The sequence below is a fragment of the Aquabacterium sp. genome (genome assembly GCF_041909175.1).
Lineage (GTDB): Bacteria > Pseudomonadota > Gammaproteobacteria > Burkholderiales > Burkholderiaceae_C > Aquabacterium.
In genome coordinates this window covers 170,985-284,655 of the sequence record NZ_JAYRDZ010000005.1, presented here as the reverse complement: position 1 = coordinate 284,655, position 113,671 = coordinate 170,985, and the positions used below count along the sequence as shown (strand labels likewise).

101 protein-coding genes, 1 tRNA gene and 4 pseudogenes (2 of these 106 only partly in view) are annotated in these 113,671 nt (G+C 63.6%); 48 read left to right on the top strand and 58 right to left on the bottom strand.

What is annotated here, in order from left to right; translation table 11 throughout:
* Together ACE3PH_RS09720 and ACE3PH_RS09715 are read left to right on the top strand one after the other, a co-directional pair.
* Positions 1-592 carry the 3' portion of a GNAT family N-acetyltransferase gene (locus tag ACE3PH_RS09720; RefSeq protein WP_374318322.1) on the top strand. The gene continues 77 nt to the left of window position 1, outside the view, so 592 of the gene's 669 nt are visible here — the last part of the coding sequence; its start codon lies off the left edge, out of view; the stop codon is at positions 590-592.
* A 95-nt stretch (positions 593-687) separates the two neighbouring features.
* Positions 688-1,419 carry a DUF2726 domain-containing protein gene (locus ACE3PH_RS09715; protein ID WP_374318320.1) on the top strand — a complete coding sequence of 244 codons (732 nt, stop codon included), beginning with the start codon at positions 688-690 and terminating at the stop codon, positions 1,417-1,419.
* A gap of 46 nt (positions 1,420-1,465) precedes the next feature.
* Here the strand turns inward: ACE3PH_RS09715 and htpG are convergent, their stop codons facing one another.
* A complete protein-coding gene (gene htpG / locus ACE3PH_RS09710; RefSeq protein WP_374318318.1) occupies positions 1,466-3,355 on the bottom strand; it encodes a molecular chaperone HtpG in 1,890 nt (629 codons plus the stop codon).
* Between the two features lie 171 nt (positions 3,356-3,526).
* Between htpG and ACE3PH_RS09705 the strand changes: the two genes are divergently transcribed.
* Positions 3,527-3,603, top strand: a tRNA-Met gene (locus tag ACE3PH_RS09705).
* 420 nt (positions 3,604-4,023) lie between these two features.
* Complete coding sequence (locus ACE3PH_RS09700; protein WP_374318316.1) at positions 4,024-4,929, top strand: ATP-dependent Clp protease proteolytic subunit; 906 nt, start codon at positions 4,024-4,026, stop codon at positions 4,927-4,929.
* 197 nt (positions 4,930-5,126) lie between these two features.
* Here the strand turns inward: ACE3PH_RS09700 and ACE3PH_RS09695 are convergent, their stop codons facing one another.
* Both ACE3PH_RS09695 and ACE3PH_RS09690 read right to left on the bottom strand, forming a co-directional pair.
* A complete protein-coding gene (locus tag ACE3PH_RS09695; RefSeq protein ID WP_374318314.1) occupies positions 5,127-5,681 on the bottom strand; it encodes a flavodoxin family protein in 555 nt (184 codons plus the stop codon).
* A 122-nt stretch (positions 5,682-5,803) separates the two neighbouring features.
* Positions 5,804-6,568, bottom strand: coding sequence for a GGDEF domain-containing protein (locus ACE3PH_RS09690; RefSeq protein WP_374318312.1), 765 nt, complete (start codon positions 6,566-6,568; stop codon positions 5,804-5,806).
* A gap of 284 nt (positions 6,569-6,852) precedes the next feature.
* Between ACE3PH_RS09690 and ACE3PH_RS09685 the strand changes: the two genes are divergently transcribed.
* The gene (locus tag ACE3PH_RS09685; protein ID WP_374318310.1) at positions 6,853-7,908 is read left to right on the top strand and encodes an extracellular solute-binding protein; all 1,056 of its coding nucleotides are present in this window, start codon (positions 6,853-6,855) and stop codon (positions 7,906-7,908) included.
* 6 nt (positions 7,909-7,914) lie between these two features.
* Here the strand turns inward: ACE3PH_RS09685 and ACE3PH_RS09680 are convergent, their stop codons facing one another.
* Positions 7,915-9,537 (bottom strand): ABC transporter permease, encoded by a 1,623-nt coding sequence (locus ACE3PH_RS09680; RefSeq protein WP_374318440.1) that lies wholly within the window; start codon positions 9,535-9,537, stop codon positions 7,915-7,917.
* A gap of 116 nt (positions 9,538-9,653) precedes the next feature.
* Here ACE3PH_RS09680 and ACE3PH_RS09675 point away from each other — a divergent pair, with 116 nt between their 5' ends.
* From ACE3PH_RS09675 to miaB, 4 genes are all read left to right on the top strand, one after another.
* A complete protein-coding gene (locus ACE3PH_RS09675) occupies positions 9,654-10,772 on the top strand; it encodes an ABC transporter ATP-binding protein (protein ID WP_374318308.1) in 1,119 nt (372 codons plus the stop codon).
* On the top strand, positions 10,765-11,484 hold the full coding sequence (gene murU / locus ACE3PH_RS09670; protein WP_374318306.1) for an N-acetylmuramate alpha-1-phosphate uridylyltransferase MurU: 720 nt from the start codon (positions 10,765-10,767) through the stop codon (positions 11,482-11,484). The genes ACE3PH_RS09675 and murU overlap by 8 nt, the downstream gene beginning before the upstream one ends.
* A 79-nt stretch (positions 11,485-11,563) precedes the next feature.
* The gene (locus tag ACE3PH_RS09665) at positions 11,564-11,947 is read left to right on the top strand and encodes a hypothetical protein (RefSeq protein ID WP_374318304.1); all 384 of its coding nucleotides are present in this window, start codon (positions 11,564-11,566) and stop codon (positions 11,945-11,947) included.
* Between the two features lie 11 nt (positions 11,948-11,958).
* Positions 11,959-13,317: a tRNA (N6-isopentenyl adenosine(37)-C2)-methylthiotransferase MiaB gene (gene miaB / locus ACE3PH_RS09660; RefSeq protein ID WP_374318302.1), complete on the top strand. Its 1,359-nt coding sequence runs from the start codon at positions 11,959-11,961 to the stop codon at positions 13,315-13,317.
* Here the strand turns inward: miaB and ACE3PH_RS09655 are convergent, their stop codons facing one another.
* The 6 genes from ACE3PH_RS09655 to nhaR all read right to left on the bottom strand — a co-directional run bounded on the left by ACE3PH_RS09655 (position 13,318) and on the right by nhaR (position 20,259).
* Positions 13,318-14,490: an acetate/propionate family kinase gene (locus tag ACE3PH_RS09655; protein ID WP_374318300.1), complete on the bottom strand. Its 1,173-nt coding sequence runs from the start codon at positions 14,488-14,490 to the stop codon at positions 13,318-13,320.
* A gap of 15 nt (positions 14,491-14,505) precedes the next feature.
* Positions 14,506-15,918 carry a bifunctional enoyl-CoA hydratase/phosphate acetyltransferase gene (locus tag ACE3PH_RS09650; RefSeq protein WP_374318298.1) on the bottom strand — a complete coding sequence of 471 codons (1,413 nt, stop codon included), beginning with the start codon at positions 15,916-15,918 and terminating at the stop codon, positions 14,506-14,508.
* 126 nt (positions 15,919-16,044) lie between these two features.
* Positions 16,045-17,670 carry an FAD-binding dehydrogenase gene (locus tag ACE3PH_RS09645; RefSeq protein WP_374318295.1) on the bottom strand — a complete coding sequence of 542 codons (1,626 nt, stop codon included), beginning with the start codon at positions 17,668-17,670 and terminating at the stop codon, positions 16,045-16,047.
* 109 nt (positions 17,671-17,779) lie between these two features.
* The gene (locus ACE3PH_RS09640; protein WP_374318293.1) at positions 17,780-18,046 is read right to left on the bottom strand and encodes a DUF4404 family protein; all 267 of its coding nucleotides are present in this window, start codon (positions 18,044-18,046) and stop codon (positions 17,780-17,782) included.
* Between the two features lie 26 nt (positions 18,047-18,072).
* Positions 18,073-19,314, bottom strand: a complete 1,242-nt coding sequence (gene bioF / locus ACE3PH_RS09635) for an 8-amino-7-oxononanoate synthase (RefSeq protein ID WP_374318291.1) — start codon at positions 19,312-19,314, stop codon at positions 18,073-18,075.
* A gap of 39 nt (positions 19,315-19,353) precedes the next feature.
* Positions 19,354-20,259: a transcriptional activator NhaR gene (gene nhaR, locus ACE3PH_RS09630; protein WP_374318289.1), complete on the bottom strand. Its 906-nt coding sequence runs from the start codon at positions 20,257-20,259 to the stop codon at positions 19,354-19,356.
* A gap of 123 nt (positions 20,260-20,382) precedes the next feature.
* Between nhaR and ACE3PH_RS09625 the strand changes: the two genes are divergently transcribed.
* Complete coding sequence (locus ACE3PH_RS09625) at positions 20,383-21,120, top strand: Bax inhibitor-1/YccA family protein (protein WP_374318287.1); 738 nt, start codon at positions 20,383-20,385, stop codon at positions 21,118-21,120.
* Positions 21,121-21,130: 10 nt separating this feature from the next.
* On the opposite strand, the gene ACE3PH_RS09620 is transcribed toward ACE3PH_RS09625, so the two are convergent.
* Genes ACE3PH_RS09620 through ACE3PH_RS09600 form a run of 5 tightly spaced genes read right to left on the bottom strand, consistent with a single transcriptional unit; the run spans position 21,131 to position 25,150 of the window.
* Entirely contained in the window at positions 21,131-22,162 is a 1,032-nt protein-coding gene (locus tag ACE3PH_RS09620) for an NAD(P)H-dependent flavin oxidoreductase (RefSeq protein ID WP_374318285.1), read from the bottom strand.
* A gap of 16 nt (positions 22,163-22,178) precedes the next feature.
* Complete coding sequence (bioD, locus tag ACE3PH_RS09615; RefSeq protein ID WP_374318283.1) at positions 22,179-22,880, bottom strand: dethiobiotin synthase; 702 nt, start codon at positions 22,878-22,880, stop codon at positions 22,179-22,181.
* Positions 22,881-22,903: 23 nt separating this feature from the next.
* A complete protein-coding gene (gene bioA, locus ACE3PH_RS09610; RefSeq protein ID WP_374318281.1) occupies positions 22,904-24,286 on the bottom strand; it encodes an adenosylmethionine--8-amino-7-oxononanoate transaminase in 1,383 nt (460 codons plus the stop codon).
* 12 nt (positions 24,287-24,298) lie between these two features.
* Positions 24,299-24,955, bottom strand: coding sequence for a 7-carboxy-7-deazaguanine synthase (gene queE / locus ACE3PH_RS09605; protein WP_374318279.1), 657 nt, complete (start codon positions 24,953-24,955; stop codon positions 24,299-24,301).
* A gap of 3 nt (positions 24,956-24,958) precedes the next feature.
* Positions 24,959-25,150 (bottom strand): hypothetical protein, encoded by a 192-nt coding sequence (locus tag ACE3PH_RS09600; RefSeq protein WP_374318277.1) that lies wholly within the window; start codon positions 25,148-25,150, stop codon positions 24,959-24,961.
* A gap of 125 nt (positions 25,151-25,275) precedes the next feature.
* On the opposite strand from ACE3PH_RS09600, the gene hemA reads away from it, so the two are divergent.
* From hemA to ACE3PH_RS09570, 6 genes are all read left to right on the top strand, one after another.
* On the top strand, positions 25,276-26,625 hold the full coding sequence (gene hemA, locus ACE3PH_RS09595; RefSeq protein ID WP_374318275.1) for a glutamyl-tRNA reductase: 1,350 nt from the start codon (positions 25,276-25,278) through the stop codon (positions 26,623-26,625).
* An 8-nt stretch (positions 26,626-26,633) separates the two neighbouring features.
* Complete coding sequence (gene prfA / locus ACE3PH_RS09590) at positions 26,634-27,734, top strand: peptide chain release factor 1 (protein WP_374318437.1); 1,101 nt, start codon at positions 26,634-26,636, stop codon at positions 27,732-27,734.
* A complete protein-coding gene (prmC, locus tag ACE3PH_RS09585; RefSeq protein ID WP_374318273.1) occupies positions 27,727-28,572 on the top strand; it encodes a peptide chain release factor N(5)-glutamine methyltransferase in 846 nt (281 codons plus the stop codon). The genes prfA and prmC overlap by 8 nt, the downstream gene beginning before the upstream one ends.
* A gap of 122 nt (positions 28,573-28,694) precedes the next feature.
* Positions 28,695-29,378 (top strand): hypothetical protein, encoded by a 684-nt coding sequence (locus ACE3PH_RS09580; RefSeq protein WP_374318271.1) that lies wholly within the window; start codon positions 28,695-28,697, stop codon positions 29,376-29,378.
* 86 nt (positions 29,379-29,464) lie between these two features.
* Positions 29,465-29,782: a Grx4 family monothiol glutaredoxin gene (gene grxD / locus ACE3PH_RS09575; RefSeq protein ID WP_374318269.1), complete on the top strand. Its 318-nt coding sequence runs from the start codon at positions 29,465-29,467 to the stop codon at positions 29,780-29,782.
* Positions 29,783-30,358: a UbiX family flavin prenyltransferase gene (locus ACE3PH_RS09570; protein ID WP_374318267.1), complete on the top strand. Its 576-nt coding sequence runs from the start codon at positions 29,783-29,785 to the stop codon at positions 30,356-30,358.
* Positions 30,359-30,364: 6 nt separating this feature from the next.
* Here ACE3PH_RS09570 and ACE3PH_RS09565 read toward each other — a convergent pair whose 3' ends face one another.
* Both ACE3PH_RS09565 and ACE3PH_RS09560 read right to left on the bottom strand, forming a co-directional pair.
* Complete coding sequence (locus ACE3PH_RS09565; RefSeq protein ID WP_374318265.1) at positions 30,365-31,042, bottom strand: lytic transglycosylase domain-containing protein; 678 nt, start codon at positions 31,040-31,042, stop codon at positions 30,365-30,367.
* Positions 31,043-31,044: 2 nt separating this feature from the next.
* Complete coding sequence (locus tag ACE3PH_RS09560; protein WP_374318263.1) at positions 31,045-32,805, bottom strand: proline--tRNA ligase; 1,761 nt, start codon at positions 32,803-32,805, stop codon at positions 31,045-31,047.
* Positions 32,806-32,898: 93 nt separating this feature from the next.
* Here ACE3PH_RS09560 and ACE3PH_RS09555 point away from each other — a divergent pair, with 93 nt between their 5' ends.
* Positions 32,899-33,489 carry an RNA pyrophosphohydrolase gene (locus tag ACE3PH_RS09555; protein ID WP_374318261.1) on the top strand — a complete coding sequence of 197 codons (591 nt, stop codon included), beginning with the start codon at positions 32,899-32,901 and terminating at the stop codon, positions 33,487-33,489.
* A gap of 21 nt (positions 33,490-33,510) precedes the next feature.
* Here ACE3PH_RS09555 and ACE3PH_RS09550 read toward each other — a convergent pair whose 3' ends face one another.
* The 10 genes and pseudogenes from ACE3PH_RS09550 to ACE3PH_RS09505 form a co-directional block, all read right to left on the bottom strand.
* Positions 33,511-34,554 (bottom strand): putative solute-binding protein, encoded by a 1,044-nt coding sequence (locus tag ACE3PH_RS09550; RefSeq protein ID WP_374318259.1) that lies wholly within the window; start codon positions 34,552-34,554, stop codon positions 33,511-33,513.
* Positions 34,555-34,757: 203 nt separating this feature from the next.
* A complete protein-coding gene (gene proB / locus ACE3PH_RS09545; protein WP_374318257.1) occupies positions 34,758-35,876 on the bottom strand; it encodes a glutamate 5-kinase in 1,119 nt (372 codons plus the stop codon).
* A gap of 327 nt (positions 35,877-36,203) precedes the next feature.
* Positions 36,204-37,253: pseudogene (gene cgtA / locus ACE3PH_RS09540) on the bottom strand (Obg family GTPase CgtA); the annotation flags it as partial.
* Between the two features lie 174 nt (positions 37,254-37,427).
* Positions 37,428-37,685, bottom strand: a complete 258-nt coding sequence (gene rpmA / locus ACE3PH_RS09535; protein ID WP_374318255.1) for a 50S ribosomal protein L27 — start codon at positions 37,683-37,685, stop codon at positions 37,428-37,430.
* Positions 37,686-37,718: 33 nt separating this feature from the next.
* Complete coding sequence (rplU, locus tag ACE3PH_RS09530; protein WP_374318253.1) at positions 37,719-38,030, bottom strand: 50S ribosomal protein L21; 312 nt, start codon at positions 38,028-38,030, stop codon at positions 37,719-37,721.
* Between the two features lie 114 nt (positions 38,031-38,144).
* On the bottom strand, positions 38,145-39,347 hold the full coding sequence (locus ACE3PH_RS09525; RefSeq protein ID WP_374318251.1) for a patatin-like phospholipase family protein: 1,203 nt from the start codon (positions 39,345-39,347) through the stop codon (positions 38,145-38,147).
* 43 nt (positions 39,348-39,390) lie between these two features.
* Positions 39,391-40,323 carry an arginase gene (gene rocF, locus ACE3PH_RS09520; protein ID WP_374318249.1) on the bottom strand — a complete coding sequence of 311 codons (933 nt, stop codon included), beginning with the start codon at positions 40,321-40,323 and terminating at the stop codon, positions 39,391-39,393.
* Between the two features lie 28 nt (positions 40,324-40,351).
* A complete protein-coding gene (locus ACE3PH_RS09515; RefSeq protein WP_374318247.1) occupies positions 40,352-41,257 on the bottom strand; it encodes a TIGR00730 family Rossman fold protein in 906 nt (301 codons plus the stop codon).
* Positions 41,258-41,274: 17 nt separating this feature from the next.
* Positions 41,275-42,051, bottom strand: coding sequence for a ThiF family adenylyltransferase (locus tag ACE3PH_RS09510; protein ID WP_374318244.1), 777 nt, complete (start codon positions 42,049-42,051; stop codon positions 41,275-41,277).
* The gene (locus ACE3PH_RS09505) at positions 42,048-43,493 is read right to left on the bottom strand and encodes a S41 family peptidase (RefSeq protein WP_374318242.1); all 1,446 of its coding nucleotides are present in this window, start codon (positions 43,491-43,493) and stop codon (positions 42,048-42,050) included. Before ACE3PH_RS09505 ends, ACE3PH_RS09510 begins: the two co-directional genes overlap by 4 nt.
* Before the next feature lie 281 nt (positions 43,494-43,774).
* Here ACE3PH_RS09505 and ACE3PH_RS09500 point away from each other — a divergent pair, with 281 nt between their 5' ends.
* Entirely contained in the window at positions 43,775-46,579 is a 2,805-nt protein-coding gene (locus tag ACE3PH_RS09500) for a CHASE domain-containing protein (RefSeq protein WP_374318240.1), read from the top strand.
* Positions 46,580-46,585: 6 nt separating this feature from the next.
* Here ACE3PH_RS09500 and ACE3PH_RS09495 read toward each other — a convergent pair whose 3' ends face one another.
* A complete protein-coding gene (locus tag ACE3PH_RS09495) occupies positions 46,586-48,448 on the bottom strand; it encodes a polysaccharide biosynthesis protein (RefSeq protein ID WP_374318238.1) in 1,863 nt (620 codons plus the stop codon).
* A 50-nt stretch (positions 48,449-48,498) separates the two neighbouring features.
* Positions 48,499-49,203 (bottom strand): glutathione binding-like protein, encoded by a 705-nt coding sequence (locus tag ACE3PH_RS09490; RefSeq protein WP_374318236.1) that lies wholly within the window; start codon positions 49,201-49,203, stop codon positions 48,499-48,501.
* Between the two features lie 73 nt (positions 49,204-49,276).
* On the opposite strand from ACE3PH_RS09490, the gene ACE3PH_RS09485 reads away from it, so the two are divergent.
* Positions 49,277-49,552: a DUF1653 domain-containing protein gene (locus tag ACE3PH_RS09485; RefSeq protein ID WP_374318234.1), complete on the top strand. Its 276-nt coding sequence runs from the start codon at positions 49,277-49,279 to the stop codon at positions 49,550-49,552.
* On the opposite strand, the gene dinB is transcribed toward ACE3PH_RS09485, so the two are convergent.
* Genes dinB through ACE3PH_RS09470 form a run of 3 tightly spaced genes read right to left on the bottom strand, consistent with a single transcriptional unit; the run spans position 49,522 to position 52,281 of the window.
* On the bottom strand, positions 49,522-50,712 hold the full coding sequence (dinB, locus tag ACE3PH_RS09480; protein ID WP_374318232.1) for a DNA polymerase IV: 1,191 nt from the start codon (positions 50,710-50,712) through the stop codon (positions 49,522-49,524). The two genes, ACE3PH_RS09485 and dinB, sit on opposite strands and share 31 nt — an antisense overlap.
* Positions 50,713-50,716: 4 nt before the next feature.
* A complete protein-coding gene (locus ACE3PH_RS09475) occupies positions 50,717-51,409 on the bottom strand; it encodes a DUF1345 domain-containing protein (protein ID WP_374318230.1) in 693 nt (230 codons plus the stop codon).
* A gap of 11 nt (positions 51,410-51,420) precedes the next feature.
* On the bottom strand, positions 51,421-52,281 hold the full coding sequence (locus ACE3PH_RS09470; protein WP_374318229.1) for an MBL fold metallo-hydrolase: 861 nt from the start codon (positions 52,279-52,281) through the stop codon (positions 51,421-51,423).
* Positions 52,282-52,393: 112 nt separating this feature from the next.
* Between ACE3PH_RS09470 and ACE3PH_RS09465 the strand changes: the two genes are divergently transcribed.
* Positions 52,394-53,188 carry a sulfite exporter TauE/SafE family protein gene (locus ACE3PH_RS09465; RefSeq protein ID WP_374318227.1) on the top strand — a complete coding sequence of 265 codons (795 nt, stop codon included), beginning with the start codon at positions 52,394-52,396 and terminating at the stop codon, positions 53,186-53,188.
* On the opposite strand, the gene ACE3PH_RS09460 is transcribed toward ACE3PH_RS09465, so the two are convergent.
* Complete coding sequence (locus ACE3PH_RS09460; protein ID WP_374318225.1) at positions 53,169-54,194, bottom strand: STAS-like domain-containing protein; 1,026 nt, start codon at positions 54,192-54,194, stop codon at positions 53,169-53,171. The genes ACE3PH_RS09465 and ACE3PH_RS09460 overlap by 20 nt on opposite strands.
* 108 nt (positions 54,195-54,302) lie before the next feature.
* Entirely contained in the window at positions 54,303-57,116 is a 2,814-nt protein-coding gene (locus ACE3PH_RS09455) for an EAL domain-containing protein (protein WP_374318223.1), read from the bottom strand.
* Between the two features lie 186 nt (positions 57,117-57,302).
* On the opposite strand from ACE3PH_RS09455, the gene ACE3PH_RS09450 reads away from it, so the two are divergent.
* Complete coding sequence (locus tag ACE3PH_RS09450; RefSeq protein WP_374318221.1) at positions 57,303-57,854, top strand: DUF1415 domain-containing protein; 552 nt, start codon at positions 57,303-57,305, stop codon at positions 57,852-57,854.
* On the opposite strand, the gene ACE3PH_RS09445 is transcribed toward ACE3PH_RS09450, so the two are convergent.
* Positions 57,821-61,414, bottom strand: coding sequence for an indolepyruvate ferredoxin oxidoreductase family protein (locus ACE3PH_RS09445; RefSeq protein ID WP_374318219.1), 3,594 nt, complete (start codon positions 61,412-61,414; stop codon positions 57,821-57,823). The genes ACE3PH_RS09450 and ACE3PH_RS09445 overlap by 34 nt on opposite strands.
* A 191-nt stretch (positions 61,415-61,605) precedes the next feature.
* Here ACE3PH_RS09445 and ACE3PH_RS09440 point away from each other — a divergent pair, with 191 nt between their 5' ends.
* From ACE3PH_RS09440 to ACE3PH_RS09395, 10 genes and pseudogenes are all read left to right on the top strand, one after another.
* On the top strand, positions 61,606-62,349 hold the full coding sequence (locus tag ACE3PH_RS09440) for a TetR/AcrR family transcriptional regulator (RefSeq protein WP_374318217.1): 744 nt from the start codon (positions 61,606-61,608) through the stop codon (positions 62,347-62,349).
* Positions 62,336-63,943: a carboxyl transferase domain-containing protein gene (locus tag ACE3PH_RS09435; protein ID WP_374318215.1), complete on the top strand. Its 1,608-nt coding sequence runs from the start codon at positions 62,336-62,338 to the stop codon at positions 63,941-63,943. The genes ACE3PH_RS09440 and ACE3PH_RS09435 overlap by 14 nt, the downstream gene beginning before the upstream one ends.
* 29 nt (positions 63,944-63,972) lie before the next feature.
* Positions 63,973-64,728, top strand: a pseudogene (locus ACE3PH_RS09430) (enoyl-CoA hydratase/isomerase family protein); the annotation flags it as partial.
* A gap of 60 nt (positions 64,729-64,788) precedes the next feature.
* Entirely contained in the window at positions 64,789-66,786 is a 1,998-nt protein-coding gene (locus ACE3PH_RS09425; protein WP_374318435.1) for an acetyl-CoA carboxylase biotin carboxylase subunit, read from the top strand.
* Positions 66,783-67,697 carry a hydroxymethylglutaryl-CoA lyase gene (locus ACE3PH_RS09420; RefSeq protein ID WP_374318213.1) on the top strand — a complete coding sequence of 305 codons (915 nt, stop codon included), beginning with the start codon at positions 66,783-66,785 and terminating at the stop codon, positions 67,695-67,697. Before ACE3PH_RS09425 ends, ACE3PH_RS09420 begins: the two co-directional genes overlap by 4 nt.
* Positions 67,698-67,750: 53 nt before the next feature.
* Positions 67,751-68,929, top strand: a complete 1,179-nt coding sequence (locus ACE3PH_RS09415; RefSeq protein WP_374318211.1) for an isovaleryl-CoA dehydrogenase — start codon at positions 67,751-67,753, stop codon at positions 68,927-68,929.
* Between the two features lie 35 nt (positions 68,930-68,964).
* A complete protein-coding gene (locus ACE3PH_RS09410) occupies positions 68,965-69,738 on the top strand; it encodes an SDR family NAD(P)-dependent oxidoreductase (protein ID WP_374318210.1) in 774 nt (257 codons plus the stop codon).
* 32 nt (positions 69,739-69,770) lie between these two features.
* Entirely contained in the window at positions 69,771-70,964 is a 1,194-nt protein-coding gene (locus ACE3PH_RS09405; RefSeq protein WP_374318208.1) for an acetyl-CoA C-acyltransferase, read from the top strand.
* Positions 70,965-71,042: 78 nt separating this feature from the next.
* Entirely contained in the window at positions 71,043-71,975 is a 933-nt protein-coding gene (ppk2, locus tag ACE3PH_RS09400) for a polyphosphate kinase 2 (protein ID WP_374318206.1), read from the top strand.
* A 30-nt stretch (positions 71,976-72,005) separates the two neighbouring features.
* Positions 72,006-73,796, top strand: coding sequence for an EAL domain-containing protein (locus ACE3PH_RS09395; RefSeq protein WP_374318204.1), 1,791 nt, complete (start codon positions 72,006-72,008; stop codon positions 73,794-73,796).
* Between the two features lie 6 nt (positions 73,797-73,802).
* Here the strand turns inward: ACE3PH_RS09395 and ACE3PH_RS09390 are convergent, their stop codons facing one another.
* Complete coding sequence (locus ACE3PH_RS09390; RefSeq protein ID WP_374318202.1) at positions 73,803-74,276, bottom strand: DUF1854 domain-containing protein; 474 nt, start codon at positions 74,274-74,276, stop codon at positions 73,803-73,805.
* A 17-nt stretch (positions 74,277-74,293) separates the two neighbouring features.
* A complete protein-coding gene (locus ACE3PH_RS09385; RefSeq protein WP_374318200.1) occupies positions 74,294-76,543 on the bottom strand; it encodes an ABC transporter ATP-binding protein in 2,250 nt (749 codons plus the stop codon).
* Positions 76,544-76,724: 181 nt separating this feature from the next.
* Here ACE3PH_RS09385 and cphA (ACE3PH_RS09380) point away from each other — a divergent pair, with 181 nt between their 5' ends.
* The 6 genes and pseudogenes from cphA (ACE3PH_RS09380) to ACE3PH_RS09355 form a co-directional block, all read left to right on the top strand.
* On the top strand, positions 76,725-78,923 hold the full coding sequence (gene cphA, locus ACE3PH_RS09380; protein WP_374318198.1) for a cyanophycin synthetase: 2,199 nt from the start codon (positions 76,725-76,727) through the stop codon (positions 78,921-78,923).
* A gap of 16 nt (positions 78,924-78,939) precedes the next feature.
* The gene (cphA, locus tag ACE3PH_RS09375) at positions 78,940-81,510 is read left to right on the top strand and encodes a cyanophycin synthetase (protein ID WP_374318196.1); all 2,571 of its coding nucleotides are present in this window, start codon (positions 78,940-78,942) and stop codon (positions 81,508-81,510) included.
* Entirely contained in the window at positions 81,507-81,836 is a 330-nt protein-coding gene (locus ACE3PH_RS09370; RefSeq protein ID WP_374318194.1) for a hypothetical protein, read from the top strand. Before cphA (ACE3PH_RS09375) ends, ACE3PH_RS09370 begins: the two co-directional genes overlap by 4 nt.
* A gap of 118 nt (positions 81,837-81,954) precedes the next feature.
* Positions 81,955-82,254, top strand: coding sequence for a flagellar basal body protein (locus ACE3PH_RS09365; protein WP_374318192.1), 300 nt, complete (start codon positions 81,955-81,957; stop codon positions 82,252-82,254).
* A 51-nt stretch (positions 82,255-82,305) separates the two neighbouring features.
* Positions 82,306-82,473, top strand: coding sequence for an oxidoreductase-like domain-containing protein (locus ACE3PH_RS09360; protein ID WP_374318433.1), 168 nt, complete (start codon positions 82,306-82,308; stop codon positions 82,471-82,473).
* 47 nt (positions 82,474-82,520) lie between these two features.
* Positions 82,521-83,288, top strand: a pseudogene (locus ACE3PH_RS09355) (prenyltransferase); the annotation flags it as partial.
* On the opposite strand, the gene ACE3PH_RS09350 reads toward ACE3PH_RS09355, so the two are convergent.
* The 6 genes from ACE3PH_RS09350 to ACE3PH_RS09325 all read right to left on the bottom strand — a co-directional run bounded on the left by ACE3PH_RS09350 (position 83,283) and on the right by ACE3PH_RS09325 (position 89,084).
* Positions 83,283-84,260, bottom strand: a complete 978-nt coding sequence (locus tag ACE3PH_RS09350) for a UDP-2,3-diacylglucosamine diphosphatase (protein WP_374318190.1) — start codon at positions 84,258-84,260, stop codon at positions 83,283-83,285. The pseudogene ACE3PH_RS09355 and the gene ACE3PH_RS09350 sit on opposite strands and share 6 nt — an antisense overlap.
* A gap of 74 nt (positions 84,261-84,334) precedes the next feature.
* Positions 84,335-84,718: a rhodanese-like domain-containing protein gene (locus ACE3PH_RS09345; RefSeq protein WP_374318188.1), complete on the bottom strand. Its 384-nt coding sequence runs from the start codon at positions 84,716-84,718 to the stop codon at positions 84,335-84,337.
* Positions 84,719-84,746: 28 nt separating this feature from the next.
* Complete coding sequence (locus ACE3PH_RS09340; RefSeq protein ID WP_374318186.1) at positions 84,747-86,603, bottom strand: long-chain fatty acid--CoA ligase; 1,857 nt, start codon at positions 86,601-86,603, stop codon at positions 84,747-84,749.
* A 143-nt stretch (positions 86,604-86,746) separates the two neighbouring features.
* The gene (locus ACE3PH_RS09335) at positions 86,747-87,376 is read right to left on the bottom strand and encodes a type IV pili methyl-accepting chemotaxis transducer N-terminal domain-containing protein (protein WP_374318184.1); all 630 of its coding nucleotides are present in this window, start codon (positions 87,374-87,376) and stop codon (positions 86,747-86,749) included.
* Positions 87,377-87,525: 149 nt separating this feature from the next.
* Complete coding sequence (locus tag ACE3PH_RS09330) at positions 87,526-88,299, bottom strand: hypothetical protein (RefSeq protein ID WP_374318182.1); 774 nt, start codon at positions 88,297-88,299, stop codon at positions 87,526-87,528.
* Positions 88,296-89,084, bottom strand: coding sequence for a fumarylacetoacetate hydrolase family protein (locus ACE3PH_RS09325; protein ID WP_374318180.1), 789 nt, complete (start codon positions 89,082-89,084; stop codon positions 88,296-88,298). Before ACE3PH_RS09325 ends, ACE3PH_RS09330 begins: the two co-directional genes overlap by 4 nt.
* Positions 89,085-89,272: 188 nt before the next feature.
* Between ACE3PH_RS09325 and ACE3PH_RS09320 the strand changes: the two genes are divergently transcribed.
* The gene (locus ACE3PH_RS09320; protein ID WP_374318178.1) at positions 89,273-89,476 is read left to right on the top strand and encodes a hypothetical protein; all 204 of its coding nucleotides are present in this window, start codon (positions 89,273-89,275) and stop codon (positions 89,474-89,476) included.
* Between the two features lie 85 nt (positions 89,477-89,561).
* Here ACE3PH_RS09320 and ACE3PH_RS09315 read toward each other — a convergent pair whose 3' ends face one another.
* From ACE3PH_RS09315 to ACE3PH_RS09290, 6 genes are all read right to left on the bottom strand, one after another.
* The gene (locus ACE3PH_RS09315; RefSeq protein ID WP_374318176.1) at positions 89,562-90,050 is read right to left on the bottom strand and encodes an aminoacyl-tRNA deacylase; all 489 of its coding nucleotides are present in this window, start codon (positions 90,048-90,050) and stop codon (positions 89,562-89,564) included.
* Positions 90,051-90,091: 41 nt separating this feature from the next.
* On the bottom strand, positions 90,092-91,072 hold the full coding sequence (locus ACE3PH_RS09310) for an isopenicillin N synthase family dioxygenase (protein ID WP_374318174.1): 981 nt from the start codon (positions 91,070-91,072) through the stop codon (positions 90,092-90,094).
* 25 nt (positions 91,073-91,097) lie between these two features.
* Entirely contained in the window at positions 91,098-92,111 is a 1,014-nt protein-coding gene (locus tag ACE3PH_RS09305; protein WP_374318172.1) for an ABC transporter substrate-binding protein, read from the bottom strand.
* Between the two features lie 20 nt (positions 92,112-92,131).
* Positions 92,132-92,911 (bottom strand): alpha/beta hydrolase, encoded by a 780-nt coding sequence (locus ACE3PH_RS09300; protein WP_374318169.1) that lies wholly within the window; start codon positions 92,909-92,911, stop codon positions 92,132-92,134.
* A gap of 105 nt (positions 92,912-93,016) precedes the next feature.
* Positions 93,017-93,943, bottom strand: a complete 927-nt coding sequence (locus ACE3PH_RS09295) for a LysR family transcriptional regulator (protein WP_374318167.1) — start codon at positions 93,941-93,943, stop codon at positions 93,017-93,019.
* 11 nt (positions 93,944-93,954) lie between these two features.
* Positions 93,955-94,173: a SlyX family protein gene (locus ACE3PH_RS09290; protein WP_374318165.1), complete on the bottom strand. Its 219-nt coding sequence runs from the start codon at positions 94,171-94,173 to the stop codon at positions 93,955-93,957.
* 153 nt (positions 94,174-94,326) lie between these two features.
* Between ACE3PH_RS09290 and ACE3PH_RS09285 the strand changes: the two genes are divergently transcribed.
* Together ACE3PH_RS09285 and ACE3PH_RS09280 are read left to right on the top strand one after the other, a co-directional pair.
* Positions 94,327-95,430 carry a diguanylate cyclase gene (locus ACE3PH_RS09285; RefSeq protein ID WP_374318163.1) on the top strand — a complete coding sequence of 368 codons (1,104 nt, stop codon included), beginning with the start codon at positions 94,327-94,329 and terminating at the stop codon, positions 95,428-95,430.
* Between the two features lie 85 nt (positions 95,431-95,515).
* Complete coding sequence (locus ACE3PH_RS09280) at positions 95,516-96,169, top strand: DUF6515 family protein (protein ID WP_374318161.1); 654 nt, start codon at positions 95,516-95,518, stop codon at positions 96,167-96,169.
* Here the strand turns inward: ACE3PH_RS09280 and ACE3PH_RS09275 are convergent, their stop codons facing one another.
* On the bottom strand, positions 96,170-96,844 hold the full coding sequence (locus tag ACE3PH_RS09275) for a TetR/AcrR family transcriptional regulator (protein WP_374318159.1): 675 nt from the start codon (positions 96,842-96,844) through the stop codon (positions 96,170-96,172). It abuts the gene before it with no gap.
* Between the two features lie 48 nt (positions 96,845-96,892).
* Here ACE3PH_RS09275 and ACE3PH_RS09270 point away from each other — a divergent pair, with 48 nt between their 5' ends.
* The 4 genes and pseudogenes from ACE3PH_RS09270 (at position 96,893) to ACE3PH_RS09255 (ending at position 102,723) form a co-directional block, all read left to right on the top strand.
* The gene (locus tag ACE3PH_RS09270; protein WP_374318157.1) at positions 96,893-98,542 is read left to right on the top strand and encodes an isovaleryl-CoA dehydrogenase; all 1,650 of its coding nucleotides are present in this window, start codon (positions 96,893-96,895) and stop codon (positions 98,540-98,542) included.
* A 31-nt stretch (positions 98,543-98,573) separates the two neighbouring features.
* Entirely contained in the window at positions 98,574-99,455 is an 882-nt protein-coding gene (locus ACE3PH_RS09265) for a hypothetical protein (protein WP_374318155.1), read from the top strand.
* Positions 99,430-101,739, top strand: a pseudogene (locus tag ACE3PH_RS09260) (ATP-dependent DNA helicase). The gene ACE3PH_RS09265 and the pseudogene ACE3PH_RS09260 overlap by 26 nt, the downstream one beginning before the upstream one ends.
* Before the next feature lie 30 nt (positions 101,740-101,769).
* Positions 101,770-102,723: a 1-phosphofructokinase family hexose kinase gene (locus ACE3PH_RS09255; protein WP_374318153.1), complete on the top strand. Its 954-nt coding sequence runs from the start codon at positions 101,770-101,772 to the stop codon at positions 102,721-102,723.
* 26 nt (positions 102,724-102,749) lie between these two features.
* On the opposite strand, the gene ACE3PH_RS09250 is transcribed toward ACE3PH_RS09255, so the two are convergent.
* The 4 genes from ACE3PH_RS09250 to ACE3PH_RS09235 are packed head-to-tail and all read right to left on the bottom strand — an operon-like array spanning position 102,750 to position 105,567.
* Positions 102,750-103,106 carry a RidA family protein gene (locus ACE3PH_RS09250; RefSeq protein WP_374318151.1) on the bottom strand — a complete coding sequence of 119 codons (357 nt, stop codon included), beginning with the start codon at positions 103,104-103,106 and terminating at the stop codon, positions 102,750-102,752.
* Positions 103,107-103,117: 11 nt separating this feature from the next.
* The gene (locus ACE3PH_RS09245) at positions 103,118-104,362 is read right to left on the bottom strand and encodes an MFS transporter (RefSeq protein ID WP_374318149.1); all 1,245 of its coding nucleotides are present in this window, start codon (positions 104,360-104,362) and stop codon (positions 103,118-103,120) included.
* A gap of 27 nt (positions 104,363-104,389) precedes the next feature.
* Positions 104,390-105,301: a DMT family transporter gene (locus ACE3PH_RS09240; RefSeq protein WP_374318147.1), complete on the bottom strand. Its 912-nt coding sequence runs from the start codon at positions 105,299-105,301 to the stop codon at positions 104,390-104,392.
* Positions 105,298-105,567 carry a DUF2917 domain-containing protein gene (locus ACE3PH_RS09235; protein WP_374318145.1) on the bottom strand — a complete coding sequence of 90 codons (270 nt, stop codon included), beginning with the start codon at positions 105,565-105,567 and terminating at the stop codon, positions 105,298-105,300. The genes ACE3PH_RS09240 and ACE3PH_RS09235 overlap by 4 nt, the downstream gene beginning before the upstream one ends.
* Positions 105,568-105,718: 151 nt before the next feature.
* On the opposite strand from ACE3PH_RS09235, the gene ACE3PH_RS09230 reads away from it, so the two are divergent.
* Both ACE3PH_RS09230 and ACE3PH_RS09225 read left to right on the top strand, forming a co-directional pair.
* Positions 105,719-107,164, top strand: coding sequence for a PLP-dependent aminotransferase family protein (locus ACE3PH_RS09230; RefSeq protein WP_374318143.1), 1,446 nt, complete (start codon positions 105,719-105,721; stop codon positions 107,162-107,164).
* A 52-nt stretch (positions 107,165-107,216) separates the two neighbouring features.
* Positions 107,217-107,675, top strand: coding sequence for an acyl-CoA thioesterase (locus ACE3PH_RS09225; RefSeq protein ID WP_374318141.1), 459 nt, complete (start codon positions 107,217-107,219; stop codon positions 107,673-107,675).
* Positions 107,676-107,687: 12 nt separating this feature from the next.
* On the opposite strand, the gene ACE3PH_RS09220 is transcribed toward ACE3PH_RS09225, so the two are convergent.
* The 3 genes from ACE3PH_RS09220 to ACE3PH_RS09210 form a co-directional block, all read right to left on the bottom strand.
* Entirely contained in the window at positions 107,688-108,077 is a 390-nt protein-coding gene (locus ACE3PH_RS09220; protein ID WP_374318139.1) for a hypothetical protein, read from the bottom strand.
* An 86-nt stretch (positions 108,078-108,163) separates the two neighbouring features.
* Complete coding sequence (locus tag ACE3PH_RS09215) at positions 108,164-108,904, bottom strand: SDR family oxidoreductase (protein WP_374318137.1); 741 nt, start codon at positions 108,902-108,904, stop codon at positions 108,164-108,166.
* A 14-nt stretch (positions 108,905-108,918) separates the two neighbouring features.
* Positions 108,919-109,779 (bottom strand): helix-turn-helix transcriptional regulator, encoded by an 861-nt coding sequence (locus ACE3PH_RS09210; protein ID WP_374318135.1) that lies wholly within the window; start codon positions 109,777-109,779, stop codon positions 108,919-108,921.
* Positions 109,780-109,881: 102 nt separating this feature from the next.
* Here ACE3PH_RS09210 and ACE3PH_RS09205 point away from each other — a divergent pair, with 102 nt between their 5' ends.
* A complete protein-coding gene (locus ACE3PH_RS09205) occupies positions 109,882-110,664 on the top strand; it encodes a class I SAM-dependent methyltransferase (protein WP_374318133.1) in 783 nt (260 codons plus the stop codon).
* Here ACE3PH_RS09205 and ACE3PH_RS09200 read toward each other — a convergent pair.
* Positions 110,643-112,886 carry an EAL domain-containing protein gene (locus ACE3PH_RS09200; RefSeq protein WP_374318131.1) on the bottom strand — a complete coding sequence of 748 codons (2,244 nt, stop codon included), beginning with the start codon at positions 112,884-112,886 and terminating at the stop codon, positions 110,643-110,645. The two genes, ACE3PH_RS09205 and ACE3PH_RS09200, sit on opposite strands and share 22 nt — an antisense overlap.
* A 147-nt stretch (positions 112,887-113,033) precedes the next feature.
* Here ACE3PH_RS09200 and ACE3PH_RS09195 point away from each other — a divergent pair, with 147 nt between their 5' ends.
* Positions 113,034-113,671: the beginning of an ABC transporter ATP-binding protein gene (locus ACE3PH_RS09195; RefSeq protein WP_374318129.1), read on the top strand. It continues 1,138 nt past the right edge of the window; 638 of the gene's 1,776 nt are visible here — the first part of the coding sequence; its start codon is at positions 113,034-113,036; its stop codon lies beyond the right edge, outside the window.

Genomic DNA, 113,671 nt, shown 5'->3' with positions numbered 1-113,671 from the left:
ACACCATCACTGGATTCCCATCCGTGATCTGCACGCGCGCCATCGCCCGCGCATCCTGGAGCACCTGCTCACGCTGGATGAGCGGGATCGCTATCTGCGCTTCGGCTTCCAGGTGAACGAGGAGCAGATCCGCCGGTATGTCGCTTCCATCGACTTCCACCGCGACGAGGTGTTTGGCATCTTCAACCGCAAGCTGGAACTGGTGGCGGTGGCCCATCTGGCCGGCATGCCGGGTGACCAAAATCGCGGCAAGGCCATGGAGTTTGGCGTATCGGTGCTGCACAGTGGCCGAGGCAAGGGGCTGGGCATGCGCCTGTTCAACCACGCCATGATGCATGCCCGCAACCGCGGCGCCAGCCACATGATGATCCATGCGCTGACGGAAAACGCCCCCATGCTGCGCATCGCCATGAAGGCCGGTGCCACCATCGAGCGTGACGGCCCGGATGCCGAAGCCTGGCTGAAGCTCCCCCCTGACACGGTGGGCACCCACATCGACAGCTCGATTCAATCGATTGCCGCCGAACTGGTCTACCGCGCCAAGTACCAGGCCCTGCACCTCAGCGACTGGATCAAGCACCAGGTGTCTTGAGCTGCAAACGCTGAAACACCCCGGAACAAGCGCCCCTTATCCGGGGATATACACACAGGCATGCATGGATAACATCATGCGCATGGAGTTCTCACATGCGCCTTGATCCCATCTTGTTGGGCACAGCCGGCGTCGCAGTACTGGTCGGGTGGCTTCTGCATGTCATCTGGATGGCGCTGAAACGGCGGCGAGCAGCCATCTGGCCACATCAGTGGCATCTCAACGCCCGCCCGGTCTTCACCACTGAAGAGCGTGCGCTGTTCCGCGCACTGCAGGCCGCCTTGCCCAACCACGTCATCCTGGCCAAGCTCAATGTGATGCGTTTTTGCCAGCCCGCACAAGGGTTTGACGCCCGCCGCTGGTATGACCGGCTGCAAACGCTCAATGTCTCGTTCGCCATCTGCACCATCAACGGCACCGTGATGAGCGTGATCGACCTCGAATCGCGGCACAAGCCGCAATCTTCGCGGTCGCAGCGCATGAAGGAGACCGTACTCGAATCGGCACGCGTGCGCTATCTGCGCTGCCAGTCCGGGCAATGGCCCCAAGGTGCCTTGCTGGCCCCGTGGGTACTGGGGCAAAACCACATCGCCTCGCCTGAGCCGTCCGTGCTCCCATCTCAACCAGCCACCCCCATCAGCAACGCCGGGAATGAAATTGCCCGCAAGCTCAAGGCGCGGCGTGCGGAGCGGGCGGCTCGCTGGGCAGAGTCGAGCTTTGCGCAGGACTCGTTCTTCTCGATGGACAGCCGGTTTGACGGTGTCAACCTGAGCGAACCCATGCCCCTGGAAAGCGAACAGGCCGTCTCCCACAAGAAGACGGCCTGAACATCAGGGCCCGGCATCAGGCCCCAGGCCTGATGCGACTGCCGGATCAACCAGCCAGCAATGCGTTGACACGGCGGACATACGCCGCAGGATCTTCCAGCTGACCACCCTCGGCGAGCATGGCCTGATCAAACAGGATGTGTGCCAGCTCGTCAAAATGTGCGCTGGTTTCAAGCTTCCTGACCAACGCGTGGTCCGGGTTCACCTCCAGAATCGGCTTCACCTCGGGCGCCGTCTGACCAGCCTGCTTGAGCAGACGCGCCAGATGGGCACTCATGTCACCCGACTCGGTGACCAGACAGGCCGGCGAATCAACCAGGCGCGTGGTCACGCGGACATCCTTGGTGCGTTCGCCCAAGGCGGCCTTCAGGCGCTCCAGCACAGGCTTGAAGGTGGCCGCAGCTTCTTCGGCCTTCTTCTTCTCTTCCTCGTCTTGCAGGCTTCCCAGGTCAACCGCCCCCTTGGTGACGTTCTGGAGTGGCTTGCCCTCGAAGTCATACAGGTGCGACAGCAGCCATTCGTCGACGCGGTCGGTCAACAACAGCACCTCGATGCCCTTCTTCTTGAAGAGCTCCAGTTGCGGGCTGTTGCGCGCTGCTGTGAGGCTGTCGCCCGTGATCACATAGATGGCCTCCTGGCCTTCTTTCATGCGAGAGACGTAATCGGCCAATGACACGGATGGCTCGCCCGACTCGTCATGCGTCGACGCAAAACGCAGCAGCTTGGCCAGACGTTCGCGGTTGGCAAAGTCTTCACCCACACCTTCCTTGAGGACGGCACCGAACTCCTTCCAGAAAGCGGCGTATTGCTCGCGCTTGGCCTGGTCTTCGTTGTTGGCAAGGTCTTCGAGCATCGCCAGCACGCGCTTGGTACACCCCTCGCGAATGGCCTTGACGTCACGGCTTTCCTGCAGGATTTCGCGGCTGACGTTGAGCGGCAGGTCCGCGCTGTCAACCACGCCCTTCACAAAGCGCAGGTAGCTGGGCAGCAGGGCTTCAGCGTCGTCCATGATGAAGACGCGCTTCACATAGAGCTTCAGGCCACCACGCTTGTCGCGGTTCCACAGGTCATACGGTGCGTGCTTGGGCACGAACAGCAGTTGGGTGTATTCACTGCGACCTTCGACGCGGTTGTGCGTATAGGCCAGCGGGTCATCGTGGTCATGGCTGAGCTGCTTGTAGAACTCGTGGTACTGCGCTTCGGTGAGGTCGCTCTTGCTGCGCGTCCACAGTGCAGCGGCCTGGTTGACGGTCTCCCATTCGTCACGGGTGACCTGCTCGCCCTTGTCCTGGTCCCACTCTTCCTTCTGCATGAGGATGGGCAGGGAGATGTGGTCACTGTATTTGCCGATGATGCCGCGCAGCTTCCAGGCCGTCAGGAACTCATCTTCACCTTCACGCAGGTGCAAGATGATGTCGGTGCCACGTACTGGCTTGGAGATGGTCTCGACCTCGAAATCGCCCGTGCCCTCGCTGATCCAGCGGACACCCTCTTCGGCCGACAGGCCGGCGCGGCGCGATTCCACGGTGATCTTGTCGGCCACGATGTAGCCACTGTAGAAGCCAACGCCGAACTGACCGATCAGCTGTGCATCTTTTTGCTGGTCGCCCGAGAGGCGCCCCATGAAATCCTTGGTGCCACTCTTGGCAATGGTGCCCAGGTGATCGATGGCTTCCTGCGCACTCATACCGATGCCGTTGTCACGGATGGTGAGCGTGCGTGCTGCCTTGTCGATCAGGATGCGCACCTCGAGGTTCGGAGCATCTTCGTAGAGCGCGCTGTTGTCCAGAGCCTCGAAACGCAGCTTGTCGCAGGCATCGGACGCGTTCGAGATCAGCTCACGCAGGAAGATTTCCTTGTTGGAATACAGCGAGTGCGTGACCAAGTGCAGCAGTTGCTTGACTTCGGCCTGAAACGAGAGGGTCTGTTTGTCCATGGTGTGCTTGTTGTGAAGACAAGGTTGACGTTGATCTGTCGGCCGCCTTGCGGCCGCGCTCGCCAGATGGCGGCTGACACGCCAATTTCAAGAGCCGCGATGTTGTCGCAACTTTTTCACAGCAGGCTCTTGCGCACCACCAAAAAAGTGTCATACAATCTAAGTCTTGTTGGCGCTTTAGCTCAGCCGGTTAGAGCGACGGAATCATAATCCGCAGGTCCGGGGTTCGAATCCCTGAAGCGCCACCACTATACAAAGGCCCCGTACGCTGTTCTGGCGCACGGGGCTTTTCTACAAAGTTACCGATCTTCTACAAAAGTCATCTAGGGGGGTGCCTTTTCAAGAGAAGGCGTGCCAAACTAGGTGCGACGATTGACATCGTCAGAACAATGAGAAAGCTCTCAACAGGGAGTCGGATTTCAACACTCCGACAGAACGAGGTTCATATGAGCAGCACCAAAAAAGCCAACACCGCAACTGGCGCACCGGCGAAACCTACGACTACCTCAGTGCCCACTTCCAAACCTGCGCTGACTCGTGCCGAGATGCATGTTCAGATGGTGAAATCTTCAGCCGCACCACTGCCTAGTGCAGGCTCGTTCATCCAACAAGTTAACGGTTTTGGCACCCCTATGAATTCGGGGGTCAACTCCTTCGCGGGGGTGTAAATGCCAGCTTGGGGAGAGCTACAACAAGAAATTGAACAACTGGCCAACAACGGCGATCCATTTCCATTGGATACCGTTCGCAGAAAATATTTGGCAGCACTCAGCTCCAAAACGGGCCGGACAACAATCGTGTACTACTCTGGGTGGCTCTCTGGTCAGGCCGTGACCCCGCTATCTATTATCAACGATGATGACAAAGTGGGCTTTATGCAAGCGGTCCACAAGGTTGATCACAACGTCGGCCTAGACTTGATACTTCATACCCCAGGCGGTTCTGTTACCGCTGCTGAGTCGATTGTTGATTACCTCCTGAAGGTCTTCAACGGAGACATTCGAGTGGTGGTGCCTCAGATAGCGATGTCTGCAGGAACAATGATTGCCTGCGCATCTCGCGAGATCCTTATGGGCAAGCAATCCAACCTTGGGCCAATCGATCCACAGGTCAATGGCTTACCTGCGTACGGTGTATTGGATGAGTTTGACCGAGCGGTCAAAGAGTCGACGGACGTCGGCGCCTCCCGCATGTGGCAAACGATCATCAGCAAGTATCACCCAACGTTTCTCAATAGCTGCGAACACGCCATCAAGCTTTCAAAAGAAATCGTGAAACGATGGCTTGAACAAAGCATGTTCAAAGACGATCCAAAGGCGAAAAGCAAGTCCAACAAGGTTGTCCGGGCGCTTTCCAGCCGTGAAGAAAATAAGGAGCATGGGCGTCATATACATGCAGAGCGTTGCCGGGACATTGGTCTGAATGTCACATGCCTAGAAGATGATCAAGAGTTGCAAGATCTAGTTCTCACAGTGCACCACGCTTGCTGCCATACGATGGTCAGAGCAAACGTGTTGAAGTTGATTGAGAACCACAATGGCGCGGCTTACCTGCGCTTGGGTGCTCCATCGTGAGGACTACCGCAACGGTTTAACTCACCCGCCCACGTGCCGCTCACATAGTGCTCCGTCATCTCGTGCCGTTGGTGCCACAGCAGGCGCTGAAAAGCGCCACAGGTCACTAAGGTCCGGGGTTCGAATCCCTGAAGCGCCACCAGAATTCAAAAAGCCACCCCATGGAGTGGCTTTTTTCTTGCCGGCTAACGAAGCGATCAGGCCTTCAGGCGTGCCGCAATGCTGGCCACGCGCGCGCCGTATTGGCGAGCGGTTTCAATGTCACCTTCAGGAATGGCGTCAGCGCCAGCATCCGACGGGGCTTGAACCAGCAGACCGACCGAGCCGCCCAGGTTGTTCACGTCCTGACGGGTCGAGGCTTGCTTGTTGGCGGGCATCAGGCCCAGGCTCACCCAGATGCCGCCGTGCTGCGACGCCAGGGTCTGCAGGCCGATCAAGGTGACTTGCTTGTCGCCGTTCAGGCTGGCGCTTACCGAGAAGCCGCCAAACACCTTGTCTTGCCAGGCGCGCACGAACCAGGCCTTGGAGCTGGCGTCGGCAAACTTCTTGAACTGCCACGGGGCCGAGCCCATGTAGGTCGGCGCACCAAAGATGATGCCGTCGGCGGCAGCCAGCTCTTCCCAGGCGGCTTCGGGCAGGTTGCCTTGTTCATCGATGGCGAGCAGCGAGGCCTTGGCGCCTTCAGCGACGGCAGCTGCAACACGTTGGGTATGGCCATACCCGGAGAAATACACGACGACAGTCTTTGCCATGTCAGGCCTTTCAAAATGGATGGATCAAGGCGAACATGGTATTTGCGGACGCATGACCGCGCAGACAGCCCCCTGATCAAGCCCCTGACGCCGAGGTAAGTACTTTACAAGTCGGCCGATTTCTATTTCACGCACGGACAGCGCACCAGGCGGTCACGCCCTTGCGCCTTGCCTTGCAGCAGTGCCTGATCGGCCTTGTAGATGGCATGCGCCATGTCGTCGCCCTCGCACACGCCAGCCAGGCCCACCGTGACCGACAGGTGCAAGGTTGGGCCCCGGTCCAGGTCCAGCGGAGTCTGCCTGACCTTGCGAAGCAGGCGCTCAGCCAGCACCGAGGCCCCCTCACCATCCGAGCACAGCAGCATGACCAGAAACTCTTCTCCGCCCCAGCGAACCAGGGTGTCCGAATCACGCAAGGCGCCGCGCAGGCACTGCGCCACATGCTTGAGTGCTTCGTCGCCAACAGGGTGACCAAAGGTGTCATTGACCGACTTGAATCGATCGATGTCGATCATCGCCAGATACAGGTGATCACCACTTCGATGGGCATCCTTGCAACGCAGGTCAAACAGGTTTTCCAGGCCGTGTCGCAGCGGCAGGCCGGTGAGCGGGTCTTCGCGCATGGCGAACTGCACCACGCGGTGACGCAATTCCACCAGGCCTGAGATCATGGCCGACTGGTTGTTTTCATAGGCTGCCAGCGCCTCGGGGTCGGCGCCACGGCCTTCCAGCACGGCCGTGCACATGGCTCGCACCGCGTCGTGCATGCGCGTGTGCGCCCCATCGATATCGGCAACCAGGCCTGAATCGAATTCAGCCAGATGGGCCCGCTCGCGCACGAACCACTGACCAAACTGACAGTGGAGATGCGCTTGCGGTCGCATCATGTCGTCGCCTGGCGTTTTTCTCAGCAAAGCGCAACGAAGCAACTTCTGATTCCACGCCAGATGCGCCTGGATTCCGGAATCAATTCCCTGCAGCAGTGCGTCAAGACTCATCAAAACAGCTTTCAAATTGCGGTGGGCTATTTGTCCATTGTCCAGCTTATACATGTATGTTTACCTTGCTGTAACGCGCAAGACCATCACATATCGGCACGAACAGCTGGGCTTTCATGCAGTAATGCGAATCATTACTGTTAACATGAGGTATGACAGTTATGAGGACCCTCATGCACACCCCCCACTCGACGCGCCGCACCATGCTGAAAAAGCTGGGCGCACTGACCAGCCTCGCAATCGCTGCTATCGGTGCATCCTTGCCTGCCCACGCAGACGACAAGGTGCTCAACATCTATTCGGCCCGCCATTACCAGACAGACGAGTCGCTCTACAGCAACTTCACCAAGCAGACCGGCATCCGCATCAACCGGATCGACGGCAAGGAAGATGAGCTGATGGAGCGACTACGCAATGAAGGTGCCAACAGCCCGGCAGACATCCTGATCACGGTGGATGCGAGCCGGCTGGAACTGGCTGACCGCATGGGCCTGTTCCGCAAGATCAACTCCCCGGTGCTCAACAGCCGCATTCCGGCCAATCTGCGCACCGACACCTGGGTGTCGTTCTCGACCCGTGCCCGCGTGATCGTGTTCAACAAGCGCATGATCAAGCGCGACCAGGTTCAGACCTATGACGACCTGGCCAACCCGAAACTCAAGGGCATGGTCTGCGTGCGGGCCGGCAACCACCCCTACAACCTGTCGCTGGGTGCCGCCATGATTGCCCACGAAGGCGAAGCCAAGACCGAAGCCTGGGCCCGCGGCCTGGTGGCCAACTTTGCCCGTGAACCCAAGGGTGGCGACATCGACCAACTGCGCTCGGTGGGTGCCGGTGAATGCGGGGTGGCTATTTCCAACAGCTATTACCTGGCCCGCCTGATGCGCTCGACGCAACCGGAAGACCGCAAGACGGTGGAATCGCTGGGCCTGGTGTGGCCCAACCAGCAGACTTGGGGCACGCACATCAATGTGTCGGGTGCGGGCATCATCAAGTCGGCCCCGCATGCCGATGCCGCCATCAAGTTCATGGAATACCTGGCCAGCGACGCGGCTCAGGTGTACTTTGCCGATGGCAACAACGAGTGGCCGGCGGTGCCGAGCGTGAAGGCCGACAACCCGGCCCTGCGCACGATGGGCCAGTTCAAGGCCGACAGCCTGCCCGTCGAGCAATTGGCCAAGAACGTGGCCACTGCCCAGAAGGTGTTCGACCGCGCTGGCTGGCGTTGAACCCGCTCAGGGCTGGCGGCTGTCCCGTCGGCCCTGTGCAATCTGCCGGCTGAGCACGATCAGCGGCAGCAAGCCCACCACCACGATCGCCAGTGCCGAGGTTGATGCCTCGGCCAGGCGCTCATCGGAGGCCAGGGTATAGGCCTGGGTCGCCAGCGTGTCGAAGTTGAAGGGACGCAGCACCAGCGTGGCCGGCAACTCTTTCATCACATCGATGAAAACCAGCAAGGCCGCGGTCAGCAAGCTCCCCCTCAGCAACGGGAAATGCACCCGCCACAAGGTCCTGGCCGGGCTCAGCCCGAGGCTGCGCGCGGCGTCATCCATGTGGGTGGTGATCTTCTGCAGCCCCGCATCAATGCCCTGCACCGCCGGGGTCAGGAAGCGCACCACGCACGCATAGACCAGACCGATGATGCCGCCGGTCAACAACAACCCGGGGTTCGTGCCCGTGGCCGCCGTGATCGCATTGATCAGCCACTGATCCAGACGCGACATGGGAATCAGCACCCCCACAGCGATCACGGTTCCTGGCACGGCGTAACCCAACCCGGCCATGCGGTGCACCCCGCGCATCAACCAGGAGGCCGATTTCAGGCGCGAGGCATAGCCCAGCACCACGGCCAGCATCACAGCCAGCACAGCCGTGATGCCCGACACCGTCACGCTATTGCGTGCCAGTTCGATGAAGCGGGTACCGAACTGCGCATCGCCCTTGGTGACGGCCATGTAGAGCAGGTCTCCGGCCGGCACCAGAAACCCGCCGGCCAAAGGCAACAGGCAGGCCAGCACTGCCAGCCAGGCCCGCATGCCATGCAATCGCCGCCCCTGGGGGGCTGCCCGGCGGTTGGTGGTGTCATGAAAACGGGCACGGCCGCGCGACAGGCGCTCCAGCGCCAGCACCAGCACCACAAAGCCCAGCAAGGCGACAGACAGTTGCGCCGCCGCCACCCGGTCGCCCAGTGAGAACCAGGCCCGGTAGATACCGGTGGTGAAGGTCTGCACACCAAAGTAGGACACCGCGCCGAAGTCGGCCAGCGTCTCCATCAAAGCGAGGGCCACACCTGCTGCAATGGCCGGTCGCGCCAGCGGCAAGGACACCCGCCTGAAACTGGCCCATGGGCCCAGCCCCAGCGAACGCCCCACCTCCAGCATGCCGCCTGCGCGTTCCAGAAACGCCGTGCGGGTGAGCATGTAGACATAGGGGTAGAGCACCAGGCAGAACATCACCACGGCCCCACCGAGCGAGCGCACGTCGGGGAACCAGTAGTCGGCGCGGGTCCAGTCAAAGGTGTCGCGCAACCAGGTCTGCACCGGCCCGACAAACTGCAACAGGTCGGTGTAGGTATAGGCCATCACGTAGGCAGGCACTGCCAGCGGCAGCACCAGGGCCCACTCGAAGGTGCCACGCAAAGGGAAGTCATAGCGCACCACCAGCCAGGCACTGCCCACCCCCAGCATGGCGGTGCCGACCCCCACCCCCACGCACAGCACCAAGGTAGACCAGATATAGGAACCCAGCACCGTGTCGACCAGGTGATGCCAGGTGTCGCCCGTACCAGACATGAAGACATGCGCCAGGACGGACAGGATGGGCACCGCCATCAGGATGCCGACCAGGAAGGACACCATCGACAGCCAGCTGAACTCGGGTTTTGGTGGGAAATCGCTCACTTGGATACTGCGGGGCTCATAATTCGTACTGAGAATTATCCTCATTTCAAACCCATCACACCATTTTTCGAGCCATGTCCGGTCAATCCACCCCGACTTTGTCGTCCACACTGGACCTCGCCGCACCTTGGTTGACGGTGGAACACGTGAGCCTGAGCTACGGTGCCCGCAAGGTGCTGGATGACATCAGCTTCCAGTTGCCGCGCGGTGCCATCGGCTGCCTGCTCGGCCCCTCGGGCTGCGGCAAGACCACCGCGCTGCGTGCGATTGCGGGCTTCGAGCCGGTCACGGCAGGCACGATTGCGCTGGATGGTCAGGTGGTGAGCGCCCCCGGCCGCATCACGCCGCCGGAAAAGCGCCGCATCGGCATGGTGTTCCAGGACTACGCGCTCTTCCCCCACCTCACAGTCGCGGACAACGTGGGATTCGGCATCAAGGGCCGCCCGCAAGCCAGCGAGCGCGTGGCCGAGATGCTGAAACTCGTCGGCCTGGATCAGGCTGGTCAGCGCTATCCGCATGAGCTGTCGGGTGGGCAGCAACAACGCGTGGCCCTGGCCCGCGCCCTGGCCCCCGCTCCCAGCCTGGTGCTGCTCGACGAACCATTTTCGAATCTGGATGTGAGCCTGCGCGAGCATCTGGCCGGTGAAGTGCGCGAGATCCTCAAGCGCACGCAGACCACGGCCATCCTGGTCACCCACGACCAGCATGAAGCCTTCGCGATGGCCGATGCCATTGGCGTGCTGGCAGACGGTGTGCTGCAGCAATGGGGCACCGCCTATGGTCTGTACCACCAGCCGGCCAACCAGCGCGTGGCCAATTTCATCGGGCAAGGCGCCTTCGTCAAGGCCACGGTCATGGGCCCGCATCAGTTGCGCATGCCCTTGAGCCAGCAGGACCCCGACGCCTGCGAGGTGCGAACCACCGACACGATCACCCTGCCGCCCGGCACCCCCATTGACCTGCTGTTGCGTCCTGATGACGTCGTGCACGACGACCGCAGCGACATCCGGGCCGAAGTGCGGCACAAGGCGTTTCGCGGCGCCGAGATTCTCTACACGCTGCGCCTGAGCAACGGTGAGGAGGTGCTGGCCATGGTACCGTCGCACCATGATCACGCGCTGGGTGAAGCCATCGGCATCCGGCTCAGCCTGGATCATGTCGTTGCCTTCCCTTCTGCAAGCGTGCATGCCTGATACCGCCACCATCCTGCCTGCCCTGATCCTGGCCGCTGGCCGGGGTGAGCGCATGCGACCCCTGACCGATACCACCCCGAAGCCGCTGTTGACCGTGCAGGGCAAGCCGCTCATCGAATGGCACCTGGCGGCCCTGGCTCGCGACGGTGTGCGCGATGTGGTCATCAACACGGCCCACCTCGAAGAACAATTCGAACCCACACTGGGAGATGGCAGCCGCTGGGGGCTGCGCATCCGTTACTCGCACGAACGCGCCGACCATGGCGGCGCACTGGAAACCGCCGGTGGCATCGCCAAGGCTCTGCCCATGCTGGGTGATGCCTTCTGGGTGCTGGCCGGCGATGTGTTCGTGCCGGACTTCCACTTCTCGCCCGAGGCAGCCCACCGTTTTGTCGCCAGCAGCGACTGGGGCCATCTCTGGCTGGTGTCCAACCCTGCCCACAACCTCAAGGGCGACTTCGCGCTGACACCGCAAGGTCGTGTGGCACAGAAGGCCGACCTGCCAGCCGACACTCCCAGCTGGACCTACTCGACCATCGGGCTCTATCGCCCTGACATGGTGGCCACGGTGACAGCCGGCCAGGCCGCTGCCCTGAAGCCCTGCCTGGACCGTGCCATCGCTGCGGGCCGCCTGGGTGGTCATCTCTATGAGGGTCGCTGGACCGACGTCGGCACACCGCAGAGATTGCAACAACTCAACGAAACGGCCTGATCCTTCACCTGCAGGGCTGGCCCGACAGGCAGGGGTGCCTTAAAATCGGCGCTCCCTCAACAGCCCCTGGATCTACACCATGAACCGCTGTCTCGTGACGGCCTCGGCCTGCCTGGCCCTGGCTGTGCCGGCCATTGTGGCCGCCCAGGTTCAACGCAACTTCCCCGCCAACGCACTGCGCGGCGAAATCGTCGTCACCGCTCCCCCTGAAATTCTGCTCAACGGCAACGCAACCCACCTGGCCCCAGGTGCGCGCATCCGTGATCAGAGGCAGATGGTGGTCATGTCGGGTGCCCTGGTCGGACAAAAGCTCGTCGTGAACTACACGCTCGAGCAATATGGCCTGGTGCTCAATGCGTGGATCCTCCGCCCCGAAGAAATCGCCAAGCTGTGGCCCCGCACCCCTGAAGAGGCCGCGAAGTGGATCTTCGATCCCATTGCCCAGACCTGGACCAAGCCCTGAGCCGTACCGAAATGAGTGTTGATACCCCGCAAAAGAAGGTCTACATCAAGACCTATGGCTGCCAGATGAATGAATACGACTCGGACAAGATGTCCGACGTCATGAATGCTGCCAAAGGCTATGTGCCCACCGACAACCCCGAAGAAGCCGACCTGATCCTCTTCAACACCTGCTCCATCCGTGAGAAGGCGCAGGAAAAGGTGTTTTCCGACCTGGGCCGCGTCAAACACCTGAAGGAAAAGGGTGTGCTGATTGGCGTGGGCGGTTGCGTGGCCAGCCAAGAAGGCGCGTCGATCATTGAGCGCGCGCCCTATGTGGACGTGGTCTTTGGCCCGCAAACCCTGCACCGCCTGCCTGCCATGCTGGAAAAGCGCCAGCAGCAAAAGCGCCCGCAGGTCGACATCAGCTTCCCCGAGATCGAAAAGTTCGACCACCTGCCGCCGCCGCGCAAGGAAGGCGCCTCCGCATTTGTGTCGATCATGGAAGGCTGCTCGAAGTACTGCAGCTACTGCGTGGTGCCCTACACCCGCGGCGAAGAGGTCTCGCGCCCCTTCGATGACGTGCTGACCGAAGTCGCCGACCTGGCCGACCAGGGCGTCAAGGAAGTCACCCTGCTGGGCCAGAACGTGAATGGCTACCGCGGCAAGATGGGCGACACCACCGAGATCGCCGACTTCGCCATGCTGCTCGAATACGTGGCCGAGATCCCCGGCATCGAGCGCATCCGCTTCACCACCAGCCACCCCAACGAGTTCAGCCAGCGCCTGATCGATGTCTATGGCAAGACCAGCAAGCTGGTCAACCATGTGCACCTGCCCGTGCAGCATGGTTCCGACCGCATCCTGATGGCCATGAAGCGCGGCTACACGGTGCTCGAATACAAGAGCACCATCCGCAAGCTGCGCGCCGTGCGCCCGAACATCAGCCTGTCAACCGACTTCATCGTGGGCTTCCCCGGCGAGACGGACGAAGACTTCGACAAGCTGATGAAGCTGGCCACCGACCTCGAGTTCGATGCATCCTTCAGCTTCATCTACAGCGCCCGCCCCGGCACACCGGCTGCCTCGCTGCAAGACGATGCACCGTATGAAGTGAAGCTCAAGCGTCTGCAGACGCTGCAGGCCTATCTGGAATCGAACGTGCAGCGCTACAGCGAAGCCCTGGTCGGCACAACCCAGAAGATCCTGGTGGAAGGCCCCAGCCGCAAGGACCCGAGCGAGCTGATGGGTCGCACCGAGTGCAACCGCATCGTCAACTTCCCGGCCGGCCCGACACAGGCCTTGCGTGACCGCCTCGTCGGTCAGCTGATTGATGTGGACATCACGCAGGCATACCCGCATTCGCTGCGGGCGCAACTCAAGCTGAGCTGATCAGATCAGCCCGAGCAATCGGGCTGCACCGCGGGCCGCCATGCGGCCTTCATCGGTAGGCACCACCCAGACGTCAACCGGACTGTCGGCCACGTGGATCGGACCCTCGCCCTTGGAAGGCAATTGCTGGTTCGCCTCGGACGACAACTGGACACCGAGGTGTGCCAGGCCCTGCACGATGCGCTCGCGCACGATGGCATCGTGCTCACCGATGCCGCCAGTGAACGCAATCGCATCGACCCCGCCCATGCAGGCCACCAGCCCACCGCCCTCGCGCACGGCACGGTGCACGAACACATCGATGGCCATGGCTGCACTGGGCGCATCGCTCTGGTGCAAGGCACGCATGTCCGATGAGAGGCCCGACAAGCCCTTGAGACCCGACTGTTTGTAGACCAGGGTCTCGATGCGTTCTTCTGTCCAGCCCTGGCTGAGCAGATGCAAGATGACGGCCGGATCGAGGTTGCCGCAGCGCGTGCCCATCACCAGGCCGTCCACCGCCGAAAAGCCCATGGTGGTCGCCACGCTGTGGCCATTCAGCACGGCACAGGCACTGGCCCCGTTCCCCAGGTGGTAGGCCAGCACACGGCCCTGAGCCCGTGGTGTCAGCTCTGCGAGCCGCCCCATCACATAGGCATACGACAGGCCATGGAAGCCGAAGCGGCGCACCCCTTGCTCATACAACTCGTTGGGCAGGGCAAAACGTTGCTCTACTTCCGGCAGCTTGGCGTGGAAAGCCGTATCAAAACAACCGATCTGCGGCACCCCAGGCCAGTGGGCCTCGAACCGCCGCACCCCATCGAGGTTGTGCGGCTGGTGCAGCGGCGCCAGCGAATTGAGCTGGGCCAGCGCCGTCATGATGGGACCGTTGAGCCGAACCGGTTCAAAGAAATGGTTGCCCCCGTGAACAATGCGGTGAGCGACCGCCAGCACGTCCACCTCGCCATCGGCGTGCAATGCGCGCTCAAGCTCGTGCAAGGCCTTCATGAAAGGGTCGCCAGGCTGTCCGGCTTCCACTTCATCATCCAGCTTGAGCCCATCGATGGTCTGAGTCATCACCGCTTCACCGATGTCGTCACCCTCGATCGGATAGGCGGCGTACTTCAGGGTGGAAGATCCGCAATTGACGCTCAGGACCACGCGGGGCCGGCGAGCATGTTCGATAGGAGTCATGGGCAGCTAGGGCAATCAGGGTTGATGTTCGGCGTAATAGGCCGCCACACGCAGGGCAAAGGCCACCGATGCCACGCGGGAAGCGACACCATCTGCGCGGCTGGTCAGGGCCACCGGCACACGCAGGCCCAGCACCACACCGCAGGAGGCCGCACCGCCCAGGTATTCAAGCTGCTTGGCCAGCATGTTGCCCGACTCCAGATCGGGCACGATGAGGATGTCGGCATCGCCTGCCACAGGAGACTCGATGCCCTTGATGCGGGCGGCCTCGACCGAGATCGAATTATCGAAAGCCAGCGGGCCGTCGAGCGTGGCACCCTTGATCTGACCGCGGTCGGCCATCTTGCACAAGGCTGCGGCATCCAGCGTCGAGGCGATCTTGGCCGTCACCGTTTCAACAGCCGACAGCAAAGCCACCTTCGGGTTGGCGACGCCCAGCGCATGGGCCGCATCGATCGCGTTCTGCACGATGTCGACCTTCTCCTCCAGCGTGGGCTGGATGTTGAGCGCCGCATCCGAGATCAGCAGCGGCTTGGTGTACATCGGCGCATCCATGCGGAAGATGTGCGATGCCCGGCGCTTGGTACGCAGCGTCGGGTTGGCAATCAGGGCGTGCATCAACTCATCGGTGTGCAGGCTGCCCTTGAGCATCATGACTGGCACCTGCTTGCTCACCAGATCAGCGGCCCACAACGCCGCCTGCTCAGCAGCGGCATGGCTGTGCGCGACCGACTCGATGCGCAGGCCATTGAGGTCCAACCCTTCTTCTTCGGCAATGGCGCGCAGACGGGCTTCTGGCGCAAACACCACCGGCTCGATCAGCCCCATCTCGGTGGCACGCAGCACCGCGCGCAGGGCTTCGCCTTCACACGGATGCACCACACCACACAGGGTAGGCGTTGGGCGCTGGGCTGTTTCCAGGAAGGCCTGCAAACGCTTTTCCGGATCGAACACGTGGATGGCAGGCAAGGCCATACGCGGCCGGCGGATCTTCTCGGTCGGCGCCATCACCAGCGCTTCGCCCGTGATCACCGCTTCCTGCTTCTGGTTGGTGACCTGGCAATCGAGCACCACGGTCTTGCGCTCGGGGTTCATCTGGGACACGGTGACCGCAACCGTGAGCGTGTCACCCAGGTGCACCGGCTTCAAAAACTTCAGCGACTGGGACAGATAAATGGTGCCCGGACCGGGGAACTGCGTGCCCAGGACGGACGAGATCAGCGCGCCCCCCCACATGCCATGACCGATCACGCCATGAAAACGGGTGGCATCGGCATAGGCCTTGTCCAAATGAGCCGGGTTCACATCCCCCGACACCGCCGCAAAAGACTGCACATCCTCAACAGTCAAGGTCCGGATCAAGCGTGCGGACTGCCCGATCTGGATCTCGTCAAACGGTACGTTTTCGATCAGTTCTTCCTGGGTCATCGTCACATCCATTTGGTTTGGCACCAACAGGCGCCCTTTGGCCAACATCATGGCACGCAGTCATGCTGCACTGCAATAATGTCATGTCCATGACCGTACGGAATGTGACGAACGCCCCCGTGCGCCTCAGGCTGCGCTGGTGATGTGACGCGCGGCTGCACGCCCGGTGAGGATGCAGCCGGACAGGAATGTTCCTTCCAGCGAGCCCTCGCCATTTGAGCCGCCCCCGCCAAAACCGGCCGCCTCGCCCACGGCGTAGAGGCCAGGCATCGGCTGTCCGGCCATGTCCAGCACCCGGCTGCTCAGGTCGGTCTGGATGCCGCCCATCGACTTGCGCGTCAAGATGCGGCAGCGGATGGCGATCAACGGACCTGCGCCGGGGTCGAGCACACGCTGGAAGTTGCAGGTACGCAGGCGGTCACCCGTCCACTTGCGCAGGTGGGCGATGCGGCGCAGCTGGTCATCGTTGTGGAAACGCGGACCGCGCGCGATCTGGTCGTCGTAAGGCTTGATTTCAGCGGCCAGGGTATCAGCCGACAAACGCTGGTTGCCGGCCAGCGCATTCATCTTGTTCACCAGCTCCGGCAGCGTCTGGGCCTGCACGAAGTCAGGGCAGGCGCCCAGCAACTCGTCCACCAATGCACTGTTGCCCGTCAGCAGGATCTTGATGAAAGGCAGGATGCGCCGGTCACGGATCATCTGGTTGTGGTCTGCCCCTGATGCGGCCAGCTCGCGGTCGGCAATGCGGCGATTGAGGATCTGCCAGGTGTAGGGCCATTGGTTGCGCGAAATGTGCGCCACCATCTCGCGGGTATCAAAAGCCGTCACGAAAGGCACAGGGCCAATGCGCCGGCCGTCCGGGTCCATCCACAAGCCCGACTTGGTGGGCACCAGGCTCAGGCCATGTCCAGGAAACTGCGGCTGAGGATGGTCCACGCCAGCGGCGTAGTTCCACATCTGGTCCAGATGGGTGACGTTGCCACCGACCCGCGTGACTTCGTCGTGGAGCAGGCCATCGGCATCCGGATGAGAGCCATTGAGCAACTCGGCAGGGGCTGCGCCCCACTTGGCTGGCCAGTGCTGGCGCACCCGCTCAAGGTCACCCGTTACCCCACCGGTGGCCACCACGGTCTGCGCAGCCACGAGCTCGAATGACTGGCCCGAGGCCTCGTCCACCCCCATGCAGCCGGTGATGCGGCCACCAGCCTGCAGCAGGCCTGTGACCTTGTGGCGGAAACGAACGGTGAGCTGACCACTCGACTGAAAGGGCTTCAAAGCCGCCATCAGCGTCGTGATCATGTGGCGAGACGAGCCCCAGATGACGTGATAACGAGGCACCGAGTTGCCGGGCTTCATCCAGCCGCGCTCAACCCATTGGACCGCCGGGATGAAGCGCAAGCCGTGCCCCCGCAGCCACTCGTAGACATCGGGTACACAGCGATCGATGTAGTGCTCGGCCCAGCGTCGAGGCCAGACATCCTCGGCGCCAAATTCGGCAAAGCTCAGCCAGTCCTGCAGCGCCAGCTCGCGGCTATCCCGGATGCCCGCTCGACGCTGCAAAGGGGTGTCAACCAGCGCCATGCCACCAAAGGCGTGCATGGCCAGCCCACCCATGGCTGATTCCGGCGCCCGATCCAGCAGGCAGACCCGCTGCCCCTTGATCAGCAATTCCAGTGCGGCAACCACACCGGCCATCCCCGCCCCGATGATCAGGGTGTCCGCCCCTTGGGGGCTGTTCTGCGTCTGAGCCATTCGTCACAACTTCCTGTACACGATGCCCGCATCACGCGGACATTTGAGCCTTGCAGTGTGGCGACCAGGCAGCTACAGAACTATCAGCTGCCCGACGATTGACCGGAAATCAGATACCCATCTTGCCCAGAATCTCCATGAGTTCCTGCAGGCCTGCCGACAGATAGGGGTGCTCGGATGCGAAACGGCTTTCAATTTCGCGAGCGCGATCGGTCAGCTCCGACTCCCCCTCCCCTTTGGCACCGGATTGCAGGGTCTCGTGGATGTCCTTGTCCAGTGTTTCGAGCAGGGTCTTGAGTTCCGGGTCGAGCTTGCCGCTGCTGGCCAGTTCGCCATGCAACTGGGCCAGGGTGGTCTTGAGCTTGGTGACGTCCATAGTTGTATCTCCTCTTTGTGATGATGCTAGCGCAGCGCAGCTGCGGCGTCCTTGAGCGCATCGCACAAGGTTTCAACCTGCTCGACCGTGTGGGCCGAGGACAACGATATGCGCAAGCGGGCGGTGCCGGCAGGTACCGTGGGTGGCCTGATGGCCGGCACCCAGACGCCCTTGGCATCCAAATGGGCCATGACAGCCAACGCATCTTCATTGCTGCCGATCACCAGCGGCTGGATCGCCGTGTCGGATGGCAGCAAGGTCCAGGGCAGTTTGGCCTCGTCCACACGGCGGCGCAAGGTGGCCTGCAAGGTGCGCAGATGATCGCGCCGCCAGGCTTCATCCTGCATGACCTGAACACTGGCGCACAGGGCCTCGGCCACCATGGCTGGCGCCGCAGTGGCAAACATATAGGTACGGGCCTTTTGCAGCACCCACTCGACCATGCTGGGTTCGCCCGCCACAAAGGCCCCGGATACGCCCGCCGCCTTGCCCAGCGTTGCCATGTAGATGAGACGGTCCATGCGACCTTGCCACCCGGCCGCCAGCCCGTCACGCCCTGCCATGCGGTAATGCGACAAGGTGCCTTCACCCTGATCACCCAACACGCCGAAGCCATGGGCATCGTCGATCATGAGCCAGGCGTCGTAGCGCTCGCACAGGGCCATGAGGGCCGGCACATCGGCCACATTGCCGTCCATGCTGAACACCGCATCGGTGACCACCAGCTTGCGTCGCGCCGTGCTGCTGGCCAGCGCAGCCTCCAGCGCAGCCAGATCCGCGTGCGGCATCACATTCAGCTCGGCCCGCGACAGGCGAATGCCATCGATCAGGCAGGCATGGTTGAGGGCATCGGAAAACACCGCGTCGCCCTTGCCGACCAGCGCAGGCACGATGCCCACATTGGCCGCATAGCCCGCATAGAAATAAAGCGCGCGCGGCAGGCCCACCATGCGAGCCAGCGCCAGCTCCAGGCGCTCGTGGGCCGGGCTGTGCCCACAGACCAGCGGTGACGCAGTGGCGCCCACGCCGTAATGCCGGGCCGCATCACAGGCCGCCTGGATCAGTGCAGGATGCTGAGACAAGCCCAGATAGTCATTGCTGCCAAACGACAGCCGGGCTTGTCCATCAATCAGGTAGGTGGTGCCACGCAGATGCTCGTCTGCCGGCGTGAGGTCCACAGGCGGGACCAGCGGCTCGACCTGCCGGCGACGGCGCATCAGGTGCGCCGCCTCGCGCTCGGCGAGTTCCTTTTCAAACAGTGCAGTCATGGGCCAAGGGTACCAGCTTGCCGCCAGCCCCTCACCGCATCACTCGTTCCAGGCAGCGAACAAGCCCTGGCGTGCTGCCTCGGTGATGGCGGCCACACCGGGGTGGGTGATGCGGCGCTCCACCGTGATCACGAAGAAGTCTTCCGTCAGATCTGGCGCCTCGCCCAGCAGGGTGATGTCACCCATGCGGCGCACCGCTGCGTCCAGCACCATGGGCGCCATGAATACGCCATGTCCCTGCTGGCCCAGCGTGTTGAGCAAGGCACCGTCGTCAAACTCGCCCACCAGCCGCGGACGCAGCTTGTGTCGAGCCAGCCAGGGCGCCAGCTTGGCACCCAGCGCCGACTCCACACCCGGTGCCAGCAAGGGCGCTCCGTCCACGCAATGCGGGAAGCACCCGGACAAGGTCGCCGCAAGCTCTCGCGTGGCATAGAAACCCACACTGGAGCCACCCAGCCGGTGGTTGAAGGCGTTCACGCTGAGGTTCGGCGGCAAGGGCGTGTCGGACAGCACCAGATCCAGTCGGTGCACCGCCAGCTCTGCCAGCAGGCTGTCGAACTTCCACTCCCGGCACACCACCTTGAACGCCTGCTTGGCTGTGAGCACCGGCTCCAGCAGACGGCTCACCACCAACTTGGGCACGGCATCCGCCACCCCGATGCGCAACTCCACCGGCCGGGCCACCCCGCGCGGCTGGCGCACGATCTGATCGAGCTCGGAGCCCAGGTTGAAGATGTCTTCGGCATAGCTGAAGGCGAGCTGGCCGGTTTCCGTCAAGTCCAGCGAACGCCCCTTCTTTTTGAAGAGCGGCCGCCCGAAATGGTCTTCCAGCAACTGGATCTGGCCGCTGATGGTCTGGGGCGTGACATGCAGATGATCGGCCGCCTTGACCACGCCCCCCAGGCGAGCCACGGTCCAGAAATACTGCAGGTGCTTGTAGTTCATATCGGTTTTCCCGAAATGTTCATGTCATTTAATCGAATTTACACGAAACAAGCCAGTTCGTAGACTGCATTGGCCGTGGTGCTTTGCTGCGGCACCCCTCTGACTTTGACGAAGGATCACACCATGTCTGACAACTCTCGCCACAACGTGCGTGCCATGGCTTGGGGCCGTCGCGGCCCGGGCGCGGGCATCGAAGACGTTCACTACACCGAAGTGGGTGCCACCGGCATCAGCACCAGCAGCCGCCGCGTGCTGCGCAATACCTATGCCCTGCTGGGCATGAGCCTGGCGTTCAGCGCCGGCGTGGCAGGTGTGGCCATGACCATGCATCTGCCGGCACCCGGCCTGCTGCTCACGCTCATCGGCTTCTACGGCCTGATGTTCCTGGTGCACAAGACGGCCAACAGCGGCGCAGGCGTACTGTCGCTCTTTGCCCTGACCGGCTTCATGGGTTACACCCTGGGCCCGCTGCTCAACGCGGTGCTGTCGATGCAAAACGGCACCTCGGTGGTAGCCAGTGCACTGGGTAGCACGGCCCTGGCTTTCGTCGGCCTCTCCGCGGTGGCCCTGACCACCAAGCGCGACTTCAGCTTCATGGGCAAGTTCCTGTTCATCGGGATGCTGGTTGCGGTCGGCCTGGGCCTGGGCGCCATCTTCTTCTCGATTCCTGCCCTGTCGCTGGCTGTGTCGGGCATGGTCGTGATGCTGATGAGCGGCATGATCCTGATGGAAACCAGCCGCATCGTGCACGGTGGCGAAACCAACTATGTGCTGGCCACCTTGAGCCTGTTCGTGACGGTCTACAACCTGTTCACCAGCCTGCTCGCCCTGTTCGGCATGGGCGGCAACTCGAACGATTGAGCCTGATGGCTCACAGGCCGGACACGTTGGCCGCCACGGTCCGTGCCTGAGCCATCACCCGGTCCACGATCTCGGCCACACTGGCCACGTCGTGGACCAGCCCCTGAGATTGACCGATCAACTGCACGCCATCCACGTGGTTCGCCTCGTGGATGGCTTTGCGCATGGCCAGTGTCGCTGCACCGAAATAGGCCACTTTCACCGCCCCGACCAAGCCCAGCGACAAGGTATCGCGCACCAGGCCGCTCAAGGGTCGGTTCAGCTCACGCGCGGCCTTCACCGATCGGGTGATGGCCACCGGCGGGCTCAACTTGCGAGCGGTGTAGCGCTGACCTCCCGGCGTCTTCATGACACGACAAGGGAAGGTATCGAAGTTGGGCGAGTAGATCGTCTCCTCTGCCTCCTTAGCCAGAATCAGCTGCTTCGTGTCCGGGTGCACCGGGCTTTCCGCCGAGCTGGCGAACCGGGTGCCCATGGCCACGGCGTCGGCGCCCAGCGCCAGCGCTGCCACCAGCCCTCGTCCATCGGCAAAACCACCCGCGGCGATGAGGGGCAGATCGGTCATGTCGCGCACGGCCGGGATCAGCACCATGGATGACACGGCTCCACCATGGGCCGCCGCTTCGTGGCCTGTGACGATCAGGCCATCGACACCGGATTCGATCGCCGAACGCGCATGCTTTTCACTGGACACCGTGGTGATCACCTTGCCACCATAGGTTCGCGCTCGCTCGACCACCCATTCGCCCTTGCCCATCGACACGTTGATGACCGGCACCTGCTCTTGCAGCGCCACTTCGGCGCATTCACTGGCGCCCGGCATCATCAGGCTGCAGCCCACACCAAAAGGCTTGTCAGTCAAAGACCGGATGGTACGGATGGCCTGACGGCAGGCTTCGGGATTCAGGGCGCCAGAAGCCAGGATGCCCAGGCCCCCGGCCTGGCTGACCGCCGCGACCAGTTCGGGCACGGCGATGTAGGTCATGCCTGGCAGCACGATGGGGTGCTCGATACCGAGCAAGGTGGTCAGTCTGGTCTTCATGCGTCAGGTGGCTGGGTCAGTCGGGCAGGCGCAGGCTGCGCGCCAGCTCGGCGGGGTCGGCTTCAGGGTCCCAGGGCCAATGCGCCAGCAACGGGGCCTGGATGCGCGCCTGCAAAGTGACCAGGTTGGCAGCCTGCTCAGGCATGCTCGGGTCAACCACATTGGCGATCCAGCCCGCCAGCCTGAGGCCGCGCGCCAGAATGGCCTCCTGCGTCAGCAACGCGTGGTTGATGCAGCCCAGGCGTACCCCCACCACCATGATCACAGGCAGGGCCAGGCGCAAGGCCAGGTCGGCGCTGGTCGCCCAGTCACCGGGCTCTTCACAAAACGGCACGATGAAGCCGCCCGCCCCCTCCACCACCACGGCATCGGCGTGCTGGCGCAGGGCATGGAAGCTCGCTTCAATATGGCCCAGGTCCACGTGCTCTCGGGCATGGCGCGCCGCGATATGCGGCGAGATGGCGTCAGGCAATGCATAGGGGTTGTCGAAGCTGGATGGCACCTGCAGGCTGGAAGCCTCGCGCAATTGCGCCACATCCTCATTGAGCCAGTAGCCTGGCTGCCCGTCCTCGGGCTCTACCCAATCGCAGCCGGCCGCCACCGGCTTCATGCCAACCACCCGGGCATGCCCGGCCAGACGCAGGGCATGAATCAGGGCGCAGCTGCTGCGGGTCTTGCCAATGCCCGTATCCGTACCGGTCACGAAGTAAGCCGTCATGTCATCATTTCCTCAAAGCACCCTCACGGTACCGGCACCACCGGGGCCGTGCTGTGCGGCAAGGTGTCGATCTCGGCGAGCACCTGGTCGAGCACCCGCACCAGCCCATCAGCCAGGAAGCGCTGGTCGTCTGGCGTCAGCACATAGGGGGGCATCACATACAAAGTGGCACCGATGGGGCGCAGCAAGAGGCCGGCGTCCAGGGCTGCGCGGTGGTAGCGCGCCGCGAAGGTGGGCTCGTCGGTAGCGATGTCCCACGCCCAGATCATGCCCTGCTGGCGCCAGGAACGCACCCGTGGGTGCGCTCGCAGTGGCGCCGTCAATGCCGTGAAGTGCGCTGCTGCCTGTCGGTTGCGGGCCAGCACATCCTGCCCCTGGGCATCCCGTGCTGCAAAGGTGTCAAGCACTGCCAGCGCGGCGCGACACGCCAGGGGGTTGCCCGTGTAGGAGTGTGAATGCAGGAAACCATGCACCGTGCGGTCATCCCAGAAGGCGGCATACACCGCATCCGTGGTCAGCACGGTGGACATCGGCATCACCCCACCGGTCAGCCCCTTGCTCAGACAGATGAAGTCTGGCTTGACCGCCTGGCCACCGGGCCCGATGGCTTGCTGATGCGCAAACATCGTTCCGGTTCGACCAAAACCCACGGCAATTTCGTCCGCAATCCAGTGCACCTGGTACTGGTCGCACAGGCGGCGCACCGCCACCAGGTAATCCGGGCTGTACATGCCCATGCCTGCAGCACCTTGCACCAGCGGCTCCAGGATGATGGCCGCCGTGTCAGCGTGATGGGCCGCCAGATAGCTGGCCAGCGAATCAATGCAATGCTGCAGATGCGCCTCGGCCGACACACCAGGCGCGGCATAACGCGGGTCGGGCGACGGCAGGGTGGCACTCAAGCGCACCAAGGGGCCGTAGGCCTCCCTGAACAGCGGGATGTCGGTCACCGACAGGGCACCAGCCGTCTCACCGTGGTAGCCGCCCTGCAAGCCAATGAAGCGGTGCTTGTCGAGCTGACCACGGTTGCGCCAGCTATGGGCGCTCATCTTCAGGGCGATCTCGGTGGCACTGGCGCCATCGCTGGCGTAGAAGGCGTGGCCCAGCCCGGTCAGGGCCGACAGGCGTTCGGACAACTCGACCACCGGCGGGTGGGTCAAACCCGCCAGCATGATGTGATCGACCTTGCCGAGCTGGTCGGTGATGGCGTCCCGAATGGGCGCAAAGCCGTGCCCGAACAGGTTCACCCACCAGGAACTGACGGCATCCAGGATGCGATGCCCCTGCTCGTCGACCAACCAGGGGCCTTGCGCGGACACGATGGCGCGCGGCGGAAAGCGCTCATGCACCTTCATCTGCGTGCAAGGGTGCCAGACCGCCTGGCAACTGCGTTCAGCCAAGCTCATGGCATGCACCTTTCAACGGATTCCCAGGCTCTTGTGGGTCTGCACGCTCAGCATCCAGCGTGGGTGATCCAGACACCACTGCACCGCCCAGTTCATGGCATCGCGCCGCGCCTTCGGGTCGGCACTGTCCATGGCCTGCACACGGAACTGCTCGAACGGCAGTTGATCGAGGGCCAACAGCTCGTCCGGGCCGAACCCGGCTTGGGGCACCACCACCTTGAGCTCATGTCCTTCACGCTGCACCAGGGTCGAACCCGCCTTGGGACTCACACAAATCCAGTCCAGCCCGGCCGGTGCCGCCACCGTGCCATTGGTCTCGACCGCGATCATGAAGCCACGCGCATGCAAGGCGTCGATCAAAGCCGTATCGAGCTGCAGCAAGGGCTCGCCGCCGGTCATCACCACAAAGCGGCGATCTGGCGCCTGCCCCGCTGGCCAGAATGCCGCAATGGCGTCCGCCAGGGCATCCGGGCCGTCAAACTTGCCGCCACCCAGGCCATCGGTCCCGACAAAATCGGTGTCGCAGAAGCGGCAAACGGCACTGGCGCGATCGGCTTCACGGCCCGTCCAGAGATTGCATCCTGCGAAACGGCAAAACACCGCAGGCCGTCCGGCCTGTGTGCCCTCGCCTTGCAGGGTATAGAAAATTTCTTTGACGCTGTAGGTCATATGTCAGCGCAGTCCTGTCCACCAGACGGTCACGGCCGCCATCGTCACCAATGCCGCATAGGTCAGCATGGCACCGTCACGGCCGGTCAGAGCCAGGCCCGCCACGAGCACCACGGCACTGACGCCCGCCACACGCGCCGCCATGCGACGAACGACGTCCCCACGCAGTTGCTTCCACCACACCAACTTGGTCAAAAGCGGTAAAAAAACCGCCATACCCAGGGCTGGAAGAAAGAAGTTTGTGAGATGAATCAATAGATCCAGCACGCCCATGCAAGGCCTTTGTGACAAATAAACCAGAGATTTTATAATTCCGCCCCATGACCGTCTTGACCCTGGGTTTGAACCACACCACCGCCACCGTTGATTTGCGGGGCCGGTTTGCGTTCGCCGTCGACCAGCTGGCACCGGCCCTGCGTGTCCTGCATGGCCGGCTGACCCAGTCTCACCAGGCCCTTCATCAGTCTGAAGTGGCCCTGCTCTCCACTTGCAACCGCACCGAGCTGTACTGCGCGCTCGGTGGTCTGGGTGGCCCCGCCCACAAGCTGCAGCACGCTGCGGTTGACTGGCTGGCCTCCACCGGCGGGGTGGGCCAGGACGAATTGATGCGCCACACCTATGTGCTCGAGGGCGGCGCAGCTGCTCGACACGCTTTCCGCGTGGCCAGCGGGCTGGACTCCATGGTGCTGGGTGAGCCCCAGATCCTGGGTCAGATGAAACAAGCCGTGCGCGAAGCCGATGAGGCTGGCACGCTGGGCACCACCCTGCACCAGCTGTTCCAGCGCTCGTTTGCCGTGGCCAAGGAAGTGCGCACATCCACCGAGATCGGCGCCCATTCGATCAGCATGGCGGCTGCCGCCGTCCGGCTGGCCAGCCAGCTGTTTGAAGACCTGAGCAAGACGCGGGTGCTGTTTGTGGGCGCCGGCGAGATGATCGAACTGACTGCCACCCACTTCGCTGCGCGCAACCCGCGCATGATGGCCGTGGCCAACCGCACGCTGGAGCGTGGTGAAAAGCTGGCAGGCCACCTGGGGGCCCAGGCCATGCGCTTGGCCGACCTGCCTGAGCGCCTGCACGAATTCGACGTGGTGGTCTCCTGTACGGCATCAAGCCTGCCCATCATCGGCCTGGGGGCCGTCGAGCGAGCCCTGAAGGCCCGCAAGCGCCGCCCGATGTTCATGGTCGATCTGGCTGTGCCGCGCGACATCGAACAGGAGATCGGTCAGCTTGACGACGTCTACCTCTACACCGTGGACGACTTGAGCGCCATCGTGCAGTCAGCAGGTGAAAAGCGTCAGGCTGCCGTTTCCCAGGCCGAGGCCATCATTGAAACAGGCGTGCAAGGCTTTGTGCACTGGCTGGACCAGCGCACCACGGTACCCTTGATCCAGGCCCTGCATGCCCAGGCGGACGCCTGGCGCACCACCGAGATGGCCCGTGCGCGCAAGCTGCTGGCCAAAGGCGAGCCGGTGGAACAGGTCATGGAAGCCATGTCCAAGGCCCTGACGCAGAAGATGCTGCACGGTGCGATGGCTGAACTGCACAGCGTGGACCCGCGCCACCGCCCGGATGTGGCGGCCGTGCTGGGCCGGCTGTTCCTGCGCGGCGATGTGTCACTCGCCCAGCAATTGATGGGATACACCGACGGCAAAGGCAAGGACCGCGCGTGAGCCACGGTCTGGCGCCCTCCCTCTCAGCCTCCCTCGAACGACTCGCCCACCGGCTGCGCGAGCTCGACATGGCCTTGTCCGACCCGGCCGTGGCGGCGGACAACCGGCGCTATCGGGATCTCTCGCGTGAACATGCCGAGGTCAGCGGCGTTTGCGAGCTCGCGCGCCGGCACACGCAGCGCAGCGACGACCTCGCCACCGCCCAGGCCATGCTGGAGGAAGCGGATGGCGACGCCGACATGGTGGCCATGGCGCGCGACGAAATCACCCAGGCTGAAACAGACCTCGTCACGCTCGAAAGCGAGTTGCAGACCGCCTTGCTACCTAAGGACCCGGACGATGTGCGCAATGCTTTTCTGGAGATCCGGGCCGGGACCGGGGGCGATGAGTCCGCCTTGTTCGCGGCTGATCTGGCGCGCATGTACACGCGCCATGCAGAGCGCGTCGGCTGGCGCACGGAAATCATGTCGGCCAGCGAATCCGATCTGGGTGGCTACAAGGAAATCGTCCTGCGCTTCGAGGGCAACCAGGTCTATGGTGCCCTGAAGTTCGAATCGGGCGGACACCGTGTCCAGCGGGTGCCCGTGACAGAGACGCAGGGCCGCATCCACACCAGCGCCTGCACCGTGGCCGTGCTGCCCGAACCGGACGAAGCGGAAGAGGTGGAAATCAACCCCGCCGACCTGCGCATCGACACCTACCGCGCCAGCGGTGCCGGTGGTCAGCACATCAACAAGACCGACTCGGCCGTGCGCATCACGCACATCCCGACCGGCATCGTGGCCGAATGCCAGGATGACCGCAGCCAGCACCGCAACAAGGCCAAGGCCCTGGCCGTGCTCGCCGCTCGCATCCGCGACAAAGAGCGCACCGAGCGTCAGGCCAAGGAAGCCGCCCACCGGAAAAGCCTGGTGGGCACGGGCGACCGCTCGGACCGCATCCGCACCTACAACTTCCCGCAAGGTCGACTCACCGACCACCGCATCAACCTGACGCTGTACAAGCTGGGGTCGATCATGGAGGGCGAGCTCGACGAGGTGATCAAGGCGCTGCAGACAGCCCAAGCAGCCGACCAACTCGCAGAGCTGGAGGCCGCCAGTGGTGTCTGATGCGCCCATCGTCACGGTCGCCTCTGCGCTGCAGGCTGCCCGCCAGGCCGGACTGGATCGACTGGACGCCGAGATCCTGATGGGGAGCGTCCTGGACAAGCCTCGCAGCTGGCTGCTGGCCCATGACACCGACCCGCTGGCATCGTCCACCCTGGCCACGTTTGAGAGCCTGGTGGCGCGCCGCGCGCTGGGCGAACCCGTTGCCTACCTGCTGGGCCACAAGGAATTCTTCGGTCTGGATCTGGCCGTGGGGCCCGACGTGCTCGTACCACGCCCGGACACCGAGGTGCTGGTGGAGTGGGCCCTGGCGCTGCTTCAAGGGGGCGCTGCCTTGCCAGCACAAGCCCAGGTGCTCGATTTGGGCACCGGCAGTGGCGCCATTGCCCTGGCCATCCAGCACGGGCATACGGCGGCACGGGTCACCGCGGTAGACGCCAGTGCCGGTGCCCTGGCCATGGCTCAGCACAATGCCACCCGGCTGGGCCTGCCCGTGACCTGCCTCCTGGGCAGCTGGTTTACGCCTGTTACCGGTTCGCGCTTCGATCTGATCGTCAGCAACCCCCCTTACATTGCCGAAGCCGATCCCCATCTGGCCGCCCTGCAACATGAACCGAAGCAGGCACTCACATCCGGTCCGGACGGGCTGGATGACATCCGCTTGATCATTGAAAATGCCCCAGCCCACCTGCACGCCGGCGGCTGGCTGCTCTTCGAGCACGGGTGGGATCAGGCTGACGCGGTTGCAGCGTTGCTGCAACGCCACGGTTTCCTGGATGTAACCAGCCGCGAAGACCTGGGCGGCCATCGCCGCTGTACCGGCGGGCATCTGCCCTCTTGACGCCTGCACACCCCCCTCGATTGGGCGTCACGACTTGTAAATAGCGGCGACGAACGCTCACATATCCGGTGCACAAACCAGAATGGCCGGCGTAGCATGAATTCATCCATCAGGAGACTGTCATGCCTCACATCGCCACCACCTCACGCCTCATCTGGTCTGTTCTGGCCGGCTGCATGCTGTTTGGCACCCTGACGGCTCATGCCCAGATGGTTCCCAAAACCGGTCACATCCTGCGCGCCATGGCTGCACGCCAAAGCGGCTCCGGTCTGAATCTCGATGGCAACTCGGTCTGGCCGCATTGGGAAGGTCGTGTCGGCGTGGTCATGGCCCGCCCTGTCGACCCGGTGAAGGACGCCTATGTGCTGGTGCAGCCCCTGGCCAATGCGGGCTTCAGTCTGCGCAGCGCGCACATCCTGTCTGATTACCACTTCGCGGGTGGCTTCCGGGCCACGGCAGGCCTGCTCCGCGGGTCGCTGACCCAGTCTGCCTGGACCGACCCCGATGGCAGCGGCCCCGGCCTCAATCTGAGCCTGCAGTACCTGGACAGCCTGGCTTTGCCTTCGGCCGCGCGCAGCAACAGCCTGGATGGCCGCACCGTACCCTATCTGGGTGCGGGCTACACCCTGAACATTGCACAAGGTGGGAGCGCCAGCACCTTGAAATTCAACGCCGATGTCGGTGTTGTCTCCTCTGGCTCCAACATGCTCAACCGCGTTCTGCCCGGTGATGGCGCCACCGATGCTGGAACGCACGACCTGCACCTTGAGCCCCTGGTCAAAGTGTCTGTTCAGTACGCTTTCTGACACAGAGAAGTCCTTGTACGCTCCTGTGGGATGACAGGCCTGATATAACCGGGCCTGTTCAAGACATTGCACAAGAAGAGCACCCCATGAGCGACACTCAACAACGCATCGATGCCCTGGTGAAGGGCAACCCCGTGGTCCTGTTCATGAAGGGCACGGCCCAGTTCCCCCAATGCGGTTTCTCGGGTCGCGCCATCCAGATCCTGAAGGCCTGCGGCGTGACCAACCTGGTCACCGTCAACGTGCTGGAAGATGAAGCCATCCGTCAGGGCATCAAGGAATACGCCAACTGGCCGACCATCCCTCAGCTCTACGTCAACGGCGAATTCGTTGGTGGCTCGGACATCATGATGGAGATGTACCAGGCTGGCGAGTTGCAACAGGAACTGGCCAAGGCCAAGTAATTGGCGCAGCCTCGTCCACGCCGGCTGATCGTCGGCATCACCGGAGCCAGCGGCGCGGTCTACGGCGTGCGCCTGCTGGAGCGCGCGCGCGCGCTCGGCGTGCGCACCCACCTGGTTGTGACCCCGGCCGGCATCCTCAATGTGCACCATGAGCTGGGCATGGACCGCACGGCTCTCGAAGCACTGGCTGACGAAGCCCATGCGCCGGGTGACGTGGGCGCCTGCATTGCCAGCGGCAGCTACAGCACCGACGCCATGGTGGTCGCGCCCTGCACCATGAAGACACTGGCCTCCGTGGCACACGGCTTTGGCGACAACCTGCTCACACGGGCTGCCGATGTCACCTTGAAAGAGCGCCGCCGCCTGGTGCTGATGGTGCGGGAGACGCCATTCAACCTCGCCCACCTGCGCAACATGACGGCCGTCACCGAGATGGGCGGCATCATCTTTCCACCCCTGCCCGCGTTTTATCACCGCCCGGACAGCATCGACGACATGGTCAATGAGACGGTAGAGCGTGTGCTGGCCCTGCTGGGGCTGGAAGACGCCCACCCCCAGGTCTGGGAAGGGCTGTAAGCCTGCTCAGCGGCTCACTGCGGGCCGGCTGTCACTCGAGTTGGCCAGCCTCACGCCATTGTCGTTGGGCATCTTCCACTTGCGCGATGCACCGAACACGGCATTCGGGTACTCTGCCCTGCCTCGGCTGCCGTTATAGCGCCCCAACGCCAAGAACAGATCGCCGCGCTCACGGTCCAGATAGTGCCGCAGGATGATGCAACCAAAGCGCAGATTCGTCTGCATGTGGAATAACCGGCTGGGGTCGCCATCACCGATCAGGCGAGACCAGAACGGCATCACCTGCATGTAGCCACGCGCTCCCACGCCAGATATGGCGTACTTGCGGAAACCGCTTTCCACCTCGATCAGGCCCAGCACCAGAGAGGGGTCCAGCCCGGCTCGGGTTGCCTCATACCAGACCGTCTGGAGAAACTCACGCCGCACCAGGTCATCCGCATGCTTCTTGCGCAGCCTATCACCGGCAGCCTGCGCCCACCGTTCAAAACGGTCGCGCTGGGCGGCATCGGCAAACACGGGCACCGGCGGTGCCGACTGCGCCACGGCCGCAGACAAGGCGGTTCGCACCGAATCGGCCAGCGGCTCTTCGGCCTGAGCGCCGGCCCAGGCCGGGGCAGCACACGCAAGCCAGAGTGCGCCCGTCAACGACGTCGCCACCCAGAACCTGCCCACTGCCCGCTTCATGCTCACACCTTCAATCGACCCAGCACCAGTGCCTCGACCTCGGCCACGGCCACCTTGGTGGCCTGGGCATCGCCGCGGCCCTGGTATTCGACCTGGCCTTCCTTGAGGCCCTTGTCACCCAGCACCACGCGGTGCGGGACACCAATGAGCTCCCAGTCGGCAAACATGGCACCCGGGCGCTCGCCGCGATCATCGAGGATCACGTCGACACCCTTGGCCAGCAAGGCTGCGTGCAACTGGTCTGCAGCCGCCTTCACGTCTTCAGAGCGGTCATAGCCGATCGGGCAGATGACCACGGTGAACGGCGCAATGGTGTCAGGCCAGATGATGCCACGGTCGTCGTGCTTCTGCTCGATGGCCGCACCCAGGATGCGGGTCACGCCGATGCCGTAGCAGCCCATTTCGAAAGGCTTGGGCTTGCCATCCTCATCCAGGAAAGTGGCGTTCATGGCCTTGGAGTACTTGGTACCCAGGAAGAACACGTGCCCCACCTCAATGCCACGCTGGATGGCCAGCACGCCCTTGCCGTCAGGGGAAGGATCGCCTTCAACCACATTGCGGATGTCGGCCACCAGATCGGGTTCGGGCAGGTCACGGCCCCAGTTCACGCCACGGATGTGGAAGCCCTCGTCGTTCGCGCCGCAAACGAAATCGGCCATGTTGGCCACAGTGCGATCTGCAATGACTTTCACAGATTTTTTCAGGCCGACCGGGCCCAGATAGCCGGGCTTGCAGCCGAAGTGCTCGACGATTTCCTTTTCGGTCGCGAAACGGAAGCCTGCCTTCAAACCAGTTCCGTCAGCCAACTCCATCTTGCCGGCCTTGACTTCGTTGAGGTCGTGGTCGCCACGGACCAGCAGCAACCAGACGGTCGATCCGACAATCTCGCCAGCCTCGTTGACTTCATCTGTAGCCAGCACCAAGGACTTCACGGTCTGACTCAAGGGCAGGCCCAGTAGCTCTGCCACGTCAGCGCAGGTGCTCTTGCCAGGGGTCGCCACTTTCTCGAAAGCCACCGAAGCTGAGCCACGGCTTGCCAGCAGGCTGACGGCTTCGGCCAACTCGATGTTGGCGGCGTAGTCACTGGTCGGGCAGTAGACGATGGCGTCTTCGCCGGTTTCGGCAATGACCTGGAATTCATGCGAGCGGTCGCCACCGATGGCGCCGGTGTCGGCAGCCACGGCACGGTACTGCAGACCCAGGCGGTCGAAAATGCGGCAGTAGGTGGCGAACATGGTGTCGTAGGTTTTACCTGCCGACTCCACATTGCGGTCGAAGGAATAAGCATCCTTCATGGTGAATTCACGGCCACGCATCACACCGAAACGCGGGCGACGCTCGTCACGGAACTTGGTCTGGATCTGGTAGAAATTCTTGGGCAGCTGGCGGTAGCTGCGCAGCTCCTGGCGCGCGATGTCCGTCACCACTTCTTCCGCGGTCGGCTGCACCACGAAATCACGGTCGTGGCGGTCTTTCAGGCGCAGCAACTCGGGGCCCATCTTGTCGAAACGGCCGGTTTCCTGCCACAGCTCGGCCGGCTGGATCACCGGCATGGTCAGCTCAACCGCTCCGGCGCGGTTCATCTCTTCACGGATGATCTGCTCGACCTTGCGGATGGTGCGCAGCCCCATCGGCATGTAGTTGTACAGACCGGCGCCCAGTTTCTTGATCAAACCAGCACGCATCATCAGCTTGTGGCTGACGATTTCCGCATCGGTCGGGGCTTCTTTGAGGGTGGAAATGAAGAACTGGGAAGCTTTCATGGGGCGAAAATTGCACCGCGCTACGGGGTCGCACGCTTGCGTTTCAGGTGCGCAATGCAATAATGAAATCAGTTAAAAAATTCGGAGTTGATTATGCTCGACCGGGAAGGCTTTCGGCCGAACGTCGGCATCATCCTGCTCAATCAGCGGAATCAGGTATTTTGGGGCAAACGCATCCGCACCCACTCCTGGCAGTTTCCGCAAGGCGGTATCAAGTACGGCGAGTCGCCCGAGCAGGCGATGTTCCGCGAACTCCACGAAGAGGTGGGGTTGCGGCCTGAACACGTGCGGGTGGTGGCACGCACCCGTGACTGGTTGCGCTATGAGGTGCCCAGTCATTTCATCCGCAAGGATGCGCGCGGCCATTACAAGGGTCAAAAGCAGATTTGGTTTCTGTTGCAGCTGATGGGCCGCGACAGCGACATGAACCTGCGCGCCACAACCCACCCCGAGTTTGACGCCTGGCGCTGGCATGACTACTGGGTGCCGCTGGAGACCGTCATCGAGTTCAAGCGCGACGTGTACCAGCTGGCCTTGTCCGAGCTGGCTCGTTTTCTACCCAAATCACAGGGGCAGGCCAACCGGTTCCTGCGGGGCAGCATGCGCAACGGCGCCCCTGGTCGGCGGCACGATGACGAAGAAGGCACGGACACCGTTGTGCCCCCCGCATCGCAGCCCGAGTGACCCTCGGGCTGTTTTGTTTCGTCACTCGATTTCGGTTTGCGAGGCGCACTCGGCATCGGCCGGGTTCACATTGCAGCGAGCGCGCTTGATGATGTTCAGGCCACGCTTGTTGTAGATACCCTCTTTGGCAATCTGGATGCGCGCCTCACGGAACATCTGGACGTACTTCGGGATGGCGTCGGACGGCAGGTCGTTCCACATGGCCGCGGGCACGCCCTTCTCTGCCACATCGATCACATGCAAGGCGCGATCAAACTGGGACAGCCAGTATTGACGCGACTTCTCGCCAAAACCTTCAGGGAATTTGGCGCGATTGAGCACGACCTGCACCGTGGGAATGAGGATAGGGAAGCGCCCAATGCCACCCTTGCTACCAATGCCCTTGTACAACTCGAAGGGCTTGAAGGCCACGGCAGGCAGGGTCACCATGTCCACAAAGCCGTTGTTGAACTTGGGGCCCACATTGGTCACGTCCACCGACACCGGCTGGGCGCCAATGCGCTGGATCATCACGCTTTGCGCCTTGTCGTAGTCAAAAGCAGCGATCTTCTTGCCAGACAGCGCCTCGACCGAGTTGATCTGGCGGTCACGCACGATGGGGTAAGCCGCCCCTAGCGGGAAAATGCCACCGATCTCGTAATTGCCCTCGACCATCAGCTTGCCGGCCTGGGGTGTGGCAAAGGCCTGGATCACCTTGCGCACCACCTCGTAGCTGGCGGGGATGTCGACCTTGCCGCCCTTCACAATGGTGGTGGCCCCGATCGAATCAATCGAACCGGCCACGGTGTTGAAGGGGCGCGTACGCAAAGCCGTCGCGACCACACCATCACACTGGCCAGCACGGAAGTCTTCGATGGCAACCCGTTCGTCAACGTAGTTCTTGATCTCGATGTCCGCGCCATTTTTCTGCATGGCCAGGGCGTAATCGAGGGCGGAGGCGTAAACGTCCCCGCTCTTGCCGGACACATCCCACACGCACACCAGCGACTTGGCCTGCGCGGCGCCGGCCACACAGAGCGCGCCGGCCAACACGCCGGACAGGACCAGGGTCTGTTTCAGTTTCATCTGCATAGCTTGTCGCGGCACGGGTGCCCCTCTCGTTGAACTCGGAATCTGCGCCCCATCACACGATGGGTGTCGCACGAGATTCAACTAGGGGCCTGCCCCACAGGCGCACAGGGGGAACCCGAAGCCCCCCCCTGATCCGAGGGCGGAGCCATGCCGAACAGGGCCGCAGATGTGACCGGGCGTAACCAGCCCGGCCCAACTCACTCCAGAACGAGGTTGTCCCGGTGGATCATTTCAGCCTCGCCCGTGAAGCCCAGCAAGGCTTCAAACTCGCTGGAGGGCTTGCGCTGGATGAGCCGCGCTTCCGAGCTGGCGTAATTGGCAAGGCCTCGCGCCACCTCGTTGCCCGCGGTGTCGCGCACCGCGATGACATCGCCCCGCTGGAAATCGCCAATCACTTCGGTCATGCCGATCGGCAGCAGGCTGGCGCCTTCATCACGCACCTTCGCGACCGCACCATCGTCGATGACGACGGCACCACGCAATTGCAGGTGATCCATCATCCATTGCTTGCGCGCAGCCACTTTGGCCGTCTCGGCAACGAACAAGGTGCCGATGGCCTCGCCTTGCGTCAGGCGCACCAGCACATCAGGCTCGCGCCCCCAGGCGATCACCGTGCTGGCGCCACTGCCTGCGGCACGGCGGGCTGCGATCACCTTGGTGATCATGCCCCCCGTCCCCACGCGGGAGCCGGCGCCTCCGGCCATCTGCTCCAGCTCGGGGTCACCGGCCGTGCAGACGTCGATGAAGCGAGCATCGGGGTCCTTGCGGGGATCCGCACTGTAGAGCCCTTTCTGGTCAGTCAGGATGACCAGGGCATCGGCTTCCACCAGGTTGGCCACCAGGGCCCCCAGGGTATCGTTGTCACCGAACTTGATTTCATCGGTGACCACCGTGTCGTTTTCATTGATGACCGGCACCACCTGAAAGGACAACAGGGTCAGCAAGGTGGAACGGGCATTGAGATAGCGCTCACGGTCAGCCAGATCGGCATGCGTCAGCAGCACCTGCGCACTGCCCAGGCCGTGTTCGCGCAGCATGGTCTCGTACATCTGCACCAGCCCCATCTGCCCGACGGCGGCCGCTGCCTGCAACTCATGCAACTCCTTGGGGCGCACGCTCCAGCCCAGGCGCTTCATGCCTTCGGCAATGGCCCCGCTGGACACCATGATGACCTCGCGACCATCACGCGCCAATGCAGCCAGCTGGCTGCACCAGTTGCCGATGGCGTCTGCATCGATGCCGCGGCCTTCGTTGGTCACCAGACTGGAACCCACCTTGACGACGATACGGCGGGCGTTCTTCAGGATGTCACTCATGGCGTGCGCGGCAACAGCAGTGCTTCAACGGAAACGGGGATCGGTGGGATCAGGTGTGAAAGCGGGTTCGTTCGACTCGGGTGCCTGCTTATCGGCCGACTTGCGAGATGCACCAGCCTTCTTGGCGGCGGCTTTCTTCGCGGGCACCTTCTTGGCTGCGACTTTCTTGGCTGCAGCTTTCTTGGCTGGCGCCTTTTTCGCAGCGGCCTTCTTCGCAGCCGGCTTCACCTCAAAGGTCTCGACTGGGCTGTCCGGCACGAGCAGCGCCTGGTCGGCCAGCTGGGGCGCCATCACATCAGCAGCCGCATCCGCCGGCAGCAAGTCACCCTCGCCATCAAAGCGGACATCACGTTCTTCGTGGTGCTCCTGCATGCTGGCAACGTGCTGGTAAATGGCCTGCACGAGGTGCTGGCAGCCGTCATGGGTCAACGCCGATATCTCGAAGACCGGGCCCTTCCACTTGTAGCGCTTGACGAAGTCGGCCACACGTTGGGCGCGCTCTTCCTGCGGGACCATGTCCAGCTTGTTGAGCACCAGCCAGCGCGGCTTGTCATACAGTGCCTTGTCGTATTTCTTGAGCTCGGCCACGATGGCCTTGGCCTGCTTGACCGGGTCGACATCGTCATCAAACGGTGCCATGTCGATCACATGCAGCAACACACGAGTGCGTTGCAGATGGCGCAGGAAACGGTGACCCAGACCAGCGCCTTCCGAAGCGCCTTCGATCAGGCCCGGAATGTCGGCCATCACGAAGCTCTTTTCCGGCCCCACACGCACCACACCCAGGTTCGGATGCAGGGTGGTGAAGGGGTAATCGGCAATCTTGGGGCGCGCGTTCGACACGGCCGTGATGAGCGTGGACTTGCCCGCATTGGGCATGCCGAGCAGACCGACATCGGCCAGCACGCGCAGCTCGAGCTTGACCTTGAAGGCCTGGCCGGGCCAGCCCGGGGTCTTCTTGCGGGGGGCACGGTTGGTGCTGCTCTTGAAACGCAGGTTACCGAAACCACCGTCACCGCCCTTGGCCAGCAACCAGGTTTCGCCGTGCTCGAGCAACTCCTTCATCACCTCGCCGGTTTCCTCGTTGCGGATGATGGTGCCCACAGGCATGCGCAGGATGATGTCTTCGCCAGCGGCGCCAAAACAGTCGGCACCGCGGCCGGACTCGCCATTGCGGGCTTCGTGGCGACGCGCGTAGCGGTAGTCGATCAGGGTGTTGATGTTGCGATCGGCCTGCACGAAGACATGGCCACCGCGCCCACCGTCGCCCCCGTCCGGACCACCGAAGGGAATGAACTTTTCTCGACGGAAGCTGGCGCAACCGCTACCGCCATTGCCTGCGACCACATCAATGGTGGCTTCATCGACAAATTTCATGGGGCTGTTGTCCTTGTGTTGTCCGTCGAAAAGGAATGTCAGCCGATCATTATCGGCACAAAGCAGCCGGCCAAACCGCCTGCAATGGAATCTGGGAAAAATGCAAAAGCCCCGGCGAGCCGGGGCTTTCAGTCAGCCCCCCAGCACACGGCCGGGGTTGCCGCGCAAGGTGGATCAGACCGGAGTCACGACCACGGTCTTGCGGTTTTGCGAACCCTTGGTCGTGAACGACACGGTGCCGTCAACCAGTGCAAACAGCGTGTGATCGCGGCCCATGCCGACGTTCGGGCCAGCGTGGAAACGGGTGCCACGTTGACGCACGATGATGGAACCGGCGGACACGACTTCGCTACCGTAAGCCTTCACGCCCAGCATCTTGGGTTGGGAGTCACGGCCGTTCCGCGTGGAACCGCCGCCTTTTTTCTGTGCCATGGAATCGCTCCTTGGTGACTAGATGAGGAAAGATCAGGCGTTCACAGAGCTGATTTCGAGCTCGGTGAAGTTCTGACGGTGGCCTTGGCGCTTCTGATAGTGCTTACGACGGCGCATCTTGAAGATGCGAACCTTGTCGTGACGACCTTGAGAAACAACAGTTGCCTTCACAGTAGCGCCAGCCACCAAGGGCGTGCCAACCTTCAGTTCAGCGCCGGAGCCGACTGCCAGAACCTGGTCGATCACGATCTCTTGGCCAACGTCCGCAGCAATCTGTTCTACTTTGATCTTTTCGCCAGCAGCAACCTTGTATTGCTTACCACCGGTTTTTATGACCGCGTACATAGGGAGACCTTTCAAAGAATCGAAGACTTGCCGAATGACTTCGACAAGCGACAAACTTCACACACAAGGTGCGAAGCTCTCGATATTAACATGGAAGGCCAGATGCTGCAAGTTTCAGCACACCGGGGCCGGCGAACCCCACCCGAAAAAGGCCTGCACCTCGTCGCGCTTGGCCATGGCATCACCGAAACCGAGATGGATCAGCTCTCGGGTGAAGTCGGACTCGAACAGCAGGTAGCTGGCGAGCACGGAGCCACGAGCCGTTTTGCCTTGCCCATAAACACCGACAGCCCGCAGCATGCCGCGAACCGCCGGGGGCAAGGCATGAATATGGCGGGCAGCGATGTCGTCGATACGCTGACTCGGCGCAATCACCAGCACGTCCACCGGGTGCAAAGTGGTGTGTGCACGGGCTTCAGGAGGCAAGAGTTTCAAGGTGGCATTGATGCGCTGGGTCCGCTCGATGTCGACTGCCAGCGCATCCAGAAAGATGCTGGACATGGCGTGGCCGGCGACCTGTGCCAGGTTGGGGTATTCGACGAGTGTCTCGCGCGGTGTCTGCGGCTCGTGCAAGCGCCCCGCACCAATGACCAGAACGCGGTCGGCCCCCAGATGAATCGCCGGCGACATCGGTGCGGACTGGCGCATGGAGCCATCCCCGAAGTACTGGGCATGGCCCTGGACACCCAACTTGACCGCAGGAAACACAAAGGGGATGGCACTGGAGGCCATCAAGTGCTCGAGCGTGATGCGTTCGTGCACGCTGATGCGTTGCGACCGCGTCCAGGTGTGCACGGGCTCGGCGCTGTCATAAAAGGTGACGTGCTCGCCGGTGGTGTAACTCGAGGCTGACACCGCGATGCCGTGCAGGTGACCTTCGGCCATCAGGTGTGGCAAACGATCGAAGTCGATCAACTGGGACAGCAACTCGCTGAGGGGGTCGTTGTCCAGCAGAGACCGGGGACGCGCACGACGCCACCGCGCCAGCGCCCACCCCAGGGAGAACAGCGTCAGCCACTTGGCACCCGTGCGGATGATGCCAAAGGAGTCGGCACAGTAGACCTGCTCAGACCGCATGTTGCGCCACAACTCGACCATGAAGCGCACAGCCATTTCAAACTGGTCGGCTCGACACGCCAGCCCCATGCCGTTGAGCGCCCCGGCCGATGTGCCGGTGATGATCTGAAAGGGGTTGCCACTGCGAGCTGCACCGCTTTCCCGGCGAATCTGCATGAGTGCCTGCAACACCCCCACCTGGTAGGCCGCTCGGGCACCACCACCAGTGAGAACCAACGCATTCTTGCCAGGCAAACTCATGGTCTGTTTATCGGCATACAGGCATGCAGCTTGAGTCTGCGACTCAGGGCCGCAGCCGCATCAAGGTGGATTTGCCAAACAGGCTTTCGACCAGATCCACGACCAACTCGGCCGTGCGGTTCTGATGATCGCGCGCAGGATTCAACTCCACCACATCCAGCGAGGCCAGTTGGCCGGTGTCGGCGATCATTTCCATGCACAACTGGGCTTCGCGGTAACTGGGCCCGCCACGCACGGGTGTGCCCACGCCAGGGGCAATGTCGGGATCGAGAAAATCGACATCAAAGCTGACATGCAGATGGGTGCGCTCATCCACCCCCATCAACGCCTGCTGCATGGTGGTGCGCATGCCGTGTTCGTCCAGGTGCCGCATGTCGAACACCTCCAGACCGCAGGTGTGCACCAGTTGGCGCTCTTGTTCATCCACGCTGCGGACGCCAATCAGGCGCACGGACTCAGGCGCCAGCGCAGCCCCAGACAAGGCACCCGACGCCAGCCGAACCAGCGCATCGGGCCCCTGCCCGCACAGTATGGCGACCGGCATCCCATGCAGGTTGCCACTGGGGGTGATGGTCGAGGTGTTGAAGTCAGCATGCGCATCCAGCCAGAGCACACGCAAGGTCTTGCCTTGTTGTCGACAGTGTTCTGCCACGGCGCCGATGGAGCCGATGGCAAGGCAGTGATCCCCACCCAGCAGGAGCGGCAACTCGCCAGCCTGCAAGGCCACGCTGACCGCATCGCGAACAGCCTGGTTCCAGGCGTGCACTTCGGGCAGGTGTCGGTGGCCTGCCACCGGCGGGAGCATGGGGTTGGAAGGGCCGCTGAGGTTGCCATCGTCCAGCACCGCCAGACCTCGGCGAGCCAGTGCTTCCGGCAGCCCCGCAACACGCAGGGCCTCGGGCGCCATGGAGGCCCCGCGCATGCTGGCACCCACATCGGTCGGAGCCCCGATGAGTCTGATGCGTGTCTGGCTCATGGTCTCCTCCGATCTCCCCTTCCGGGGTTTACCAGCCGCAGGCTGAATCTTCTTCCGGTTGGCCCAGGCCATAGACTTCCTGCAGGATGCCCCAGGCTTCCTCGGCAGTCTCGACAATATGGAACAGGTTGATGTCCTCGGGGCTGATCATGCCGGTTTCGATCAGCAGGTCGATGTTGATCAGGCGAGTCCAGAAGTCGCGACCGACCAGCACCACAGGGCGCTTGCGGCACTTGCCGGTCTGGATCAGGGTCAAGGTCTCGAAGAGTTCATCCAGCGTACCGAAACCACCCGGGAAGCACACCAGCGCCACCGAGCGCATCAGGAAGTGCATCTTGCGCAGCGCAAAGTAGTGGAACTGGAAGCACAGCTTGGGCGTGATGTACGGGTTGGGCTCCTGCTCGTGAGGCAGCACGATGTTGAGGCCGATGCTCTTGCCTTCAACCTCATGGGCGCCACGGTTGCCGGCCTCCATGATGCCGGGGCCGCCACCGGTGACCACGTAGATCGGGGTCTGCAGTTTCGCGGAGTTGAGCGTCACCATGCTGGCGAATCGGCGAGCCTCTTCGTAATAGCGGGACATGCCACCCAGACGCTGCGCACGCAGCACGGCCTGATCTCGTGCGGGCCCTTCGGGCAAGGCCTGCGCCTCGGCCAGGCGCTGCTCGGCCAGCTCGGGCGGCAGGATGCGGGCGCTGCCAAAGATGACGATGGTGGACTCGATGCTCTCTTCGCGCTGCACCATTTCCGGCTTGAGCAACTCAAGCTGCATGCGCACGGGACGCAGTTCGGAATTGAGCAGGAATTCGGTATCGGTGAAGGCCAGCGCATAGCTGCTGTCCGGACCGGCATAGCGCGAGCCTTTCGCCGCCTGACGGGCATCCTGATCCGCGGTGGGGAAATTGCGTTCCAGCAGTTCTTTGGGGTGATTCATGAGCAAATGCCTGAGAGTCAGGATGAATGGAAAGGCCCGCAGACCGGGCAACGGGGTTCACGACGGGCGCGCAGTTCGGTCCAGCGCCAAGTGCGGCCATCCAGCATGAGCAAGCGCCCTGCCAGCCCCTGGTGATCAGGCCAGGCGCCGGCATCCTGCACCAGCAATTTGATGGCCTCACCGGCCTGCACCACCCCCATCATGCCGACGACCGGGGCAAAGATGCCCAGGGTCGCACAGCGGGTTTCCGGCGGAGGCTGATCAGGGGGAAACAGGCAGGCATAGCACGGGGCCTCGGGCACCCGTGGATCGAACACACTGATCTGGCCATCGAAACGCACAGCCGACGCCGACACCAGCGGTTTACCCGCGGCGCGACAGGCCTGGTTGATCTGCTGGCGGATCTCGAAACGGTCGGTGCAGTCGAGCACCACATCCGCTTGCGGCACCCACTCGGCCAGCAAGGCCGGGTCCGCCGCAGCGAACACGGGCGTGACCTCTACTTCTGGATTGACCTGCCCCAACTGCTCCAGCACAGACAGCACCTTGGGTTCGCCCACACGTGCTGTCGTGTGCACGATCTGACGCTGCAGGTTGGTGAGGTCAACGGTATCGGGGTCGATGACCGTGATGCGCCCCACCCCGGCACCAGCCAGGTACATCAGGGCCGGCGCCCCCAGGCCACCCGCCCCGATCACCAGGGCATGCGCCGATAACAGCCGCTCCTGCGCGTCCTCCGACCACTCGTTGAGCAGCAGATGGCGGCTATACCGCAGTTGCTGTTCGTCGTTCACTGAGACTTGCTGTCCTCTTCCTTGCGTTCGGTCATGGTCTTGGAGACATCGACCGGCTTGCCCTTGAGCTGGTTGAGTGCCTGTTGCAACTGGAAGTCTTCGGCGCTACCAAATTCAGGCAGCGGCTTGGCCTGATCGCCCTTCTTGGCGAGGTTGGCCTCTTCCAGTTTGCGCAAGGCATCTTCACGGGCCTTTTCGCGGGCTGCGTCCTTGTCTTCTGCACCCTGGCCGCTGGTGATGTGCTTTTCCAGATCGGCTTCACGCACACGCAGGGCACCATAGAGGTTGCCATCGGCGGTTTCGTCCAGCATCACATCGGGCACAATGCCCTTGGCCTGGATGGAGCGGCCGCTCGGCGTGTAATAACGGGCGGTGGTGATCTTCAAGGCCGTGTCAGCCGTCAACTGGCGCACGGTCTGGACCGAGCCCTTGCCGAAGGTCTGGGCACCCATGATCATGGCGCGCTTGTGGTCCTGCAGCGCCCCCGAGACGATTTCGGAAGCCGAGGCAGAGCCTTCATTGACCAACACGATCAAGGGGATCGACTTGATGGCAGCAGGCAGTCGCGACAAGGGGTCCACACCCACACGGCGCGAATAGTCTTCCGGACGGGCCTTGAAGACGGCCTTCGATTCGGGCAACTGGCCATTGGTGCTCACCACCACGGCATCCTTGGGCAGGAAGGCGGCAGACACAGCCACGGCACCTTCAAGCAGGCCACCCGGGTCGTTACGCAGGTCCAGCACCAGGCCCTTGAGCTTGGGGTCGTCCTTGAAGAGCTTGTCGACCTTGGTGACGAAGTCTTCAACCGTGCGATCCTGGAACTGGGTGATGCGTACCCAGCCGTAGCCTGGCTCGACGATCTTGGTTCGCACCGACTGGACGCGGATTTCTTCGCGCACGATCGTGACGGGGAAGGTGCGGTTGTCCGACTTGCGGAAAATGGTCAGGACCACCTTGGTATTGGGCTCGCCGCGCATGCGCTTGACGGCCTGATCAATGGTCAAACCCTTGACGAAGGTGTCATCGATCTTGGTGATGAGGTCACCACTCTTGAGGCCGGCGCGGAAGGCGGGCGAGCCTTCGATCGGCGACACGATCTTGACCAGACCGTCTTCCATGCCGATTTCGATGCCCACACCGACAAACCTGCCGGTCGTGCCTTCACGGAATTCCTTGAAGCTGGTCTTGTCGAAATAAACCGAGTGCGGGTCCAGCCCTGACACCATGCCGCTGATGGCGTTGCTGATCAGCTTCTTTTCATCGACCGGGTCGACGTAATCGGTCTTGATCATGCCGAAGACGGCAGCCAGCTGCTGCATCTCTTCAAGCGGCAAGGGTGCGACACTGCTGCGAGCAGTCGCCGTGAACTGCATGGTGGTCAGCCCGCCGGCCAGCGCACCCAGCGCAACCCAGCCTGCAATTTTCAATTTCGACGTCATGGCGTGATGGTCTTCAATTCCCCTGCGGCATTTCCAAACCATGGGAAATGCACCGCGATGGTCCAGTATAGGACCGACAAGCGAGTCTCGAAGCGCAATAAGTGGCAGGACTCCCCTCATTCCTGCCTTTCGAACCGGATTTCGGGGGGTTCGCGACAGTTTCCGATTGGGAGCATATCTGGCTTAACCCCAAAAACTATCCTGAAATTACGCAATTCTTCTGTGTCAGAAGTGAGCGGCTGATGTTAAGGTCAGTTCCGAAAAACACAACTCGAAGCACGATGTCCATCACGCGCCCCGGCGGACGAGCGCTCCCTGTCCATCCCTTGCTGATCAAGGGCTTTTTGACCTGGCTGGCCTATGCAGGCGCCGGGCTTGTCTCGCTTGTACTGAGCAATCCAACCAACATTGTCATCCCGCTGTACCTGCCGGCGGGTATCGCCTTGGCTTGCGTGCTGGGTTGGGGTCGATGGATGGTGATCCCCGTGGGGCTGGGCGCTGCCACTGTCATGCTGCTGGCATCAGGGTTGCCGTCTTCTCCATGGCCATCCTGGCGGGTGCTGCTGCCGATGTGCCTGGCCACTTGTTCAGGCGCCGCTTTGCAGGCTTGGCTAGGTGCCCGCTGGAGCGGTGTACACCCCTCATCGCCCTTGCGCCTAGAGTCGCCACGGGAAATTGCGCGCTTCATGCTGATGGCCGGCGTGCTGGCCTGTCTGATCAACGCAGCAGGGGTCACGACTGTTCAATCCATCGTGACCGACATGCCGTTTGACGACGCACTGACCATGGCCGGGTCGTGGTGGGCGGGCGATGCCCTGGGCGTGCTGATTGGGGCACCAGTGATGCTGACCTTGGTGGGGCAACCCGCCGATTTGTGGCGCAGCCGTCGACGGCTTGTCGCCATCCCGATGTTCGTGACCACACTGCTGCTGGGTTGGACCATCGTGGAGGTACAGCGCTGGGAAAAAGAACGGGAAGACGCCGTGTTTGCGCGGGATACACAGGCCATGAGCGCCAACGTCAGGGCGCGACTCAATGGCTATCTGTATGCCATCGAGGCCCTGCACGGCGCAGCCATTGCATCGGAAGCCATTACCCGCCAGGAGTTCAGAACGCTCAGTGAATTCTGGCTGTCAACCCTGGCAGGGGTTCAAGCCATCGGTTGGAGTGAACGCATCCCGACCGCCGATGTACCGGCATTCGAGCGGGCACAACGGGCTGAAGGCATGGCTGGATACCGGGTTTTCAACGCACCCAACCAACCGGCCCCACGTGATGAAGTCGTGGCCATCCGTTACGTCGAGCCCGCCGGACTCAATGGTGCTGCCTTCGGCTACAACGTGCTGTCGAACCCCATAGCCCGAGCCAACTTCGAGGCTGCCAGCACCACCGACGCCGCTGTGGCGTCTAGCGGCCTCAAGCTGGTGCAAGAAGTCGGCCAGCAAACAGGGGTGGTGCTGTACAAAGCTGTCCACAGGGGGCGCCCCGTCACCTTGGATGAGTTGCGGCAAACCACCACCGGGGTCATGTTCCTGACATTGCGGATGGACGACATGATCAAGGCGACCACCGCAGGGCACCCCAGTTATCTGCATGCCTGCATGGTCGACGTGACCGACGGTAAAGCGCTCGGCGGAGAGTCGGGTTGCCCGCTGACGGCCCCACACGGCCAGTTCAAGCCACTGCACTATCAGACTGTTGACCTGACTTTTGCCAACCGCCCCTGGCAATTGGTGGTGTGGTCCAGCGAACGCCCGCCCCTTTTAGACAACCTCGCCTGGTCGTGGCTGGTGACCATCGGTGGTGTGACGCTGGCTGCCGCCCTGGGTGCCTTGCTGCTCGTCATCACAGGCCGGACCAAGCGGGTGGAAGAGGCCATGGCCCAGGCCCGCCAAAAGCAGGCCGAGGCGGAATCGGCCAACCGTGCCAAAAGCGAATTCCTGTCGCGCATGAGTCATGAGTTGCGCACACCACTCAATGCCGTGCTCGGTTTTGCTCAGGTCATGGAACTGGACCAGCAAACGCCCTTGCCCGTCAGCCAGCGGAACCGTCTGCAGCAGATTCAACAGGCTGGCTGGCACCTGCTGGAGATGATTGACGACGTGCTCGATCTGTCCCGCATCGACACGGGCACGATCAAGCTCGCACCCGAAGAAGTGGCGGCCAGCGAAGTGATCGAGTCGGCTGTCCAGATGGTTCAGGAGGCGGCCCAGAAGCACCTGGTGAAGATCATGCCGCGCGCACCGGGCCCGGTGGGTTGGGGCATCCATGCCGACCGCACCCGGGTTCGCCAGATTCTGATCAACCTGCTGGGCAACGCCATCAAGTACAACCGACCGAACGGCACCATCACGATCCACACCGCGGTGGACAAGGATGCCGATGGCGCAGCGCAGTTCCGCATTTCGGTGATCGACACCGGTCTGGGCATGAGCGAAGCGCAGCAAGCGCAGCTGTTTCAGCCGTTCAACCGCCTGGGTCGCGAGCGCATGTCAGCCGATGGTGTCGGCATCGGGCTGGTCATCAGCCAGCATCTGGCCCGCATGATGAAAGGCGAGCTCAGCTTCAGCAGCACGGAGGGTGAAGGGTCTTCGTTCACCCTGACCTTGCCTGCCAGCGCGCTCTTGCCCCTGCCCGCCGACTCGACCAGGGCAAATGAACACGCGACAAACGAAGCGACATCCGAAACACTGACGCCTCGCGCCCGCAAGGAAGTGCTCTATGTCGAGGACAACCTGGCCAATGCGGAGCTGGTCCGCAGTGCGCTGGCCTCACGGCCCTGGATCAAGCTGACAGTAGCCAAGACTGGATCGGCCGGGCTGGCTGCCGTACTGGACCGTACCAAGGGGTCAAAGCCGGACCTGATCCTGCTGGACATGCACCTGCCGGATATTTCAGGCCTGGAGTTGCTCAAACAGGTGAAGACAACACTGGCGTCCAATGCGGTCCCCGTGATCGTGATCTCTGCAGACGCCATGCCCGAACGCATTCACGCAGCCATGGCTGCTGGGGCCACTGCCTACCTGACCAAGCCGATCAACATCCCGGAGTTACTCAACAGGCTGGACGATCTGCTGTCGAATTGATGCCGCTCAGCGTGGCTGGTATTCGGGTACCAGTTCGTGCAGACGAGCACGCAGCACTGGCGGGGCGCTGGCGGTTTCATCATGCGCCAGCAACAGCAGACGGTCGATCCAGTCGGCCGGCAATTCGCCTTTCAACTGGGCCAGTCTCAAGCGCGGGTGAGGCGTCGGCAAGGTCGTGTCGTCATCTGCCAGCAGCTCTTCATAGAGCTTCTCACCCGGCCGCAGCCCGCTGAACACCACCGGGATCTCTGCTTCGGTATGGCCTGACAAGCGGATCATCTCGCGCGCCAGGTCCGCAATCTTGACAGCCTCACCCATGTCCATGACGAAGACCTGGCCGCTTTCCGCCAGCGCGGCAGCTTGCAGCACCAATTGGGCCGCCTCGGGGATCGTCATGAAATAGCGCGTGATCTCAGGGTGGGTGACGGTAACTGGCCCGCCCTTGGCGATCTGCTCCTTGAACTTCGGAATGACGCTGCCACTGGAGCCCAGCACATTGCCGAAACGCACGGCCATGAAGCGCGTGCCAGGCGCCTTGGCAGACCAGTGCGACACCACCATCTCGGCCGCCCGCTTGGTGGCCCCCATCACATTGGTAGGGTTGACGGCCTTGTCCGTGGAGATGAGGACAAAGCGTTGCACCCCAGCCTCTGCAGCAGCCTGCGCCACCTGATAGGTACCCAGGGTGTTGTTGCGCAAGGCAATCCAGGCGTTGTCGTTTTCCATCAGCGGCACATGTTTGTAGGCCGCCGCATGGAAGACCAGTCCTGGCCGGTGTTCGGCCATCACCCGACGCAGGTCTTCCAGGTTCTTGACATCACCCACCAGGCGCACCAGGGGCAGATGCGGGAAGCGCTCGCTGAGGTCCTGCTCCACCGTGTAGAGGGCGAATTCACTGAGCTCGAACAGTACCAGGCGGCTGGGACCAAACCGGGCAATCTGGCGGCACAACTCGGAGCCAATCGAGCCACCAGCACCCGTGACCATCACGACCTGACCGTTGATCAGATCGGAGACGGCGGTTTCGTCCAGTTTGACGGGATCGCGGCCCAGCAGATCATCGGGCTGGATGTCACGGACGCGCTCGATACGGGAGCGTCCATCACGCAACTCTTCCGCACTGGGAACCGTCAGAATGGGCAGCCCGGTGGGAACCGCCATGTCGAGGACACGCTTGCGCTGGGCCCGCGTGGCCGATGGCATGGCCATGATCAGGTGGGTGACATCCTTGATGGCGTCCTGGTCCTGCAACAGATCCAGGCCACCCCAGACCGATACACCGGCCATGCTGGCGCCTTGCTTGGACGGGTTGTCATCAAGCATGCCGACCACAGACCAACCGCGGTGCTGGATACCTGCCAGCAGGAGCTTGGCAGCGGCCCCGGCGCCCAGGATCAGCGCCCGGTGCTCTACCCCATCCCCTCCGAAGCGACGTGCACGCTCATGTTCACTGAGGACGCGAACGGACATGCGCGCCAGCGACAAGGTGGCCAGCGAAAAGAACGGGTGCAAGGCCAGCACCGCGCGCGGCACCTCGACCAGCTGGGCCATCAGCACGATGACAGCGCAGGCCAGGCCGGCACCAAGGCACATCACGGCCAGCCGGGTGATGTCGCTGAAGCTGGTGTAGCGCCAGGATGCGCGTGGCACATTGAGCGCCCAGGACAGCACCGAATACACCGCCACCACACCCAGCAGCACGGCCCAGTCGTAATGGGGGCGCTCATGCAGCCAGCGCTCCACCCCCATGCGAAACAGGTAGGTGGCATGCCAGGCAAGCAGAATCAGCAGGGCATCGACAAGCAGCACGACCAGTTGCCGGCGGGGGCGAAGCTGGTCAAGAAAGGGGTTCAGGGCGGTCCAGAACATGGGCGGCAAAATTCAGGCAGCAAGCCGTGATTGTGCCTCCGCCCGCCCGTTCAACGTTTGACTGTGCCGGCATCCTGCCCGAAAAGCACGCTGCGCGAGGCTTGATTGACCGTCGAAGCCTGGTCTGGATTGACTTCTGCCGCCCTCGCGTAGGCGCGTTGCGTGGCCGGCCTGGCCGCAACGTCTTCAAACCAGCGCTTCAGGTGGGGAAAATCATCGAGGTTCTGGCCCTGGCGCTCATGCGGCACCACCCAGGGGTAGCAGGCCATGTCGGCAATGGAGTAGCTGCCGGCGATGTAGTCACGGTCCTGCAACTGACGGTCCAGCACAGCATACAGACGGGCCGTTTCCTTGGTGTAGCGCTCGATGGCGTAGGGAATCTTCTCGGGGGCGTACTGGCTGAAATGGTGGTTCTGTCCCGCCATCGGGCCCAGGCCTGCCATCTGCCAGAACAGCCACTGGATGACTTCCTGGCGGCCTCGGAGGTCATCCGGAATGAACCGCCCCGTCTTCTCTGCCAGATACAGCAGGATGGCCCCTGATTCGAACAGACTCAGCGGCACGCCGCCGTCTGCAGGCTGGTGATCGACGATGGCCGGGATGCGGTTGTTGGGGGCAATCTGCAGGAACTCGGGCTTGAACTGATCACCCTTGCCGATGTTCACCGGCAAGATGCGATAGGGCAAACCGGCCTCTTCCAGAAACAGCGTGATCTTGTGGCCGTTAGGGGTGGTCCAGTAGTACAGGTCGATCATGGTGATGCATCCAGGTAGGCAGACATGTGCACCATCATGCCTTCACCTGTACAAACCCACCGACAATGAGGACATGAATCCGGACGATGCCCCTCTCCCCCCGCTGCCCCCACTGAAGCTGGGCCTTTACCGCCACTACAAGGACCTGCCCTACGAGGTGATCGGGTTGGCTCGGCACAGCGAAACACTGGAACCCATGGTGGTGTACCGGCCGCTGTATGGCGAGCAGGCATTGTGGGTCCGCCCGTATGACATGTTCATCGAACACGTGGAGGTAAATGGCGTACGGCAGCCTCGCTTTCGCTGGGAAGGCGACACTCAGAACAAGGGCAATGATTCACCCAGGTGATCGGCCTCCAGCTCGGCGCGCCCGTCACCCTTGATCAGCCCCTCCATCTTGACGCCCAGCAGGCGCAGGCGCCGATCCAGCGGCGCGGTCTTGAGGCAGCGCCCGGCCCACAGCCTGATCACTTGTGGGTCACGTGTCGCGGCCGGCATGGTGATGCTGCGCGTGACGATGTGGAAGTCGTCGTAGCGCAACTTGATGCCCACCGTGCGCCCAACGTAACCCTTGCGCTGCAGGTCATCAGCCAGCCTCTCGCACAACTGCGTGAAGAGTTGCCCCAACTGGAGGCGATCTTCACGCGGGTGGAGATCGCGCTCGAAAGTGGTCTCCCGGCTGAGTGATTTGGGCTCCCGCCAGGTCACCACCGGCCGCTCATCTCGGCCATGCGCGGCGTCGTGCAGCCACTGGCCGTAACGGGTACCGAAGTGACGCTGCAGAAAGGCCGGATCAGCCGCTGCCAACTGCCCGATGGTATCGAGACCCAGTGTGTGCAGGCGCTCGTTGGCCTTGGGGCCGATGCCATTGACGCGGGCTACAGGCAAAGGCCAGATGCGAGCCGGCACATCGGATGCGGTCAGCACCGTCAGACCATCCGGCTTCTCCAGATCGGAGCACAACTTGGACAGGAGCTTGTTCGGTGTGACGCCGATGGAGCAACTCAAGCCGGTGGCAGCACGCACTGCCGCCTTGATGCGTGCAGCGACATCGCGCACACCGGCACAGGGATCTGCCGGGTCGGACGCCTGCATGCCCGGCACCTCACTGAGGTCTATGTAGATTTCATCGATGCCACGGTCTTCGATCACTGGTGCGATGGAGGCCACCGCAGACTTGAACAAGCGAGAAAAATGCCGGTAGCGATCAAAGTCAAGCGGCAACAGGTAGGCATCCGGTGCGAGCTGGGCCGCCTTCATCAGACCCATGCCCGAATGCACCCCCATGGCACGCGCCGGGTAGGTTGCGGTGGTGATGACGCCACGACCGGCGTAGTCCCTCAAGCGCTCGAACACAGGCTCGCCACTGGCTTCATCCAGGGCGACGCGCCTGCGGCCGCCGATGACCACGGCTTCGCCCTTGAGCTGCGGATAACGCAACAGCTCCACCGATGCATAAAACGCATCCATGTCGAGGTGGGCGATCCAGCGCAACGTCAACGGTTTCAACCCATCAGATCAAACCGGCTGCGATGTTGATCATCAGCGCCAGCACGGTCGTGTTGAAAGCGAAAGCCAGGGTGCAATGCAGCAAGCCGATGCGACGCATGCCGGAGCTGGCCAAGGCCACATCTGCTGTCTGGCCCGATGTGCCAATCACCATCGACATGTAGAGAAAATCGACATAGGTCGGTGCCGTGCCACCGGGAAAATCTAGCGGCGCGGGATCACCTTCACCCAGCACCCGGTAGTACTCGTGGGCGTAATGCAGGGCGAACATCACATGGGTGAAGGCCCATGATGTCACGATGGTCAGACAGGCCAAGGCGATGTGGGCGCTGCGGTTCCAGCCATGCAGGTCCTTGGCGACCCCCAGTTCCATGACGATGGCCACCAGGCTGGCCAGCGCCGCCAGCACCACCATCATCAGCACCAGCCAGGGCTGAACGTCCTGATGGCGCGACTGCACTTGGGTGCGGTGGCTGGAGGCACGCACCATCATGATGGCCGCCATCACCAGGTACAGCAGTGCGCCGGCATTCCAGGCCACCAGTGCCCGCGCGACCGGATGTGCAACCCAGGCGACAGGCAGCAACAGGCCCAGCAGGGCACCGAACACGGCACCCACGAACAGGCGCGGTCGGGCGCGCACATGGCGCAACAGCAGATTACCGGTCAAGGATGAGCGAACTGGCGACGACGTCACGTGGACCTGGGTCAGAGTTGATTCAGGGGAATTTTGAGGTAACTCGCCCCGTTTGGTTCCGGTGGCGGAAATTGCCCGGCCCGGATATTGATCTGGACGGCAGGCAAAAGCAACACCGGCATGTCGAGGGTGGCATCGCGTGCCTGACGCATCGACACGAAGCCGGCCTCGTCCCGGCCATGGCCCACATGGATGTTGCCCGCCTTCTGCTCGGCCACCGTGGAGCACCACATGGGCGCCCGTCCAGCCGGTGGGTAGTCATGGCACATGCACAAGCGTGTGTCATCAGGGAACGACAGCAGCCGCTGGATGGAGCGGTACAGGGTGCTGGCATCGCCGCCAGGGAAATCGCAACGCGCGGTCCCCACATCGGGCATGAACAGGGTGTCGCCCACAAAGAGCGCATCACCAATCTCATATGCCATGTCTGCTGGTGTGTGCCCCGGCACAGCCCAAGCGCGGATGGTGAGCCCCCCCACCGTCAAAGTGTCCTGGTCTGCCAGCAGAAGGTCGAAGTGGTGTCCATCGGCGGCGAACTCGTCCCCCAGGTTGAAGATGCCTTTGAAAACCGACTGCACCTGCAGAATGGCCGCACCAATGGCGACACGCGCTCCCAAACGGGATCGCAGAAGATGCGCGGCCGACAGGTGATCCGCATGGGCATGCGTTTCCAGGATCCATGCCACACGAAGCTGCTGTGCTGCCACGAAGGCACACAGCGCATCGGCTGACCGCGTTGTCGTGCGTCCGGACTTGGGGTCATAGTCCAGCACCGGGTCGATGATCACCGCATGCCCGCCCATCTGGTCGAAAACGACGTAGCTGTAGGTCCAGGTGGCCGGGTCGAAGAACGCCTCAATCTGGGGAACCATGCCTGCTCCAGTCAGTTGCTTATGTGTTTTTTGCATTACCTTATAATAACAACGCATATACAAACACACGGAGCATGTGCCTGTTCAGCGCACTGTGCCACTGAGACTGCCCATGACCCTCACCTTGTTTCTTGGATTGCTGCTCGGGGCCGTGTTGGGCCTGAGTGGCGCAGGTGGAGGCATCCTGGCCGTGCCGTCTTTGGTGGCCGGCATGGGCTGGAGCATGCAGCAGGCTGCCCCCGTGGCCTTGATCGCGGTGGCTGGCAGCGCCGGACTCGGTGCCCTGGAGGGTTTGCGTCGCGGACTGGTGCGCTACAAGGCCGCCATCCTGATGGCCTGTGCTGGCGTGCCCATGACAACCTTGGGGCAGCGTCTGGCCGCCCTGACCTCTCAGCACACCTTGCGTATGCTGTTTGCCATCGTGATGTTGTTCGTGGCCTGGCGCCTGCTGCGCACGGGCAAAGGCCAGCAGCATGACAGCATCGAAGCAGGCTTCCTCAGCGATCTGGGACGCATCAACCCCGATACGGGCCGGTTCACCTGGACGGTGCCGACGGCCTTGATGCTCGCGGCCATCGGGGCCACCACGGGTTTCACCACGGGCTTGCTAGGTGTAGGCGGTGGTTTCGTGATGGTGCCCCTGCTCAGGCGTTTCACCCACCTGGCCATGCATGGCATTGTCGCCACGTCCTTGCTGGTGATCGCCCTGGTCGGCTGCGGGGGCGTGGTCAGCGCCCTGCTGCATGGCGCCCAACTGCCCATGGAGGTGACCCTGGCGTTCAGTGGCGCCACGGCCAGCGGCATGGTCGCCGGCCGGCTGCTTGCGCGCAAGCTGAGTGCGCGCAGGGTACAAATTGGTTTTGCCTGTGTACTGATTGCCGTGGCGATCAGCCTGCCGTGGCTGTGACGGACTGAACCAGCATCGAGATGCGCGGGCTCATGTTGGCCGGAATCAGTCGGATCTCGGGGTGTTGACGGGCAAAAACACGGAACAGCTCATCGGCAAAACTGTGGCTGACTTCGGTCACGCCATCAAAGTCGATCTCGGCATGGCGGAATTGCTGCAGGCGCGACACCGCACGCCGTGCCTGTGCACGCGAATCGAGCGCCACCCCTTGGGACAACAGGAACCGCAGAGGCACACGCGTGCAATCGAATTCAACACCCTCGCGGTCGCTGCTCCAGTTGGCCAGCACCGCATCAAAAGAGCGCGTGGTGTCCAGGGAAATGGAAGCGTAGACCGAGGTGCCTCGACGCTCCAGCGGACGCCCACCATGCCAGCGGCCCTCTTCCCAGGCGCGACGCTGGAACTTCGAACCATTGGCATGGATCTCGAACACATCGGCCAGTTGGGAGGAGAAAAACAGCCCACGCCCGGTGTGGCAATCAGGCAAGCTGGTGAGCTTGCCCTTGCTGAGTTCCAGCATCGCGAGTTCGGGATCATCAATCGCAAAGAACTCGCGGATGTGATCGAACAGGCCCTGGCCGTCATCCGAGATCAGCAACTGCACATGGCTGGCGGTCTGGCGCATGGACACCGTCACCGCCGTGCCCCCGCTGTGCTCGATGGCGTTGTTGAGGATTTCGCCAAAGATGTGCTGCATCATGCGCGACACCGTTGCCGGCAGCGTGACATAGGGGGCGAAGTCGCGGGCCCATGGCAGGTCTTCCTGCAAACCGCCAACGGGATAACTCATGACCACCTGCCGCATCAGACCCGGCTTGAAGACCGGCTTGGACACAGGCCCACTTTTCTCCAGCCAGCCAGATTCGATCAGTCTGACCAGGGCCTTGCGCACGGCAGGGCGGCTCGAGCCCGTTCGCTCTGCCACATAGGCACTGAGGTCGTGCGGGTGGCGCACGGCCGCCGTGGTGATCCAGCTGGTGAGTTGGTGCAGGTGAAGCGGGGTCATGATCAGCATCCTTTCAGCTGATCCGAGTATGGAAATGCACCCCGCCCTTCTAAAGCGGAATGAACAGGCGTTTCACCCGCCATTTCGGGGCCGACGCCGAGCCCGACCTCAATGAGTGGCCGCTGCTGGGACGGGCCAGGTGCTCAGCAGCGCTTCGAATTCCTGAATCGGCAACGGCCGGCTGTAGAGGAAGCCTTGCACCATGTGGCAGCCCCACGAGCCCAGGTGGTCGCGCTGCTGTTCGCTCTCGACACCTTCGGCGACCACTTCCATACGCAGGCTGCGTGCCAGCGTCACGATGGCCTTGGCCAGCACGGCACTGTCACGGTCGGTGGTCAGCTCACGGATGAAAGACCGGTCGATCTTGATGGTGTCCACCGGGAACCGGGTGAGATAGGACAAGGCCGAATAGCCCGTGCCGAAATCATCGATGGCGATGGTGACGCCCAGGCCATGCAGCTGTTCGAGGATGGTCCGGATATCGACCCGATCATTGAGCAACAGGCTCTCGGTGATCTCCAGCTCGAGCCACTGAGGCTGGCAAGCTGTGGCCGCCAGCACCTTGCGCACCGTGCCGACCAGATCACCGGTATAGAACTGGCGCGGCGAGAGGTTCACCGCCATCCGCATGTCGCGGGCCCGCACATGGCTGCTGTTCCAGCGGGCCACGGTGGCACACGCCTCCTTCAAAGCCCATTCACCCATGTCGATGATCATGCCGGTGTCTTCCGCGATGGCGATGAACTTGTCGGGCGGCACCAGGCCCCGCTCAGGATGACGCCAGCGCATCAAGGCCTCTGCGCCCGAGATGTCGCCATCGACCAGATCAATTTTCGGCTGATAGAAGAGTTCCAGCTCGCCACGCTCCAGCGCCTTGCGCAGATCGGCTTCGATCTTCAGTCGGTCACGCGCGGATGCGGTGAGCTCCCTGGCATAGAACTGGAAGTTGTCCCGCCCGCAATGCTTGGCGTGGTACATCGCCGCATCGGCATGCGCCAGCAACTCGGCCACATCGGCACCGTCAACCGGATACACCGCGATGCCTGCACTGGCGGTGACCACGTATTCGGTCTCTTGCAGGAAATAAGGGGCCTGGAACACGCCCTTGACGCGCGCGGCCACCACATCGAGATCGGCCCGCTGCTTGATCTGCGGCACGATCAGGGCGAACTCGTCTCCCCCCAGACGTGCCACGGTGTCGTACTCGCGCAAGGCCAATGTCAAACGTGCGGCCACGGCCTGCAGCAGGCCATCACCGACTGGTGCGCCCAGCGAATCGTTGATCTTCTGGAAGTGGTCGATGTCGAGCAGCACCACGCCCACGCTGTCACCCGTTTGGCCGGCTTCTGTCAGCGCCTGTTTGAGTCGCTCGTTGAGCAGCGTCCGGTTGGGCAATTGCGTGAGCGGATCATAGAACTCGAGCCGGTGCGTCTGCCGTTGCAGCGCCTTGAGGTCGGTCACATCCTGCGTGACGCCCAAGGCATGGATGGCGCGGCCCTTGGTGTCGTACTCAAGCCGCACCCAGTTATGGGTTTCACGTCGGCTGCCATCCGGGGAGACCAGACCATGTTCGTAACGGAAGCCGGCCTCCTGGTTGACGAATGCCTGACGGTAGCGTTGCAGCATGGCCTCGCGCTCGTCCGCCGGGATCGTGGCGTGGAAGTCGCGCAGCAGAATGCGGTCGACACCGGGAAACCCCAGCACTTCGGAGCCGACACATTGCACCCCGGCATCCGGACCATTCGTGCAGTCCCATTCCCAGTAGCCGATGCGCGCGATGTGCTGGGCGTCCGACAGCTTGCGCTGCGCCTCCTCGAACTCGCTGACGTCCCGGCCAATGGCCAGCACGCTGACCACGTGCCCCATCCCGTCTCGCTCTGGCACGATGCGAACGTGATAGGTGCGCGCCCGTTTGGTACGCGGCTGATAGCAGTAGCGGTACTGCCGCTCTTCCCCGGTTTTCAGCACCTCCCAGACAAGCTGCTCGAAAGGCTGCGCCTGCGGGTTGCCATTGCGGTGCTCCGTCGGGCGAAGCCCCAGCAATTCGTCGCGAGTCAGGCCGCTGGCGCGGATCATCGCCGCATTCACGTAGACCCGGCGGCAATCCTGGTCGTAGCGCGCCACCGTGTCCGGCGTGTTGTCCATCATGATGCTGGCTTCACGCTGGCGCATTTCAAGCAAGCTCTGCGCATGAACCCGGCTGGTGATGTCCTGGGACACGGCAAAGACACGTGTCGGCTGCCCATCATCGGAGTACGTGAACTCGGCGTTGCACGACAGATGAAGGTGCTCGCCGTTGGGCAAGCCAATCTTGTATTCGTAAGCCAGCGTCGGTAATTTTTTCTCGTAGGCATCGAGATACAACTGGCGAACATGGCTGCGGCTGGGCTCCAGCATCTGCGCCAGGATCTCCTCCTTGGTCGGCGACCAGCCCGGCTGCTGGCCAACCAATCGGCAGGCCTCCTGCGACATGCGGCTTTGACCGGTCACCAGATCGATTTCCCAGAACCCCATGCTGGCCAGTCGCTCGGCCTTTTCCAGTTTGATCTGGAGCGCCTTCATGGCAGTGATGTCCTGAGACAGTGCCAGGACACCTTGGATCTGCCCGGCAGCATCCATTTCAACCTGCATGCGAACCTGCACCCAGCGCCGAGCGCCATCCAGACCCTGCCAATCCAGCTGAAACAGCTGCGGCATGCCTGAATCCAGCGCTTTTCGCAGGTATGCCGCGTAAATGCTGGCGTCGAAGTTCAACGGCAGCTCATCAGGGCGACGCCCCATGACGGCGCCTCGGGTCAGGCCAAGTGCAGACAGAAAGGTGGCATTCGCGTATGTGCAGCGCAAATCGAGGTCGTGACGCGCAATGGCATCCGGAGCCGCCTCGACGAGCTGCTGAAACAGGTTGGCGTCAGGACCCTGCATTCAGCCCCCACGCACCCGTGTTCTTGAAACTGATTCTGTGTGCACTGTCAAATTCTTCACGGTATGCAGACATGAACAGCACCGCCTCAGTGCAAGCAAGCAATAGAAACACGCGGAACACGTCTTTCGACCAGCATCAAATGAACTTGAGCCTAGCGCGGGTCTTTCCGCATCACAATAGGCAATATGACTAGTACCCCACAAGAAGACGACGTTCTGGCGGCCACCAAGACCTGGCTGGAGAAGGCTGTGATCGGCCTGAACCTGTGCCCATTTGCCAAATCGGTCCATGTGAAGGACCAGATCCGCTACGTCGTCAGCGAAGCCAGCACCCCGCAAGAGCTGCTCGAAGAGCTGGTTCAGGAGTTGCAGCTGCTGGCCGAGATCGACATCAATGAAGTGGAAACCACCTTGCTGATTCACCCCCGGGTGCTGCAGGATTTCGATGATTACAACGCCTTTCTGGACATCGCCGACGAAGCCCTGACCCAATTGGATCTCGACGGAGTACTGCAGGTGGCCAGCTTCCACCCGGACTACCAGTTCGAGGGCACGGAAGCCGACGACATCTCGAACTACACCAACCGTTCACCTTTCCCGACGCTGCACCTGATCCGGGAAGAGAGCATTGACCGCGCGGTGGCCGCGTATCCGGATGCGGAATCCATCTACGAGCGCAACATCGAGTTGCTGCAGCACATGGGTCACGACGGCTGGAAGAAGCTTTTCAGCGCCTGATCCCACTGCTGCTCTGCAGCTCGCATCGCGGCCTGTTTGACCGGCCCGAAGCCCAGGATGGTTTCGGGCACCTGCGCCAGCGCCAGCGCTTCATGAACGTTATGCAAACGCAGGCCAGTGGCGATGGCCTCCAGGCCACCGAGGTAGCGCGTCAACCACGCCCGCTCCGCACGGCGCTCGGCCAGCCAGCCAAAGGGATCGAGCCAGGTGCCGCGCAGCACACGCAGCCCCGACAGCAAATGCAAAGCGGGTCGCCAGCGTGACGACAGACGCACCTTGCGGGGCTGGCCCAGTACATCCCGAGGCCCGAATGGCAGACTGACATGCCAGGCCATCTGCCAGTCACCGTCGAACTGCGCGGCAATGGCGTCTGTCGCAGCGGGTTGCGTCATCAGTCTCGCCACTTCGTACTCATCCTTCACGGCCATCAGCCGGAACAACTGGCGGGCCACCATGTCACCCAGCGGTTCACCGCCAAGGGGCAGCCCACCATGCGGACTGCGCACCCGGGCTTCGGCTTCGCGAATGCGCTGAACCCAATGCGCATAGTGACCAGCGAGCGCAGGCCCCTGGTAAGCCACCAGATCAGCATGCCGACGCGCCACGAAAGCATCCAGTGCAGCACCTGAGAGGCCTTTGCGAGGCCTGCTCAGTTGCACCGGCACCGCTGGCGTTGCCAGACGCATCACCGCGTCCGGATCGACCGCTGCCCGACGCCCCCACTCGAAAGCGGCCAGGTTCATCGACACCTGCACACCATTGAGTTCGATGGCCCTGCGCAGGGTGGCGCGGCTGAGTGGCACCCACCCACGTTGCCAGGCCAGCCCCAGCATCAGGGGGTTGGCATAGATGGCGTCACCCAGCAGGCGTTCGGCCAACCGATTTGCATCGACCTGAGCCCACTGTCCGGGTCGGGCGGCTGACTTCAGGCTGGTCTGACAACGGGCATCCGGAAATGCCCAGGTCGGCTCATGAACCAGCGCAGCCGTCGGTGTCTGGTGCGTGTTGAGCGCCACGCAGGTTCGGTCTGCGGACATGACAGACAGGGTCTGCGCATGCGCAGCCACAATCGCATCACAGCCCAGCACCAGATCGGCCATGCCGGTGGCCACACGGGTGGTGAACAGGGCCTCGGGTGTGTCCGCGATCTGCACATGGCTCCACGTGGCACCTCCTTTTTGTGCCAGACCCGCCGCATCCTGCGTGACGATGGCCTTGCCTTCCATGTGCGCAGCCACCCCGAGCAACTGCCCAATGGTGATGACCCCGGTTCCGCCGACGCCGGCCACCACCATGCCCCAGGCGTTCGAGGCAGACGGCACATGGGGGTCGGGCAAGGAAGGCCAGTTGGCTGCGGCCTGGGCTTCATCCACACTCGGCGCACGCCCGCGCACCCGCCCACCTTCCACCGTCACCAGGCTGGGGCAGAAGCCCCTCAAGCACGACAGATCCTGGTTGCAACTGCTCTGGTTGATGCGGCGCTTGCGGCCCAACTCGGTTTCCACGGTTTCCACGCTCAGGCAATTCGACTGCACAGCGCAATCGCCACAGCCCTCGCACACCGCTTCGTTGATGACCACATGCTGTGTCGCCTGCGGCAACTTGCCGCGTTTGCGCCTGCGGCGCTTTTCGGTGGCACAGGTCTGGTCGTAGATGATGACGCTGCACCCAGGCAGGGTACGCATGCGCTGCTGCACGGCATCGAGTTCATCGCGGTGATGCACCGTGACCCCCTGTGCCAGCCCCTCGACGCCCTCATATTGGCCGGGCTCATCGGTGACGATGGCGATATCACGCACGCCCTCTGCCTGCAGTTCGCGCGTCATGTCGGGCACACGCAAAGTGCCATCCACCGGCTGGCCTCCCGTCATGGCCACCGCGTCGTTGAACAGGATCTTGTAGGTGATGGCCACCTTCGCGGCAATGCTCTGTCGGATGGCCAGAAGGCCCGAATGAAAGTAGGTACCGTCCCCCAGGTTGGCAAACACGTGGCACTCATCCGTGAAGGGGGCCTGCCCCACCCAGGCCACACCCTCACCGCCCATTTGGCTGAAGGTGCTGGTCCGGCGGTCCATCCAGGCAGCCATGTAGTGGCAACCAATGCCCGCCAGGGCCCGAGAGCCCTCGGGCACCACCGTCGACGTGTTGTGGGGGCACCCGCTGCAGAACCAAGGCTGGCGCTCCACACTGGCGCCCTGCTGGGCCAGTTGCTGTTCCTTGGCCTCGATCACGGCAACCCGGGCGTGAACCCGATCCCGGGTGTCCCGATCCAGTTCATCGAGCATGCCCAGGCGCGCGAGACGTTGCACGATGGCCTTGGCAATGAGCGCCGGCGTGAGATCCGCCTTGGCACGCAGCAGCCAGCGGTCTGCCGGGTTGGGCCGCGACCATTCCCCGCCGCTGTGGTCGCCCTCGCCATCGTTGAATTTGCCCAGCACGTGGGGCCGCACGTCTTCGCGCCAGTTGTACAGCTCTTCCTTGAGTTGGTATTCGATGACCTGGCGCTTTTCCTCGATGACCAGGATCTCCTGCAAGCCCATGGCGAAGTCGCGGGTGGCGCTGGCCTCGAGCGGCCAGACCACGCTCACCTTGTGCAGACGAATGCCAATGCATGCACACGTCGCGTCATCCAGCCCCAGATCATGCAGGGCCTGGCGGGTGTCGTTGTAGGCCTTGCCGCTGGCAATGAGGCCCAGTCGCGCATGCGGGGAGTCGATCACCGTGCGATTGAGGCGATTGGCCCGCACATAGGCCAGCGCCGCATACCACTTGTAGTCCATCAAGCGGGCTTCCTGCTCCAGCGGGGGATCAGGCCATCGGATGTGCAAGCCGCCGGACGGCATCTGGAAGTCTGACGGAACCACGATGTCGACCCGGTCCGGATCGACCGACACGGAGGTCGATGACTCCACGATTTCCTGGATCACCTTCATGCCTGCCCACAGCCCGGAGAAGCGGCTGAGCGCATACGCATGCAGACCCAGGTCGAGGATGTCCTGCACGCTGGCGGGGAAAAACACCGGCAGCCCACAGGCTTTGAAGATGTGGTCGCTCTGATGTGCCACCGACGAACTGCGGGCCACATGGTCATCGCCCGCCACGGCGATCACGCCGCCATGCCGCGCGGTGCCTGCCATGTTGGCGTGCTTGAACACATCGGCGCTGCGATCCACCCCCGGCCCCTTGCCGTACCAGAGTCCGAACACGCCATCGAAGCGGCGGTGCTGCGGGTAGAGATCGAGTTGCTGGGTGCCCCAGACCGCGGTGGCGGCCAACTCTTCGTTGACCCCGGGCTGGAAGGTGATGTGATGGGCTTCGAGGTGGCTGCGGGCCTGCCACAAAGCCTGGTCATAGCCCCCCAGGGGCGAGCCACGATAGCCACTGATGAATCCGGCCGTCCGCAAGCCCTGCGCCGCGTCGCGCACCTGCTGCAGCATCGGCAGGCGCACCAGGGCCTGCACCCCGCTCATGAAAGCACGACCATGGTCAATGGCGTACTTGTCATCCAGGGAGAGCGAGGCCAGGGCCTGGATGACCGATGCCGGAAGCGGTGCGTTCATGACGAACCTCCTGTCACCAGTGAGGTCAGTCTAGACAGCGTCAACCGGGTCAGGTCAAGGGAATACCCTCAGCGGTCACCCGCCAATTTCTGATTTCAACTCAAAAAAGAATCAGTGAAACCACCTACATAGCTGTCATACAGAAGCCATCCAGGTCGCTCAATAATTGAGTCACACTCAATTTTCAAAGCATGACCGCTCTCCAACGTGTCACCCCCCGCCGCGCCAAGTCTCAACTTCGTGTGACGGAGTTGCTGGCAGCCGCACGCAGTGTGTTCTCCGAACAGGGCTTTCAGCGCGCCACCATGGCCCAGATCGCCGAGCGGGCCGGCGTGTCGGAAGCCACCGTCTTCACCTACTTTGCCGGCAAGCGCGAGCTGTGCATCCAGGTCATCACCGACTGGTATGACGAGATTTCAGCCGAGCTGGAGCAGGCTTTGCCCCGCTTGCAGGGATTCCATGCCCGGCTCGCCTTCATCATCCGCCACCACCTGGTCACCCTGCTGGCCGATGGCTCCGGCATGTGCGCCCTCGTGCTGGGCGAGGGCCGCGTCAACGCCCCGGAGTTGAGCGAAGTCATCGGGGAATGCATGCGCCGCTACACCGCACCGTTGATGGACTGCCTCGCACAGGCACAGGCCGACGGCACCATCCGCCAGGACATGCCGCTGCGCTTGCTGCGCGACCTCGTCTACGGTTCGATGGAACACGTGCTGTGGGATTCGATGTCCTCGCAGAAGAGCCCCGCCATCGACGCCATCGCCGAACAACTGACCGCCCTGATCTGGAGCGCGCTGATGCCCCGAGATGCCGCCCTGGAAGCCCTGCATCGCTTCCGTGATGACGTGCAGGCTGCCTTGAACCGCGTCGACACCCCGGCGCGCAGCCGCACCCATCCCACCCGTCGCAACGGACCTCGTCATGCCGCAGATTGAATCTACCCTCAACACCCGCTCGCCGGCCTTTGCCGACCATGCCCGCGCCATGCAGGCCCTGGTCGACGACCTCGAAACCCGCCTGAGCACGATGGCGCTGGGTGGCGGTGAAGGCCCCCGGGCCAAGCACGTGGCACGCGGCAAGTTGCTGCCACGCGACCGGGTCGAAGCCCTGCTGGATGCCGGCTCTCCTTTCCTGGAGATTGCGCCGCTGGCGGCACTCGACATGTACAACAACGACGCACCCTGCGGCGGCATCGTGGCCGGCATCGGCCGCGTGGCTGGTGTGGAGTGCATGGTGGTCTGCAACGACGCCACGGTGAAAGGGGGTACCTACTACCCCATCACGGTGAAGAAGCACCTGCGCGCCCAGGAGATTGCCGCGCAGAACCGCCTGCCCTGCATCTATCTGGTCGATTCAGGCGGCGCCAACCTGCCCAACCAGGATGAGGTCTTTCCCGACCGAGATCACTTCGGCCGCATCTTCTACAACCAGGCCAACATGAGCGCCGCGGGCATCCCACAAATCGCGGTGGTGATGGGCTCGTGCACCGCCGGCGGGGCCTACGTGCCGGCCATGAGCGACGAAACCATCATCGTGGCCAACCAGGGCACCATCTTTCTGGGTGGACCACCCCTGGTGAAGGCGGCGACCGGAGAAGAAGTCAGCGCCGAAGATCTGGGCGGAGGCGACGTGCACACCCGCCTGTCAGGGGTGGCCGACCACCTGGCCCGCGACGACCACCATGCACTGGCCCTGGCCCGCCAGTGCGTGGCCTGTCTGAACTGGCACAAGGCGCCTGGCCTGAACCTGATCCCGCCACGCCCGCCACGCTATGACGAGCAGGAGCTCAACGGCATCATCCCCACCGACACCCGCAAGCCCTTTGATGTGCGCGAGGTCATCGCCCGCATCGTCGACGGCTCGGAGTTCGACGAGTTCAAGGCCCGTTACGGAAGCACCCTGGTCACCGGCTTCGCCCACATCGAGGGCATGCCCGTGGGCATCATCGCCAACAACGGCATCCTGTTTGCCGAAAGTGCCAACAAGGGCGCGCACTTCATCGAGCTGTGCTGCCAGCGCAAGATCCCGCTGGTGTTCCTGCAGAACATCACGGGCTTCATGGTCGGACGCAAGTACGAAAACGAGGGCATTGCCCGGGCTGGCGCCAAGATGGTGACCGCCGTGTCCTGCGCCCAGGTACCCAAGTTCACCGTGATCATCGGGGGCTCCTTCGGGGCTGGCAACTACGGCATGTGCGGCCGTGCCTTCAACCCGCGCATGATCTGGATGTGGCCCAACGCCCGCATCAGCGTGATGGGAGGCGAACAGGCCGCCAGCGTGCTCGCCACGGTCAAGCGCGATGGCATCGAGTCCCGCGGCGGCAGCTGGGGAGCGGACGAGGAAGCCGCCTTCAAGGCCCCCATCCGGGCGCAGTACGAAGCCCAGGGCCACCCCTATTACGCCTCGGCCCGTTTGTGGGACGACGGCGTGATCCGCCCCACCGACACCCGCCGGGTGCTCGCCCTGGCCTTGAGTGCCAGCTTGAACGCCCCGATCGAGGACACCCGTTTCGGCGTGTTCCGCATGTAACCCGGCTGCGCTGAGAGGAACCGTTCACCATGTCGACACTCGATCTTGCCCGCCAGGGCCCACTGGCCCAGGTCTGGCTCAACCGACCGGACCTGCGCAACGCCTTTGACGACGACACGATTGCCGAGCTCACGCAAACCTTCCAGCGACTGGGCCAGGATGACAGCGTGCGCGCCATCGTGCTCGGCGCCCATGGCAAGGCCTTCTGCGCTGGCGCCGATGTGAACTGGATGCGCAAGATGGCGGGCTACTCCTGGGCTGAAAACCACGCCGATGCCACGCGGCTGGCCGACATGCTGTGGGCCATCGCGAGCTGCCCGGTGCCGGTCATTGCCCGGGTGCAGGGTGACTGCTATGGCGGCGGCGTGGGTCTGGTGGCCGCCTGCGACATCGCCGTGGCCACCCACAGTGCGCACTTCTGCCTGTCCGAGGTGAAGCTGGGGCTGATCCCCGCCACCATCAGCCCCTATGTGGTGGGCGCCATGGGCGAACGCGCGGCCCGCCGCTACACCCTCACCGCCGAACGCTTCGATGCCCAGCGTGCGCAGGCGGTCGGTCTGGTACACGAAGTGTGCGAAGTCGATGCGCTGGATGCCACCCTGCACACACTGACCCAGTCCATCGTCGCCAACAGCCCTCAGGCCGTGAAGGCAGGCAAGCGCCTGATCAGCACGGTGGCCCACCAGCCCATCAGCCCGGCCCTGCGCGACCAGACCGCACGCCTGATCGCCGACATCCGCGCCAGCGAAGAGGGGCGCGCCGGCTTGCAGGCCTTCCTCGACAAGCGCACGCCCCCTGGCAACAGCCCACCGATGGCCAAGCGGCCTGAACCCGAGAGCTTGAGCATGTTCACCAAGATCCTGATTGCCAACCGCGGGGAAATCGCCTGCCGCGTGGCAGCCACTGCGCGCCGCCTGGGCATCCGCACTGTGGCTGTCTACTCCGATGCCGACCGACTGGCCGCACATGTACAGGCGTGCGATGAAGCCGTGCACATCGGTGGCGCCGCCCCCCGCGAAAGCTACCTGCGGGCCGACCGCATCCTGGCGGCCGCCCAGGCCACCGGCGCTCAGGCCGTGCACCCCGGATATGGCTTCCTGAGCGAAAACGAGGGCTTTGCCCAAGCTTGCGCCAATGCGGGCATCGCCTTCATCGGCCCGCCGGCTGCGTCGATCGCCGCGATGGGCAGCAAGGCCGCCGCCAAGGCCCTGATGGCCGAGGCCGGCGTGCCACTGGTACCCGGCTACCACGGCGCCCGCCAGGAGCCCGAATTCCTGCTGGCCCAGGCCGATGAGATCGGCTACCCGGTCCTCATCAAGGCCAGTGCCGGTGGCGGTGGCAAGGGCATGCGGGCCGTACAGCGCCGCGAAGACTTCGTGGCAGCCCTGGCCTCGTGTCAGCGCGAAGCGGCTGCCAGCTTCGGCAACGACCATGTGCTGGTCGAGCGTTATGTGACCCGCCCCCGCCACATCGAAATCCAGGTGTTCGGCGACAGCCACGGCCACTATGTGCACCTGTTCGAGCGCGATTGCTCGGTCCAGCGCCGCCACCAGAAGGTGCTGGAAGAAGCCCCCGCCCCTGGCATGACCGAAGACCGCCGCGCAGCCATGGGGGCTGCGGCCATCGCCGCGGCACGCAGCGTGGGCTACGTCGGAGCAGGCACGGTCGAATTCATCGCCGAGCAGGATGGCCGCTTCTACTTCATGGAGATGAACACCCGCCTGCAGGTGGAGCACCCGGTCACCGAAGCCATCACCGGGCTCGATCTGGTCGAGTGGCAATTGCGCGTGGCCGCTGGCGAGCCGCTGCCACTGGCCCAGGAAGACCTGAGCATCCGGGGGCACGCCATCGAAGCCCGCATTTGCGCCGAAAACCCCGACCAGCAATTCCTGCCGGCCACCGGCCGCCTGCAGACCTTGCGCCAGCCCGTGGCCAGCTACTTCCGCATCAGCCCGGTACGCATTGACAGTGGGGTGCGTGAAGGCGACGACATCTCGCCCCACTATGACTCGATGATTGCCAAGCTCATCGTGCACGGCGACACCCGCGAACAGGCCCTGGCCCGTCTGGATGCTGCACTGAACGAGCTGCACATCACCGGGCTGCACACCAACGTGGCCTTCCTGCGCCGGATCGTCAGCTCACCGTCATTTGCGCAGGCCGATCTGGACACCGCCTTGATCGAGCGCGAGCACAGCCATCTGTTCGAACACGGCGGCCTGCCCGATGCGTGGCTGTTGGGTGCCACGATGGCTGCCCTGCAAGGCGATGCAGCCCACGCTGCCGGCCCCGATCCCTGGTCGCACGCCGATGGCTGGCGGCTGCACGGCGAAGCCCGCGTGTCACACCTGCTGGCAGTGCGGGGCGAGCCCTGGCGAGTCAGTGGCCAGCCCTGGCGATCGGACGGAGGCCAACTGCTGCTGCCGGGCCAACCGCCCGTGTCTGTCACCGTGCATGGCCGCCATGGCCATGCCCTCGACCTCAGTCTGGGCGACACCCGTGCCACCGTCCATGTCTACCGACACGGCGATCGCTTCGATGTGATCGGCCCCGGCGGCCAGGCGCAGGTCAGCTTGCTCGACCCCCTGGCCCAGCGCGACGACCTGCACCGCGCTGGCGGACGACTGACTGCCCAAATGCCCGGACGGGTGGTAGCGCTGCTGGTCGACGTAGGCCAGCGCGTTCAGGCCGGTCAGGCGGTCGCTGTGACCGAAGCCATGAAGATGGAACACACCCTCAACGCACCGGCCGACGGTGTCGTTTCGGACATCCTGTGCGCCGTGGGCGACCAGGTGCCGGAAGGCGCCGAGCTGCTGCGCATCGAACCTTGCGAAGCCCCATGAACACCTTGCCCACCCATGTCACACTTGTCGATGTCGGCCCCCGAGATGGCCTGCAAAACGAGGCCCAAGCCGTGCCCACCGCGGCGAAGATCGAGCTCGTGCATCGCCTGCAGCGTGCCGGTCTGCGTGAGATCGAGGTCACCAGCTTCGTCAGCCCCAGGTGGGTGCCACAGATGGCCGACAACGCCGAGGTGATGGCGGGCATCCAGCGCCAGGCAGGTGTGCGCTACAGCGTGCTCACGCCCAACATGAAAGGCTTCGAAGGCGCGCTGGCCGCCCAGGCCGACGAGGTGGTGATCTTTGCGGCGGCCAGCGAGGCCTTCAGCCAGCGCAACATCAACTGCTCCATTGCCGAGTCGATCGAGCGCTTCCGCCCGGTGGCCGAGGCTGCCCACGCCGCCGGCATGAAAGTGCGCGCAGCGGTGTCGTGCGCACTCGGCTGCCCTTACCAGGGTGAGGTCGCTGTCTCGGCTGTAGACGATGTGGTGCAACGCCTGCTCGACATCGGCTCGGACCACATCGGCATCGCCGACACCATCGGTGTTGGCACGGCGGGGCGCGTCACGACCGTGATGGAGCAGGCCCTCAAGCGCGTGCCGCTGGCCGAACTCAGCGGCCACTTTCACGACACCTATGGCCAGGCGCTGACCAACATCCATGCCTGTCTGGCACTGGGCATCCATACCTTTGATGCCAGTGTGGCCGGGCTGGGGGGCTGCCCCTACGCCAAGGGGGCCACTGGCAATGTGGCCACCGAAGACGTGGTCTACCTGCTCCACGGGCTGGGCATCCAGACCGGCGTCAACCTGGACCAACTGGTCGATGCAGGCGCGTTCATTTCCGGCGTACTGGGACGCAAGCCCGTGTCCCGTGTCGCCAATGCGCTGCTCGCACGGCGCGCACTCACCTGATTCCCATCACCACACACGCGTTCGAAACGAACCGATACCGAGGAGACCGTCAGATGAACATGCCAGGACTCAATCACCTGCTGGGTGAGGACATCGACGCGCTGCGCGAAGCCGTGCGGGCCTTTGTGGACAAGGAACTGGCGCCGCGCGCCGCCCAGATCGACCGCGATAACGCCTTCCCCTCCGACATGTGGAAGAAGCTCGGCGACCTGGGCGTGCATGGTCTGACCATCTCCGAGGAATACGGCGGCACCAACATGGGCTACGTGGCCCACATGGTGGCCATGGAAGAAGTCAGCCGGGGCAGCGCCGCGGTGGGCCTGAGCTACGGCGCGCACTCCAATCTGTGCATAAACCAGATCAACCGCAATGGCAGCGAAGCGCAAAAGCGCCAGTACCTGCCCAAGCTGATCAGTGGCGAGCACATTGGGGCCCTGGCCATGAGCGAGCCCAATGCTGGCTCCGATGTGGTCAGCATGAAACTGCGCGCCGAGCGGCGGGGCGACCGCTACGTGCTCAACGGCAGCAAGATGTGGATCACCAATGGCGGCGATGCCGACACCCTGGTGGTCTATGCCAAGACCGATCCCGAGGCGGGTGCACGCGGCATGACCGCCTTCCTGATCGAGAAGGGCATGAAGGGCTTCAGCCGCGGTGCCGCGCTGGACAAGCTGGGCATGCGGGGCTCCAACACCTATCCGCTGTTCTTCGAAGACTGCGAGGTGCCTGCCGAGAACGTGCTGGGTGGCGAAGGCAACGGCGTCAAGGTGCTGATGAGCGGGCTGGACTATGAACGTGCCGTGCTGTCGGGTGGGCCACTGGGCATCATGCAGGCCGTGATGGACAACGTGGTGCCCTATGTGCACGAACGCCACCAGTTCGGTCAGGCCATCGGCGAGTTCCAGCTCATCCAGGGCAAGCTGGCTGATATGTACACCGTGCTGCAGGCCGCGCGCTCCCTGGCCTACACGGTCGGCAAGAACCTCGATGCGCTGGGCAAGCAGCACGCTCGGCACGTCCGCAAGGACTGCGCCGGCCTCATCCTCTGGACGGCAGAAAAGGCCACCTGGATGGCCGGCGAAGGCATCCAGATCTTTGGTGGCAACGGCTACATCAACGACTACCCGCTCGGCCGCCTCTGGCGCGATGCCAAGCTCTACGAGATCGGTGCCGGCACCTCCGAGATCCGCCGCATGCTGATCGGCCGCGAGCTGTTTGCCGAAACGGCCTGATCACCCCCGACAACACACCGAGGAGACACCCACTCATGAACATCGCCGACTGCGTATGCCTGGTCACTGGCGGATCGTCCGGTCTGGGCGCCGCCACCGTGCGCATGGCCCTGGACGCCGGCGCCCGCGTGGTCATTGCCGACCTGGCCGAGCCGCGTGAAGGCGCCATCGCCACCGAAGAGGCCGACCGCCTGGCCTATGTGAAAACCAATGTGACCGACGAAGCCAGCGCACAGGCTGCCGTGCAAACGGCGGTGAGCCGCTTCGGCCGGCTGGATGTGCTGGTCAATGCGGCAGGCATCGCCACCGGTGAGCGCATCCTCAGCAAGAAAGGCGCGCACGCGCTGGACACCTTCAGCCGCACCATCCAGATCAACCTCATCGGCAGCTTCAACATGTTGCGCCTGGCCGCAGCGGCCATGGCCTCCTCGCCCGAACGCGCGGCTGCGCCAGCCTCACGGGGCGTCATCATCAACACCGCATCGGTGGCCGCCTTCGACGGGCAGATCGGGCAAGCCGCGTATGCCGCCTCGAAAGGCGGCATCGCAGCCATGACCCTGCCGGCCGCGCGCGATCTGGCCCGCGAACGCATCCGGGTCATGACCATCGCCCCCGGCATCTTTGCCACCCCCATGCTGATGTCCCTGCCGCAAGACGTGCAAGACTCGCTGGGCGCATCCGTGCCCCATCCCTCGCGCCTGGGCCAGCCCGCCGAGTTTGCCGCCCTGGTGCGCAGCATCGTCGACAACGACTACCTCAACGGCGAGGTGATCCGCCTGGATGGTGCCTTGCGCATGGCACCGAACTGATCCCCCCGCAGCCTTGATCGAGCCCACACACCATGTCCCATCCAGAAGCAGACCCCATCGTCATCGTTGCTGCCCAGCGCACCCCCATCGGGGCCTTCCAGGGCCAACTCAGCAGCCTGGCCGCCCCAAAGCTCGGTGCGGTCGCCATCGCCGGGGCCATGCGGCAGGCAGGTGTTCCCCTTGATGAGGTCGACGAGGTGCTGATGGGCTGCTGCCTGATGGCCGGGCTGGGCCAGGCACCGGCACGACAAGCGCTGCTGGGGGCGGGTCTGCCCGCCAGCGTACCGGCCACCACACTCACCAAGATGTGCGGCTCAGGCATGAAGGCGGTCATGCTCGCGCACGACATGATCAAGGCTGGCTCGGCCACGGTCATGGTGGCCGGCGGCATGGAATCGATGAGCAATGCGCCCTATCTGCTGCCCACGGCCCGCGCGGGTCAGCGGCTCGGACACGGCAGCATGATCGACCACATGTTTTTCGATGGGCTGCAAGATGCCTATGACGGCGAACTGATGGGCCACCATGCCGAAGCCATGGCGCAAGAACAAGGCATCAACCGCGCCACCCAGGACGACTTCGCCCGTGAATCGGTGCGCCGCGCGCAATGGGCGGTCGAGTCCGGCGCCTTCAAGGACGAAATCACCCCGGTCACGCTGGCCACCCGCCAGGGCGAGCAAACCATGAGCGATGACGAAACCCCTGGCAAATGCCAGCCCGCCAAGATCGCCACGCTGAAACCGGCCTTTGGGGCACAGGGCAGCATCACGGCGGCCAGCTCCGCATCGATCTCCGACGGTGCCGCCGCATTGGTGCTGACCCGAGACAGCATCGCCCGTCAACGGGGCTGGACGCCCCTGGCCCGCATCGTGGCGCACAGCACGCACGCGGCCGAACCCGCTCGTTTCCCGTCGGCGCCAGTAGGTGCCATCGTGGGTCTGATGCAGCGCACAGGCTGGTCAAACGAAGACGTGGACCTCTATGAGATCAACGAAGCCTTTGCCATGGTGACCCTGATCGCTCAGCGCACCCTGGGGCTCGACCCCGACAAGGTCAATGTGCACGGCGGCGCCTGCGCCCTGGGCCACCCGATAGGGGCCACCGGGGCCCGCATCATCGTCAGCCTGCTGCATGCACTGCGCCAGCGCAGCCTGAAACGCGGCGTCGCCTCCTTGTGCATTGGCGGGGGCGAGGCCACGGCCATGGCCCTCGAACTGATCGACTGACCTGCCTCAGAACCAGGGTTCGTTTCACGAGCCTGTCACACGCCTGTCGCAAACTGGGGTTTTCCTCTGAGGTGCCCCATGAGCAGCAAAGGCCCAGACCACGACCAAGCCGACCTGATGCGGCGCATCCACCGCGACCTGATCGACAGCTACGACGAAGAGCTCGAGCTGGAAATCGAGGACCGCGAATTCAGTGACCTGGACCTCAGCGGCCGCCCCACCTTCACGCAGCAAGAGCGTGATGATCGGCACATGTACTTCCAGGAGCTGTTCCGCCTGCAAGGCGAACTGGTCAAGCTGCAGGACTGGGTCCAGCACACCGGGCACAAGGTCGTCATCCTGTTTGAAGGTCGTGATGCCGCCGGCAAGGGCGGGGTCATCAAGCGCATCACCCAGCGGCTGAACCCCCGCGTGTGCCGTGTGGCAGCGCTGCCCGCGCCCAACGACCGCGAGCGCACCCAGTGGTATTTCCAGCGCTATGTCTCGCACCTGCCGGCGGCTGGCGAAATTGTCCTGTTTGACCGCAGCTGGTACAACCGCGCTGGCGTCGAGCGCGTGATGGGCTTCTGCTCCGACGACGAATACGAAGAGTTCTTCCGCACCGTGCCCGAATTCGAGAAGATGCTGGTGCGCTCGGGTATCCAGCTCATCAAGTACTGGTTCTCCATCACCGACGACGAACAGCATCTGCGCTTCCTCGGCCGCATCCATGACCCGCTCAAGCAGTGGAAGCTCAGCCCCATGGACCTCGAGTCGCGCCGCCGCTGGGAGGACTACACCAAGGCCAAGGAAGTGATGATCGAGCGCACCCACATCCCCGAGGCACCCTGGTGGATCGTGCAAGCCGTCGACAAGAAGCGCGCCCGCCTGAACTGCATGGACCACCTGCTCAAGCAGATCCCCTATCACGAGGTGGAGCGCCCCCCCGTGGTGCTGCCCGAACGCGTGCGCCACGAGGACTATTTCCGCCAACCGGTTCCGGACAACATGATCGTGCCGGACGCTTACTGATTCACCACCACGTCGCTGCCAGGCTGTACCGTGACCGACGTCTGCTCATCCATCGATGTGCACCATGATGTCCGAGCCTTGATCAAGGCCGGGGCATTGAAGGCGCATTTCCAGCCGATTGCCGACTTGGCCGGCGTCCAGCCACACGCTCACGAGGCCTTGATACGCGGCCCTGTCGGCCACCCATTGCAATTCCCCGATGCGCTGTTTGAAGCGGCCCGTCAGCAAGGGTGCGAGGAAGAGCTCGAATTCGAATGCGCCCGCTGTGCAATCGAAACCTGGGCCGAGTTGAGGCTGGATGGGCGCCTGTTCGTCAACGTCAGCGCCCACACCCTGGTGCAGGTGGTGGAAGAACACACCCAGCCTGGCCTGGTTACGAAAGTAAACCAGCTGGGGGTATCGCCGTCCACGCTCGTGCTGGAGATCACCGAGCACGAGCACGTCCGCAATTTTGAAGGCCTGCTCAAGGCGGTTCGGGACCTGCGGCAGTGCGGCGTTCGCATTGCGCTGGACGACTTCGGCGACGGACGCTCCAGCCTGCGCCTGTGGTCCGAGATGCGACCCGACTACGTCAAGATCGACAAGTACTTCGCCCGTGAAATTGCCACCCACGGCGACAAGCTGCAGACCTTCCGGGCGCTCATCCAGATTGCCGAGATCTTTGGCTCTCAACTGGTCGCAGAAGGCATCGAAACGGTCGCCGAACTCAAGGTCATCCGGGATCTGGGCATCCCGCTGGCACAGGGCTACTTTCTTGGCAAGCCCCAGCCCTTCCCCACGGGCCAGCTGCTGGCCGCTGCACAAGACACCCTGCGCAGCCGCGATGTGGCCGTCTTTCCCGAGCCTCGCCGGCAGGGTCAGCGTCATGAAACCGTCGAGCGGCTGCTGATCCACGCTCCAGCCTTGTCGCCCACCACCACGAACGACCAGTTGCTGGCCACCTTCAGCCAGGATGACACACTGCACGCCATCGCCATCGTCGACGCGGGACACGCGGTGGCCCTGATCAACCGGCAGCAGTTCATGGACCAGTACGCCAAGCCGTACCACCGCGAGCTGTATGGCCGGCGCAGTTGCATGATGTTTGCGAACACCAAGCCGCTGGTGCTGGACCGCCATACGGCCGTGGAAGAGCTCACCAGCGTGCTGACCTCACATGACCAGCGCTATCTGACTGACGGCTTCATCATCACCAGCAACGGCCAGTACATGGGCCTGGGCACGGGTGAACACATGGTCCGCGCGGTGACCGAATTGCGCATCGAAGCAGCGCGCCATGCCAACCCGCTGACCTTCCTGCCTGGCAACATCCCGATCAGCGACCACATCAACCGGCTGCTGCACAAGGGCACCCCCTTCATCACAGCCTACTGCGACCTGAACAACTTCAAACCCTTCAACGACCAGTATGGCTACTGGCGGGGAGACGAGATGATCAGGTTGGCTGCGCAGGTCATCACCGACTGTGCAAACCCGCAGCGGGACTTTGTCGGCCATGTCGGCGGCGATGACTTCGTCGTGATCTTCCAGAGCCCGGACTGGCTGGCCCGCTGCCGGCAGATCGTCGACACCTTCAATACCAAGGCGCTGGCCCTGTACGACCCGCAGGATCGCCACGGTATCGAGGCCGAAGACCGCCACGGCGTGAAGCGCTTCTTTCCCTGCACGGCCATGTCCATTGGCGTGGTCCAGACCACCGCCAGCGACTACCTCGATGCCGACGACGTGGCGAATGCCGCGGCCGGAGCCAAGCGCATTGCCAAGGCCGAGCAAAAAGGCATCTATGTGCTGATCAAGACCGAGGCCGCCGAGGCCCCGTAACCCGGATCAGAGAAAACGCTCCAGGATGCGCCGCGAGGCGCGATCCAGTTCGAGACGCTTGCGGATCAGGAACTGACCGCCCTGACTGGTCATGATCAGCAAGGCGCCACCCGGCAGGCGACGGATGTCCTCCTCGCCCTTGAGGACAAACTGCGTTTCGCCCCGATCCGTGCTCACGTCCCAGGTGCTGGGCGTGGAAAAGGTCGACACCGCCTTGATGTGCTCGATCACCGGGGTGAACTCGCGCGTGGCCAGTTCATCTTCAATCAGGGCCCGCAGGTCCGTCGGCAGATCAGCCATCTGGTCGATCCAGGCCAGCTCGTGCCCATCCGGCCCCACCAGCGACAAACCGGCGTCGGGTGCAGCCAGCGGAAAGGCCCGCACCGGCGTCACCCCATCGTGGGCGACACCATCGGAGGCTGTCAGCACCAGCCGACCGAATGCATTGCGGGACAGTTGGAAATCCAGGTTCTTGCTCATGTCTGCCACCTTCCCGCTCATTCTTCCAGCACGGCCGCGGTGCGGGCCTGGGCTTCATACAGGCGCCAGTAGGCACCCTGGCGGGCCATCAGTTCGTCGTGCGGTCCCACCTCGACCACCTGTCCGCGGTCCATCACCACCAGGCGATCCGCCTTGCGCAAGGTCGACAGGCGGTGGGCAATCGCGATGGTCGTGCGGCCCTGCACCAGGTTGTCCAGCGCCTTCTGGATTTCCTTTTCGGTTTCGGTGTCCACCGACGAGGTGGCCTCATCCAGAATCAGGATGCGTGGGTCGATCAGCAGCGCCCGCGCGATGGAGATACGCTGACGCTCCCCACCGGACAGGCCCTGTCCGCGCTCACCCACCAGCGAGTCATAGCCATGGGGCAGGCGCAGGATGAACTCGTGCGCGTGGGCCGCACGGGCCGCAGCGATGATCTCTTCGCGCGTGGCGTCCGGCTTGCCATAGGCGATGTTCTCGGCGATGGTGCCAAAGAACAGGAAGGGCTCCTGCAGCACCAGTCCGATGTGGCGACGGAAGTCCGACACCGCGTAGCGGCGCACATCCACACCATCGACCATGATCGCGCCGTCCGACACATCGTAGAAGCGGCAGATCAGGTTGACCAGCGTGCTCTTGCCCGAACCGCTGTGGCCCACCAGGCCGATCATTTCGCCCGGCTTGATCTCCAGGTTCAGCCCGCGGATGACGGTCCGGCTGCCATAACGGAAGCCGATGTCGCGCATTTCGATGCGGCCTTGCGGCTCGGTCAGGCGCACCGGGTTGGTGGGCTCCGGCACGTTCGAAACGTGGTCCAGGATGTCGAAGATGCGCTTGGCACCGGCCGCCGCCTTTTGTGTGACCGACACAATGCGACTCATCGAATCGAGCCGCCCATAGAACCGCCCGATATAGGCAATGAAGGCCGTCAGCACACCCACGGTGATGTCATGGTGGGCCACCTGCCACACGCCGAAGGCCCAGACCACCAGCAGCCCGATTTCCGTCAGCAGCGCCACAGTGGGAGAAAACAGCGACCAGGTCTGGTTGAGCTTGTCGTTGACCTCCAGGTTGGCCTGGTTGGCGGCACGGAAACGCTCGGTTTCCCGGCGCTCCTGGGCAAACGCCTTGACCACCCGGATACCGGGAATGGTGTCCGCCAGCACATTGGTCACGTCGCCCCACACCCGGTCGATCTTCTCGAAGCCCGTGCGCAGGCGGTCACGCACCAGGTGGATCAGCCAGGCGATGAAGGGCAGCGGCAGCAAGGTCACCAACGCCAGCCAGGGGTTGATCGAAAACAGGATGACAGCGGTCATCACGATCATCAGCACATCGGTGGCGAAATCGAGCGCATGTAGCGACAGAAAGACACAGATGCGGTCAGTTTCAGAACCGATGCGCGACATCAGGTCACCGGTGCGCTTGCCGCCAAAGTAGTCCAGCGACAGTTTCAGCAGGTGCTCGAAGGTGGTGGTGCGCAAATCGGCGCCAATGCGCTCGGACACCAGCGCCAGCAAATAGGTGCGCGCCCACCCCAGTGACCAGGCCACCAGGGCCGCGGCCAGCAGCCCACCCAGATACAGCGCCACCTTGTGCGGATCAATGTGCTGGCCATTCTGGAAGGGAATCAGCACCTCGTCCATCAGCGGCATGGTCAGATAGGGCGGGACCAGGGTTGCGGCCGTCGAGGCCAGCGTCAGCAGGAAGCCCGCCAGCAACTGCCCCTGGTAGGGCTTGGCGAAGCGACTCAGACGCAACAGCACCCAGGTCGACGGCGGCTCTTCCGATTCATGGTTGCAGATCGGGCACTCATCGGCATCCGGCGGCAATGGCGCCTTGCACGAGGGGCACAGCGTGGTGTCTTCGTGGAAGGTATCCTGCCCTGCGGCCAGCGCTTCCTGCTGGCGGTCAAAGCAGCTGATCAGGCGCAAGGCTGACACATTTTCCCGCAATGTGAAACGCCACTGCGCCAGGCGCTGCTGCTCGTCATGCAGTTCAATGGTGGCCACGCCCGCGTGATCGACATGGCGCAGCGAAAGGCCGGGGCGCAAAGGCCACTCCTGCCAGCCCTGAGCAGGCGCCAGCCGCACCAGCAGACGGCGACTGGTCAGCACCAGTTGCCCCTCGGTAAAGCGCAGTTGTGCGTCCAAGTCAACCGCAAGAAGTGCTAAAACGTTCTCTTTACCTACAAGCAGTGCCTGCAGCTCAGCGGGGGGCGTGACGCCCTGGCCAGCAGGCACGTCAACAGAATGGTGGTGTTGCATGTTGTGAATTCGTACCGCACAGCGCTTCGAAAAACCCTGTCGGAAGGGGGTGCAAGCGAGGATTCTCGCTGAATTGAGCCTGGTCCGGGTTCAAGATCCCCCAAACAGCGCCTTGACAAAAGGCACAATCGAGGACAGCTGAGACACGAGCTCGCCAGACTGCAACGAACAAAAGACAACAATGGATGACATCAAGCTGCTGCGCATCACCTACCTGCGTGGCCCGAACGTGTGGACTTACCGTCCTGTGCTCGAAGTCTGGCTGGACCTCGGGCAGCTCGAAGATTACCCGTCCAATCTGCTGCCCGGCTTCACAGACCGGCTGACGGCCCTGCTGCCGGCGCTCGTCGAGCACCACTGTGGCGTGGGCGAGCGTGGTGGCTTCATTGAGCGTCTGCGCGAAGGCACCTGGGCTGGTCACATCCTCGAGCACATCGTCATCGAGTTACTGAACCTGGCGGGCATGCCCACCGGTTTCGGTCAGACCCGCAGCACCTCGCAGCGCGGGGTCTACCGCATGGTGTTCCGCGCACGTGACGAGCAAGTGGCCCGTGCCGCACTGGCCGAAGGCCACCGCCTGCTGATGGACACCATCAATGAGCAGCCCTTTGATGTGGCCGCGGCGGTCGAGCGCATCCGTGACACGGTCGATGACTGCTACCTCGGCCCCAGCACCGCAGCCATCGTGTCGGCGGCCACTGACCGGCGCATCCCCCACATCCGCCTCAACGACGGCAATCTGGTGCAACTCGGCTACGGCGCCCACCAGCGCCGCATCTGGACGGCCGAGACCGACCTGACCAGCGCCATCGCAGAAGGCATTGCCAGCGACAAGGATCTGACCAAGAGCCTGTTGAAGTCCTGCGGCGTGCCCATCCCCGAAGGCCAATCGGTCAACAGCGCCGAAGAAGCCTGGGAAGCTGCTCAGGACATCGGTCTGCCCGTGGTGATCAAGCCCTCTGACGGCAACCATGGTCGCGGCGTCTCCCTGGACCTGAAAACACAGGAAGAGGTCGAAGCGGCCTACCATTTGGCCGACAAGCACGGCAGCGATGTGCTGGTCGAGCGCTTCGTCAAGGGCAACGAGCACCGGATACTGGTGGTGGGTGGCAAGGTCGTTGCAGCTGCACGCGGCGAAACCGCCTGGGTGACGGCCGATGGGCGTTCCACAGTCACCGAACTGATCAACGCGCAACTCAATACCGACCCGCGTCGTGGCCTCAACGAGGATTGCCCGCTCAATCTGATCGAGCCGCACAGGGATGAGGCGATCATGCTGGACCTGCAACGCCAGGGCCTGACACCTGAATCCGTGCCACAGGCCGGTCGGGAAGTCCTCATCCAGCGCAACGGCAATGTCGCGATCGACTGCACCGACGAGGTTCACCCTGAAGTGGCCTACCAGGTGGCCCTGGCTGCCCGTGTGGTGGGTCTGGACATCGCTGGCGTCGACCTGGTCGCCGAAGACATCGGCCGCCCGCTGCATGAACAAGGCGCCGCCATTGTCGAAGTCAATGCAGGCCCAGGCCTGCTGATGCACCTGAAACCGGCAGAAGGCTCGCCCCGCCCGGTCGGTCGCGCCATCGTCGATCACCTGTTCCCGGAAGAAGACAGCGGCCGCATCGACATCGTCGGCATTGCCGGCACGCGCGACACCCCTGCCCTGTCGAGGCTGGTGGCCTGGCTGCTGCACCTGAGCGGCCGCTACATCGGTCTCGCGTGTCAGGACGGGCTGTTCCTGGATCGGCGCCATGTGGACAAGAAAGATGCGTCCAACTGGGAAACCGGTCACCGCCTGCTGATGAACCGCAACGTACAGGCTGCGGTGTTCGAGTCGGGCCCGGGCGCCATTCTGCGCGACGGCCTGCCCTACGACCGTTGCCGTGTCGGTGTGGTCACCGACCTGGACGGCGCAGATCAGCTGGCCCATCACGACATCACCGAATCCGACCAGTTGATCAAGGTGTTGCGCACGCAGGTGGATGTGGTGCTGTCAGACGGTGCCGCAGTGCTCAATGCCGACGACCCGCGTATCGCCGAACTGGCCTCGCTGAGCGATGGCGACGTCATTCTCTATGGACAGACCAGCGATGTGCCTGCCATCGTGGCCCACCGCGCTGAAGGCGGCAAGGCCGTCTACATGCGCCAGGGTGTGGTGGTGCTGGCCACCGGCAGCACGGAGCACACCCTCACCGAACTGACCAGCCTGGCCCTGCGCGACAACCGCGGCGGCCCGCTGTGTGATGAGGTGTTGCTGGCCGCTGTGGCCACGGGCTGGGCCATGGGCATCGCCCCCGATCTGATCACCGCCGGCATTGAAACCTTCGACCCCGAGCTGTCGCCTGCCCGCCCGACGCTGGGGTTTGCATACGCACGCTGAGAAGAAAGACATCCTGATGGAAGTTTCCCGAATCCGCGCCCTGCGGGGCCCGAACCTGTGGAGCCGCCACACGGCCATTGAAGCCATTGTGCGTTGCACCGAGGCTGAGCGTGCAATCAGCGACCTCAGCGGCTTTGAAGGGCGTGTGCGCGCCTTGTTCCCCTCCATTGGTGCGCTGCACCCTGCCAATACCCACATCAAGGTGTCGGTGGCCCACGTGCTGGAAGCCGCGGCACTGGCCTTGCAGGCTCAGGCGGGCTGTCCCGTCACCTTCAGTTGCACGGCCGTCACCGTCGAGCCCGGCGTCTACCAGGTGGTGGTCGAGTACACCGAGGAAGAAGTCGGCCGCCAGGCCTTCGATCTGGCCGAACAGCTCGTTCAAGCCGCGCTGAACAACCAGGACTTCGACGTCAAGGCCGCCATTGCGCAACTGCATGAAACCGATGAAGACGTGCGCATGGGCCCGAGCACCGGCGCCATCGTCGACGCCGCCATTGCACGCCATATCCCTTACCGTCGTCTGACGCAGGGTTCACTGGTGCAACTGGGATGGGGCTCCAAGCAACGCCGCATCCAGGCCGCTGAGATCGACTCGACTGGTGCCGTGGCCGAATCCATCGCCCAGGACAAGGACCTCACCAAGAAGCTGCTACATGCCGCTGGCGTGCCCGTGCCGCTGGGCCGCCCGGTGGATGGCCCTGACGACGCTTGGGCCGCGGCCCTCGAGGTTGGCCTGCCTGTCGTGGTCAAGCCGCAAGACGGCAACCAGGGCAAGGGCGTGACGGTCAACATCGTCAGCGAAGACCACCTGCGCATCGCCTACAAGGCCGCTGCCGAATACGGCACCGTGATGGTCGAGAGTTACCTGCCCGGTCACGATTTCCGCATGCTGGTGGTGGGCAACAAGATGGTCGCTGCCGCCCGCCGCGACCCTCCTCAGGTCTTCGGTGATGGCGAGCACACCGTGCGCCAGTTGGTCGACATGGTCAATGCCGACCCCCGCCGCGGCGAAGGCCACTCCACCTCGCTGACCAAGATCCGTTTCGACGACATCGCCGTCGCGCGCCTGGCCGTGCAAGGACTGGAGCCTGACTCCGTGCCCGAAAAGGGCCGTCGCGTGATCCTGCGCAACAACGCCAACCTGAGCACCGGCGGCACCGCCACCGATGTGACCGATGACGTGCACCCCGAGGTGGCCGCCCGCGCCGTGGCCGCAGCCCAGATGGTGGGCCTGCACATCTGCGGTGTGGATGTGGTGTGCGAGTCGGTCCTCAAACCCATGGAAGAGCAGCACGGCGGCATCGTCGAAGTGAACGCTGCCCCTGGCTTGCGCATGCACCTGTCGCCGTCTTACGGCAAGGGCCGCGCGGTGGGTGATGCCATCATCTCGGAAGTCTTCCCGGCTGGTGACGATGGCCGTATTCCTGTCGTGGCCGTGACCGGCACCAACGGCAAGACCACCACCGCCCGTCTGATCGGCCACCTGTTTGCCAGCACCGGCCTGCGTGTGGGCATGACCAACACCGATGGCGTCTACGTGAATGGGCGCCAGATCGACAGCGGTGATTGCAGTGGCCCCAAGAGCGCCCGCAATGTGCTGATGCACCCTGATGTCGATGCAGCCGTGTTCGAAACCGCGCGCGGCGGCGTGCTGCGTGAAGGCCTGGGCTTCGATCGCTGCCAGGTTGCTGTGGTGACCAATATCGGCTCGGGCGACCACCTGGGGCTGAACTACATCACCACCGTGGAAGACCTCGCGGTCCTCAAACGGGTGATCGTGCAGAACGTCGGCCCTGGCGGCTACGCCGTGCTCAACGCCGTGGACCCCAATGTGGCCCGCATGGCCGCCAAGTGCCAAAGCGAGATCATCTTCTTTGCCCGCGACCCCCAGCACACGGTGATGACCACGCACCGTGCCCAGGGCAAGCGCACCGTCTTCGTGGATGGCGACGACATCGTGGCCTCCGAAGGCGCCTGGCGCGAACGCATCTCCCTGCATGACGTGCCCCTGACCCGTCACGGCACCATCGGCTTCCAGGTTGAAAACGTGCTGGCCGCGGTGGCTGCTGCCTGGGGTGCTGGCCTCGACTGGGACGCCATCCGCTCCGGCCTGCGCAGCTTCCTCAACGACTCGGACAACGCCCCGGGCCGGTTCAATGTGATGGACTACAAGGGCGCAACCGTGATTGCCGACTATGGCCACAACCCGGACGCGATGCGCGCCCTGGTCGGTGCCGTCGAGGCGATGCCCGCCAAGCACCGCAGTGTGGTGATCAGCGGTGCCGGCGACCGACGTGACAACGACATCCGCGAACAGACCGAGATCCTGGGCGACGCCTTCGACACCGTCATCCTCTACCAGGATGCCTGCCAGCGCGGTCGTGCAGATGGTGAAGTGCTGACACTGCTGCGCGATGGCCTGAAGCATGCCAAGCGCACCGCCCAGGTTGAAGAAATCCACGGCGAGTTCATTGCCATCGACCGTGCACTCGACCTGCTCGAACCCGGAGACCTGTGCCTGATCCTGATCGACCAGGTTGAAGAAGCGCTGGCCCACCTGGCTCAACGGGTCAAGGAAGCCCAATGAGGGTGGCTGCCCTGCGCACCGCCGCACGCCTGAGCCTGCCCATCGTGGTCATGGGGCTCTCGGCGTGCGCCAGCGTGCAGGTGCAGCGCGTGGCCACCGCGGGCCCCGAAGCCGCCTACAACCTCGAAGGCACCAACATGAAGTCACTCGAGGTTGAGGCCCAGCGCCTGTGCCCGAAAGGCCACGAGGTGACCCGGCAATGGCAGAACTACCAGCGGCTCAACAACGACGAGTTCTTCCTGGTTCGCTGGGTGAAACAAGGCGCCAGTTTTGCCAACGCCCCGACCGAAGACAAGGCGCAGCTTTCCATCATCTGCAAGCCCTGAGCAGCTTGTCACGCGGTTCCACGACATGGCCTGCCTTGCAGGCCATTTTTCTTGCCTGACACACCAGCCTGCCATACATTAGCCTTGAGTAAAGCATTTGCAGGAAAAAGGTGCTTTCATGGGCTCTGTTTCATCGATCGCCATCAGCGGTATTACGGCAGCGCAGTTGCGCCTGGATGCCGCATCGCACAACATTGCCAACTGGCAAACCCCCAACTTCCGACGGGAAGAGGTCACCCAGCGTGAACTGCCCGATGGTGGGGTCACTGCATCCATCGAACAGGCCGAATCCACGGTCCCCCAACTCAACACGGACGTCGTTGAGCAGATGTCGGCTGGCTATACTTTCGATGCCAACCTGCGCACGCTGCGCACCGAGCAGGACATGCTCGGCACCCTGATCGACCTCACCGCCTGACCCTGCCCCTTGAGTGACTGGAATCTGACCGATCGTGAATCGGCCTTGAAGATGTTTGCCGCCCTGTTGAGCCGCGCGGCAGAAAAAGGTGTGTTGCTGCGCCCACCTCCGCCCGAGCCCATCAGCTGTTGTGGACGCGGCTGCCATGGCTGCGTCTGGGAAGGCTATTACGCTGCCGCCGTGTACTGGCGCGACGAAGCCCTGCTGCTGCTCGACTGAGCCCCTATCATGGCGGGTACGCAGTACGCGCACGACAGGAGTTCTCGATGGCCGTCAAGGATTGGCTGGGACCGATGAGAGGTCCCTTTCTGCTGCTCACACCCGCCTGCATGGCCCTCGCCATCGTCTTGGCCTGGCTGTCGACTGACCACGCTGGTAGCACCTGGGGCTGGCACGCCCTGCTGGCCCTGGTCGGTGCGCTGAGTGCCCATGTCAGCGTCAATGCCCTCAACGAGTATGTCGACTTCCGCAGCGGCCTGGATCAGCAAACCCAGCGCACGCCCTTCAGCGGAGGCAGCGGTACCCTGCCCGCCCAGCCGGCTCTGGCCAGTACCGCCTTGTGGACAGGGCTGATCAGCCTGAGCGTGACAGGTGCCATCGGCGTGTTCTTTCTGGCAAGCTGGCCTGGGTCAGCCATCGAGCTCGCCCCCCTGGGGCTCCTCGGTCTGCTGCTGATCGTGGCTTATACGCCCTGGGTCACACGCCGCCCCTGGGTCTGCCTGATCGCACCGGGGCTCGGTTTTGGCCCACTGATGATCGCAGGCACCCAGCTCGCACTCAATGGGCACGCCAGCCCGATGGCCTGGCTCGCTTCGCTCGTGCCCTTTTTCCTGGTCAACAACCTGCTGCTGCTCAACCAGTTTCCCGACGTGGAGGCCGACCGCGCTGTTGGGCGACTCACCCTGCCGATCATGCTGGGCAAGCGTGCGAGCGCCCGGGTGTTGGCGCTGCAATGGGTGGCGGCCTACCTTGGGCTGGTGGTCATGGTCTTGCTGGGCTCCGTGCCGCCTGGCGCGGCACTGGGCTTGTTAAGCCTGCCCCTGGCCTGGGCCAGTTGGCAAGGCGTGCGCCGCCACATGGATGACATCCCCGCACTGCTGCCCGCCATGGGCATGAATGTCGGCGTCTGCCTGCTCACGCCCGTGCTGATGGCCGTGGGTCTGACCTGGGTGGCCCGCTGACTCATAGATGGACAGCGTCCCGTCCGGGTGCTCGATCAACGCCGTGAGGCTTTCCACCCAGTCGCCATCGTTGCAATACAGGATGCCGTCGATGGTGCGCATCTCGGCATGGTGGATGTGGCCACAGACCACCCCCTGCACCCCGCGGCGGCGCGCTTCGCGGGCCAGTGCCTGCTCGAATTCGCTCACATAGGACACCGCCCGCTTCACCTTCATCTTCAGGTAGCGCGACAGGGACCAGTAAGGCAGCCCCATGCGGGCCCGCACCGAATTCAACCAGCTGTTGACCTTGAGGGTGAATTCATAGAGGTTGTCACCCACATAGGCGAGCCAGCGGGCGCACTGGATCACACCATCGTAGAGGTCGCCATGGGTCACCCACAGACGCCGACCATCTGCCGTGGTGTGGATCCATTCATGGGCCACTTCAATGCCGCCAAAGGTGTGATCCAGGTACTTGCGGGCAAACTCGTCATGGTTGCCCGGAATGAAGATGACCCGAGTGCCCTTGCGCGCCTTGCGCAGCAGTTTCTGGATGACGTCGTTGTGGGCCTGCGGCCAGTACCAGTGGCGCCGCAACTGCCAGCCATCGATCACATCGCCAACCAGATACAGGGTCTCGCATTCGACATCCCGCAAAAAGTCGAGCAAGGCTCCGGCCTTGCACCCTGGCGTGCCCAGGTGGACGTCGGAGATCCAGACCGTGCGCACGGTCAGGCCGTGGCCCTCGGGCACGGGGTCGGAATCAGGTGATGCGGCCTCCGACTCACCAGGAGTCTGCAGGGCGGCGCGCAGCAGGACAGCGGAGGGGAGATCGGGTCGCATGACCGCCATGGTGGTGGCCGATCATGACAATGACGCGACGCGTTCATGACGCCGCGTTGACGCCGCGTACCGTCTCAGTCGAAACTGGTTTCGCCCGGCTTGTTGACAGGCAGGCCCGCAGCGGCCCAGGCATCGAAGCCACCAGCCATCGACTTGACGTCCGTGTAGCCCAGACTCTGCAAGGACTGCGCAGCCAGGGCCGCACGCCCACTGGTCTTGCAATACAGCATCAAGGGCACATCGGCCGACTGACACCCTGGCTGGTTGGGCAACATGAATTCCAGCATGCCCCGCGGCAGGTTGACCGCGCCAGGCAGGTGCCCTGCCTGGTATTCATGCGGCTCACGCACGTCGATCAGCAAGGTGGACGACCCCAGCAGACCACGCGCCTGCTCGGGCGAAATCTCGGTGATCGTGGCTTTGGCCGCCACCACCAGATCATGTGCAGTTTTCAACATGAGCGACATCTCCTTCAGCGGAAATCATTCAGGCGCGACGAGCATACATCTGCTCGATCTCGGCAGCGAAACGCTTTTCCAGCGCCGGCCGCTTGAGCTTGAGCGTCGGGGTCATCAACCCGGCATCGATGGTCCACGCATCGCGCGTCAGCCAGACCTTCTTGGGCGTGGCGTAGTGCGGGAAGTTGCGAACCCGGTGGGTGATGCGAGCCAGGGCCCAGTTCAGGGTGATCTCACTGGTCAGCGCATCGGGGGCCTGCACGTCGATGCCTGCCTGTGGCGCCTCACGGTGGAAGGTCTTCTCGTCGATCACAGCCAGGATGGACAGGAAGGGCCGCTGCTCACCTACCACCAACACCTGGCTGAACAGCGAGTCGGCCATGATGGCCAGTTCCAGATCCGAAGGCGAGATCTTTTCACCGGTCGAGGTGACGATGATGTCCTTGATGCGGCCGGTGATGTAGATGCGGCCTTCATCATTGATGCGGGCCTGGTCACCGGTATGCAGCCAGCGGTCTTCGGTCAGCACCCGCTGGGTGTCGGCTTGCCGGTTCCAGTACCCCAGCATCACATTGGGGCCCTGCACCATCAACTCGTCGTTGTCACCCAGACGCACCTTCACCCCGGGCAAGGCCTTGCCGACCGAGGAGGGGTCGTTGTCGTCGGGTGTGTTGTAGCAGACGATGGGAGAGGTTTCCGTCATGCCATAGCCTTGCAGGACGTTGATGCCCACGCCCAGGAAGAAACGCGCCACGTTGTCACCCAGGGGGGCACCGCCGGCCACAGCTGCCCGCAGGCGGCCGCCGAAAATTTCGCGCACCTTGCGCGCCACCAGGGGCTCGAGCACCAGCCAGGCCAAGCGATCGAGCAGACCGGCCGCCCGCTTGTGCTGCCCTGCCGTGAACAGATTCCAGCCCACCCGCTCGACGGCGTGGATCATGGCCAGGCTCAAGGCGCCGCTGTTGTGGGCGGCTTCACGCACCTTGGCATAGATGCGCTCATAGATGCGGGGCACGGAAACCAGCACGGTCGGCTTGACGATGTGCAGGTCTTCCTGCAGCAACGCGACCGAGCGGGCATAGGCCACGCAAGCCCCTGCGGCGATGGGCAGGTAATAGCCCACCGTCCGCTCGAAGGTATGTGACAGCGGCAGGAAGGACAGCAGCACGTCGTCCGTCTTGACCTCGAAGCCCTCCAGCACCGCCATCAGGTTGCTCACCACATTGCTGTGCGACAGCATCACCCCCTTGGGGTGGCCGGTGGTACCGGAGGTATAGACGATGGCCGCCAGTGCGTCCGGGTCGATCGCCGGCTGGCGCAAGCCGGCTGACTGCGCCGCCGACACGTCGCCAGCCTTCAACCAGTCTTCCAGTTGCACCAGTTGCGCTGAACTGCCCGCGGGCAAGGCCCCCGCCACCACGACCTTCTGCAGATCCGGCATGGCTTCGCCGGTGGCCGCGATCGCGTTCCATGTATCGATGTGGTCCAGCAGCAGCACGGCCGAGGCGCTGTCCTGCAGGATGTAGGCGATGCTGCCGGGGTTGTTCACCGAGTGCAGGGGCACGGGCACCATGCCCAGCGACAGCGCGGCCAGGTCCATGCAGACATGATCGATGCCATTGGGCACCAGGATGGCTACCCGGGCACCGGCCTGCAGGCCTTGCGCGACCAGCGCGCGCCGCCAACGCGCCACCAGCTCGCCGGTCTGGCGCCAGGTCAGGCTGCGCCAGCTGCCGCTGGCTTCATCAAACTGTCTGTAGGCTTCGCCGTTGGGCGTCAGCACAATGCGACGGTCGAACAGGTCTGGCAGGGTCTGCACCCCGGACATCTGCGCCAGCGCGGGCAACAGGGTCTTGCGCACGCCGGCGGCTTGCGTGTCGGTCATGGAATATCGTCTCCTCAGTGTCAGGTGCATGGGTGCCACCTGACGGCATTAGTAGAAACGATAACTCTTTTAAGGCTCGATATACGCGTCCGACGATCAGATCGTCGAATTACAGACACAGACCAGTCAAAACCTCACGGAGTTCAGGCTGCAGCCGGTTGACCGATGGCGCTGTTGGCCAGCCTGTCGATCTCGTCGGTGATGCGTGACAGCTCGCCGGCCACCACGGCAAACTCGGGACCACCGGACACGCTGCGTGCGGCGATCACCCGGGCATTGAAGGCCACGATGCGGGCCTCCCGCGATATGCCCACAATCTGCCCGAGCAGGTTGGCCGAGTGCCGTTTGAGCTCCGACGCATGGGCGCGCGCCTCTTGCTCGTAGACCTGGGTGATGTCGTTGAGCAAAACCAGCATGGGGGTGGCCAGCTCTTCGAGTTGCGCCACCGAAGCGGCGTCGGCCCCACCACCCGCACGAGCGTCTTTCAGGGCGGCATCCGCCTGCGCCATGAAGGCGCGGATGCGCTCATCCGCCTTGGACGGACCGAAATACGCCTGCCGGATGGATTCACAGAACAGGCCAGGCAGATCCTTGCCACCTTGCACCAGCAACAGATGAGCGGACTTGAACTGTTGCAAGGCCTGCTCGGCCTCGCTCAGGGCCTGCGCCCGACCCAGCGCCGCACGCAGGGTCTTGAGCACAATCCGCTGCGACAGCATGCGCTGACGCCCAGCCACATTGATCAGTGTCGAAAATACGTCTGCAGACACCATGGGGCCCTCCTCTTCGTCTAGCCGTGTGCCGCACCAAAGTGGCACCTCACTGAACGCAAGGCAAACCTCGTGCCGGATGGCACTCCAACGTTGTGACAAAAGTCCGATTTCAGTGTGCCGGATGCCACCCGTCCGCATTCACCAGGCGATCACAGGGTGGGCGCGATGCGTATGGGATCGGGCGATACCGACGAGGGCTGCTGGAACGGGTTGCCCTGAATCAGGACGATGGCCGCGGTCGGCGCTGCCGCCAAGGCGAACAGCACCACCCCCACCAGCGCAGCACGCGGTTGCTCCACATGGACCACGGCAATCGACAGCAGCGTCAGAAAGCCCAGAAAGGCCATGCCCAGCCATTTGAGCGGGTTCACATGGGTCTGGCTAAGGCTGATGCGCAGGTCCCGCTGATCCCGGATCTGACTGGCCTTGCTCAGCATCAGGGCCTGCACATTGCTGCCCGCCAGGTCGGCCATCTCCCGTCTGGCCAGCAGTGTCAGCAAGGCATCGGCCCGCAGGGACACTTCGCGACTGACCTCCCTTCGCGCCAGCAGGGCCCACTCCTGTGCCGCTGCGTCGGCATAGGAAGCCAGGGCCGCCTGAACCTCATCCCGTTGCGGGGCGGGCAATTGCCGGGACAACACGCGCAAGCTGTGCAAGGCATCCGCCTCCACGTAGACAGCCGAGATGGCGCGGTCATGCGCACTCCAGGTGTCGTTGGCCAGGAAGGCCAGGGTCAGCCCAAACACCACGCCGATGATGTTGATGAAAGGCGGCGCCACCCCTCTGAGGGAGCGAACCTGACCGGCAAACGATGGCCGGTGCAACACCCAGTGCACCGCCCACACGGCCAACAGCGTGCCGGCCACCACCAGGGCTGCGTAGGCGTAATGGTCATACGCAGGCAGTTCATGGGGCGACGTCATGCTGCGTCTCCGTCAGACACCGGCTCGAACCGAACGGCCAGCTCACCCAGCTCACCAAACGCCATGCGCAGATCACGCCGGGCGGGCACGGGCCACGAGCCGGCATACGACCCGGTGATCACGGCTTGCCCGGCACGCAGCGCGATGCCTCGGGCACGCAGGTAGTTGACCAGCCAGTAGAGCGGCTGACGCGGCCAGGCAGCAGGATGCCGGCCCTCATAGGTCGCCAGCACCTCCCCCTCGGCCCGAACGGTGATCGCCATCGCCGAGGTCGAGCGGGCCACGTCGTTGTCGACGGCTGGCCCGATGAGCAGCCCCAGATTGACCAGGCCATCGGCCAGCTTTTCAGGAAAGCGCAAGGCCGAAGGCTCGGCAAAGCGCTGCTCGATCAGCTCCAGCGCCAGGTGTGTCCGGGCAATGGCCGCATCGATCTCGTCATCGGCATAAGGCTGCTCGCGCGGCGGCAGATCCTGCCCCAGCACAAAGGCCAGCTCTGGTTCAACCTTGACCTGCCCATGCCGTGTACGCACCGGGCAGACCACATCGCGACCACACATCTCGGACCAGATGGGCGCCAGCACCACCTTCTCGCCATCGGGCAGACCGCATTTCCAGGCGCCGACACGGTGACCGAACAAGCCGGCCACCTGATCCTGTATCCGCAAGGCATCCTGTACATCGACCGGGCGACAGGATTCAGGCAGACGATCACCGACGGAGCCCGCGCGGCGACGCTCATAGAGGATGCCGGCAGCTTCGGCTATCTGGATGTCATTCAGAGGCACAACGGGTCTCCCGCTTCATGGATTTGTCACGACAGGTGGGCGACATTCTCGTTGGAAAGATCTGAAAAATTTTTCTGTGGGGCTGTCAACCGCCGTATTGGGCAGCCCGTTGAGTACACAAGCCCACCCGATTAACCAGGGCTCGCTAACAGGCTCAAGCCATTGAGCCCTACCAATTGGAGATTGAAATGAAGAAACTGCTGATCGCTTCCATCCTGACCGCTTTCGGTGCTGCCGCTTTCGCTCAAGCCCCTGCTGCTGCTCCTGCTGAAGCTGCTTCTGCTGCCGCTCCTGCCAAGCACGCTGCCAAGAAGGTTGTGAAGAAGGCCCATCACAAGGCTGTGAAGAAGGCTGCTGCCGCTTCTGCTGCTGCTCCTGCTGCTTCCAAGTAAGCACGGTGGCCTCGGTGCTCGATGGGCACCGATCTGACACAAAAAGGCCAGCTCACGCTGGCCTTTTTGTTTGAGAAACGGCCTGTCAGTTGGCGCACTGCACGGGTACCGCACCCAGAACGTCCGTCAGGACCTGAGGCGCTATTTCCACCAGATAACCTCGCCGCCCACCATTGATGAGGATGGCAGGCACCGCCAGGATGCTGGACTCCACATACACCCGCATGGCCTTGCGCGTGCCAAAAGGCGACGTGCCGCCCACCATGTAGCCACTGTGCCGCTGGGCCACGTCCGGCTTGCACGGCTCCACATGTTTCACCCCCATGGCACGAGCCAGGTTCTTGGTGCTCACCTGGCAATCGCCATGCATCAGGATGATGAGCGGCTCAGCCTTGTCATCCTGCATGACCAGGGTCTTGACCACATCGTGTTCCGGCCAACCCAGTTGCCTGGATGACTCGGCCGTGCCGCCGTGGTCCACATAGTCGTAGACATGTTCGGTGTACCCGACCCCGTGCGCCTTGAGCCACTGGGTGGCGGGCGTTTCACTGACGTGCTTGTCCTTCTTTGCCATGGCGTGCTGTTGACCTCGACCGCCATTGTGCCTCTGCAGGGTTAGAGCTTGCCGTACGTTTCCTTCCAGCGGCTGTCCATGTGGGCCTGACAGGTGCAAGGCGCATGCATGGGGGGACGGTCCGGGCCCTGGCAGGTCGGAATGCACTCGATGAGCGCGTCCGGGTTGGGGCTGTAGAAGAACGGCACCGAATAGCGGTCACTGCCACTGACACCGTTGCGAACCCGGTGGAAGTTCGAGCGGTAGATGTCGTTGGTCCACTTCTGGATGAGGTCACCGAGGTTGACGACATAGGTGCCTTCAATGGGTGGTGCTGCCAGCCAGGTGCCATGCACATCCTGCACCTCCAACCCGCCCGACTGATCCTGCAGCAGCAAGGTCAGGCCACCCCAGTCGGTGTGTGCGCCAGCACCGATCTGGTTGAAAGCGGCATGGGCCGGATGAGGGGGGTACTTGATCAGCCGAAGATTGGCCATCGGCATCGTGAAGTAGCGGTCGAAGTGATCGGCCTCCAACTCAAGTGACAAGGCCAGCAAGCGCATGAGGTGGTGGCCCAGCCCCTTTATGGCTGCGTGGTACGCGAGCATCTGTGTGCGAAAGCCTGGCAACGAAGCTGGCCACTGGTTGTGGCCAAAGCCGCGGATGCTGGCCATCGCAAACGGATGGTCTGCAAGCAGCTCCTCACCACAGTAGAAGCTTTCCTTCAGGTCGGGCGGGGAGTCGGCATCCAGCGCCTGGCCGGCCATGGGCTCATAGCCTGATCGCGTCGGCGACTGGTAGAGGTGAATGGCCATGCGCTCGGCCAGCGGCAACTCGAAAAAACGCTTCGACCAGGCAAACTGATCCTGGATCAGCTGATCGGGCACACCATGTCCGCAGACATAGAGGAACCCGGTATCGAGCGCCGCCTTGCGGATCTCGGCGACCGCTTTCTGGCACGCCTGAACGTCACCTGTATGGGTGGCGCTCAGGTCGATCACCGGAATCTGGTCCGGCTTGGATGGAGGGATGTACAGCACCATGATGTGGCTTTCGTGAAGCGGTCGCTCAGCGGAGGCGGCGTTCTTTTTGCGCGGGCAGGAAGCTGTTGGTGTAGAGCAGCTTGGGGTCTGGGCGGCTGCTCAGGCCAAAGGCCTCGACGATGTCATCCACCTGCTCTGCAAACTGAGCGTCATCGACTGCACCGAGGCCGTGGGCCTTGGTGGCCGGCGTGACGATGGCGGGCAGCATCTCCTTGAGGCGGTCGATTTCGGTCGCCTCGTTGACCATGCCGTCACGCTCTTTCAGCGCCCTGACCGACTCTGCGGGGTTGGCAATGGCTTCCTTGAGGGCCTTGTTGATGGCGCGCACCATGCCGGCAACCGCCTTGGGGTTGTGCTCGATCAGGCTGCGCGAGGCCAGCACGGCATTGCCATACAGCTTCACCCCATAATCGGCGTAGTGCATGCGGACCACTTCATTGGCGGGCACGCCGCGCGTGGTGAACTCCGGCGTGGAGTTGATGAAGCCTGTGGTGGCCTGCGCCGTGCCGTTGATGGCCAGCGTGGCGCGCAAGGCCGGGTCGGCGCTGACCCACTTCACGCTGTCAACGGGAATGCCAACCGCCTTGGCCAGCACCGGCCAGGTCTTGCGCGCCGAATCGAAGGTGGCGCCGGCAATCGTCTTGCCAACCAGGTCCTTGGGCGTGCGGATGCCGTTCTTGCTGAGGGTGTAGATGGCAAACGGCGCACGGTCATAGACCATGTAGACCGACTGCGGCACCTGGCTGGCAGGGGCCCGGGTCGAGAATTCGATCAGGGTGTTCATGTCGCCGAAACCCATGTCATACGCACCCGATGCGAGCCGCTGGATGGTGCCGCTCGAACCCGCGCCGGCGTCGATCGTGACATCCAGACCTTCCTGCGCGAAGTAGCCCTTTTGCTTGGCCAGCACGAATACCGACTGCGGGCCTTCAAAACGCCAGTCGAGCGTGAAACGGATCTTCGTCAATTCGGCGGCCGAGGCCGACAGGGAAGCCAGCGCTACGGCGGCCAGGACAGGGAGCTTGTTCAACAACTTCATGGTGTTTCTCCAACAACAGATCAATCAGGCTGGCCCGACTTCACGATGGTCGACAGGGCGTCGTCCAGCAACTCGGCCAACAGGTGCGGGGCGGCCACGTGCGGGGCATGCCCGGTGGCCATGGACAGGCGGTGCGCGCCGGGACACAAGGTCTGCATGTGTCGTTGCACCGGCAAAATCACCGAGCGGTCATACAGGGCCTCGACATAGATGCGGGGAATGCGGCCGAAGCGCTCGGGCGTCAGGGTGGCGACCAGCGCACGCCCCGCTTCCGGCTGGGGCACCAGGCGATGTGATGCGGGCTCCGCCACCTCGGGCGGGCAGTCGTGCAGGAAGATGTCCTGCGCGGCTTCCGGCGGCACCCAGCTCAGGTCGCGCGCCGGAGACCACTGGAGGTAGGGGCCGATGCCGGCGGCCGCCGGATGCAGAGGCAACACGGCCTGCACCACCTCGCCGAAACCCACCCCGCTGGGCAGCATCATCCCGGCCAGATAGACCACGGCCTGTACGCGCTCGGGACGCGCCTCGGCAGTCTGCGATGCCACCACGCCCCCGCCGCTGTGCCCGACGAGGACCACCGGGCCATCCTGGGCGTCGATCCAGTCGGTCAGGCAGCGTACATAGCTGTCGAGGTTGACCTGATCAGCTGGTGTGTCGTCATGCCCATTGCCGGGCAGATCGACCGCATGGGTGGGCCAGCCCTTTTGCTGCATTTCCTGCTGGAATGCATCCCATACCCAGGCGCCTTGCCAGGCTCCATGGATCAACAACAAGGTCGGACGATTGGTTTGAACAGACATCGGCAAGTGGACTCATCAACAACTTCGATGAACCCAATGTAGCGATGCTCAGTGATGCTGAATAGCAGAGAATTTGGCTATGCCTGATCTCAAAAAGGCATCACCCTAGCGACCAGGTGACACCCCGCGCTCGCGCCGACGCAACTCGGCTTCGACCGTACGGATAAAGGCATCCAGTGCCGGTGGCAGGGTGCGCCCCGCCCGCACATAGGCGCCCAGGTTGCTCGACGCCAACTGGCGATCTGACAGCAGGCGGTGACACAGCCGGCCATCTTCCAGCTCGCGCTCGAGCCCAATGCAGGTCTGGAAGGCAATGCCCAGGTTGCGCTCGGCCAGGCGCTTGGCCAGCTCGATCGAGTTGGTGGTGGTGAAGACCTCGAACTGATCGCGGTAGCGCTGCAACAGCGGTTGCATCAGGTGATACAGCGACAGCTCCGGCTCGGACAGGATCAGCCTGAAGGGCAGGCACTCCTTGAAGGCCAGTGGTCCGTCACCCGCGAGGGGGTGATCCGGCGCCACCACCGCACCAATGCCGAATCGTCCCATGGCCAGGCACTGCAGTTGCGGGTCTGCGGGCAGCGAATAGCCCAGGGCCACATCGGCGTCACCCGATGTGACGGACGCGGTCATGGAGCTCGACCCCATGGTCCGGGTCTCGACATGCACACCTGGGTAGCGTTCGTGCATGTGCGCCAGCACATCGGGCAGGAGATCGGATGTGACCCCTTCGACGGCCACGACACTCACCTCGCCACGGCGTACGCCTCGGAGGGCTTCCAGCTCGCCTTCAACCCGCCGGGCATCCTGCAGGACGGCAATCACATGGCGCGCCACGATTTCACCGGCTGCAGTCAGACGCATGCCATTGGGCAGGCGCTCGAACAGCGGGGTACCCAGCTCGTCTTCGAGCTCCAGCAGCTGCCGGTTCACGGCAGATGAAGCCACATGCAGCTGTCTGGCGGCCTCTCGCACCGATCCGCAACGGCGGATCATGTCGAAATACAGCATCGACCGGGCGTGCAGACGCAACATGATGACGCGGGTCAGTAGTGGGGCGGGAGTTCGTCGCGCAGGCTGTGGAAGACCGGCGTGGCCTCATTCGGAGCCTGCATGCGCAGCGCCTTGACCTCGCGTACCAGCAGGTCGATCTGCTGACGCTGCTCGACCACGATGGTGTTGAGCTCGTCGACGAGGTCCTCCATGAAGCCGACCTTGATCTCCAGCTCGGTCAGGCGCTTGTCCGTGTCACTCGTGTGTTCCATGCACGTATTGGATCGCAACTTGTGGCAAACGGGGTGTACAGAACGTGAAAACACCCTCAAGATCGGCATTTTCTTCGCCGATATACGCGAATGCCGCAGGAAAACCCGCATCAGGAGCCCCGACGCACACGCCGAGATCACTGGGTCGTGCGCATGAACCGCCGTAACCGGTCGGGTTCATTCGTGCTGCTGGCCGTGGCAGTTGGTGCGCACCTGCTGGATCACCAGGCGACGGTGGCCGAATGGGCCTTTCTGGTGTTCAACTTCCTGATCTACCCGCAACTCGCCTACTGGCGGGCACACCGGGCCGCTGATCAGATGACGACCGAGCTCGACAACCTCATCGTCGATTCGGCCTTCTTTGGCATCTGGCTGGCCCATTTGCATTTCCCGGTGTGGATCACCTTCACGATGGCGATCAGCACCACGATCAACCTGACGGTGTTCCGCGGACGGTTGGGTACCGGTCAGGCCTTTCTCGGCCTGGGGCTGGGCATTCTGCTCATGACCCCGTTTTCCGGCTTGTCATTGGCCCCGGAAACGAATGCACTGACCACCGGCTTGTGCGTGACAGGGCTGACCTTGTACCTGCTGACGGTGGGCGAAGGCGCCTATGGTCGCGCCATCAAGTTGCACGAGGCACAGGAAAAGCAGCGCGAAAGCGAACACGCCCTGGCCTCGGCCAATGGCGCATTGCAGCAGCAACTCAGCGAGATCAAGCTGCTGCAGGATCAGTTGCGTCAGCAAGCCAACCACGATGCCCTCACCGGCCTGTACAACCGCCACTACCTGAGCGCCACGATGGAGCGCGAACTGGCGCGCTGTCGTCGCGAAGGCCTGCCTGTGAGCGTCCTGCTGATCGACATCGACCACTTCAAACAGGTCAATGACCGCCATGGCCACCAGGCAGGTGACGAGGCCTTGCGGCAGCTGGCGAACATGCTGCGCGCCCATGCCCGGGCTGCCGACATCGTCTGCCGTTATGGCGGGGAAGAGTTCCTGCTGGTGCTGCCTGGCATGGCCAAGGAGACGGCATGTGAGCGTGCCGAAGCCTACCGCGCCGAATTCGCCCGCACCACGCTGTCGCATGGCGCTACGCCGATCCGCTGCACCTTGTCGATCGGTGTGAGTGTGGTGCCCGAACATGGCGCCACCCCCGAAGAAGTGATCGCCCAGGCCGACGAGGCCCTGTACCGCGCCAAGGCACAGGGGCGAGACCAGGTGATGGTGGCCGAAGCCGTGCACGAGGCCGCCTGACGGATCTTTGCGGTTTCTTTACATGGCTGTTGCAAAGCAGGCGTATGGTCCTCCATGTGTTCCACATTCGATGACAAGGCTGAACATGCGCCTGAAACACATCGCACTGGCCGCCATCGCCACGTCTTTGCTCGTCCTGGGCCTGCAGGCCCAAGCACAGGAGCGTCGTCCCGGCGGCGGCCCTCGCCCGGGTGGCGCGCCCGCCCCCAACTGGCGCTTTGACGACCGCTTTCACCATGACCGCTATTACCCGGCCCCAGGCGGTTATGTCGGTGTGCTGCCTGGCGGCAGCGTCAGCATCGGTTTCGGGGCGGACAACTTCTTTTTCAATGCCGGTGTCTGGTTCAGACCGGCAGGCGGCCGTTTCCTGATCGTGACCCCGCCCATCGGCATCGTGATCCCCATCCTGCCGCCCGGCTATGTGACCCTGATGATTGGCGGCCTGCCTTATTACTATGCCAATGGCGTCTACTACAACGCCGTCCCGCAAGGCTATGCCGTGGTGAACGCGCCCACGCAGGTGCCTGAGACCGCCACCCCGGTCAACACGGCACCCGCCAGCAGCACACCGCCAGAGCCCATCATCTACCCACGCAACGGGCAGACCGCGACCCAGACCCAGGCAGACCGCCAGGAATGCAACCGCTGGGCGACCGGTCAGCCCAAGGCCAGCGACCCCACCGTGTTTGTGCGTGCCGTGACCGCTTGCATGGAAGCACGCGGCTACACCGTACGCTGATCAGGCCACGCGGAGACCGTGCTGGAGATAAGCCAGCACGGCCCGTTTCATTTCGCGCAGCAGCGCGATGCGGTCCAGCCCTGCCCCCTGTGTCAGCAAAGACTGGGTGATCCAGCCATACGAGATGGCGTGCACCATGCGCGCCTGTTCGGCCACCTGCTCGTCTGTGCCTGCATCCGACGCGGCCGCCAGGGCCTGCTGCCACAAGGTGACGAACTGGTCGTAGTGCTTGCGATAGGCCTGAGGGGTTGAGACCGTGCGCTCGACCATGAACAGCGCCGCCCAGGCCTGCACATCATTCATCACTTGCGCGACCTGCTGGTCCAGCAAGGCCGCAACCAGTTCGCCCGATGAACGCCCCTGCAGTGCAGCGATGCCCGTCTGCAGCGTCTGTGCGAGCGCCTTCACCCGCAGATGGATGGTGAGGGCCGCCAGGGCCTGCTTGTTGCCCACATATTCATAGAACGTACCGATGCCGACACCGGCCACGGCGGCGACTTCCCGCACGGTCACGCCGTCATAGCCTTTCTCGATCAAAACCCGAACAAAGGCTTCCTGCAGCGCGTCAGAGCTGGCCTTGGCACGCGACTGACGCGGTTTTCTCCGAGTGGCGGCCAGCGCCCCCTCCGGGGAATCCCGCAGTGGTTTCGAAACCCGAACACGTGCCGTGGCCATTTTTCCTAGACTCTCCTGAACGACTGAACCTGACCGATGGAGACAACCGTGACCTGGCAAACGCATGAGATCACCAACCAGTTCAACGAGCTGACAGACTACAACCTCTTTGCCACCGATGTGCCCTTGCAGGAGGCCCTGGAGCGTGCCGGCGCAGGGGCTTACACCGCGCAACTGAGCCAGTATGGCGAAGCCCTGGGCCGCACCGAAACCTACGCTCTGGCCGAACAGGCCAACCGCTACACACCGGAGTTCAAGCCTTTTGACCAACGTGGTCGCCGTCTCGATCAGGTCGATTTTCACCCGTCCTGGCACCAACTGATGGCGATGTACCGCGGTGAAGGTCTGATCTCCATGCCGTTTCGCGATCAACAAAAGGGTCGCTGGGCCGCCACCTCGGCAGGCTTTTACATGCATGGTCAGGTCGAAGCAGGCACCATGTGCCCGGCCACGATGACCCAGGCGGCCATCCCCCTGCTGGAGCGTGAACCCACCCTGTGGCCCCTGCTGAAAGACAAGCTGCTGGCGAACGCCTACGACGCCCGCGACCTGCCCATCGCGCAAAAGCGCTCGGTGTGGATCGGCATGGGCATGACGGAAAAACAGGGTGGCTCCGATGTGCGCGCCAACACCACCCAGGCCACGCCGGTCGGGACCGGTGGCCGCGGTGCCGAATACCTGCTCAAGGGCCACAAGTGGTTCTTCTCCGCCCCCATGTGCGATGCCCATCTGGTGGTGGCCAAGACCGCTGATGGGGCCCCCTCGTGCTTTTTTGTGCCGCGCTGGCGTTTCGATGGCAGCAAGAACCCGGTGCAGGTGCAACGCCTCAAAGGCAAGGTCGGCAACCGCAGCAATTCCAGCAGCGAAGTTGAATTCCAGGATGCCGTGGGCTATCTGATGGGCGAAGAAGGCCGCGGCATTCCCACCATCATCGAGATGGCAGGCTACACCCGACTGAACTGCGTGCTCGGCAGCGCAGGCATCCTGCGCCAAGGCCTGGTGCAGGCCATCGCGTACACCCGCCAGCGCCATGCTTTCGGGAACGTGCTGGTCGAGCAACCCATGATGCGGGCGGTGCTGACCGACATGGCGCTCGAGTCGGAAGCCGCCACGGTGCTGGCCCTGCGCCTGGCCGAAGCCTACGAAAACGAACACCAGCCAGGCGAGCGCGCGTGGAAGCGCATCATGACGCCAGCTGCGAAGTTCTGGATCTGCAAGCGCGCCGTCGAACTCAGCGGTGAAATGATGGAAACCTTCGGCGGCAACGGCTATGTCGACGATGGCATCATGGCACGCCTCTACCGCGAAGCCCCGGTCAACTCGATCTGGGAAGGCTCCGGCAACGTGATGTGCCTGGATGTGATGCGCGCCATCGGCCGCGATCCGCAATCGGCGATGGCCTTGCTCGAACAGCTCACGGTGGATGCCGGTGACGACCAGCGCCTGCGGGCCGAACTGCGCGGACTGCAGGGCCTGCTCGCCACAGCGCCAGAGCATCTGGAAGCGCTTGGCCGCCGCTTCACCGAACGCTTGGTGCTCGTGGCCCAGGGCTGCCTGCTGCGCCGCTTCGCGCCTCACGCCGTGGCTGACGCCTTCATCGCCACCCGCCTGGACGCCCACTGGGGTCACGTGGTCGGGACGCTCGATACACGAGGCATCGACGTCAAGACCATTCTGGAGCGCGCCTTCCCTTCATGAGCTTCACACATGACTGTATACTTATACAGTCATGGAGCCCACTCTGCCCATCCCCATCACCCCCAAGCGCACGCACCTGTCGCGCTTGATGAAGTTGTGGCGTTCGGCAGGCTGGCCCAGCCGCGATGCGGTTGAAATCGATCTGCTGGCGGCCGGTTGGGTCAGGCCCGTCATCAACGAGGCCGGCCATGAAACACTGCAACTGACCGACAGCGGCATCGCCTTGCTGGCTGGCTCGCGCCAGGGCCAGCAACGCAGCCTCAGCGCCCACGACCAGCTCTCGCTGCGCATGGCCACCCAGTTGATGGCCCATGGCCGCATCGTGTGGCTGGAGTTGCCTTTGCGGGCCTTGGTGGCCGACCAGCAACAGGCTGCTGCGCCGGTTCAGCCGACTGACACCACGCTGTGGGGCGATGCCCAACCGGATATCGCAGAGGCCGGCAACACCCTGGCCGCACGTGCCCGCTCCGTGTGGCGCATGGCGCGGCCCGATGTCTTTTCCGTGCGCCACACCTCGGTCGAGTCCTATCTGCACCCCATGGTCCACGAGATCAAGGTGAGCCGTGCCGACCTGCAATCCGACCTGCGCCACGAGGCCAAACGTGAGGCCTATCAATGGCTGTGCAGCGAGGTCTATTACGTCTTTCCGGAAGGCATAGCCGAGCCGGACGAGATTCCTGCAGCCTACGGCGTCTGGCTGCTCAAAGGCCAGGGCGAAGAGCGTCGGCTGGAGATGGTGAGACCGGCGCGGCACACCGCCTGTACCCTGCCCTTTGATGTGTGGATGGCACTGGCACGCGCCACCCCACTCGAACTGGAGCGCGAGGCCCTGCAGGCCGATCTGGGGGGCGTGCCCGGCGGGCCTCCACTGCCTGCCACCGATTCCGATGGCGACGCCCACACCCCTGGCTGAGCCGGTCGGCTACACCGTCGCCGTGCGGGCGCTGTGCGAGTTCACGGCCCGCACGGGCGATCTGGACCTGCGCTTCACCCCGGCCCCCACAGCGCAAGAGGGCATCGAAGGCCACCAACTGGTCGCGGGCCGACGCGGCGCAGGCTATCTGGCCGAGTTGCCCCTGTCGGGCCGACACGGTTTGCTGACGGTTCGCGGGCGCGCCGATGGCTACGACCCGGCCCGCCAGCGTCTGGAAGAGATCAAGACCTTCAAGGGTGATCTGCAACGTCAGCCAGCCAACCACCGGGCCCTGCACTGGGCCCAGTTGCGGGTCTATGGGGCCCTGCTGTGTGCCGAGCGGGGCTTGTCCTCAGTCGAGCTGGCACTGGTGTACTTCGACATCGGCTCGCAACAGGAAACCGTGCTGGTCGAACGCCACGATGCCGCCGACCTGCAGGCCTTTTTCGAAGCACAGTGTGAACACTTCATGGCCTGGGCCCAGCAGGAGCGCAACCATCGCCAGGCCCGTGATGCTGCACTGCAGGCCATGCGCTTTCCCCATGCCGATTTCCGCGCCGGCCAGCGCCAGCTCTCCGAGGCGGTCTACAAGGCCGCCGTTCAACAACGCGTGCTGCTGGCCCAGGCGCCCACCGGCATCGGCAAGACAGTGGGCACCTTGTTTCCCCTGCTCAAGGCCTGCCCGGGGCAAGGCATCGACAAGGTGTTCTTCCTCTCGGCCAAGTCTTCCGGACGGGCCCTGGCGCTGGAAGCGCTCGACACCATTGCCCCGGCGCCGTCCGCCCTACCGCTGCGGGTGCTGGAACTGGTCGCGCGGGACAAGGCTTGCGTGCACCTAGACAAGGCCTGCCATGGTGAGTCCTGCCCGCTGGCGCAAGGCTTCTACGATCGCCTGCCCGCCGCCCGTGCCTCTGCGCTGGAACTGGTGAGCACGCAAGGGCTGCATCTGGACCACGCGACCGTGCAGCAATGGGCTGCCGCGCATCAACTCTGCCCGTACTACCTGAGCCAGGAACTCGCCAAATGGGCCGACGTGGTCATTGGCGACTACAACTACTACTTCGACGTGAGCGCCCTGCTCCATGGTCTGACCCAGCTCCATGAGTGGCGGGTCGGGGTGCTGGTCGACGAGGCACACAACCTGGTCGAGCGCGGGCGCAAGATGTACTCGGCTGAATTGAGCCAGCTCGACCTGCTGGGTGCCCGCCACGATAGCCCGTCGGCGCTCCGGTCCGCCATGGACCGCCTGCATCGCGCCTGGCTGGCCCTCACACGCGAGCAGATCAAGCCTTATTGCGCCCTGGATCAACTGCCCGAACGCTGGTTTGCCGAACTGCAAAAAGCCGTGGCTGCCATCGGCGGCTACTTCACCGACCACCCGACCGAGTCCTGGCCAGCACTGCAAGGCTTCTATATGGACGCGCTGCACTTCGTGCGCATGGCAGAATCGTTCGACCAGCACAGCCTGTTCGACATCAGCCTCACGGCCGCGCCCCCCGGGCAGCCGCGCCCGCCGGCAGGCCACCCTGTGCGTGCGCAATGTGCTGCCAGCGCCTTTTCTGAAGCCACGACTGGAAGCTGCACACACCGTCACCCTGTTTTCTGCCACCTTGCAACCGGCCAGCTATGTCCAGTCTCTGCTGGGCCTGCCTGAGCGCACCGTGGTGATCGATGTCGATTCCCCTTTTCACGCCAGCCAGCTGCATGTGCACGTGGCCCGAGACATCTCGACCCGCTATGCCGACCGTGCGGCCTCCATGCCAGCCATCGTCGAACGCATGGCACAGCAGTTCGCTACACGCCCCGGCAATTACCTGGCCTTTTCAGCAGCCACGATTACCTGCAGGACGTGGCCAGGCTGTTCGAGCAAGGTCATCCCGACATCCCGGTATGGAAGCAATCGCGCGGCATGAGCGAGTCCGACCAGCAGACCTTTCTCTCACGCTTCTCGGCCGAAGGGCAAGGCATTGGCTTTGCGGTACTGGGTGGGTCCTTCTCGGAAGGGGTTGACCTGCCGGGCCGGCGCCTCATCGGGGCCTTCGTCGCCACGCTGGGCCTGCCGCAGGTGAATGCCGTCAACGACATGCTGAAAACCCGGCTCGACCAGCTGCTGGGGCAAGGCTACAACCACACCTACCTGTACCCAGGCCTGCAGAAGGTGGTGCAGGCCGCAGGCCGCGTGATCCGCACCACCACCGACGAGGGTGTGCTGCACCTGCTCGACGACCGTTACCAGCGACGCGACATCCGCGCGCTGCTGCCGCGCTGGTGGGCACTAGACTGACGCCCTGCCTTGACCGTCGCGCCACTTTCCATGCCTCAGATCCTGACCCTGACCATGAACCCCGCCCTGGACATCTCGACCTCGGTCGAGCGTCTGGTGCCCATGCACAAGCTGCGCTGTGCGGCAGCCCAGGAGCACCCGGGCGGCGGCGGTATCAACGTGGCGCGCGTGCTGCACCGGCTGGGCAGCGATGTCTGTGCCTTGTTCCCCTCAGGTGGTGTCACTGGCGAAGCGCTGTGCCAGCTGCTGCAACAAGAGGGGGTACCGTTCCATGCGCAGCCCATCGCCGGCGACACCCGCGAGAGCTTTGTGGTCCACGAAAACGCCAGCCAGCAAGAGTTTCGCTTCGTGCTGCCTGGCCCCACCCTGAGCGAGGCGGAATGGCAGGGCAGCTTGAGCCACATCCGGCATCAATCGGCGGGGGCGCAGGTGCTGGTGGTCAGTGGCAGCCTGCCACCTGGTGTCCCCGATGATTTCCTCGTTCGACTGGCCACCCTGGCCGCACAACAGCAGCTGCGCCTGGTGCTCGACAGCTCGGGCATCCCGCTGGCCAGGCTGATGGCGTCCACCGATGTACCCGGCGCCTGGCTGATCAAACCGAGTCTGCGTGAACTGAGTGAATTGGCGGGCCGTCCGCTGGACACGGAGGCCGACCAGCTGGCCGCCTGCCGCAAGCTCATCGAGTCTGGCCGTGTGCAGATGGTCGCCCTCTCGCTGGGTGGCGACGGGGCGATGCTGGTCACGGCCCGGCAAGCCTGGCGTGCAGCCGCCCTCACGGTGCCGGTCGCCAGCACGGTCGGCGCTGGTGACAGCTTCCTGGCTGGTTTGCTGTGGTCATTGAGCAGCCAACCCGCACAGACCGAGCAGGCGTTCCGCTATGCCATGGCGGCTGGTGCAGCCGCTTTGCTGACACCCGGTACAGCCCTGTGCCAGCCAGCAGATGTCGAGCGCCTGGTCAATCAGGTTCAACTGCAGCCCTGCTGACGCGTCAGCGGGCACTGACGGGCGCTTCAGGCGTGTGCCTGACGGGCCACCACCACCACTTCGATCTTCCAGCGCGGGTCGGCCAGAGCGGCTTGCACTGTGGCACGGGGCGGCGTCTGCCCGGCCACCACCCAGCTGTCCCACACGGCGTTCATGGCGCTGATGTCCTGGATGTCGGCCAGGTAGATCTGCACGCTCAACAGATGCGCCTTGCTGCTGCCGCATTCGGCCAGCAGGCGATCGATGTGGCCCAGCACTTCGCGGGTCTGCGCCTCGATGTCGCCATCCGGGTTCACATCGGCTACCTGGCCGGCCAGGTAGACCGTGCCATTGGCCACGGCAGCCTCACTCAGGCGCGCGCCTACATGCAGTCGTCGAATCACAAGTTGTCCTTTCAGTTGGAAATGGTTTGACACTGCGGCAGCGGTGCCCGCAGCCAGGCGCGGCCAATCACGGCTTGCAGCGCCAGCGCCAGCAAGCCGTTGACCAGCAGGGCCTCACGTACACCCCAGGCACTCACCGTGATGCCGGTGATCAAAGAACCCAGTGCCATGCCACCACGCATGGCCAGCATGAACAGGCTCACCGTCTGGCCTCGGATGCGGGCCGGCGCGGCAGATTGCAGCATGGCATTGGCTGACGCATTGCTGGCCGTCATGCAAACGCCCCCGGCTGCCAGCAGCACAGGCAGCATCAGCGCCCAGCCATTGAGGGACGCCGCCATCACGACCACCGCGAAGCCTACGGCCATCCAGGCAGCCAGGCCACGGCGATCACGCAGCGGATCAATGCCCAGCAGAGCCAGGCCACCCAGCAGTCCGCCCAGTCCAAAGGCGCCAATGGACAGACTGAAGTGGCTCACGCCGGAGCGGAACACCTCCTTGACCAGCACCGGGCAGAAGGTGATCAGCGGGGTACACAAGGTGGCCGTGGTCAACACCGTGACCAGCGCGCCGCGCAGGGCCGGCTCGCGCACCACCTCCCGCACGCTGCCCCACAGTGCCTTGTAGTCGACCCCGATGTCGGCCGACTGTCCGGGCAAGGTCTTGGGCAAAACCCACAAGGCCACCGCGATGAAAGGCACATAGGACGCCGCACTCACCGCAAAGGCACCGGCTGCCCCCACACTGCCCATCAACAGGCCAGCCACGGCCGGGCCGAGGATGCGCGACAGGTTGAACTGCGTGGAATTGAGGGCGATGCCGGTGGGAATCTGGTCGCGCCGCACGATGCTCGGCACGATGGACTGGAATGACGGCATGGACAGCGCGTCCGTGACGCCCACGACCAGGGAGGTGGCAATCACGATCCAGGGGCTGGCCGCATCGGTCAGGATCAGCACCACCAGCAGGATCGGGCAGACCATCTGTATGGTCTGAAACAGCGCAATCACCCGACGGCGGTCGCTGCGGTCTGCCAGATGCCCCCCGACCAAGGTGAGCAGCAAGGCCGGCGCCCCCATGGCAAAGGAATCCACGCCCAGCAGGAAGGGCGAGGCACCCAGCGTCAGCATCAGCCAGGGCTGGGCCACCTGCTGGGCCCAGGTGCCGATATTGGCCAGCAGCGTGGCAAACCAGTAGGTGCCAAAGCGGCGGGTGGCCAGCAACTGCAGGGATTGACGGAAGGCGTTCTCGCTCATGGGGGACGGGACATGACCCGCCCGACTTTAACTGACCTGAGCAGGAACCGGCTTGCGCCACAGCGGTGGTGCGGCCGACACGAAGGCACCGGCAGACACCAGAGCCAAGCCCATCATCAGCCACGGTGTCAGTGGCTCATCAAGCAGCGGCACCGCAGCCAGCCCCACCAGGACCGGCACCAGCGCCACCAGCGAGCCCGTGCGCTCCACCCCCAGGATGGACACCGCGCGCAGGAACAGCAGCATGGCAACAATGGTGGGCCCGATACCCTGGAACAAGCCCTGCAACACCAGCATGGAGGTGGGCACCGCGTGCAACTGCTTGGGCAGCCACAACAGGTAGACCGGCAGATAAAGCACGGCCGAACCCACCGCCACGAAGCGGGTCAGCAACCAGGGTGTATAGCCCCAGCGCCGCACCAGCACGGTGTAAATGGCCCATGACAAGGAAGCCAGCAACAACAAGGCATCGCCCATCAGCGCATGCCCGGACCAGGCCCCTGGCAGGTTCATCGTCGAGTGGAACAGGCTGCCCACACCCAGACAGATCGCACCGACCCCCAGCATCTGCTGGGCACCCGGACGGGCGCCGGTCAGCAGCCAGCCCACGGCCATGATCAGGAAGGGCTGCATGCCCGACAACAGGATGCCGCCATGTGCCGCAGGCGCATAACGGAAAGCGGTGTAGACGAACAGGCCATACACCACGCCACCCAGCATGGCCAGCAGCCACAACCGGCGGTCACGCCAGACCTCGGCAGACAGGCCCTTCATGAAAGGCAGCAGCAGCAAGGATGCCGTGGCCAGACGCAGCGCCAGCACGTCGTAACCGGTCAGCCCGGACTTGCCGCCCAGGCGCGAGATCAGCACAAAGCTACTCCAGATCGAAACCGTTCCTGCGGCGGCCAGATAGCCCCAGAACAGGCGGCGCTGATTCATGTCATTTCTCCAAGTGCGGCAGACCATGCAAGGGCCTGCTGCAATTCAACACGGGCTGGCGAGCCCCCCAGGCATTGCAGCACCACATGATCTGAATGCGGCACATGGTGCTGCTGGCCCGAGGCCAGAAAGTAGTCGTCGGACACGCCGGTCTGCGTCAACCAGATGCGCCCCGCCAGCACGACCACCACGGTGTCGCGGATGTTACGCAAGGAGCAGACGCCTCCTGGCTGTAGGGACAATGCGTGGGGGGTATCGGGTTTCATGCCCCCACGGTATGTCGCACCTGCGCGGCCCACCAGCCACAGACGATATCCGATCCCGGTGTGACAGCCCGGTACACGAGCCGGCTGTGCCGGTCGGAATGCACGCCATCTGTACTGGTCAAAACACAGATCAACCATACAGAATGCTTGCATGAACATGGCTGCCGACACCCTGTACCTGCGCATTGCCGAATCCATGGCCGGCCAGATCCGCTCTGGCACGCTCAGCCGCGGCGAGCGCATCCCGTCCGTGCGCACGCTGGCCGTGCAGCATGGTGTGTCCCAATCCACCGTGGTCCAGGCCTACCGCACGCTGGAAGACGCCCGCCTGATCGAAGCCCGCCCCCGCTCGGGCTATTTCGTGGCCAGCCGCCCGGCCAGCCTGCCGGAACCCAACCCCTCTGCACCGCCGGCCGACTCGCTGCCGGTAGGCGTCAGCGAACTGGCCGCACGGGTCATGAGCCTGGCCAATGCACCGGGCTATACCTCGTTCGGAGCGGCCTGCCCATCTGCCGACCTGTTTGCCCAAGAGCGCGTGCGGCGGGCCGTCAGCCGGGCCGCCCAACGCCACCGCCTCAGCCTGTGCCAGTACCCTATCGGGCCAGGTGACGAGTCACTGCGCAAGGCCATTGCGCGACACGCCCTGCGCATGGGCTGCCACCTCGACGCCCGCGACATCATCGTCACCAACAGCTGCCTGGAGGCCATCACCCTGTGTCTGCGCGCCGTCACCCGGCCGGGCGATGTCGTGGCACTGGAGTCCCCTACCTACTTCGGCTTTCTGGAGATCCTCGAGAGTCTGGGCCTGCGGGCGCTCGAGATACCGACCCACCCGCGCACCGGCTTGTCGCTCGAAGCCCTGCAACTGGCACTCGACACCCAACCCGTGAAGGCCTTGCTGGCCGTCCCCACCTTGTCGAACCCGCTGGGCTCGTCCATGCCGCTGGCCGAACGGCGGCGGCTGGCCCAGATGCTGGCCCGCCACGGCATCCCGCTCATCGAGGACGTGCTCTACAACGACCTGTGCGAAGAAGATGACAAGCGCCGTGCCGTGCGGTCTTTCGACACCGATGGGCTGGTGATGGTCTGCGGCTCGTTCAGCAAGACGATTGCCCCTGGGCTGCGCATTGGCTGGGTGGATGCCGGCCGATGGGGTGACAAGCTCAGACGCCTGAAGGCCAGCACCAGTGGCAGCCAGGCGGTGGTGCTGGAGCGAGCCATGGCCGACCTGCTGACCCAGCCCGGCATCGAAGCCGGCTACCGCCACCTGCGCAGCGTCGTCGGGGCCCGCGTCGATGAAGCACGCGGGCTGATCTCCGAACACTTCCCCAAAGGCTCACGGGTCACCGATCCGGCCGGGGGCTTCATCCTCTGGGTCGAGCTGCCTGACACGGTCGACTCACTCGACCTCTTCAACGCCTGCCTGAAAGAGCGCATCTGCATTGCACCGGGTCGCATGTTCAGCGCCACCGACCGTTTCCGGCACTGCGTGCGACTGGGCGTCGGCGGGCGCTGGGGCGAGGCCGAGCGCCAGGCCCTGGCAAGGGTGGGGCAACTGGCGGTCGGTCTGTCGCGTACGCGCACGTCACCCGCGTGAAGCCAGGCTGGTAGAGTCAGGTCGTTGTTGCTCTCTTTGACTTGATTCCATCATGGCCCGCATCCAGTTCAGCCTGCCCGACCGTTTTGCCTTTTCGACGGACGTTCAGATCTACATCAGCCACGTGAACCAGGGCGGCCACCTGGACAACGCCCTGCTGCTCACCCTGGTGTCCGAAGCACGCGTGCGCTTCTTCCGCTGGCTCGGCTACAGCGGCGAGTTCGACATCGAGGGGCTGTCCATCGTCGTGGCGGACATGATGGCGCAGTACAAGTCAGAAGGCTTCTACGGCGAAACCATCCAGATCGACATGGTGCCGGACGACTTCAACAAGTACGGCTTCGACCTGGTGTTCCGCCTCTCGGAAAAAACCTCGGGCCGCGAGGTTGCACGCGGCAAGAGCGGCGTGGTGTTTGTCTCGGGCACGCCGAAAAAAGCCACGCCCATGCCGGCGGGCTTCCTGGCAAACCTCAAGGCGCACGGGGTCGACACCCCGGTCACACCGGCATAAGCCGCGCCAGGCTTACTGGCTCTGCCCCGGGGGCATGCCCCCGCCACAGCCACCCGAACTGTTGCCGCCCTGAGGGGGCGGCGGCGGTGCATCGCCACGACTGCCGCCTTGCTGGCCATCCGGACGCGCTGGCGCACAGGACAGTCGCGACTGACCACCCGGCCCCTTGCGACAGGTGCCACTCATCGTGCCGCGCTGGCTGCTCACCGTGCAGGCAGCCCCTTCGCTCAGACTGGCACAGGCCGTGTAAGCCTCGGGTGGCGGCTCAGGCGGACGACCGCAGGACGTGCCTGACGACGAAGACGCATTGCTGCCAGTGCCAGCAGCCATGGCAGACCACGTGGCGCCAACGGACAGCGCCAGCACGGCGCCCAGACGAATGAGGGTGAGTGGGTGCTTCATGCCGCCATTGTCGGAATGCACCTGCCGGCCGGCCACGCGCGAAACGCATCTTTACCGGCCAGCAACCGAGCCCGCGAGCTTCCGCCTCACAGGCTGCGCAGGTCCACACAGGGCTCGCGCCCAAAAGCATCCGAACACACATACGCCAGCAGCTGAGCCGCCACATCCTGTGGCGCGCTCAGGTCGCCGTCGTGCTTGAGCGCATCAAAGCGCGCCCGGTTGGGAAAGCGGTCCACATCGGTCGCACGGATCTCGGCCTGCATGGCGGTGTCCACCACACCCGGCGCCACGCTGGCCACGCGCAAACCGGCAACGCCGTCGCGCTGAACTGCACGGGCATGCAGGTCCAGGGCGGCCTTGGTCGCACCATAAATGCTCCAGCCCGGATAAGGACTGCGCCCTGCACCACTCGATATGTGTACCAGCCGACGGTCCGGCACCGCTGCGGTCACCGCCACGAAGGCATCCGCCAGCATGAAGGGGGTGGCCACGTTCAAGGACACCGCGCGGGCAATGGCCAGGCTACCCTGTCGGGCGCCGGGTGCACCCATGGGCTGCAAGGTACCCGCGTTGTTGACCAGCACCACCCGCTGCGCATCGCCCACAAAGTTGGCCAGCACATCGGTCTCGTCCAGCCAGCGCGCCAGCACCGTGGTGTCGGCCAGGTCCAGCGCCACCTGCTCGAGCAGCAAGGGATAGCGATCGGACAAGGCATCATTGGGTGCGCGGGCCATGCCCAGCACACGGATGTCCTGCGCCAGACAGGCTGCAGCAAGCGCCGCACCGATGCCTCGGCTGTGTCCGGTGATGATGAAAGCGGTCTTCATGGTGACGAGCGTCCTCAGAGGCGAGGGCTGGATCGTGACACATCAGCCGGCTGCGGCAAGAGCACCGTGAGTTTCAGATCGGTGCGCTCCGCCGGGTGCAAGGTGGTCTGCAGGTAAGTGCACCGGCTGCCATCCTTCATGACAAAGGTGCGCAGCCCGCCCTCGCGCGCCAGCACATCCTGCGCGCGCCAGGCCTCGTCGAAGTCAGGACTGGCCGTCCGCAAGGCCGACACCAGCGCCTGTCCGGCCGGGTCGTCTCCCCAGGCTGCGGTATCGGCCCGGTACTCGGCCACCACACGGCGCAGGCGCTGCGGCCAGTCCTGCAGCATGGCTCGCGCATCGGGCGACACCAGCAGCCAGCGCAGCAGGTTGCGGTCCGCTGGCCCGCCCTCACCCCGCCGAGGCCCCAACCAGGAGGCAAACAGGCGGCCGGCCGCCCGGTTCCAGGCCAACGCATCCCAGTGGCGGTCCAGCACATAAGCCGGCGCCTTGATGGCATCCACGAGGGCCTGCAGGGCCGGGCGGTCCGGCGTGTCCTTCATGGCCTGCGGACTTGCCAGGTGATCGCGCGAGCGCCCACCCAGCTCGAACAGGTACGCGCGCTCGGCCTGCGTCAGGCGCAGCCCGTCGGCCAGCGCATGCAAGGTCGCCTCGGACACGGCGGTGGTACGCCCCTGCTCGATCCAGGTGTACCAGGTGGGGCTGATCTGGCACAGGGCTGCCACTTCTTCACGGCGCAGCCCTGGCGCCCGCCGCCGTGCGCCAGGGGGCAGACCGACCTCATCGGGCCGCAACCGGTCACGGCGGGTGCGCAAGAACGCGCCAAGCCGGTTTTCACAGTCGGCCTGCCCGCTGCTTGATCGTGTCGATGGCATGCATGCCCCTTTTCCTGTTGCATCAGATAATAGGATAAGCAGGCAACTTGTACCACCTTGATGCAGCACCTATCGTGAACACATTGTCACGAGGAGCCCGTCATGAACAGCCACGCCCACACCAATCTCGCCCAATACGACAGCCAGGGGGAGGCCTATTTGCACAGCGCCATCCACGCAACCGGCCCGGACCTTGCCTACGCCTGTCAACAGGTCGCAGCACAGGTGCCCCGCCCCTTGCGCGTGCTTGACGTGGGCTGCGGGGCCGGCCACCTCAGCCTCGCCATGGCCCGCTACGCCGATCAGGTCACGGCGCTGGACCCCTCAACCGGCATGCTCGACACCGTCAGGGCCGCAGCCACCCGTCAAGGCCTGGCGCAAGTCAGCACCACCTGCGCGCAGGCCGAGCACCTGCCCTTTGGGGAGGCCACCTTCGATCTGGTGTGCTCGCGCTACAGCGCCCACCACTGGCTGGACCTCGACGCCGCCCTCACCGACATGCATCGCGTGCTGCAACCAGCAGGACACATCATGCTCATCGACATCGCAGGTCATGAAAATGCCCTGGTCGACACCCATTTGCAGACCATGGAGTTGCTGCGCGACCGCTCGCATGTCCGCAACCGCAGCCTGTCGCAGTGGCGTGATGTGCTCGCACGCCACGGCTTCGAGATCCTGCACCACACGACCTGGGCCACCCGCATTGACTTCACCAGTTGGGTCAGCCGCATGCGCACTGCACCCGACCGGGTGGCCATGTTGAGAACCTTGCAGGCAGAAGCACCGCAGGAAGTGAGGCAGGCACTGCAGATCGAGCCTGACGGCTCCTTCACCTCGGAGACCGTGCTCTTCTGGGCCAGGCCTCAGGCAGGCTGCCAGGACTGAGCCAGCGCCAGAAATGCGTCTGCCGGCAAGGGGCGGGCAAAGTGGAAGCCCTGAACCTCGTCGCAGCCGAAACCCGCCAGTTGAGCTGCCACCTCGGCAGTCTCGACGCCCTCGGCAATGGTACGCAGCTTGAGTGCACGGCCCATCTGCACGATGGCCTGCACGATGGCGGCATCGTTGCCATTGGCCGCCATGTCACGCACGAAAGACTGATCGATCTTCAGGCGGTCGATGCAGAACTTCTTCAGATAGGCCAGGTTTGAATACCCCGTCCCGAAGTCATCGATGGACAGGTTCAGCCCCATGCCCTTGAGGCGGCCCAGCAAACCGAGCATGTGTTCGGTGTCTTGCGCCAGCACGGTTTCGGTCAGCTCCAGCTCCAGCCAGCGCGGGTCCAGCCCGCTATCTGCCAGGGCCTTGGCCACCACGGCTTCCAGCTTGCCTGAACGGAACTGCACCGCCGACACATTCACGGCCATCATCAAGGGCGGCAAGCCCGCGCGCTGCCAGGCCTGTGCCTGACGGCAAGCCTCCTCCAGCACCCATTGACCAAGGTCGACGATGATGCCGGTCTGCTCGGCCACCGGGATGAAGCAGTCCGGCGATATCAGCCCCTCCGTCGGGTGCTGCCAGCGCACCAGCGCCTCCGCACCAACCACCCGACGTGTGGCCAGATCGATCTGCGGCTGGTAATGCAAGGTGAACTGGTTCTCACGCAGGGCCGTGCGCAAGCCATGTGCAATGCGCAGGTGCTCCAGCCCGCCGCTGTCCAGCTCTTCCGTGAAATAACGATAGGTGTTGCGGCCACTGTCCTTGGCCTTGCGCATGGCCTTCTCGGCGCACAGTTGCAACCGGTCCAGCCCTTGCCCGTCATCCGGGAACACCGCCACACCAATTGATGAGGACAGGGTCAGGGCCCGCTCATGCAGCTGCACGGGCTCAGCCACCTGGTCCAGCAAACCCAACACGCGCGAGGTGATGGCCTCGACATCCTTGATCCCTGTGATGACGACGAGGAACTCGTCACCCCCCAGGCGGCTGACCGCATCGCCCTCAGCCAGACAACCCTGGAGGCGCTGAGCCATGACGCGCAGCAACTCATCCCCCGCCTCGTGACCTAAAGAGTCATTGAGCAGCTTGAAGTTATCGAGGTTGACGGCCAGCAGGGCCACCTTGGTCCGGTCACGCCCCGCATAGGCCTGCGCCGATTCGAGCCGGTCCTTGAGCAGCAAACGGTTGGGCAGGCCCGTCAAAGCGTCATGCGAGCTCAGGTACTGGATGGTCGCCTCGGCATTCTTCTTGTCGCTGATGTCGCTGAACAAGGCCACGAAGTGGGTGGTTCGCCCAGCCTCGTCGTTGACCGCCGAGATCGACAACCACTCCGGAAACACCTCGCCGTTCTTGCGGCGGTTCCAGATTTCGCCGTGCCAATGGCCGAAGTTCCGGATGCTGCTCCACATCGCCTTGTAGAAGGCCGGATCATGTCGTCCCGACGACAACATGCGCGGGTTGTTGCCAACCAACTCTTCCTGCGTGTAGCCAAACACCTTGGTAAAGGCACGGTTCACCAGCAGGATGCGGCCCATGGCATCGGTGACGGCAAAGCCTTCTTCCGAGCCATCCAGCACCTTCTGAAACAGGCGGCGCTGTTCCTGTGCTTTGGCCCGTTCCAGCACGATGCTGATCATCGATGAGCCAATATCCAGCAGCTTGCGGTGGAAGTCACTGGGCGAACGGTGCTCAAAGCTCGACAAGGCAAAGGTGCCAATCACCTCACCTGCGGCCGACAAGATGGGCACAGACCAGCACGCGGCCAGATTGAAATCAAAAGCCAGCTGACGCAGATCCTTCCAACGCGGATCGGTGAAGGTGTTGCTGACGTATTGCGGTGCATGCTGGTACACAGCATTCCCGCATGACCCCGCTCCCGGCCCCGGCTCCAGCCCATTGAGCCTGGCCTGGCCTTCCTTGGGAATGCTCGGCGCCGCAAACACGTTGAGGGCAGACCGCCTGGCGTCAAGCAGCATCACGGAGCACAGCGAGTTGGGCAACAACTGCTCGGCCACATGGCAAATGCGGTTGATGACATCACGGTGGTCATCACCTCGAGCCACCGACTCCAGAATCGCCTGCTGCATTTGCAGGATCTGGTTTTGCTCCTGTTCAGCCAGGGCACTGTATTCGTCGGCACGTGCCGCGCTCGAATGACCTGACTCTGTCACAGCGACCACCTTTACTACGTAGACCCGATGATACGGTGAAATCGGACATCACCGCCGTGACATCTTTGGCAGTTCAGGCTACGACAGATGTCACATTGGCAGTGATAAGCTTTTCGGACAAATCGCGCCTTTTCCTTTGGAGTTCTTTTGCACGCCCCTTCGACCGGTTCCCGTCCATCGACCGATACCGCGTGGGGTTGGGCAAGGGTGCTCCACCCCTATCGCTGGGCCATCGTGGCCCTGCTGCTGTGCCAACTCGGGCAGACCTCGGCTTCGCTCGTACTGCCCACCCTCAGCGCCGATGTCATCAACCACGGCATCGCAGCCCAGGCACCCACCGTCGTCCGCCGCCTGGGCTGGTGGATGGCCCTGGCCGCCTTGATCCAGTTGGGGCTCAATGCCGCCGCACTGTGGTTTGGCGCACGTATCGCCATGGGGGTTGGCCGTGATCTGCGCAACCAGCTCTTCGAGCAGGTGCACCGCTTCGCCATGCACGAACTGCAGACGCTGGGCGTGCCCTCGCTGATCACCCGGTGCACCAACGACGTCTTGCAACTGCAGACCATGCTGATGATGGTGCTCACCATGATCATCATCGCGCCCTTCATGGGCATCGGCGGGTTGATCATGGCCGTCCACCAGGACGTCCACCTGTCGCGCACCGTGATGCTGGCCGTGCCCGTTCTGGCGGTGCTTGTGGGGGGGCTGATGAGCCAGGCCGTGCCCTTGTTCCAGCAAATGCAGACCCGCCTTGACCGCGTCAACGGCATCTTGCGCGAACAACT

What these genes read in the sequence shown, in the direction of transcription:
- ACE3PH_RS09505 (WP_374318242.1), bottom strand. Translation starts at nt 43,493, where the DNA reads ATGACGTCGAAATTGAAAATTGCAGGCTGGGTTGCGCTGGGTGCGCTG.
- ACE3PH_RS09560 (WP_374318263.1), bottom strand. Translation starts at nt 32,805, where the DNA reads ATGAAAGCTTCCCAGTTCTTCATTTCCACCCTCAAAGAAGCCCCGACC.
- ACE3PH_RS09230 (WP_374318143.1), top strand. Translation starts at nt 105,719, where the DNA reads ATGAACATGGCTGCCGACACCCTGTACCTGCGCATTGCCGAATCCATG.
- ACE3PH_RS09345 (WP_374318188.1), bottom strand. Translation starts at nt 84,718, where the DNA reads ATGTTGAAAACTGCACATGATCTGGTGGTGGCGGCCAAAGCCACGATC.
- rocF (WP_374318249.1), bottom strand. Translation starts at nt 40,323, where the DNA reads ATGAGCCAGACACGCATCAGACTCATCGGGGCTCCGACCGATGTGGGT.
- cphA (WP_374318198.1), top strand. Translation starts at nt 76,725, where the DNA reads ATGGATGACATCAAGCTGCTGCGCATCACCTACCTGCGTGGCCCGAAC.
- ACE3PH_RS09645 (WP_374318295.1), bottom strand. Translation starts at nt 17,670, where the DNA reads ATGGCTCAGACGCAGAACAGCCCCCAAGGGGCGGACACCCTGATCATC.
- queE (WP_374318279.1), bottom strand. Translation starts at nt 24,955, where the DNA reads ATGACCTACAGCGTCAAAGAAATTTTCTATACCCTGCAAGGCGAGGGC.
- ACE3PH_RS09410 (WP_374318210.1), top strand. Translation starts at nt 68,965, where the DNA reads ATGAACATCGCCGACTGCGTATGCCTGGTCACTGGCGGATCGTCCGGT.
- ACE3PH_RS09700 (WP_374318316.1), top strand. Translation starts at nt 4,024, where the DNA reads ATGCCAGCTTGGGGAGAGCTACAACAAGAAATTGAACAACTGGCCAAC.
- ACE3PH_RS09445 (WP_374318219.1), bottom strand. Translation starts at nt 61,414, where the DNA reads ATGAACGCACCGCTTCCGGCATCGGTCATCCAGGCCCTGGCCTCGCTC.
- ACE3PH_RS09715 (WP_374318320.1), top strand. Translation starts at nt 688, where the DNA reads ATGCGCCTTGATCCCATCTTGTTGGGCACAGCCGGCGTCGCAGTACTG.
- ACE3PH_RS09370 (WP_374318194.1), top strand. Translation starts at nt 81,507, where the DNA reads ATGAGGGTGGCTGCCCTGCGCACCGCCGCACGCCTGAGCCTGCCCATC.
- ACE3PH_RS09245 (WP_374318149.1), bottom strand. Translation starts at nt 104,362, where the DNA reads ATGAGCGAGAACGCCTTCCGTCAATCCCTGCAGTTGCTGGCCACCCGC.
- ACE3PH_RS09485 (WP_374318234.1), top strand. Translation starts at nt 49,277, where the DNA reads ATGAATCCGGACGATGCCCCTCTCCCCCCGCTGCCCCCACTGAAGCTG.
- ACE3PH_RS09555 (WP_374318261.1), top strand. Translation starts at nt 32,899, where the DNA reads ATGCTCGACCGGGAAGGCTTTCGGCCGAACGTCGGCATCATCCTGCTC.
- ACE3PH_RS09335 (WP_374318184.1), bottom strand. Translation starts at nt 87,376, where the DNA reads ATGGTGTCTGCAGACGTATTTTCGACACTGATCAATGTGGCTGGGCGT.
- ACE3PH_RS09275 (WP_374318159.1), bottom strand. Translation starts at nt 96,844, where the DNA reads ATGGCCACGGCACGTGTTCGGGTTTCGAAACCACTGCGGGATTCCCCG.
- ACE3PH_RS09455 (WP_374318223.1), bottom strand. Translation starts at nt 57,116, where the DNA reads ATGCAGGGTCCTGACGCCAACCTGTTTCAGCAGCTCGTCGAGGCGGCT.
- nhaR (WP_374318289.1), bottom strand. Translation starts at nt 20,259, where the DNA reads ATGAACTACAAGCACCTGCAGTATTTCTGGACCGTGGCTCGCCTGGGG.
- ACE3PH_RS09310 (WP_374318174.1), bottom strand. Translation starts at nt 91,072, where the DNA reads ATGGTGCTGTACATCCCTCCATCCAAGCCGGACCAGATTCCGGTGATC.
- ACE3PH_RS09435 (WP_374318215.1), top strand. Translation starts at nt 62,336, where the DNA reads ATGCCGCAGATTGAATCTACCCTCAACACCCGCTCGCCGGCCTTTGCC.
- ACE3PH_RS09675 (WP_374318308.1), top strand. Translation starts at nt 9,654, where the DNA reads ATGTCCGGTCAATCCACCCCGACTTTGTCGTCCACACTGGACCTCGCC.
- ACE3PH_RS09340 (WP_374318186.1), bottom strand. Translation starts at nt 86,603, where the DNA reads ATGACCGACACGCAAGCCGCCGGCGTGCGCAAGACCCTGTTGCCCGCG.
- ACE3PH_RS09640 (WP_374318293.1), bottom strand. Translation starts at nt 18,046, where the DNA reads ATGGACGTCACCAAGCTCAAGACCACCCTGGCCCAGTTGCATGGCGAA.
- ACE3PH_RS09420 (WP_374318213.1), top strand. Translation starts at nt 66,783, where the DNA reads ATGAACACCTTGCCCACCCATGTCACACTTGTCGATGTCGGCCCCCGA.
- ACE3PH_RS09425 (WP_374318435.1), top strand. Translation starts at nt 64,789, where the DNA reads ATGTTCACCAAGATCCTGATTGCCAACCGCGGGGAAATCGCCTGCCGC.
- ACE3PH_RS09240 (WP_374318147.1), bottom strand. Translation starts at nt 105,301, where the DNA reads ATGAATCAGCGCCGCCTGTTCTGGGGCTATCTGGCCGCCGCAGGAACG.
- grxD (WP_374318269.1), top strand. Translation starts at nt 29,465, where the DNA reads ATGAGCGACACTCAACAACGCATCGATGCCCTGGTGAAGGGCAACCCC.
- ACE3PH_RS09225 (WP_374318141.1), top strand. Translation starts at nt 107,217, where the DNA reads ATGGCCCGCATCCAGTTCAGCCTGCCCGACCGTTTTGCCTTTTCGACG.
- ACE3PH_RS09390 (WP_374318202.1), bottom strand. Translation starts at nt 74,276, where the DNA reads ATGAGCAAGAACCTGGATTTCCAACTGTCCCGCAATGCATTCGGTCGG.
- ACE3PH_RS09695 (WP_374318314.1), bottom strand. Translation starts at nt 5,681, where the DNA reads ATGGCAAAGACTGTCGTCGTGTATTTCTCCGGGTATGGCCATACCCAA.
- ACE3PH_RS09580 (WP_374318271.1), top strand. Translation starts at nt 28,695, where the DNA reads ATGCCTCACATCGCCACCACCTCACGCCTCATCTGGTCTGTTCTGGCC.
- murU (WP_374318306.1), top strand. Translation starts at nt 10,765, where the DNA reads ATGCCTGATACCGCCACCATCCTGCCTGCCCTGATCCTGGCCGCTGGC.
- ACE3PH_RS09320 (WP_374318178.1), top strand. Translation starts at nt 89,273, where the DNA reads ATGAAGAAACTGCTGATCGCTTCCATCCTGACCGCTTTCGGTGCTGCC.
- ACE3PH_RS09305 (WP_374318172.1), bottom strand. Translation starts at nt 92,111, where the DNA reads ATGAAGTTGTTGAACAAGCTCCCTGTCCTGGCCGCCGTAGCGCTGGCT.
- miaB (WP_374318302.1), top strand. Translation starts at nt 11,959, where the DNA reads ATGAGTGTTGATACCCCGCAAAAGAAGGTCTACATCAAGACCTATGGC.
- ACE3PH_RS09685 (WP_374318310.1), top strand. Translation starts at nt 6,853, where the DNA reads ATGCACACCCCCCACTCGACGCGCCGCACCATGCTGAAAAAGCTGGGC.
- ACE3PH_RS09415 (WP_374318211.1), top strand. Translation starts at nt 67,751, where the DNA reads ATGAACATGCCAGGACTCAATCACCTGCTGGGTGAGGACATCGACGCG.
- ACE3PH_RS09290 (WP_374318165.1), bottom strand. Translation starts at nt 94,173, where the DNA reads ATGGAACACACGAGTGACACGGACAAGCGCCTGACCGAGCTGGAGATC.
- ACE3PH_RS09280 (WP_374318161.1), top strand. Translation starts at nt 95,516, where the DNA reads ATGCGCCTGAAACACATCGCACTGGCCGCCATCGCCACGTCTTTGCTC.
- ACE3PH_RS09350 (WP_374318190.1), bottom strand. Translation starts at nt 84,260, where the DNA reads ATGCGACCCGATCTCCCCTCCGCTGTCCTGCTGCGCGCCGCCCTGCAG.
- ACE3PH_RS09625 (WP_374318287.1), top strand. Translation starts at nt 20,383, where the DNA reads ATGTCTGACAACTCTCGCCACAACGTGCGTGCCATGGCTTGGGGCCGT.
- ACE3PH_RS09265 (WP_374318155.1), top strand. Translation starts at nt 98,574, where the DNA reads ATGGAGCCCACTCTGCCCATCCCCATCACCCCCAAGCGCACGCACCTG.
- ACE3PH_RS09365 (WP_374318192.1), top strand. Translation starts at nt 81,955, where the DNA reads ATGGGCTCTGTTTCATCGATCGCCATCAGCGGTATTACGGCAGCGCAG.
- rpmA (WP_374318255.1), bottom strand. Translation starts at nt 37,685, where the DNA reads ATGGCACAGAAAAAAGGCGGCGGTTCCACGCGGAACGGCCGTGACTCC.
- ACE3PH_RS09680 (WP_374318440.1), bottom strand. Translation starts at nt 9,537, where the DNA reads ATGGTGTCCTTCCTGGTCGGCATCCTGATGGCGGTGCCCATCCTGTCC.
- ACE3PH_RS09490 (WP_374318236.1), bottom strand. Translation starts at nt 49,203, where the DNA reads ATGATCGACCTGTACTACTGGACCACCCCTAACGGCCACAAGATCACG.
- ACE3PH_RS09525 (WP_374318251.1), bottom strand. Translation starts at nt 39,347, where the DNA reads ATGAGTTTGCCTGGCAAGAATGCGTTGGTTCTCACTGGTGGTGGTGCC.
- bioA (WP_374318281.1), bottom strand. Translation starts at nt 24,286, where the DNA reads ATGAGCTTGGCTGAACGCAGTTGCCAGGCGGTCTGGCACCCTTGCACG.
- ACE3PH_RS09385 (WP_374318200.1), bottom strand. Translation starts at nt 76,543, where the DNA reads ATGCAACACCACCATTCTGTTGACGTGCCTGCTGGCCAGGGCGTCACG.
- hemA (WP_374318275.1), top strand. Translation starts at nt 25,276, where the DNA reads ATGACCGTCTTGACCCTGGGTTTGAACCACACCACCGCCACCGTTGAT.
- ACE3PH_RS09205 (WP_374318133.1), top strand. Translation starts at nt 109,882, where the DNA reads ATGAACAGCCACGCCCACACCAATCTCGCCCAATACGACAGCCAGGGG.
- ACE3PH_RS09255 (WP_374318153.1), top strand. Translation starts at nt 101,770, where the DNA reads ATGCCTCAGATCCTGACCCTGACCATGAACCCCGCCCTGGACATCTCG.
- ACE3PH_RS09215 (WP_374318137.1), bottom strand. Translation starts at nt 108,904, where the DNA reads ATGAAGACCGCTTTCATCATCACCGGACACAGCCGAGGCATCGGTGCG.
- ACE3PH_RS09515 (WP_374318247.1), bottom strand. Translation starts at nt 41,257, where the DNA reads ATGAATCACCCCAAAGAACTGCTGGAACGCAATTTCCCCACCGCGGAT.
- ACE3PH_RS09665 (WP_374318304.1), top strand. Translation starts at nt 11,564, where the DNA reads ATGAACCGCTGTCTCGTGACGGCCTCGGCCTGCCTGGCCCTGGCTGTG.
- ACE3PH_RS09620 (WP_374318285.1), bottom strand. Translation starts at nt 22,162, where the DNA reads ATGAAGACCAGACTGACCACCTTGCTCGGTATCGAGCACCCCATCGTG.
- ACE3PH_RS09360 (WP_374318433.1), top strand. Translation starts at nt 82,306, where the DNA reads ATGTTTGCCGCCCTGTTGAGCCGCGCGGCAGAAAAAGGTGTGTTGCTG.
- ACE3PH_RS09655 (WP_374318300.1), bottom strand. Translation starts at nt 14,490, where the DNA reads ATGACTCCTATCGAACATGCTCGCCGGCCCCGCGTGGTCCTGAGCGTC.
- ACE3PH_RS09500 (WP_374318240.1), top strand. Translation starts at nt 43,775, where the DNA reads ATGTCCATCACGCGCCCCGGCGGACGAGCGCTCCCTGTCCATCCCTTG.
- ACE3PH_RS09565 (WP_374318265.1), bottom strand. Translation starts at nt 31,042, where the DNA reads ATGAAGCGGGCAGTGGGCAGGTTCTGGGTGGCGACGTCGTTGACGGGC.
- ACE3PH_RS09440 (WP_374318217.1), top strand. Translation starts at nt 61,606, where the DNA reads ATGACCGCTCTCCAACGTGTCACCCCCCGCCGCGCCAAGTCTCAACTT.
- ACE3PH_RS09465 (WP_374318227.1), top strand. Translation starts at nt 52,394, where the DNA reads ATGACCCTCACCTTGTTTCTTGGATTGCTGCTCGGGGCCGTGTTGGGC.
- ACE3PH_RS09405 (WP_374318208.1), top strand. Translation starts at nt 69,771, where the DNA reads ATGTCCCATCCAGAAGCAGACCCCATCGTCATCGTTGCTGCCCAGCGC.
- ACE3PH_RS09300 (WP_374318169.1), bottom strand. Translation starts at nt 92,911, where the DNA reads ATGTCTGTTCAAACCAATCGTCCGACCTTGTTGTTGATCCATGGAGCC.
- proB (WP_374318257.1), bottom strand. Translation starts at nt 35,876, where the DNA reads ATGAGTGACATCCTGAAGAACGCCCGCCGTATCGTCGTCAAGGTGGGT.
- rplU (WP_374318253.1), bottom strand. Translation starts at nt 38,030, where the DNA reads ATGTACGCGGTCATAAAAACCGGTGGTAAGCAATACAAGGTTGCTGCT.
- ACE3PH_RS09330 (WP_374318182.1), bottom strand. Translation starts at nt 88,299, where the DNA reads ATGACGTCGCCCCATGAACTGCCTGCGTATGACCATTACGCCTACGCA.
- ACE3PH_RS09650 (WP_374318298.1), bottom strand. Translation starts at nt 15,918, where the DNA reads ATGACCCAGGAAGAACTGATCGAAAACGTACCGTTTGACGAGATCCAG.
- ACE3PH_RS09495 (WP_374318238.1), bottom strand. Translation starts at nt 48,448, where the DNA reads ATGTTCTGGACCGCCCTGAACCCCTTTCTTGACCAGCTTCGCCCCCGC.
- ACE3PH_RS09285 (WP_374318163.1), top strand. Translation starts at nt 94,327, where the DNA reads ATGAACCGCCGTAACCGGTCGGGTTCATTCGTGCTGCTGGCCGTGGCA.
- ACE3PH_RS09235 (WP_374318145.1), bottom strand. Translation starts at nt 105,567, where the DNA reads ATGAAACCCGATACCCCCCACGCATTGTCCCTACAGCCAGGAGGCGTC.
- bioD (WP_374318283.1), bottom strand. Translation starts at nt 22,880, where the DNA reads ATGACGGCTTACTTCGTGACCGGTACGGATACGGGCATTGGCAAGACC.
- ppk2 (WP_374318206.1), top strand. Translation starts at nt 71,043, where the DNA reads ATGAGCAGCAAAGGCCCAGACCACGACCAAGCCGACCTGATGCGGCGC.
- ACE3PH_RS09690 (WP_374318312.1), bottom strand. Translation starts at nt 6,568, where the DNA reads ATGATGCGACCGCAAGCGCATCTCCACTGTCAGTTTGGTCAGTGGTTC.
- ACE3PH_RS09295 (WP_374318167.1), bottom strand. Translation starts at nt 93,943, where the DNA reads ATGTTGCGTCTGCACGCCCGGTCGATGCTGTATTTCGACATGATCCGC.
- cphA (WP_374318196.1), top strand. Translation starts at nt 78,940, where the DNA reads ATGGAAGTTTCCCGAATCCGCGCCCTGCGGGGCCCGAACCTGTGGAGC.
- ACE3PH_RS09450 (WP_374318221.1), top strand. Translation starts at nt 57,303, where the DNA reads ATGACTAGTACCCCACAAGAAGACGACGTTCTGGCGGCCACCAAGACC.
- ACE3PH_RS09210 (WP_374318135.1), bottom strand. Translation starts at nt 109,779, where the DNA reads ATGCCATCGACACGATCAAGCAGCGGGCAGGCCGACTGTGAAAACCGG.
- bioF (WP_374318291.1), bottom strand. Translation starts at nt 19,314, where the DNA reads ATGACTGCACTGTTTGAAAAGGAACTCGCCGAGCGCGAGGCGGCGCAC.
- ACE3PH_RS09220 (WP_374318139.1), bottom strand. Translation starts at nt 108,077, where the DNA reads ATGAAGCACCCACTCACCCTCATTCGTCTGGGCGCCGTGCTGGCGCTG.
- ACE3PH_RS09550 (WP_374318259.1), bottom strand. Translation starts at nt 34,554, where the DNA reads ATGAAACTGAAACAGACCCTGGTCCTGTCCGGCGTGTTGGCCGGCGCG.
- ACE3PH_RS09470 (WP_374318229.1), bottom strand. Translation starts at nt 52,281, where the DNA reads ATGGTTCCCCAGATTGAGGCGTTCTTCGACCCGGCCACCTGGACCTAC.
- ACE3PH_RS09315 (WP_374318176.1), bottom strand. Translation starts at nt 90,050, where the DNA reads ATGGCAAAGAAGGACAAGCACGTCAGTGAAACGCCCGCCACCCAGTGG.
- htpG (WP_374318318.1), bottom strand. Translation starts at nt 3,355, where the DNA reads ATGGACAAACAGACCCTCTCGTTTCAGGCCGAAGTCAAGCAACTGCTG.
- ACE3PH_RS09460 (WP_374318225.1), bottom strand. Translation starts at nt 54,194, where the DNA reads ATGACCCCGCTTCACCTGCACCAACTCACCAGCTGGATCACCACGGCG.